General features: G+C 35.4%; 82 protein-coding genes and 1 pseudogene. 8 read left to right on the plus strand and 75 right to left on the minus strand.

All coding sequences use genetic code 11. From position 1 onward, the window contains the following. The 57 genes and pseudogenes from B5D12_RS06165 to atpB all read right to left on the minus strand — a co-directional run. A pseudogene (locus tag B5D12_RS06165) lies at positions 1–251 on the minus strand (ISLre2 family transposase); the annotation flags it as partial. Positions 252–352: 101 nt separating this feature from the next. Further along, on the minus strand, positions 353–754 hold the full coding sequence (gene cdd / locus B5D12_RS06170; protein ID WP_071409271.1) for a cytidine deaminase: 402 nt from the start codon (positions 752–754) through the stop codon (positions 353–355). Positions 755–763: 9 nt separating this feature from the next. Then, a complete protein-coding gene (locus B5D12_RS06175; protein WP_071409272.1) occupies positions 764–1,033 on the minus strand; it encodes a hypothetical protein in 270 nt (89 codons plus the stop codon). Positions 1,034–1,274: 241 nt separating this feature from the next. Then, a complete protein-coding gene (locus B5D12_RS06180; protein ID WP_078756001.1) occupies positions 1,275–2,213 on the minus strand; it encodes a LysM peptidoglycan-binding domain-containing protein in 939 nt (312 codons plus the stop codon). A gap of 255 nt (positions 2,214–2,468) precedes the next feature. Next, on the minus strand, positions 2,469–5,252 hold the full coding sequence (gene ileS / locus B5D12_RS06185) for an isoleucine--tRNA ligase (protein WP_078756002.1): 2,784 nt from the start codon (positions 5,250–5,252) through the stop codon (positions 2,469–2,471). 247 nt (positions 5,253–5,499) lie between these two features. Next, complete coding sequence (locus B5D12_RS06190; protein WP_078756003.1) at positions 5,500–6,309, minus strand: DivIVA domain-containing protein; 810 nt, start codon at positions 6,307–6,309, stop codon at positions 5,500–5,502. A 143-nt stretch (positions 6,310–6,452) separates the two neighbouring features. Then, complete coding sequence (locus B5D12_RS06195) at positions 6,453–7,235, minus strand: YlmH family RNA-binding protein (RefSeq protein ID WP_078756004.1); 783 nt, start codon at positions 7,233–7,235, stop codon at positions 6,453–6,455. Between the two features lie 21 nt (positions 7,236–7,256). Continuing rightward, positions 7,257–7,523 (minus strand): YggT family protein, encoded by a 267-nt coding sequence (locus tag B5D12_RS06200; RefSeq protein ID WP_078756005.1) that lies wholly within the window; start codon positions 7,521–7,523, stop codon positions 7,257–7,259. A gap of 477 nt (positions 7,524–8,000) precedes the next feature. Further along, the gene (gene ftsZ, locus B5D12_RS06205; protein WP_078756006.1) at positions 8,001–9,326 is read right to left on the minus strand and encodes a cell division protein FtsZ; all 1,326 of its coding nucleotides are present in this window, start codon (positions 9,324–9,326) and stop codon (positions 8,001–8,003) included. Positions 9,327–9,350: 24 nt separating this feature from the next. Continuing rightward, on the minus strand, positions 9,351–10,811 hold the full coding sequence (gene ftsA / locus B5D12_RS06210) for a cell division protein FtsA (protein WP_078756007.1): 1,461 nt from the start codon (positions 10,809–10,811) through the stop codon (positions 9,351–9,353). Positions 10,812–10,944: 133 nt separating this feature from the next. Continuing rightward, positions 10,945–11,835: a cell division protein FtsQ/DivIB gene (locus B5D12_RS06215; protein ID WP_078756008.1), complete on the minus strand. Its 891-nt coding sequence runs from the start codon at positions 11,833–11,835 to the stop codon at positions 10,945–10,947. 41 nt (positions 11,836–11,876) lie between these two features. Further along, positions 11,877–13,232: a UDP-N-acetylmuramoyl-L-alanine--D-glutamate ligase gene (murD, locus tag B5D12_RS06220; protein ID WP_078756009.1), complete on the minus strand. Its 1,356-nt coding sequence runs from the start codon at positions 13,230–13,232 to the stop codon at positions 11,877–11,879. A gap of 21 nt (positions 13,233–13,253) precedes the next feature. After that, complete coding sequence (gene mraY, locus B5D12_RS06225) at positions 13,254–14,207, minus strand: phospho-N-acetylmuramoyl-pentapeptide-transferase (protein ID WP_078756010.1); 954 nt, start codon at positions 14,205–14,207, stop codon at positions 13,254–13,256. Positions 14,208–14,225: 18 nt separating this feature from the next. After that, complete coding sequence (locus B5D12_RS06230) at positions 14,226–15,716, minus strand: UDP-N-acetylmuramoyl-L-alanyl-D-glutamate--2,6-diaminopimelate ligase (RefSeq protein ID WP_078756011.1); 1,491 nt, start codon at positions 15,714–15,716, stop codon at positions 14,226–14,228. 16 nt (positions 15,717–15,732) lie between these two features. Beyond that, complete coding sequence (locus B5D12_RS06235; protein ID WP_078756012.1) at positions 15,733–17,436, minus strand: peptidoglycan D,D-transpeptidase FtsI family protein; 1,704 nt, start codon at positions 17,434–17,436, stop codon at positions 15,733–15,735. A gap of 2 nt (positions 17,437–17,438) precedes the next feature. Further along, entirely contained in the window at positions 17,439–17,810 is a 372-nt protein-coding gene (locus tag B5D12_RS06240) for a hypothetical protein (protein ID WP_078756013.1), read from the minus strand. 47 nt (positions 17,811–17,857) lie between these two features. Then, a complete protein-coding gene (rsmH, locus tag B5D12_RS06245; protein WP_200803005.1) occupies positions 17,858–18,805 on the minus strand; it encodes a 16S rRNA (cytosine(1402)-N(4))-methyltransferase RsmH in 948 nt (315 codons plus the stop codon). A 14-nt stretch (positions 18,806–18,819) separates the two neighbouring features. After that, entirely contained in the window at positions 18,820–19,251 is a 432-nt protein-coding gene (gene mraZ / locus B5D12_RS06250; RefSeq protein ID WP_066125391.1) for a division/cell wall cluster transcriptional repressor MraZ, read from the minus strand. A gap of 222 nt (positions 19,252–19,473) precedes the next feature. Continuing rightward, positions 19,474–19,851, minus strand: coding sequence for a hypothetical protein (locus tag B5D12_RS06255; RefSeq protein WP_078756015.1), 378 nt, complete (start codon positions 19,849–19,851; stop codon positions 19,474–19,476). A 79-nt stretch (positions 19,852–19,930) separates the two neighbouring features. Further along, complete coding sequence (locus B5D12_RS06260) at positions 19,931–20,128, minus strand: DNA-directed RNA polymerase subunit beta (protein WP_078756016.1); 198 nt, start codon at positions 20,126–20,128, stop codon at positions 19,931–19,933. A 16-nt stretch (positions 20,129–20,144) separates the two neighbouring features. Then, positions 20,145–21,209, minus strand: a complete 1,065-nt coding sequence (gene mreB / locus B5D12_RS06265; protein ID WP_078756017.1) for a rod shape-determining protein — start codon at positions 21,207–21,209, stop codon at positions 20,145–20,147. Positions 21,210–21,231: 22 nt separating this feature from the next. Further along, positions 21,232–22,533, minus strand: a complete 1,302-nt coding sequence (gene murA / locus B5D12_RS06270; RefSeq protein WP_078756018.1) for a UDP-N-acetylglucosamine 1-carboxyvinyltransferase — start codon at positions 22,531–22,533, stop codon at positions 21,232–21,234. Between the two features lie 62 nt (positions 22,534–22,595). After that, complete coding sequence (locus tag B5D12_RS06275; protein WP_078756019.1) at positions 22,596–22,826, minus strand: DUF1146 family protein; 231 nt, start codon at positions 22,824–22,826, stop codon at positions 22,596–22,598. Positions 22,827–23,311: 485 nt separating this feature from the next. Further along, the gene (typA, locus tag B5D12_RS06280) at positions 23,312–25,144 is read right to left on the minus strand and encodes a translational GTPase TypA (RefSeq protein WP_078756020.1); all 1,833 of its coding nucleotides are present in this window, start codon (positions 25,142–25,144) and stop codon (positions 23,312–23,314) included. Next, positions 25,131–25,934 carry an inositol monophosphatase family protein gene (locus B5D12_RS06285; protein ID WP_159443876.1) on the minus strand — a complete coding sequence of 268 codons (804 nt, stop codon included), beginning with the start codon at positions 25,932–25,934 and terminating at the stop codon, positions 25,131–25,133. Before B5D12_RS06285 ends, typA begins: the two co-directional genes overlap by 14 nt. Before the next feature lie 10 nt (positions 25,935–25,944). Beyond that, positions 25,945–26,232, minus strand: a complete 288-nt coding sequence (locus B5D12_RS06290; RefSeq protein ID WP_078756022.1) for a UPF0223 family protein — start codon at positions 26,230–26,232, stop codon at positions 25,945–25,947. 98 nt (positions 26,233–26,330) lie between these two features. Further along, positions 26,331–26,948 (minus strand): DUF1054 family protein, encoded by a 618-nt coding sequence (locus B5D12_RS06295; RefSeq protein WP_078756023.1) that lies wholly within the window; start codon positions 26,946–26,948, stop codon positions 26,331–26,333. Positions 26,949–27,873: 925 nt separating this feature from the next. Continuing rightward, positions 27,874–28,776 (minus strand): ABC transporter permease, encoded by a 903-nt coding sequence (locus B5D12_RS06300; RefSeq protein WP_078756069.1) that lies wholly within the window; start codon positions 28,774–28,776, stop codon positions 27,874–27,876. 30 nt (positions 28,777–28,806) lie between these two features. Continuing rightward, positions 28,807–29,769 (minus strand): oligopeptide ABC transporter permease, encoded by a 963-nt coding sequence (opp4B, locus tag B5D12_RS06305; RefSeq protein ID WP_066124096.1) that lies wholly within the window; start codon positions 29,767–29,769, stop codon positions 28,807–28,809. A gap of 1 nt (position 29,770) precedes the next feature. Then, positions 29,771–30,727, minus strand: a complete 957-nt coding sequence (locus tag B5D12_RS06310) for an ATP-binding cassette domain-containing protein (protein ID WP_078756024.1) — start codon at positions 30,725–30,727, stop codon at positions 29,771–29,773. Further along, a complete protein-coding gene (locus B5D12_RS06315; protein WP_078756025.1) occupies positions 30,727–31,740 on the minus strand; it encodes an ABC transporter ATP-binding protein in 1,014 nt (337 codons plus the stop codon). The genes B5D12_RS06310 and B5D12_RS06315 overlap by 1 nt, the downstream gene beginning before the upstream one ends. Positions 31,741–31,772: 32 nt before the next feature. Beyond that, positions 31,773–32,015 carry an acyl carrier protein gene (acpP, locus tag B5D12_RS06320; RefSeq protein ID WP_066124101.1) on the minus strand — a complete coding sequence of 81 codons (243 nt, stop codon included), beginning with the start codon at positions 32,013–32,015 and terminating at the stop codon, positions 31,773–31,775. A gap of 116 nt (positions 32,016–32,131) precedes the next feature. Next, on the minus strand, positions 32,132–33,133 hold the full coding sequence (gene plsX / locus B5D12_RS06325) for a phosphate acyltransferase PlsX (RefSeq protein WP_078756026.1): 1,002 nt from the start codon (positions 33,131–33,133) through the stop codon (positions 32,132–32,134). Positions 33,134–33,556: 423 nt separating this feature from the next. Further along, the gene (recG, locus tag B5D12_RS06330; protein ID WP_234982928.1) at positions 33,557–35,590 is read right to left on the minus strand and encodes an ATP-dependent DNA helicase RecG; all 2,034 of its coding nucleotides are present in this window, start codon (positions 35,588–35,590) and stop codon (positions 33,557–33,559) included. A 73-nt stretch (positions 35,591–35,663) separates the two neighbouring features. Further along, a complete protein-coding gene (locus B5D12_RS06335; RefSeq protein ID WP_078756028.1) occupies positions 35,664–37,358 on the minus strand; it encodes a DAK2 domain-containing protein in 1,695 nt (564 codons plus the stop codon). Positions 37,359–37,382: 24 nt separating this feature from the next. Then, positions 37,383–37,739, minus strand: a complete 357-nt coding sequence (locus B5D12_RS06340; protein WP_066124110.1) for an Asp23/Gls24 family envelope stress response protein — start codon at positions 37,737–37,739, stop codon at positions 37,383–37,385. A 289-nt stretch (positions 37,740–38,028) separates the two neighbouring features. After that, positions 38,029–38,217 (minus strand): 50S ribosomal protein L28, encoded by a 189-nt coding sequence (gene rpmB, locus B5D12_RS06345; protein WP_066124112.1) that lies wholly within the window; start codon positions 38,215–38,217, stop codon positions 38,029–38,031. A 117-nt stretch (positions 38,218–38,334) separates the two neighbouring features. Further along, positions 38,335–38,997, minus strand: a complete 663-nt coding sequence (locus tag B5D12_RS06350; RefSeq protein WP_159443877.1) for a thiamine diphosphokinase — start codon at positions 38,995–38,997, stop codon at positions 38,335–38,337. A 12-nt stretch (positions 38,998–39,009) separates the two neighbouring features. Then, positions 39,010–39,651, minus strand: a complete 642-nt coding sequence (gene rpe / locus B5D12_RS06355) for a ribulose-phosphate 3-epimerase (protein ID WP_078756030.1) — start codon at positions 39,649–39,651, stop codon at positions 39,010–39,012. A 3-nt stretch (positions 39,652–39,654) separates the two neighbouring features. After that, positions 39,655–40,596, minus strand: coding sequence for a ribosome small subunit-dependent GTPase A (gene rsgA / locus B5D12_RS06360; protein WP_078756031.1), 942 nt, complete (start codon positions 40,594–40,596; stop codon positions 39,655–39,657). Positions 40,597–40,672: 76 nt separating this feature from the next. Beyond that, positions 40,673–42,661, minus strand: a complete 1,989-nt coding sequence (gene pknB / locus B5D12_RS06365; protein ID WP_078756032.1) for a Stk1 family PASTA domain-containing Ser/Thr kinase — start codon at positions 42,659–42,661, stop codon at positions 40,673–40,675. Further along, complete coding sequence (locus B5D12_RS06370) at positions 42,658–43,410, minus strand: Stp1/IreP family PP2C-type Ser/Thr phosphatase (RefSeq protein ID WP_078756033.1); 753 nt, start codon at positions 43,408–43,410, stop codon at positions 42,658–42,660. Before B5D12_RS06370 ends, pknB begins: the two co-directional genes overlap by 4 nt. A 27-nt stretch (positions 43,411–43,437) precedes the next feature. Next, a complete protein-coding gene (gene rsmB, locus B5D12_RS06375; protein WP_078756034.1) occupies positions 43,438–44,805 on the minus strand; it encodes a 16S rRNA (cytosine(967)-C(5))-methyltransferase RsmB in 1,368 nt (455 codons plus the stop codon). Between the two features lie 11 nt (positions 44,806–44,816). After that, the gene (gene fmt, locus B5D12_RS06380) at positions 44,817–45,767 is read right to left on the minus strand and encodes a methionyl-tRNA formyltransferase (protein ID WP_078756035.1); all 951 of its coding nucleotides are present in this window, start codon (positions 45,765–45,767) and stop codon (positions 44,817–44,819) included. Positions 45,768–45,781: 14 nt separating this feature from the next. Then, positions 45,782–48,199 (minus strand): primosomal protein N', encoded by a 2,418-nt coding sequence (gene priA, locus B5D12_RS06385; protein WP_078756036.1) that lies wholly within the window; start codon positions 48,197–48,199, stop codon positions 45,782–45,784. A 171-nt stretch (positions 48,200–48,370) separates the two neighbouring features. Next, positions 48,371–49,177 (minus strand): hypothetical protein, encoded by an 807-nt coding sequence (locus tag B5D12_RS06390; RefSeq protein WP_078756037.1) that lies wholly within the window; start codon positions 49,175–49,177, stop codon positions 48,371–48,373. A gap of 198 nt (positions 49,178–49,375) precedes the next feature. Next, positions 49,376–50,227, minus strand: a complete 852-nt coding sequence (locus tag B5D12_RS06395; protein WP_078756038.1) for a sugar ABC transporter permease — start codon at positions 50,225–50,227, stop codon at positions 49,376–49,378. Positions 50,228–50,232: 5 nt separating this feature from the next. Next, positions 50,233–51,540 (minus strand): carbohydrate ABC transporter permease, encoded by a 1,308-nt coding sequence (locus B5D12_RS06400; protein ID WP_078756039.1) that lies wholly within the window; start codon positions 51,538–51,540, stop codon positions 50,233–50,235. 92 nt (positions 51,541–51,632) lie between these two features. Then, positions 51,633–52,874, minus strand: coding sequence for an extracellular solute-binding protein (locus B5D12_RS06405; RefSeq protein WP_143412055.1), 1,242 nt, complete (start codon positions 52,872–52,874; stop codon positions 51,633–51,635). Positions 52,875–53,448: 574 nt separating this feature from the next. Continuing rightward, the gene (gene atpC / locus B5D12_RS06410; protein WP_234982929.1) at positions 53,449–53,898 is read right to left on the minus strand and encodes an ATP synthase F1 subunit epsilon; all 450 of its coding nucleotides are present in this window, start codon (positions 53,896–53,898) and stop codon (positions 53,449–53,451) included. A 13-nt stretch (positions 53,899–53,911) separates the two neighbouring features. Then, complete coding sequence (gene atpD / locus B5D12_RS06415; RefSeq protein WP_078756041.1) at positions 53,912–55,369, minus strand: F0F1 ATP synthase subunit beta; 1,458 nt, start codon at positions 55,367–55,369, stop codon at positions 53,912–53,914. A 17-nt stretch (positions 55,370–55,386) separates the two neighbouring features. Next, entirely contained in the window at positions 55,387–56,310 is a 924-nt protein-coding gene (atpG, locus tag B5D12_RS06420; RefSeq protein WP_078756042.1) for an ATP synthase F1 subunit gamma, read from the minus strand. Between the two features lie 20 nt (positions 56,311–56,330). After that, positions 56,331–57,824 (minus strand): F0F1 ATP synthase subunit alpha, encoded by a 1,494-nt coding sequence (gene atpA, locus B5D12_RS06425; RefSeq protein WP_078756043.1) that lies wholly within the window; start codon positions 57,822–57,824, stop codon positions 56,331–56,333. An 11-nt stretch (positions 57,825–57,835) separates the two neighbouring features. Next, positions 57,836–58,321: a F0F1 ATP synthase subunit delta gene (locus tag B5D12_RS06430; protein WP_078756044.1), complete on the minus strand. Its 486-nt coding sequence runs from the start codon at positions 58,319–58,321 to the stop codon at positions 57,836–57,838. Then, entirely contained in the window at positions 58,318–58,827 is a 510-nt protein-coding gene (atpF, locus tag B5D12_RS06435; RefSeq protein ID WP_078756045.1) for a F0F1 ATP synthase subunit B, read from the minus strand. Before atpF ends, B5D12_RS06430 begins: the two co-directional genes overlap by 4 nt. 43 nt (positions 58,828–58,870) lie before the next feature. Then, on the minus strand, positions 58,871–59,083 hold the full coding sequence (gene atpE / locus B5D12_RS06440; RefSeq protein WP_066125333.1) for a F0F1 ATP synthase subunit C: 213 nt from the start codon (positions 59,081–59,083) through the stop codon (positions 58,871–58,873). Between the two features lie 27 nt (positions 59,084–59,110). Further along, complete coding sequence (gene atpB / locus B5D12_RS06445) at positions 59,111–59,830, minus strand: F0F1 ATP synthase subunit A (RefSeq protein ID WP_078756046.1); 720 nt, start codon at positions 59,828–59,830, stop codon at positions 59,111–59,113. Positions 59,831–60,205: 375 nt separating this feature from the next. Here atpB and malQ point away from each other — a divergent pair, with 375 nt between their 5' ends. Both malQ and B5D12_RS06455 read left to right on the plus strand, forming a co-directional pair. Beyond that, entirely contained in the window at positions 60,206–61,792 is a 1,587-nt protein-coding gene (gene malQ, locus B5D12_RS06450) for a 4-alpha-glucanotransferase (protein WP_078756047.1), read from the plus strand. 102 nt (positions 61,793–61,894) lie between these two features. Continuing rightward, positions 61,895–64,159, plus strand: a complete 2,265-nt coding sequence (locus B5D12_RS06455; RefSeq protein ID WP_078756048.1) for a glycogen/starch/alpha-glucan phosphorylase — start codon at positions 61,895–61,897, stop codon at positions 64,157–64,159. A gap of 270 nt (positions 64,160–64,429) precedes the next feature. On the opposite strand, the gene B5D12_RS06460 is transcribed toward B5D12_RS06455, so the two are convergent. Then, positions 64,430–64,936: a PTS sugar transporter subunit IIA gene (locus B5D12_RS06460; RefSeq protein WP_078756049.1), complete on the minus strand. Its 507-nt coding sequence runs from the start codon at positions 64,934–64,936 to the stop codon at positions 64,430–64,432. A 130-nt stretch (positions 64,937–65,066) separates the two neighbouring features. Here B5D12_RS06460 and B5D12_RS06465 point away from each other — a divergent pair, with 130 nt between their 5' ends. After that, a complete protein-coding gene (locus B5D12_RS06465; RefSeq protein WP_200803006.1) occupies positions 65,067–65,909 on the plus strand; it encodes an undecaprenyl-diphosphate phosphatase in 843 nt (280 codons plus the stop codon). A 61-nt stretch (positions 65,910–65,970) separates the two neighbouring features. Here B5D12_RS06465 and zwf read toward each other — a convergent pair whose 3' ends face one another. The 7 genes from zwf to B5D12_RS06500 all read right to left on the minus strand — a co-directional run bounded on the left by zwf (position 65,971) and on the right by B5D12_RS06500 (position 73,442). After that, complete coding sequence (zwf, locus tag B5D12_RS06470; RefSeq protein WP_078756050.1) at positions 65,971–67,401, minus strand: glucose-6-phosphate dehydrogenase; 1,431 nt, start codon at positions 67,399–67,401, stop codon at positions 65,971–65,973. A gap of 289 nt (positions 67,402–67,690) precedes the next feature. Further along, positions 67,691–68,911, minus strand: coding sequence for a DEAD/DEAH box helicase (locus tag B5D12_RS06475; RefSeq protein ID WP_159443878.1), 1,221 nt, complete (start codon positions 68,909–68,911; stop codon positions 67,691–67,693). A gap of 69 nt (positions 68,912–68,980) precedes the next feature. Further along, positions 68,981–69,997, minus strand: coding sequence for a Gfo/Idh/MocA family protein (locus B5D12_RS06480; protein WP_078756052.1), 1,017 nt, complete (start codon positions 69,995–69,997; stop codon positions 68,981–68,983). A gap of 11 nt (positions 69,998–70,008) precedes the next feature. Next, a complete protein-coding gene (locus tag B5D12_RS06485) occupies positions 70,009–70,623 on the minus strand; it encodes a TIGR01906 family membrane protein (RefSeq protein ID WP_159443879.1) in 615 nt (204 codons plus the stop codon). A gap of 1 nt (position 70,624) precedes the next feature. Beyond that, a complete protein-coding gene (locus tag B5D12_RS06490; protein WP_078756054.1) occupies positions 70,625–71,395 on the minus strand; it encodes a TIGR01457 family HAD-type hydrolase in 771 nt (256 codons plus the stop codon). A gap of 12 nt (positions 71,396–71,407) precedes the next feature. Next, complete coding sequence (locus B5D12_RS06495; RefSeq protein WP_159443880.1) at positions 71,408–72,115, minus strand: YutD family protein; 708 nt, start codon at positions 72,113–72,115, stop codon at positions 71,408–71,410. A 703-nt stretch (positions 72,116–72,818) separates the two neighbouring features. Further along, positions 72,819–73,442 (minus strand): CDP-alcohol phosphatidyltransferase family protein, encoded by a 624-nt coding sequence (locus B5D12_RS06500; RefSeq protein ID WP_078756056.1) that lies wholly within the window; start codon positions 73,440–73,442, stop codon positions 72,819–72,821. A 229-nt stretch (positions 73,443–73,671) separates the two neighbouring features. Between B5D12_RS06500 and B5D12_RS06505 the strand changes: the two genes are divergently transcribed. Continuing rightward, on the plus strand, positions 73,672–74,517 hold the full coding sequence (locus B5D12_RS06505) for a DegV family protein (RefSeq protein WP_078756057.1): 846 nt from the start codon (positions 73,672–73,674) through the stop codon (positions 74,515–74,517). 366 nt (positions 74,518–74,883) lie between these two features. Here the strand turns inward: B5D12_RS06505 and B5D12_RS06510 are convergent, their stop codons facing one another. Then, on the minus strand, positions 74,884–75,102 hold the full coding sequence (locus B5D12_RS06510; RefSeq protein WP_200803007.1) for a GlsB/YeaQ/YmgE family stress response membrane protein: 219 nt from the start codon (positions 75,100–75,102) through the stop codon (positions 74,884–74,886). A 142-nt stretch (positions 75,103–75,244) separates the two neighbouring features. Beyond that, positions 75,245–76,591 carry a glutathione-disulfide reductase gene (gorA, locus tag B5D12_RS06515; protein ID WP_078756058.1) on the minus strand — a complete coding sequence of 449 codons (1,347 nt, stop codon included), beginning with the start codon at positions 76,589–76,591 and terminating at the stop codon, positions 75,245–75,247. Between the two features lie 137 nt (positions 76,592–76,728). Here gorA and B5D12_RS06520 point away from each other — a divergent pair, with 137 nt between their 5' ends. The 4 genes from B5D12_RS06520 to B5D12_RS06535 all read left to right on the plus strand — a co-directional run bounded on the left by B5D12_RS06520 (position 76,729) and on the right by B5D12_RS06535 (position 82,928). Beyond that, entirely contained in the window at positions 76,729–78,108 is a 1,380-nt protein-coding gene (locus B5D12_RS06520; protein WP_078756059.1) for an MATE family efflux transporter, read from the plus strand. Between the two features lie 100 nt (positions 78,109–78,208). Continuing rightward, positions 78,209–78,475 (plus strand): 30S ribosomal protein S16, encoded by a 267-nt coding sequence (gene rpsP / locus B5D12_RS06525; protein WP_066126553.1) that lies wholly within the window; start codon positions 78,209–78,211, stop codon positions 78,473–78,475. Between the two features lie 146 nt (positions 78,476–78,621). Next, a complete protein-coding gene (locus B5D12_RS06530) occupies positions 78,622–81,225 on the plus strand; it encodes a DUF1002 domain-containing protein (protein WP_078756060.1) in 2,604 nt (867 codons plus the stop codon). 344 nt (positions 81,226–81,569) lie between these two features. After that, entirely contained in the window at positions 81,570–82,928 is a 1,359-nt protein-coding gene (locus B5D12_RS06535) for a hypothetical protein (protein ID WP_078756061.1), read from the plus strand. 345 nt (positions 82,929–83,273) lie between these two features. Here the strand turns inward: B5D12_RS06535 and B5D12_RS06540 are convergent, their stop codons facing one another. From B5D12_RS06540 to B5D12_RS06575, 8 genes are all read right to left on the minus strand, one after another. Further along, on the minus strand, positions 83,274–84,545 hold the full coding sequence (locus B5D12_RS06540) for a toxic anion resistance protein (protein WP_078756062.1): 1,272 nt from the start codon (positions 84,543–84,545) through the stop codon (positions 83,274–83,276). Between the two features lie 3 nt (positions 84,546–84,548). Then, on the minus strand, positions 84,549–85,592 hold the full coding sequence (locus B5D12_RS06545) for a 5-bromo-4-chloroindolyl phosphate hydrolysis family protein (protein WP_078756063.1): 1,044 nt from the start codon (positions 85,590–85,592) through the stop codon (positions 84,549–84,551). 70 nt (positions 85,593–85,662) lie between these two features. Further along, on the minus strand, positions 85,663–86,934 hold the full coding sequence (locus B5D12_RS06550) for a competence/damage-inducible protein A (RefSeq protein ID WP_078756064.1): 1,272 nt from the start codon (positions 86,932–86,934) through the stop codon (positions 85,663–85,665). 262 nt (positions 86,935–87,196) lie between these two features. After that, complete coding sequence (locus B5D12_RS06555) at positions 87,197–87,397, minus strand: cold-shock protein (RefSeq protein ID WP_078756065.1); 201 nt, start codon at positions 87,395–87,397, stop codon at positions 87,197–87,199. Between the two features lie 442 nt (positions 87,398–87,839). Continuing rightward, a complete protein-coding gene (locus tag B5D12_RS06560; RefSeq protein WP_078756066.1) occupies positions 87,840–88,115 on the minus strand; it encodes a JAB domain-containing protein in 276 nt (91 codons plus the stop codon). Between the two features lie 519 nt (positions 88,116–88,634). After that, entirely contained in the window at positions 88,635–89,156 is a 522-nt protein-coding gene (radC, locus tag B5D12_RS06565) for a RadC family protein (protein WP_071408217.1), read from the minus strand. A gap of 63 nt (positions 89,157–89,219) precedes the next feature. Next, on the minus strand, positions 89,220–90,530 hold the full coding sequence (locus tag B5D12_RS06570) for a bifunctional folylpolyglutamate synthase/dihydrofolate synthase (protein ID WP_078756067.1): 1,311 nt from the start codon (positions 90,528–90,530) through the stop codon (positions 89,220–89,222). Between the two features lie 511 nt (positions 90,531–91,041). Then, positions 91,042–93,768, minus strand: a complete 2,727-nt coding sequence (locus B5D12_RS06575) for a cation-translocating P-type ATPase (RefSeq protein ID WP_078756068.1) — start codon at positions 93,766–93,768, stop codon at positions 91,042–91,044. Between the last annotated feature and the right edge of the window lie 22 nt (positions 93,769–93,790).

Consider the following 93,790-nt stretch of genomic DNA (forward strand, 5'->3'; position numbering starts at 1 on the left):
ATCAGTGTGGAGATTGTTTTTTCATCATTGCTACGATGAACGCTATATCTTGCTTTTCTTCCAGGACTTTCAAAGAGTGATTCCTCAATTGTTGTACAGAGATCTTCTCCTAAATCGACTGAGAGTTGACGCATCGTATCGCTAATGGTTTGGATGCATGTTGAAAAGTCTACTCCACCTTGAATCGCTTGATTATATAAATCTGCCATCATTTCATTAATTTCTTGCATAATTTGTGTTATAATACTCATGGATAATCCTCTACCTTTCTGTGTGTTTTTACCTACTTACAGTATAGCAGAGGATTATCTTTTTTGCTTTTAGCTGACCAACAATTATTTTACACTAAGCTTTACATATCTAATTTTTCGAAAGCAAATGGCACTAATTCTTTTACCGAAGTTGTTAAAATGTCACCATTATTTCTTGTTAAATAAACTGGCGTATCTGGATCACAAAATTCAACCATTACTTGACGACAAATACTACATGGTGGAAGAAAATCTTCGGTATCACCACTGACAGCGATCGCTGCTATTGACTTAGGTCGGTAACCCTTCGTCGCAGCAGTAAATATCGCTGAACGTTCAGCACAGTTCGTAACACCAAATGAGACATTTTCAACGTTCACACCTTCTATAATGGTGCCATCTTTCATTTCCATTGCGCATCCTACAGGAAAATGTGAATAAGGAATATAAGCATTTTTTTGTACTGCTCTTGATAATTTAATTAATTCTTCTTTAGTTGCCATCTTAACACCTCATGTTCCTTTGTAATAATCAATTAATGCCGCTTCATCAAAAATTAAGGTTGCATCTTCCGTTACTAAAACGGGAATACCTACTTGATTCATTTCTTTTTTTTCCAAAAATTCTTCACGAGTATCTCGTAAACTTAAAAATCTTTTCAAATTCGGCATTGTTTCGGTAATATTAACCGCCTCATATTCGATTTGATAAGGTTCTAATAGTTTAATAAAAGGATCGGTATCAGGACAAACAGAACTAAAAAATAAAATAGGTTTACTCATAAACTTCATCCTCTCAATGGGGGTATTAATCTTATTATAAACGATTTTATGTAAAATGTCAGTTGAGTTTCATCAATTCATTAAATTTAAATGCACCATTATTCCGATTAAAAACGATTAAAAAAAGACAATATAAATAAATCCACCTCATTCCATTTGTAATAGATGAAATGAGATGGAAATAACGAAGCTAAGTTAGCATAACAATCGAACGATAAATGCTTCACTTATAGTTTAACTACTATTTAATAGTTAATTTTTGACCAATTTGTAAGAAATCACTCGTTAAATTATTTAATTGTTTAATTTTAGCAACTGTTGTACCATGAGCTTGTGCAATAGTCCATAATGAATCACCTTTGACAACAGTGTATTGTTTAGATGGTTCTTCTGGTGCAGCGGTTCCTGCTAATTTTAATTTTTGGCCAATTTGTAAGAAATCACTGGTTAAGTTATTCCATTGTTTGATTTGCGCTACCGTTACGCCATGTGCATTGGCAATCTTCCATAATGAATCACCCGCTACGACGGTATACACTGTACTTGGTTCAGATGGCTCTTCTGGTGTTTCTGGTGCAGTAGTGCCTGTTAATTTTAATTTTTGGCCAATTTGTAAGAAATCACTGGTTAAGTTATTCCATTGTTTGATTTGCGCTACCGTTACGCCATGTGCATTGGCAATCTTCCATAATGAATCACCCGCTACGACGGTATAAACGGTACTTGGTTCAGATGGTTCTTCTGGTGTTTCTGGTGTTTCTGGTGCAGTAGTGCCTGTTAATTCTAATTTTTGGCCAATTTGTAAGAAATCACTGGTTAAATTATTCCATTGCTTAATTTGCGCTACCGTTACGCCATGTGCATTGGCAATTTTCCATAATGAATCGCCTGCTACGACGATATACACTGTACCTGGTTCAGATGGTTCTTCTGGTGTTTCTGGTGTTTCTGGTGTTGTAGCAGAAACAGTTAACTTTTGCCCAATTTGTAAGAAGTCACTAGTTAAATTATTCCACTGTTTTAATTCAGCTACTGTCACACCATTTGCTTTGGCAACTTTCCATAGAGTATCGCCAGCAACAACTGAATATTGAGTTGCTTGAGCTTCAATCATTAAAGGTGATACAGAAAATCCTAAAGTGGCAATTGATACTAATAAAGTGCGTTTAAATTTTTTCATTGTTAACTCCCCTTTTTTTGTAACATTTGTAACGCTTTTGTTACATTAAAGATAACACTCTCATAAAAATTAGTCAAGCGCTTCAATCAGAATTCAAAAATTTTTCAAAAAATTTTCATAAATAATAAAAGTACCTAGTGAGAGTTCAAAAAACACTCACAGGTACTTAATAAAATACTGTTATATCAATAATAATTTAGAATCAAGATAACTTTTTCAGTAAAATCTAAATTAGTTTCATACATTTAATTTATACTAGTCTTCTTTTTCCGAAAAATATTCTGGAAAATGATTTGTTACAATCTCGTTACAACGATAACATAATTCCTCAGCTCCAGCAATTGTTCCTACTTCCTCTCGGATTGCGCGACATCTTTCACATACATGTCCCGGTGCATGAGTAACTGAAACTTTAAAATGATCAAATTCATGGGCACTTGCTGCGGCTTCATTAATAACTTTTAAATCTAATTTAGATACAATTAATAATTGATCCAATTGATCACTTAAATTAGTCAATACTTGACGCATTTCTTCATCTGTATAAACCGTAACAGCTGCTTCAAAAGATTTTTTAATTGGGTCTTCTTCAACATTTTTCGCTTCTTCTAGAACTTTATTAACAGCATCTTTCATTTCAAAGAATGGCTCCCATTCTTTAATCACTGCTAAATCTTCTGTAATGTCTTTTGTTTTAGGCATATCTTGTAATTGTACAAAGCCTTCAGCTCCAGGTAATTCTTTCCAAGCCTCTTCCATTGTATGTAATAAAATAGGGGTAAGCAATGGAATTAGCCCACTTAAAATGTCATAGATAACAGTTTGCATTGCGCGACGTGCACTGGCATCTGCTGCTTCAATGTATAAGACATCTTTAGCGAAGTCTAGATAAAATGCAGATAAATCTACGGTAATAAAATTGATTACTTTCTTATAAATCGTTGAAAATTCAAATTCATCATAAGCTTTCAATACATCGTGTACCAATACATTATATTTTGCCATTAAATATTGGTCTACTTTACGTAATTCAGATACTCGATCGGTCTCTGGATTAAAGTCACCAATGTTAGATAGCATAAAACGAATCGTATTACGAATTTTACGATAAGATTCTGATACTTGTTTTAAAATATCATGCGAAACACGAACATCATTTTCATAGTCCACACTTGCTACCCACAGACGAATAATGTCAGCTCCTAATGTTTCCATTACTTCTTCAGGTAAAATAACATTACCCAATGATTTACTCATTTTTTGACCCTTACCGTCCATGACGAAACCTTGTGATAATACAGCTTTGTAAGGTGGTACGCCATTTACCGCAATCGAAGTAGTAAAACTTGAGTTAAACCAACCACGATATTGATCTGACCCTTCTAAATATAGGTCTGCTGGGAATGATTGACCTGGTCTTTCTAAGACACTTGCATAAGAAGTTCCTGAATCAAACCATACGTCCATAATATCCATTTCTTTCGTAAACTCACCATTTGGGCTACCTGGGTGAGTAAAGCCTTCAGGTAATAACTCTTTAGCTTCACGTTCAAACCAAATATTAGATCCATTTTCAGCAACTAATTGTGCCACATGTTCAATGACTTGTCCATCAAGAATGGCCTCGCCATTTTCAGCATAGAAAATTGGTAACGGAACGCCCCAGACACGTTGACGTGAAATGACCCAATCGCCACGGTCACGTAACATATTATAAATACGAACTTGACCTGATGGATGATACCAAGTGACATCATTATCAACAGCCGTTAATAAATCTTGACGGAATTTATCAATCGAAGCAAACCATTGTGGGGTCGCACGGAAAATGACTGGCTTTTTAGTACGCCAATCATGTGGATAACTATGAAGCAATTCATCTTGTTGTAATAAGCTGCCATTTTCAGCTAATTGCTCCATCACAAGCTTATTCCCTTTAAGATAGAATACGCCTTCTAAACCTGGTGCTTCATCCGTGAAATGTCCGCGATTATCAATTGGCGATAAAATTTCTAATCCATATTTTTGACCAATTTGGTAGTCATCTTCCCCGTGTCCCGGTGCCGTATGAACTAATCCAGTACCAGCATCCATCGTTACATGATCTCCGACCATTAATAATGATTCGCGGTCATACATCGGATGTTGAGCTGTCATATGGTCGAATTGAATCCCTTCATATTCGGCTACCACTTGGTAATCTTCCCAACCAATTTCTTGGGCAACTTTTTCTAATAACTCTTTCGCTACAATGAATTGACGTTCTGCCACATTAACTGCTACATAAGTGGCATCGGGTTTAACTGAAATCCCTAAGTTTGCCGGAATGGTCCAGGGAGTCGTCGTCCAAATAACAAATTCAGCTTTTTCATCAACTACGCCTTTCGTATCTTTCACTTTGAACGCTACATAAATAGTTGGCGAAGTGACATCTTGATATTCTACTTCAGCTTCTGCTAATGATGACTCACTAGATGGTGACCAATAAATTGGTTTTAACCCTTTGTAAATATAACCTTTTTCGGCCATTTTACCAAAAATACGTAATTGAGCTGCTTCATATTCAGGTTGTAAAGTTAAGTAAGGATGGTCCCACTCTCCTGTTACACCTAAACGTTTAAACGTTTCACGTTGTGCATCTACTTGTTTTAAAGCATATTCCTCACACATTCTTCTAAAGTCAGCAACCGAATATTTTTTACGATCAATGCCTTCATTTTTAGTTAATGCTGATTCAATCGGTAACCCATGCGTATCCCATCCTGGAATATACGGTGCACTAAAACCGTTCATTGATTTATAACGAACAATAAAGTCTTTCGTTACTTTATTTAAAGCATGCCCCATATGAACTTTACCATTGGCATATGGAGGACCATCATGTAAAATATATGACGGTTTGCCTTCATTTTTTAATTGGATCTTGCTATAAATATCTGCTTCTTTCCATTCTTCTTGTAATGATACTTCTTTGACCGGTAAATTTGCACGCATCGCAAAGTTTGTTTTTCCTAAATTTAATGTTTCTTTTAATTTCATTATTATCTCCTTAATCATAATAAAAAATGTCCCTTCAAATAGAAGGGACGTAAAATTACGTGGTACCACCCAGTTTAGTTTCAATAAATTATTGCAACTCACTCTTTCATGATAACGCTATTTAAGCGACAAAAACTACTTTTATTTCATCTTTGTAATTAACAATTGGGGATAATTAAGTGATTAGTGATGCCAAGCTTACACCCTCCTTGACTCGCTGATAATATAATCAAATAATTGTGTCCAATTACTCTTTTGGTAAATCTATACGAATTGTACGACCAAGAACACTTTCAACTGGTTGTTCAGAGTCTTCTCCAGCAACCGGATAGTTATGATGTTCGTCAACTGGATCTGATTCAAAAAAATCATCTTGAACAGGAATATCTTTTCCATCTTCTTCAGAAATTTCAAAATCCATTTGGTCTAATTGACTTCTTTTATCTTCTTTCAATTCATCAGTAGTTTCCACAACTGCTTGAGCGGATTCTACTTCTTGAATTGGTTCAAACTCAGATTCAACTGATAAATCTTCAGATTGATTTCTTAATTCATCACGTAAATGATTGATTGGTGTTTCTATCTCACCTTGCGCTTCTTTAAATAATTCTTGATTGTCTTCTTTATTTAATAATGACAATTGAGCTTCAACCATATTTCTTAGGCGATCTCTAAAATTTAAACTATATTGATGTAAATGTTCAGTTTCACTTACGATGGTTTTAGAACGGTTATTAGCATCTTCTAAGATGCGTTCAGCTTCTCGGTCTGCTTCATATAAAATTAATTCAGCTTCCTTACGAGCGTTTTGTTTTAATCGTTCAGCTGCTTCTTGTGCGACCATAATGGAATTATTTAATGAATCTTGTAACTGTTTGAAATAATTCAATTTATCTTCCATGTCGGCAATCTTCGTCTTCATTTCATTATTACTTTTGGTTAATTTTTCAAATTCAACCACAATAATATCTAAGAAGTCATTGACTTCATCTGAATCATAACCTCTAAATTTAGTGTTAAATTCTTTATGTAAAATCTCAGATGGTGTTAAAGACATCCTCACACTTCCTTTCAAAAGTTGCAATCGATAAAATATACAATTACTATTCTACACTAATTCCATTGAAATTTATAGAGTTTCATGAGAACTTTTATTAAATCATTAAAATTAAAACGTTATCATCGTTCGATAAGGCTTCATTATTTGATTAGCACATTAACCGTTAGACGATAATTATCTTTCTTGGTCACACCATCAATCGATTGTATCCAAAAACGGCCATATTTTCTAAGTGAAACAATATCATTAATTTTCACTTCTGCATCAGAACGAGTCATTGCCATAAAATTCATTTTTACATTACCTTCATTAATTTGATCTTTCGCTCTTTGTCTTGAAAAATTATAAACATTCGAAAGCATCGCATCTAGTCTTAAGGAACTACTGATCACTGTAATGGTTTCCCAAGCTTCATTGGATTCTAAAATTTGTTCCCACTCAATTTCTTCTAAGTGAACACCAACATTACCAATTTTAGTAACATTACTGATTAAATATAATTTAATGGTTTCATCGACTATTACATGCCACGCTTCCCCATCGGTAATAATATCCCCAATGCGTTCGCGATCAATTCCACTACCAATTAAGGTTCCTAATATTTTTCCGTGAGAAATATTAGCAAATTTCACTGGAAATTTGATATTTAATAAACTCAAATTAAAATCATCTTCTTGAAGTTCATGATAAGGCGGAACGATTAGTGCTCGTTTTCGTTCAGCTTTTTCATATCCTCCCCTAAAATAAACTGCTAAACTTTCATTATTTGCTACTAACTGTTTAACAATGAGTGCTTCTCTAGGTGTTAAGAACGGTGTTAAGTAAGCACTATAACGATTTTCAACTATTTGCATCCAACCAAAAACTTGGTCAATAAAGGATTGCTCCTCTTTGCCATAATGTTGATATATGTCCTGATTCACTTTAATCCTCTTTCTAAACGATTATAAAAACAAATTAAGTAAAACGACAATACCTCTTTTAACGAGGTTGAGCGTGAAAATAGCAATAATCACGTTAAAGCTAATACCACCAATTGGTGGAATAAAACTGTCAAAAATATTTAAATATGGTTCTGATAATTTAGAAACCCACTCTTCAATTTTGCTGCCACGTGCATTTGGAAACCAACTTAATAATGCATAAACAACTAATACCATTTGGTAGGCATCAATTAATTTCATTAAATAAACGACTAAATTAAAAATCATATATCTGTTCCCCTCAAATTTTCTTAAAGCTATTCTATCATAAAAATGACTGTTTACCTAATGAATCAGTGACTAATATAAGAAAAACAAAGTAAACATACCCAAATTTTTATATCGACCATTCATGAGGCTGGGCATAAACTTGATAAATTTAGTTAAGATTATTATTCGTTAATTAATAATGCAGTAGTTGAGTGGTCTCAAACAGCGGCTTAAAAAGGTTAGGGATAAAATTGATAAATTCAATCAAGTTAATGTTCATTAATGACGTAATTCGCTCATTATATCTTGACTAATTGAAGCCAGATTCTCACAAAAATCACGTAAAACTACTAGGCCTAGCTTCCTATATTAACAAATTTTTAGCAATAGTCTCAAGGTGAACTTAACGTAATACTCATTTAGCAGAAAACTCGATATATGCAAGACCGGACAGAGAAAATCTGCCCGGTCTACTGAATTACGTTTTAATCTTTATTAGTTACGGTGACGTTTACGGAAAAATGGTGGTGTATCTAATTCGTCGTCTTCGATAATATCATTTTTACGAGTCACTTCGTTGTCATTACGTTGGAACGTACGTTGAGAAACTTCATTTGAAACCTCACGTGTATTTTGTTCACGTTTAATATCCCAATCACTGAATAAATCACGTTCTTCTTTTTGACGAGGGACATTTAATTCAGGTCCACCTTGATTAGATGGTGGATTCGGGGTATTACCTGTTTGTGGTTGATTATAATTGACATTTGCTTCACGTTCAGTACCAATTTGGTTGTAGCCACTTGTTGACGTAAAGGTTGTACGTTGTTGACGTGGATTAATTTTATTGCGTTCAGATTTTTCTTGTTCAATACCAGTCGCAATAACTGTTACTACTACTTCATCACCTAAGTTTTCATTAATTGACGTACCGAAGATAATATTGACATCACCTGATGAAGCATTGGCAACAATTTCACTTGCATCTTGGGCTTCAAATAAGGTTAAGTCTGAACCACCAGTAATATTTAATAAGATTTGCTCTGCACCATCGATTGAAACTTCTAATAATGGTGAAGAAATAGCTTTCTTAGTCGCTTCAGCAGTACGGTTTTCACCGCTTGCTGTACCAATTCCCATTAAAGCCGTACCTTGGTCTTTCATAACAGTTTTAACGTCAGCAAAGTCTAAGTTTACATAACCAGGAGAGGTGATTAAATCTGAAATCCCTTGTACCCCTTGACGTAAAACATTATCTGCTTCACTAAATGCTTCTAACATTGGCGTTTTGCGGTCTACAATTTCTAATAGACGATTATTTGAAATGACAACTAAAGTATCAACACTGTCTTTTAAATTTTTCAAACCTTCAGCAGCATAGCGTCCACGTTTAGGTCCTTCAAAGGTAAATGGTCGTGTCACAACCCCAACAGTTAAAGCGCCTAATTCTTTCGCAATTTTAGCGACAATTGGGGCAGCACCAGTACCAGTACCTCCACCCATGCCGGCAGTAACAAATACTAAGTCCGCACCTTCTAAAACGCTACGGATTTGCTCTTCACTTTCTTCAGCAGCACGTTGACCAATTTCTGGTAATGATCCTGCTCCTAATCCTTTAGTTAATTTTGAACCTAATTGGATTTTAGTTGTTGCTTGTGAACCAGCTAAGGCTTGGGTATCGGTATTCGCAACGATAAATTCAACACCTTGAACATCTTCTACAATCATACGATTGACGGCATTCCCACCTGCTCCACCAACACCAATAACTTTAATTACCGCGCCAGTCTGATTCATTGATGAATCGAAAGATAATTCCATTATAATTTCCTCCTAATTTCATGACTAATCAAAAAATGTATTGAAAAATGCTTTTACTTTTGAAGCAACTGAATTTTCATTGCTTGGTTCTTCATAAACACCTTGGTTAGTTTCCTCTTCATAATATTCATTTTCGATATATCGTTGATTTTCTTGACCATTCGTTTGTTGATATTGATCATAATTTGCACTTGGTCTTTCAGGTCTTGGATTCATTTCAGACATCGGTCTTTGATATTTAGTCGTTTGTCTATTAGGTTGAGCTGGGTAATAGTCATTACTTGCATCGTGATTTTGTTCAGGTTGTTGCGCCGGACGACTATTAGGTCGATAAGTTCCCTGAGCAATCCGATGAACATCATCCAAACCTGCAACATATTCAATAATTCCCATACTAGTAGAAAAGACTGGATTACGCATCCCCATCTGTTCTGGAATATATAGACGTACTTTACTACCAAAGAATTTTTGTGCTAATTCCAAGACACCTGGTAGTGATGCTGCACCTCCGGTAATAACAAAACCACCTGGTAAATCAAGAGCATCTACAGCACCTAAGTCTTCATGGATTGTTTCAAAAATTTGAGCTAAACGCGCTTCAATGATTTCTGCTAAATAACGCTCATCTACACGAACAGGTTCTTTTTTTCCTACTGTCTCAACTGGGAAATATTCTTCATCTGAAGTTTGACTAGCAATTGCATAACCATATTCACGCTTAATCCGCTCAGCACTTTCTAAAGATGTATTCAAAATAATTGAAATATCTTTAGTAACAAAATCGCCACCTTCTTGATCGACAAAAGAATATTTTAATTGATTATCATAAATGATTGAAGCAGAAGTTTGTCCCCCACCCATATCAATAATGACGGTACCAAATTCACGTTCATCTCGACTTAATGCTACTTCCGCAATGGCTTGTGGTTGTAAAACCAATTCTTTAATTACTAAACCTGCTTTTTCAACACAACGTTTAATGTTATGAATAATCGTTCTTGGTCCTGTTAATAAGGTCGCATATAATTCTAAACGAACACCTATCATACCGCGTGGATCACGTATACCGTTAAATCCATCTACCACAAATTCTTCTGGTATAACCGAAATGATTTCTCTTTCTGGTGCCACAGAGCGAACTTTAGCCGCGGTAATAACATTATCCACATCACGATTGGTAATCTCTCTATTTTCATTCGATACAGCAATCATTCCGTGACAAGATTCTAAACCTAATTTATTACTTGGAATGCCCACCGATACTTCTTTAATTTTAACATTAGATTTTTGTTCGGCTAATGTAACAGCCTGTTGAATCGAGTAAACTGTTTCGTCAATATCAACGATCACGCCTCGACTTAAACCTCTAGACTTTACATTACCAACACCAATGATGTTAATTTGTCCATTAATATATTCTGCAACCACAACTTTAATCGATGTGGTGCCGATATCTAAACTCACAAAAATTTCATGATTTCTCATTACAATATGTAACCCCCTTAACGTAGTTTTATGTATTATAGGAGTTGTGTCTACCTCTAATAGCTCTCTACAATTTTAACACAAAATAAATTTATATTGAAGATAAAACTTCAAATAGTACCAGAAATATTTATTAATTATCTAAATTAGCATCAAGTTTAATATTATTATTACCTTCTGTTTCTGGTGTGAAGTAAGCTCCTACTTCTAAATTAACAGTTCCCATTTGGTCTCCAATAATCTTTTTCATGGCAGGATATTTATTAATTTTTTCAGCCACGGTAGAAGCGACGGCTTTGACATACATCCCGTCCTTCATTTTCATCGATAAATGATTTGGACGATTCAGATCCTTCGATAATTCTATAGTATCGATTAAAGCTAAGACATCTGGTTCAACTCTTCTTAAAGCCGTTGCAACTGTCACTAATTTACCTTTTTGTTCAACATTTAAAATTCTTGGTAAATTAAATCGATCCATATTCTCTTGCAAATATTTATTGGATTCCACTAAGATTTCACCATTTTCCAATAAAGGATATAATTCCCCTTCAATTTCTACAATCGCCACAATATGATATTCTGAAACTTTAATATCCATTTTTTTCCAATTAACACGATCGAAAACAACGCCCGAAACAATGGGATTTGATTGAATAATATTCTTTTCGATTTGTTCTCTATTAGCCATGACATTTTTAATCGTATCAAGAGAGCGAATCCCAGAAGAATAAGCAACCATTTCAGATTCTGCAATTTCATTTCCGGAAACGGTTAAATGATTGACTTTATTAAAAGGGGCTAATTGCCACCCGAATGTCCACATAAAAATAAAAATTACGGCCGTCACACTAGCTAATTCAACTCTGCCAGTTGGCAACCCTTTAGTCCAATTAATGGGTGCTTTCTCTGGTTTATTTCTTACAATTCTTTGATTAGATGTTATAACGTCATTTACTTCTGCTTCTAATTGTTCATTAAATTGTCTCACATTATCTAATTCATCTTCCAAAATATTTGGCATTATAACACCTCCTTCAAAAAATCCTAAAAAATGAAGCTCGATTATTGATTGAGAGCAACAATTAATTCATTGAATTGTGCCCCACGTTCTTCAAACGATTGGTACTGATCCCAGCTTGCACAAGCAGGCGATAATAAGACAACATCGCCACTTTCAGCATAAGATTGCGCGGCTTTCGTTGCTTGTTCTAAATTATCCACCATCACAATTTCTTCAATCTGAGCTTGTTCCATCGCTTCTTTCATAATTTCTTTTGATTCACCATATAATATAGCAACTTTGACATTTTCTAAATAGGGTACTAATTCCTCAAAAGTAATGCCACGATCCAGTCCACCACCAATATAGATTGTTGGTTCAGTAAAACTCTTTAATGCTGTAATGGTTGCATCAGGATTGGTCGCTTTAGAGTCATTATAATAACTGATGCCATTATAAATCCCAACAGGTTGGATACGATATTCAACACCTTGATAATTCATAATTGTATCGTGAATAATGTTGTTAGGAACGTTTAATATTTTGGTAATGGCAATAGCAACCAAAATATTCTCAATATTATGCTCACCGGGAATTTGAATATCGTCTTCTTTCATAATTAATTCGCCTTTAAAGTATAAACCACCATTTTCATAATACGCTCCAGTTTGTCGTACTGAATCCGTTAAATTTAATCTAGCAAATGGTACTTTATTAGCAGGTGATTCAACCACATAACCGGCAAGTTCTTTTTGATCTGCATTAAAGATTATAAAGTCATGATTATCTTGGTTTTGAATAAGTCGTAATTTTGCTTTAACATATTCTTCTCTTGTACCATGATAATCTAGGTGAGCGGAGAAGATATTCGTAATGGCAGCAATATGTGGTTTGAATTTATCTGTTCCCATCAATTGAAAACTCGATAGTTCCATTGTTACCACATCATTTTCTTTTACTTTTGGTAAAACTGATAGTGTCGGAATACCAATATTACCTGCTAAATGGGCTTGATACTGACTATTTTGTAAAATATTATTAACTAAAGTTGTAGTGGTTGTTTTGCCGTTACTGCCCGTTATACCAATTAATATTCCCGGATTATACCAATCGAAAATTTCGATATCTGTATAAATAGGAATCTCCTGTGCAATAGCCGCTTGTAATAATTCAATTTGATAAGGAATACCAGGGTTTTTTACAATAAAGTCAAAGTTTTCGTTTAAAAGTGTAACTGGTTGTTTTTTATCAACAACGATAACGCCTTTAGCTTTTAACTCTTCAATCGATGGTTCTTCGCTTAAATCATTTAAATCGTTGATTGTGACATTCGCACCTTGAGAAACTAAAAATTCAGCGGCTCCTCTTCCCGTTCTAGCGTAACCTAAAACCAATACTTTTTTATCTTTTAAATCCATTTTGACACCTTAAATCCTTTTTTATTTGAATATGCTAATATAAATCATTGCGGCAATCATACCAACTAACCAAAAGACATAAACGACTTTCGGTTCAGACCATCCACTCATCTCAAAATGATGGTGAATCGGACTCATTTTAAAAATACGTTTACCTCTTGTTTTGAATGACCATACTTGTAAAATAACACTTGCAGTTTCTACGACAAATACAAAACCTATGATTAATAAACTCCATGGATTATTTAATAAAATCGATATAACTGCTAATCCGGCACCTAAAGCGAGTGATCCAACATCACCCATAAAGATTTTAGCGGGTTTCTTATTATAAATTAAGAATCCTAATAAGGCACCTACCACCACAAAACAAGCTAAGGCAATAGCCTGTGCACCTTGATTAATAGCAATAGCAAAATAAGCACCATAAGCAATAATATTCAGTCCTGTTGCTAGGCCATCTAAACCATCGGTAAGATTAACGGCATTGGAAAATCCATTAATCCAAACACTAGAAAAAATAATTAAGATAATTGGATTGGTAATTTGTGCAAACCCTAAGGGGATGGATATTTTATATTGATGTAAAACGCCAATCAACATAATAACGATTGAAAAGATGATTTGCAAAATGAATTTTTGTTTGGCGGTTAATCCTTCATTTTGCTTTTTGAAGATACTAATAAAATCATCAGCAAAGCCTATTCCTCCAAATAATAAGAAGGTTAAGAGGATCATCCAAACACTACCTTCCAGTAATTTCATTAACCATGCACTGACTAATAAAGTAACTAAGATTGCAAAAACAAATACCGTTCCACCCATGGTAGGTGTTCCCGTTTTAACTTCATGCCACGTTGGACCTTCCTCACGAGTTGTTTGACCGATCTTTTTATAATTAAAATAGCCAATAAAAAATGGCATAATTGAGACAGTAATCGCGAAGCTTACTGCCAATGGTAAAGCTAATTCCATATTTTTTCACCTAATGTCCTATATATTTTTTCTTAAAGTAGCTTTAATTACCTCAACTTCATTATATGGGACATAATCATCCCCAATGACTTGATATAATTCGCCACCTTTACCTGTAAAGACAACCGTATCATGTTCATTTGCATGATTCAATACGAAGGCTATCGCTTCTTCTCTTTTTTCAATAATTGTATAGTCTACTTCATTATGCTGACCAATTATTTCCTGACAAATTTTTTGAACCGGCTCATGGCGTGGATTATCGGCTGTAAAAACGATATAATCTGAATATTTAAAGACAATATCCCCTATTTCAGGACGAGCTCCACTATCTCGATTACCTCCACTATGTCCAATTAAAGTAATTAATCTTCCTTGCTTTTTAGCTGCTAATTCTTTTAAAACATTTTCGATAGCATCTGGTGTATGGGCAAAATCCACTACTACTTTATAGGTTTGTCCTTCATCAACTAATTGCATGCGACCACTCACACCTTCAAACTCACCGCTTACTCGAATAATTTCTTCGGTTGAATAGCCATAATAATATTTCAAACATAAAAAGGCTGCCATATAATTTGCAACATTATAGTCACCTAGCATTTTTAAAGAAACTTGATGTGGACGTTGATTAACCCAGAGCTTAAACTCAGTTTGGTTATCTACTACTTCAATATCTGTAGCATAAACTGTGGCATCCGCGTTACCAATACTATAAGTGGCTACTTCGGCAGCTGTAGCTTGAGCCATCAGCTGACTGTATTCATCATCTAAATTAACAATCGCTAGTTTTGGTCGTCCATTAGCAAATTTTTGACCTAATTGAGCGAATAATAAACTTTTAGCATAAGCATAATGCTCCATCGTATGATGAAAATCTAAATGTTCGCGTGTTAAATTAGTGAAAATCGCACAGTCGACTTCAGTATACCATAATCGACCTAATTGCAAAGCATGTGATGACGCCTCAATAATTGCATCTTGACATCCTTCTACTACCATTTCATTAAATAAACGCTGTAATTCTAAGGCATTTGGAGTAGTGTTGACTGCAGGATAATAATTTTCGTTGACCTTATAGTGCAAAGTTCCTAACAATCCTGTTTTATGCCCTAATCTCGTTAACCAATCACTAATCATTGAACTCGTAGTTGTTTTGCCATTCGTACCCGTAATCGCAGTTATAGCTAATTTTTCGGATGGACGGTGATAAAATTGATTAGCTAAGATCGCTTGTGCACGAAAAGTTGAATCTACTAATATAATCGTTGCATTTAAATTTTGCCATGCTTCACGGTATTCTTCTACCACTACGACATTGGCACCCGCTTCAACAGCTTGTTCGATAGCTTGATGCCCATCAAAATGTTCACCTCGTATCGCCATATAACAACAGTTTGGGATAATTTTGCGTGTATCATTCACTAATAAACTAATCTCTTTATTTGCTAATGGTTCTCCATAAATAGCTTTTAATCGAAGGACCTCGATTAAATCTGTCGCTTTCATGTATTTCCTTCTTTCTTTACTGATTAATATAAATCGATTCAATAAACGGATGGAATGTTTGGGCTAAAATCTGTGAACCAATTAAGCCTTTCTTATCCGTCGGTTGTTTCATATAAAGATACATCATATATTTCGGGTCATCAGCCGGAAAAAAAGCCACTACCGAGTCGGTATAATCATTCGGCCCAGTTAAATAACCGGTACCATCTTCATTGGCAATTTCAGCCGTTCCTGTTTTAGCCGCTACTTTAACGATGTCACTCTTGAATGGTTTTGCCGTCCCATAATCTTTTTCAACGGTATCGACCATTAAGCCTAAGACATGATCAGCAGCTTCTTTTGAAATTGGTTGTCCTAATTCTTGCACTTTATACTGATTATTTTTTTCACCAATACCTTCGATGTATTGAACCTTAACCATTGTACCATGATTTGCAACAGAGGTAAAAGCTTGAAGCAATTGAATCGGTGTTGTTGAAAAAGCTTGGCCAAAACTTGACATATAACGTGATACAGGATTATCAAAACTAAAGGTGCCGTTAATTTCATTGATTAATCCTGAATTAGTTGATTTTCCAAATCCAAATTTAGCAAGTTCGTCAATCCAATTTTCTTCACCAAGACGTTCAATTAAAGTGACCATCGCCGTATTACTTGAACGAGCTAAACCTTCTTCAAAGGTAATATCTCCCCATCCATATAAATTATGATCATTAATTTTAGTATCAAATATTTCTATGGTTCCCGAATGGTACTTTTCATCTGGCTGATATAGGTTATGGTCATAAGCGACACTCATCGTTAATATTTTGATTGTTGATCCCGGTTCATAAGCATCTTCTGTTAAAAAATTACGCCATTCTTTATCGATGCCCTCACGGGTATTTAAATTAAAAGAAGGACGTTGAGCCGCTGCAATTAATTTACCAGTTTTAACTTCTACTAGGTAAGCTCCCATCTCTTTTGGTTGGTAAGTAGTAATAGCGGTATTTAATAAATCCTCTAGTTGATTTTGTAAGCGACTATCGATCGTTAAGTAAAGATCATCACCAGATAAATAATTAAGGTTATTCGCTTCTTCCCATTGTTCTCGGTAGTCTTTCGCACCACTTAACGGTTCATCGTAACTTAATTCAATCCCTAACTGTCCTTTTAATATTTCAGCGTCTTCATAATCATCATTTTCTCCAGCCAGTAAGGGCTTCGCATATCCTATTAAATGGGAAGCAAAAAAGTCATTAATGTACTGACGCGTTGTTTCACTGGCAAAATAGACACCCGGTAAGTTGGCTTCTTCAATTTTCTCTTTTACTTCTTTTGATAAATTACGCCCGGCTTCACCAAATTCAATTTGATTAGCATCCGGATTACGCAATAAAGTTAAAACTTGATCTCGGGTTAAATCAATATTCTCAGATAGTACTTTGGCGGTTAAATCATAATCTTTAACAATTACTTCCTCATCTGCATTTCTTAAAATTGCAAATAAAGAATAAGAAGTAGTATCCATGGCAATCGGTTGATCTTTAGAATCAAAAATCGTCCCTCTTCTTGCTTGTGTAATACTACTTCTTTCATTGGCTATTTCAGTGTAACTAACTAAATCGACGCCATTTACTGATTTTAGAACAGTTAATTGCACAATTCTAGTAATAAATAACACACACATTACTACAGCCGTCATAGCCAAAATAAATATGTTTAGCTTACTACTTTTCATTATTACTCAACTGACCTCACTCTCGATGAATCAATGTTTAAATTTCCTTCTTTAGCTGCTTTTTTAATTATTTCATAATTATATTGGTCACTAATTTTATTGTAAATAGTGTCTGTATGTGTCTGAAGGGTTGAAATCTCTGATTCATAGTTTCTTACTGCGATTTCCGCTTCAGCTGTCTTTTGTTGCATTATTAAATTAAATGCGATTAACACGGTGCAAACTAACATGACTCCCATTAAAACCAAGGCATGGATACGTGTAAAGATAAATACAGATGTCCCTGTTTTACTATTCGATGCGTCAAATGGTTGAGAATAAGTTTGATGATTCATTGTTGGATATTCAGTTGTTTTGCTTATTACTTCCGCCATTTTTATCACCTCATGAAATATCAAATATTAGTTTGATATTTTTTCTCTTATTGTTTTATTCTTTCAATTATTCTTAACTTAGCACTACGAGAACGATTGTTTTCAGATAGTTCTTCCTCACTTGCGACAATAGGTTTACGATTAACTAATGCATAATCAGCACTAGCTATTGTGGGCAACACTGGTAAATTATGTGGTATTTCAGGTGCGGTACTTAATTCTTTAAAAAATTGTTTTACAAATCGATCTTCTAAAGAATGGAAAGTAATGGCGCTAATACGTCCACCTACTTTTAATAATTTAACCGCTTGTTGCATTGAATCTTCTAAGGCTCCTAATTCATCATTTACTGCAATACGGATTGCTTGGAAAGTCCTTTTAGCAGGATGGCCCCCTGTTCTTCTCGTTGCAGCTGGAATTGAAGTTTTGACAATTGCTGCTAATTGCGTCGTCGTCTCAATAGGTGCAATTGAACGTTCTTTTTCAATATTACGTGCAATACGTTTAGCAAATTTTTCCTCTCCATAACGAAAAATTATTTTCATTAATTCTTCAAATGACCACTGATTGACTACTTCGTAAGCAGTCAATGCTGCCTCTTGATTCATTCTCATATCTAAACGTGCTTCTTGATGATAACTAAATCCTCTTTGTGCAACATCTAATTGTGGGGAGGAAACTCCTAAATCATAGTAAACGCCGTCGACTTCAGTTACACCATAAGTCGCTAACGCTTCGGTTATATTTCTAAAATTATTATGAATAAAGATTACTTTACCCTTTTCGACTTCGTCTGCTAATTCTTTTTTCGCATTCTCAATCGCCACTATATCCTGGTCAAAGGCATAAAGTCTTCCATCATCATTTAATTGGGATAGGATATATTTGGCATGTCCAGCCCCACCTAATGTACAGTCAACATAAATGCCATTTGGTTTAATATTTAGACCATCAATTGTCTCTTTTAATAACACTGTATAGTGCTCAAATGACATAATCTCACTCCTAATTAAAATCCAAAATCAAACAAATCTTCTGCAATATTTTCAAATTCATCATCATTCATTTCAGAAAAATTATTCCATTGTTCGCTGCTCCAAATCTCGATACGGTCTGACACGCCGACCACACGGCATTCCTTATCGATTTTTGCGAATTCTATTAAATTTTTCGGTAAATTAACACGTCCTTGACGGTCAAACTCTACTTCAGTGGCAGCTGAATAGAATAAACGCGTAAAAGTACGTGCATCTTTTTTTGACAAAGGTAAATTCTTTAATTTTTCATGGATGGTTTCCCAACTTGACATCGGAAATCCAAATAAGCATCCATCCATTCCACGAGTGATAATAAAACGCTCACCCAAATCTGGTCTGAATTTAGCAGGCATAATGAGTCGCCCTTTTGTGTCAATATTATGTTGATATTCACCAATAAGCACGACCCTTCACCTACTTTCTAATGCTTTGATTATAGTTTACCACAATTCCCCACAACGTACCACTTTTTCCTAAAAATTATCAAAAAAAATACGACTTTTATAAAACAAAGTCGCTAAACATTGATAAAATAAGGTTTATATTCAAATAAAAAAGTGGGGGATTTTCCCATAATAGTGGTAGAATCCCCCATGAAACGTCTATAAATAAAAAAAGGTGGGTGATTATCCCACAAAATAAGTAAAAAATCTTAAAATCACTAAGCCAAGAAAAAAAGCCGATAAATGTTGAAATAATAATTTACTTGCCATTAAATAATAATTTTTAAAGGTAAAGTGATCGATGCGACGCACATAATCATATAATTGCAAACCTAAAATAAAACATGAAAAAAATAAAATAAACGGCACTAAATTATAATCAAAAATTAGCCACCCTAATAAATAAATGGAGGTTACCCATAATGGTATTAAAATGATAGCCATCGTCAGTGGCCACTCTTTAAAAAATTTCAGATACGCTTTGAAATACTTTTGAATTAAATAAACCATTAAAATAGGCGTAATATAAATCATTAGTTCACTTAATGAAAATGGGTACATTCTATCACCTTCTAAAAAAGAGGCAAGGCAAAGTCATCATTTTTTTGCCAAACCTCCGTATCAAAATAATTGTTCAGTGCTATTTTACAAAATTAATAATATGTTGCCAAGTATCACGATTTAATACTTCCCAATAATTACCATCACCTATAAGACAATAACCAACAAACAACCCAATCACTACAAACAAAATAAGTAATAATAGGTAAAGGATTGTTTTTAATATTAATTTCAATGCTTTAATGAGCATCGATTCTGTAAGATAGGTTTCGCTCATAAGAATCATCCTTTTATTATCCAATTAATCGTCTCTTAAGTCGTAAGAACCAACGTTTTAGTTTGTGTTTTTCGGAAACATTTTTTCGTTCTAATTTTCCACTTAAGATTAATTCTAACATGAGGCCAGTGCCAATCGCAACACAACTCATTGGTTGTTCTGCTCTTAAAGCGCTAACTCCTAACTCCTCGGTTAAATATGTATCCAAATGATAAGTCATCGCGCCACCACCGGTTAAAATAATCCCTTTTTCAATGATATCAGCTACCATTTCCGGTTCGGTGTCTTCCAAAATACGTCTCGCTGTACGTGCGATTATTTGTAATTGTGGCCGGATTGCTTCGTAAATATGATTAGAAGTGACATTTAATGATCGTGGTAATCCCGATACTAAATCGCGACCTTTTAAATCATATGTTGCTAATTCCCCTTCTTCAACAGGTAAAGCACTCGCCAACATTTTTTTTACTTCTTCAGCGGAGCGTTCACCAATTAATAAATTATGATGCTCTTTAAAATATTGAACGATTGCTAAATCAAAATCATCCCCTGCGACCTTTAAGGATTCACTATTAACAATTTCCCCTGATGAAATCACTGCGATGTCTGTGGTCCCGCCACCGATATCCATAATCATGTTAGCAGAAACATCCGTTAAATCAATCCCTGCTCCGACAGCAGCAATTTTCGATTCTTCCTCAATAAAAATTCGACCACCAATTGCTCTTTCTGTTGCTTCAACTAGTGACAATTGTTCAATTTCACTTATATTAGAAGGGCAACAGATTAACACATTGGGTTTAGAAAACCAGCGTCGTGCATGAATTTTTTCTAAAAATAAAACTAACATTGCTTCAGCTAAATCAAAATCAGCAATCACACCACCTTTTAAAGGATGTATGATTTCAATTGATTCTGGCGTTCGCCCTATCATTTCATAGGCACGTTTACCAACCTCAATAATTTCATGTGACCGGCTATCCATCGCCACTACTGAAGGTTCATTGACCACAATTCCGCGCCCTTTAAAATGAATTAACACATTTGCAGTACCGAAATCAATTCCTATATCTCTGCTCATATGTTCACCTCATTTTGCCTTCTTAAACAGTTACAGGCTTCGTATTGGTTTGATTCAATGAATGAATATCAACACGTTCTATATTCGCCCCTAAAGCAATTAGTTTTTCATGGAATTTATAATATCCACGATCTAAATATTGTAATTCGGAAACACGGGTTAATCCTTTCGCGGTTAAACCTGCAATAATTAAAGCGGCAGCTGCTCGCAAATCAGTTGCTTTAACGCTAGCCCCTGTTAATTCAGATGGTCCGTACATTACAACAGTTTGTCGATCAACTTTAAATTCTGCACCCATACGACGTAATTCTTCAAAATGCATAAAACGATTCTCAAATACTGTTTCAGTTAAAACTGAACTACCTTCTGCTAATAATTGTGCGATAGTCATTTGAGCTTGCATATCTGTTGGAAAACCAGGGTGTGGTAAAGTTTTTACATCAACCGGTTTTAATTTCTCAGGACCTTGAACACGAATACCGTCTTGATAGTCTTCAATAACAACGCCCATTTCTCTTAATTTACTAATTAATGGACGATTGTGCTCAGCGATTGCTCCTTCAATATAGACATTACCTTTCGTAACAGCTGCCGCTACCATAAAGGTTCCCGCTTCAATTCGATCTGGTACCACGGAATGTTCTGTTCCATGTAATGTTTGCACACCTTCAATACGAATTGTCTCTGTACCAGCTCCGACGACGTGGGCACCCATTTTATTTAAAAAATTCGCTAAATCAACAATCTCTGGTTCACGGGCCACGTTTTCAATGATAGTAGTCCCTTCGGCATAAACAGCTGCCATCATAATGTTTTCAGTCGCTCCGACACTTGGAAAATCTAAATATATACGCGCTCCAACTAATTTATCCGCTGTTGCTTCAACATATCCGGCAGCACGCGTAATCTTCGCGCCTAAAGCTTCAAATCCTTTTAAATGTAAATCAATCGGTCTTGACCCAATTGCACAACCACCTGGCATTGCAACACGAGCATGACCAAATCGTGCTAATAATGGTCCCATTACAACAATAGAAGCGCGCATTTTACTAACAAAATCATAGTCAGCCGTTGTTAGGATATCACCTGTTGCATCTAAAACCATTGTATTGTTCTCTGTATCAAATTTATTTTTTACATTAATATTGTTCAATAATTCATTAATTGTATAGACATCTGATAGAACTGGAACATTTGACAAGTATGTCTTACCCTCTTCAACCAAAATAGAAGCAGCTAAAATGGGTAATACGGCATTTTTCGCTCCTTCAACCTTAACAGATCCCTCTAAGCGATTACCGCCTTGTACTAAAATTTCTTCCATATTCAATTTATTCCCCTTTTGTTTTACCTTATCGTTTTGGAGCGAACGATAAGTCGATTTAATTATAGGAATATGCTGTATAAAATACTACGCAATAATTCCATGATCGTAATAACAAACGAGCCAGTAAGATGTCCCAGTGCGATGCTTGCTAAAACACAAACATACTGAGCATAAACATAATTTCTTTTGGAAAATAATTTACGCCAATCGATTTTTTCTAAAATCATATAAGACATCATGACGAATAAAAATCTTACAAGCAGTACTGCCATACCATTAGCTGTTGTCATTTTATTCTCACCCCTCGTTTCTTTTCTATCATAGCATAAAATAAATTTAAATACACCCAAAAGTTATTTTGTAATCAAAATTTTTAAAAGTAATCTTGTTGTAAATTAGTCAATCTCCTTGTTTCATTTGCAATAAAAGCGCGAGAATAAGCTTTTTGACATTAATAAATGGGAGTGACTAAGAAAATAACAGCTAATTTTTGCTTACTCTACCCAGTCCCTCTATACTTTTTGTTAGACAGCAAGTAGAATCAGCATTCATTTGCTAACATTCAACCTACTTCCAATAACTAAATAAGTCATTGGTAAAAATTTTGTTTCTCCATTCTACTTCCAATATCTACAAAGTCATTAGCAAAAATTTTGTTTCTCCATTACTGGATGAATGGTTAATCTTTCATAGCTCGCACATATTAATAAAGAACCAAAAAACTGGTCTCCCCCGGGACACCAGTTATGATAAGCTTTATTTGTCTTACAAAAAACTATTTACTTTCTTTTTTATTGGCTTTCTCACGTAAAGATTTATCTAAAATTTGTTTTCTTAGACGAATACTTTGTGGAGTTACTTCACAATATTCATCATCATCCATAAATTGAATGGATTCTTCTAAAGTCAAGATTCGTGGTCGTTTGATGACTGCTGTTTGATCTTTAGTAGCAGAACGAACGTTAGTTAAGTTTTTCGCGCGAGTAATATTGACTGTTAAGTCATTTTCACGATTATGTTCCCCTACTATCATACCGCCATAAACTTCCGTACCAGGTTCTACGAAAATCGTACCACGATCTTCTAAAGCCATAATACTATAAGTCGTTGCTGTACCATTTTCAATCGAAACCAAAGTACCATTACGACGACGACCAATACTACCTTCAATTACTGGTAAATAATCATCGAAAGTATGGTTAATAATGCCGTAACCACGCGTAATAGACATGAACTCTGTAGAAAAGCCAATTAAGCCACGCGCTGGTACTAAGAACACTAAACGTACTTGCCCATTACCTGTATGAATCATATCGGCCATTTCAGCTTTACGAGAACCTAATGCTTCGATAATCGAACCCATATATTCTTCAGGTGTATCAATTTGTACGCGCTCAAAAGGCTCACACATTTTACCGTCAATTTCACGTAAAATAACTTTTGGTCTTGAAACTTGGAACTCATATCCCTGACGACGCATTGTTTCAATTAAGATGGATAAATGTAACTCGCCACGTCCCATCACTCTAAATGCATCTGGTGAATCAGTAGGTTCTACTTTTAATGAAACGTCTGTATGTAATTCTTGCATTAAACGATCTTGTAAATTACGCGCTGTTACATATTTACCTTCACGTCCAGCAAATGGTGAATTATTAGTTAAGAACGTCATTTCTAGTGTCGGTTCATCGATATGTAACAATGGTAGAGCTTCAGGCTTTTGTGCGTCAGCAACTGTTTCACCAACGAAAATATCTTCCATACCAGAAAGTGCAATTAAATCTCCGGCTTTGGCTTCATTAATTTCCACACGATCTAAACCAAAGAAACCTAAAATCTTGGTAACTCGGAAATTTTTCTTAGTACCATCTGCTTTCATTAAAGCGACATTATCCCCAACTTTAATCTTACCGCGGAAAACACGCCCAATCCCAATACGACCTACAAAGGCATTATAATCTAATAAGGAAACTTGGAATTGTAAAGGCTCATCACTATTATCAATGGGTGCTGGTACATGTTCTATAACAGCATCAAAAATAGCATCCATTGATGGTTGTTGGTCTTCTAGTTGATCAGAAGTAGAAGAAGTACCGTTAATAGCTGAAGCATAAACTACTGGGAATTCTAATTGGTCATCATCCGCACCGAGTTCAATAAATAATTCTAACACTTCATCGACCACTTCTGCCGGTCTTGCTGATGGTTTATCAATTTTATTAACAACCACTACTGGCGTTAACCCAACTTCTAACGCTTTTTTCAATACAAAACGTGTTTGTGGCATAGTGCCTTCATAAGCATCCACAACTAATACTACTCCATCAACCATTTTTAGAATACGCTCTACTTCACCACCAAAATCGGCGTGCCCAGGTGTGTCTAAAATATTAATACGAGTACCTTTGTAGTTAACAGCTGTATTTTTAGCTAAGATGGTAATGCCACGTTCTTTTTCGATATCTCCCGAGTCCATTGCACGTTCTTCTAATTGTAAACGAGCGTCAAGAGTATCTGAGTTTTTTAGTAATTGGTCAACCAAAGTCGTTTTACCGTGGTCAACGTGAGCAATTATTGCAATATTTCTTATATCATTACGCGTATTCATTAATTTCCCCTATTTCTGTTGGATTGTTTAAAATTTTGACTGCTTCTTTATAGACACTTGGATGTGCAAAGAGGACCGGTGATTTTTCTAAAATAGATAATGGTGAGCCATCTGCTTGGGTACAAATAATGCCACCCGCTTCACAAATCGCATATCCTGCAGCAAAATCCCAAGGATGTAAGCCAAAAGATAAGTAAAGTGAGGCTTCACCTCTTAAAACTTGAATCACCTCTAACGCTGCAGAACCATGTGCTCTGGCTCCTAATACCGTTGCTAATAAACTTTGACAATTATTTTGATTGCGACTAAACATCCCGACATTTCCCATAATGAGACTATCGTTTAATGGACCTACTGGTAATGGTTTCAATGGTTTGTTATTTAGATACATCCCTTCACCAACGATACCATAATATAAATCATGTTGCATCACATCATAAATATAGCCCGCTACTGGCTTACCATTATAAAATAAACCAATCATAATACCAAAATTATTTTTTTGTTTCACAAAGTTTAAAGTACCATCAATCGGATCAATAACCCAAATCATCCCATTGGTATCATTTACCGGACCACTGATTCCTTCTTCGCCAATAATGCGGTGTTCTGGATAAAACTGACGAATTTTTTCAGTAAAGAATTTTTCGGTTGCTTTATCCATTTCAGTAACTAAGTCACTGGCATCCTTTTTTTCATCGACTTGTAATTTTCTACTATGAGATTCTCTCAAAGCTTCTGCCGCTTCTTCCATCCAAACTAAAATATGATGATGTAATTGGTAATCCATATTCATCCTCCTAATTAATCCTCATCTTTTTGTTTTTGGTTTCCGTTTTATTCAGCTCTTTCATTAATTTCACAGCTTGATAAATGGAATAACCACTTTCACTTTGAAACACTTTATCTAATTGTTTTTCACCACTTATACTGGTCACTACTTCTTTAAATTTTTGATATTTAATCGAGAATTCTTTAACATCCATCGAAGACTCATAAACTTGCTCAACAGCTGCTAAAAATTCCACAACTTTAACTGTCTCATCTGTTGACCAATCTGAATCGATAGGATAAGCATAATTTTGCATTAGCCCGCCTCCTGTCCATGTACTACTATACAGTATTTTGCAATAAAAATAAAAACATTTTTTCTGATGAAAGCGGTCTATAACAAATAATTTTAGTTTTAATAAAATGACATTGCTTCCATATAAAACGGCATCAGTTCGTCAAGAGTCTCAATGAAACTTTCCGTTAATAATTTACTATCACTTAATATCTTTAAATCTTTTGGATAGATTCTTCCTATCATTAATTCAGCTTTTTTTACTTTTTCCAAACGTTCAAGTAAGTTCGCCCAATCAATATCTGGCCCCTCTTGAAACCCAAACTGGGTATGATCTGGAATGACTGCGAAATCTTGTGGCAACTCTTTAAATGCAGACAATTTTTGTTGCCATAATTGAGCAATTTCTTTTTCATAGAGTGGATTATCTATTAACGCCAAAGTGAAAAATACATAATGTTCATTAATACCAATTTGAAAATGAGGATACTTCTTATATCCACGTTTATCGCCACCAATCGCTACCCATGTTGATTCCGGAGGATAAGCTGTTCTCCGTAAATGTTTCGCAATATGCACAAACACCTCCGTTGATGGTGGTGATTGTTCTTGAAGATGTTCTGCTAAAATATCACCAAAATATTGAAAAGTTGGTTGAATGCGTGCTTGAATGGCCGCCATTCTTTCTGCTAGTTCAGGTTCATTAAAAACAGCAAAAGCTGTGTGATCAAAATTCATAAGTCTCACTCCTCGTCTAACCTCTATTATCTCAATATGGAAGAGTGTTTGCAATGAAGAAGTACTTATCTCCAAGCGATTTCCCCTACCATTTAAAGTAAAAGTCTACCTGGCATTCTCAATGATGTAAAACTAATATATTATTATTTGCTTGCATTGGGATACGCAAAAAAATAAAAGTAATCTGAAAGTTAACAATCGTTATTGTCCTTACTAAAGTTCACAAATTTGATTAGCTTTAAGTAAGCCAAGAAGATGCCGTTGAGTAATGCGGGGTTTCAATAAATTGTTTGATGATAGACAAACGAAAACAGCCTTCTCTTTCATATTGTTAAGAGTAAGGCCTATACATAATAAAACAATTACAAGAAAAAATACAACTTTATATTTTACTTTTCAAATAAAATCGATAATAGTTTTAAAGCTAATAGTAACAATCCTTTAATCGTCAACGAAGTGTATGTAACAACCGATAATACTATGGGATGACAAAGTAAGATCAAAATCATGAAAAAAATTAAAAATTCCATTTTGGTCTCCTCAAAGCGTATATATAATGCATTTTATTCTATTATATCGCAATAGCAATGACAAACAATGCGTTCATGTGGAACAGTGTGAAATTTTAGAATCAAAAAGACCACCAAAGGGTGGTCTGATTTCGGCATTAAGCCTTATCTCTGCTAAATTTGTAATAATTTCCTATCAGTAAAAATTATTAGAACTTGAGGCTGGGCCAAAAACTTTTTAAATTCTGTTCAGGCATATCAATTTAATTCAAAGCGCAGTGGTTGAGTGGTCTCAAATGGCGTCTAAACGACTTGTTTGAGACCTACTCAACTGTGCGGGGGTGGGCAGACGAAGCGAAAATTATTTAATTTTCTACTTCTTGCCCACTCCCATTTGTTAATTATTAAGATTATGACTAACCACGACGTTGGCGAGCGTCTGCTGCACGTTGTAAGGTTTGTCCGATATAGTTAACACAAAGCATTAAGATTAATACTAGGATAACCGCCGGTAACCAAACCCAAGTTTTATTTTCAATAACGTCTGGGTTATTAGCATAACCGATTAAAGTACCAATTGATGGGGTTCCTACTGGTAAACCAAATCCTAAATAACTTAAACCGGTCTCAATCCCGATATTTCCAGCAAAACTTAATGTTAAGTTGGTAATCATCATCGAACTTAAGTTAGGTAATAATTCAAATAAGATAATCTTCCAGTCGCGGGTTCCCATTGTTTTTGAAGCACTAATATAATCTTTAGCTGCTTCAGATAAGGTTGCTGTACGGAATAAACGAGTAGTACCTGGCCACCCGAATACGGAAATGATTAAGATTAATTTCCACATACTGAAACCTTCAACGATAGTAATCATAACAATAGTAAACATGAATGTCGGTAAAACCATAATAAAGTCAACAATACGCATCATGACATCATCTACGACACCACCATAATAACCAGAGATTACCCCTAAAGCAATCCCAACAACGGCGGTAATAACAGTTACGGACCACCCGATAAACAATGTATTTTGAGTACCGGCAATTAACATCGTAAAGACATCACGTCCACCTTCATCAGTACCTAAAATATGGCCATCTACTCCAGGTTTTAAGAAACGGTCAAAAATACTAACCTTCATTCCAGCTGACACATCAATAAAGTATGGCGATAATACTGAAATTAAAATAATAGAAATCAATAATACTAAAGCGAAAATCGCTAATTTATCACGCATAAATTCACGGCGAATAACTTCAAAACCTAGGGGTGGCACAGACGTTTCTTGATCTTGAACTACTTCGGCTTCTTGCATATTTTGTTGTAATTCCATTGTGTCCTCCTCCTAGTCTATTCTAATTCGTGGATCCACGAATACCATAATAATATCTGACAACAAGGTACCTAATAAAGTCATAAATCCAAAGAACAATACTAAGGTCATCATGACTGAGAAATCACGACCACTGATTGAGTCTAAGAATAAACGTCCCATCCCTTGATAAGTAAAGATATTTTCTGTAATAACTGCCCCTGAAACTAAACCTGTAATGGTATATCCCATAAAGGCTGCAATTGGTAATAATGAGTTACGGAAAATATGACGGCGATATACTACCGCTTCAGGTACCCCTTTAGCACGAGCAGTACGCACATAGTCTTGTGATTTTGCATCAATAATTCCAGTACGTAAGTATTGAATGGTACCAGTAGTACTAATTAAAGCTAAGGTAGTACCCGGTAAAATGATATGATACAAGCGTGATAACATGGCTTGAATCGTACCCGGTGTGACACCTGAACTGATTGTCCCACGTGTTGGGAACCATTTTAATGTATAACCAAATAACCAAATCATTAATAAACCTAATACAAATGATGGCATCGAATACGAAATAAAGTTATATAAGTTAATCGTACGGTCAATCCAAGAATCTTGGTAGCGCCCCGCTAATAAACCTAAAGGTAACGCAATAAGATACGTTAAAATTGCTGTAAATAATGATAACCAAATCGTTGGCCATACACGTTGTCCAATGATAGACAATACAGGTTGTTTGTATTTCCAACTTCTACCGAAGTCTCCCACTAAAACACCTTTCATCCAATCAATGTAACGTTCATACCATGGCTTGTTTAAGCCTAATTTTTCACGCATTGCTTCTAACTGAGCTGCTGAAATTGTTGGGTCAATTGTCCCGGTTAGGGCATCCCCTGGCATTAAGATACTTAATGCAAATACTAAAATTGTTAATATAAACAATTGTGGCAGCATTAAGACAATACGTCTAAGAATTGTTTTCCACATATTAATTGACGCCTCCTTGTCCATTAACATCTTTCAGAGCTACTTTGTGCGTAGATGATAATTCTTTCAAGTCGTAAACGCGACCTTCTTCCGTGAAATACTTAGATGCATTCGTTTGGTATTCTTTTTCAACACGTAAACGATTCATTTTGTTTTCTTCACGGTTATTTGGATCGATTTGCGGAATCGCAGATAATAAACGACGAGTGTAAATATGTTTTGGATTGCCATAAATATCGGTACTTGAACCATATTCAGTGAAACGACCACGATACATAATTGCTAACTCATCACACATATGTTTAACGACTCCTAAGTCATGGGAGATAAATAAATAACTCGTATTATATTCATCTTGGATACGTCTCATAAAGTTTAATACTTGTGCTTGTACAGATAAGTCCAATGCAGAAACTGGCTCATCGGCAATGATTAATTTAGGATTAATCGCAACCGCTCTGGCTACCCCAATACGTTGACGTTGACCACCTGAGAATTCGTGTGGATATTTATTTAAAGCATCTTCGGATAAACCGACAATATGCAGTAACTCAATCATTTTACGTTTTTCTTCTTCTGGTGTCATATTTTCAAAGTTACGTAATGGTTCTGATAAAACATCTGTAACACGCTTTTTAGGGTTAAAACTACTCATTGCATCTTGGAAAATCATTTGCACATTACGACGATAATCAGAACGTCTTTTACGTGCTTCAGAGGTAATGTCTTTACCTTCATAGAAGATTTTACCGTCGGTAATTTTTTCTAATCCAATAATGGCTTTACCGATTGTTGATTTACCTGAACCTGATTCTCCTACTAATCCATAAGTTTTTCCTTCTTCGAAGACTAAGTCAACGCCATCAACTGCATAAACATAATCTGTAATACGGTTAAAGAAGCCACTTCTAATTGGATAATGGACTTTCAATCCTTCTACTCTCATAAATTCTGCCATTATTTCGCCTCCTCTTCAAAGTGGAAGTGTTCATGACAGGTACAACGAACGAAATGACCTGGCACTACTTCGTGTAAGGTTGGATTTTCTTCATGAGCTTCTGATCCAATCCACGGAATACGTGGAGCAAAACGGCAACCTTTTCTTGGTAATTTAGGTAGTGGTGGAACAATTCCTTGAATAACATGCAATTCACCTGATTCATCTTCTAAATTACTATCCGTTTGTGGGATTGAACGTAATAAAGAACGCGTATATGGATGGCGAGGGTCGTTGAATAAATCATGTACCGTTGCAATTTCAACGATTTGCCCTGCATACATCACAGCCACTCGGTCTGCTGTTTCAGCTACTACTCCTAAGTCATGTGTAATTAAAATAATACCTGATTCAGTTTCTTCCTGAATATCATTTAATAAGTCCAAAATTTGTGCCTGGATAGTAACATCCAATGCTGTTGTAGGTTCATCGGCAATAATGATAGCCGGCTTACAAGCTAATGCAATCGCTATAACCACACGTTGACGCATTCCACCGGATAATTCATGTGGATATTGTTTTGCTGTACGTTGTGGATTAGCAATCCCTACTTGATCTAACAACTCTAAAACGCGTTGATGACGCTCTTTAGCATTTAATTTTGTGTGATAAATTAAAGCTTCATCAATTTGAGCTTCAATCGTCATTAAAGGATTTAATGAAGCTAATGGATCTTGAAAAATCATTCCGATTTTCTTACCACGAATCCCATTAAAGGCTGCTTCATCATATTCAATAACATTTTCGTTTTGATAAATAATTTCACCCGTAATTTTAGTTACATTTGGGTTGTGTAATCCCATAATAGTCGTTGCGAGCGTACTCTTACCACAACCTGACTCTCCAACTATTGCTAATTTTTCATTTTTGAATAGTTGTAAAGATACACCATCTACCGCATCATAATAATCATCTTTGATACGGAACCCAACATGCAAGTCTTTTATGTCTAATAATAATTCTTGCTCATTCATGTTTTCCCTCCGTTCAGTTATACCTTATACTACTACGCTGTTAACGTCTCGATATATTGAACGGCATCGCCAACATTATCAAGTTGTTCTATTTTGTCATCATCAAAGGTCACTTCAAATCGATTTTCTAATTCCATTACTAATTCAACTATATCCAATGAATCAGCACCTAAATCATTAAACGTCATTGTCGGAGTGACACTTTCTTCTTGAACATCAAAACGATCGATAATCATTTCTTTTACAATTTCGAATACATTTTCTTTAGTTCCCATTAATATACCTCCAACTAATTTTGCGTCTACACGCGTTAGTATACTCATACTATTTTACATATTAAATGCTAAAATGTCTACCTAAATATTAATTTAATTTAAGAATTCCTATTTAATTATGAGAGACTTCTAAAATGGTTAGCTATTTCTTCCACAACATTGCTTGTTAATATTTTATTTGCTTGTCTAATCGCATTGAAGATGGCTTCCTCATTAGAAGAGCCATGTGCTTTAATGACGGGCGCTTGTACTCCTAATAAAATAGCTCCGCCTTCTTTCGTATCATCAAATTGATCTTTTAAATCACTTAATGCATTTTTGATTAATAATCCACCTAATTTGGCTTTAAAACCTGAATTTAATAATTGATTTTTGATTGCTTTAAAAATGGTTTTAGACGTTCCTTCTAATGATTTTAAAATAGCATTACCAGTAAAACCATCTGTAATAGCGATATCACATACCCCTTGCAACAGTTCTTTTGCTTCGACATTGCCCACAAAATTTAATTCAGTTGCTTCTTTTAATAAAGGAAAAGCTGCTTTAGTTAATTCATTTCCTTTGGTTTCTTCAGTACCATTATTAATCAAGCCCACTCTTGGATTAGCGATGCCGAACATGGCTTTGGCATAAAATGAAGCTAAAACGGCAAATTGATATAAATTATTAGGTTTACAATCAGCATTTGCGCCTGCATCGGCTAAAATTAAATGTGGTGATTCAGGATTAAAAGTTGGTAATACTGGCATTAAACCTGGACGATCAATCCCTTTCATACGCCCAACGACGAGTAAACCACTTGCTAATAAAGCGCCAGTATTTCCGGCTGATAATAAAGCATCCGCTTTTTTCTCTTTTACATATTGTGCTGCCATTACCATTGAAGAACCTTTTTTACGACGAACCGCTGCCACAGGTTCATCATCACTTTCAACCACTTCATCGGTATGGACGATGGTGACTCTGTCTTCAACTGTTAATAATGGTTTTATTTGTGCTTCATCTCCAAATAGCAGTACTTCAATTTCGGGAAAAGTCGCGATAGCCTTATTGACTCCCTCTACAACTGCATTGGGAGCATGATCGCCTCCCATGGCATCGATTGCAATTTTAAACATTATATACCTTCTTTCTTAAACACATATTATCGTTTTTATCTTTCATTTAGGAAGTGGACAAGTATAACAAAATGAGATGATTTTCGCTTCAACTTCTAGCACTCACAGTCAGAAATTATTAACCTATTTTTTAGGTACTGTTTGATGTCTAATCAAAAATGCGCTGAGCATTTACGTGCAATAATTGAATCTATTTTATCAAATTTTTGCCCATTTCAAACAAGCTAATAAAAATCTCTTCCTATTATATAGATAAGATTTATAAGTAATGATTTTATTTTCACTTAATGAAGTTATTTTACACTACTTTTTTAAATAGTTCATCTGATATGGTTATTATCAAAATAAGTTTTCAGATTTTGATCGTTTTCAAAAAAGTCATCACCACACAGTGATTTATTAATTATTATCTTGATTCGAAATTTACATTTCAATGATGGTAGAATCTTGCCAATCTTTTAAGGCTTGTTCTTCTTCATCAGATAAATGATGTAAATGATTTAAAAGTTCTTTGGCTTCTTGACGGGCAATCGCTAAAATATGCGCATCTTCGACCACATTCGCAAAATGAAATTGTGGTAAGCCCGATTGGCTACGTCCCATAATATCGCCAATCCCTCTAATTTTCATATCCTCTTGACTAATAAAAAAGCCATCTTGAGATTGGGTCATAATATCCAGTCGTGCTTCTCCTTGTTCAGTAGTAGGCGATCCGATGAGGTAACAATAACTTGGTAAATCACTTCGTCCGACCCGTCCTCTTAATTGATGTAACTGAGCTAAACCAAAGCGTTCAGCAGACTGAATCACAATGACTGTTGCGTTAGGAACATCGACACCGACTTCCACCATGGTAGTTGCCACTAAAATTTGGATCTGATTATCATTAAATTGATCCATTACCTGTTCTTGTGCTTCTTTATCTAACTGTCCATGTAAGACGCCTACTTGATATTGAACAAAAACCTCGCTTAAATGATCGGCAATCTCGATTACATTATCAATCGACTGCATATTTTCTGAAGCATCAATCAATGGCAACACATAATAAACTTGATGACCTGCCGCCAGTTCAATGTGCATGCGTTCATATACTTCATCTATTTTTCCTGCTTCTACTCGATGGGTAGTAATCGGTTTACGTCCACCTGGTAATTCATCAATAGTCGAAACCGACAATTCGCCATATAATGTCATCGCTAATGAACGAGGGATCGGAGTAGCAGTCATTTGTAATAAATTAACTGCCGTATCATTTTTATTCAGTAAGGCTTGTCTTTGTCCGACACCAAAACGGTGCTGTTCATCGATAATGGCTAAGCCAAGCTGTTTGAATTGAACATTATCTTGAATGAGTGCATGCGTCCCAATCACAATTCGAATTCTACCCGTTTGTAAGCCTTCAATCAAATTTTGTTTTTCTTTTGCTTTTAAATTACTCACTAATAATTCTGCGTGTAAGCCCACCGGTTCAAATATCCGGTTAAAATTCTCATAATGTTGTTTGGCTAATATTTCAGTTGGTGCCATTAAAGCCGTTTGAAAACCTGCTTGAATCGTTGCTATCATTCCTAAAAAGGCCACTAAGGTCTTCCCGCTCCCGACATCACCTTGTAGCATTCGTTTCATAGGATAAGGCGCCATTAGGTCATAACAGATTTCATTCACGGCTTTTTTCTGAGCATTGGTCAAATCATAGGGTAAGGTCTTAATAACACTTTTTAAATCTTCAACCTCATAAAAAACTCGTACACCCTGCTCTTGACTATCACGATAAGCAGTGTTTAATAAGCGCCATTGATATAAGAAAAATTCAAGAAAGATGATTTTGCGCGTCGCTTGTTTCTTTTGCACTGAGTCTTTTGGAAAATGCATTTGGTACAAAGCTTGATTCAAAGGTATTAAGCGATATTTATCATTTAAATATTGGGGAATAATTTCAGGAATCTGATGATAATACTCATCAAAACCAGCTTGAATTGTTTTTAAAATGGTTGTTTGACGAATTCCTTGTTTGCTAGGATAAACGCCGGCAATATTATTCTCCCCATCTTCATCAATTTTAATCATTTTCATGCCTAGTAAACTCTGTTGGTTACTTTGCCATTTACCATAAACTACTTTTGTTTGGCCTAATTCAAATGATTTTTTTAAATAAGGTTGATTAAAAAAAACAACTTGGATGACCTCGGTGTCAGATACAGCAAAACGAAATGATAAACGACTCTTGCGTCGACCATAATAATTGACCACCGGCGGTGATACAACTTGTCCTTTTAAAGTTACTTTCTCTTGATCCATAATTGTTTTTAAATCTCGAATTTGAAAATCTTCATAACGAAAAGGGAAATAAAATAATAAATCTCGAATAGTCAGAATGCCTAAAGAGGCAAATTGTTGTACTTTTGCTGGGCCTACTCCTTTTAAGGTTCCAATACTATCCAACCAATCACTCACTGATCTTGCCTCCTCCCTTAAAATAACACAAAAGAGCCGGGTTGCCCCAGCTCTAACTATCATCCTTAATACACTACTCTGCTGAAATGATATAATTATATACCGGTTGATTACCTTCTACAATTTCAAATTCAACGTCTTCAAATCGTTCTTCTAATTCTTCAGCAATTTGATTTGCTTCATCGACTGAACCGTCTTCGCCAACAATAATCGTCACAATTTCAGTTTCTTCAGTCATCATTAATTTTAAAGTTTGGTCTAATGCAGTTGGTGCATCTTGTACGGATAACATAATTTTACCACTCACAATGCCCATGTAATCTTCTTTGTTAATTTTAACACCATCAATTTCGGTATCACGAATAGAATAAGTAATTTGACCACTGGTTACTTGGTGACTCATTTCAGTCATTTGTTCTTTATTTTCTTCAATCGATGCATCCACATTAAAGGCCATTAATGATGCAATTCCTTCTGGAATGGTAGTCGTTGGAATGACCACTGTTGGAACTTCAGCCACTTGCGTTGCTTGCTCTGCAGCCATGACGATATTCTTATTATTAGGTAATAAGATAATTTTCTTAGCGTTTACTCTTTCGATTGCTTTAATAAAGTCTTCAGTAGATGGGTTCATGGTTTGACCGCCTGATAACACTTCAGTAACACCGAGTGAGCGGAATAATTCCATAATCCCTTCACCTGCTGCTACTGCGATAATAGCATATTCACGTTCTGGTTTCGTTGGTTCAGCCACTTGTTGAGCTTTTTCATTTAATGCTTTTTCATCATTTTCTAGACTACGCACTTGTTCGCGCATATTATCTACTTTAATCTTAATTAATTCACCAAATTCTTGGCCTAATTGCATAATTTCCCCAGGGTTTTCAGTATGAATATGAACTTTTACGATTTCATCGTCGGCTACTACTAATAATGAGTCTCCTTTTTGATCTAAGGTATTTCTAAATTCATCATAATTAAATGATTTAATTGTAGTAGGTCCTTCCCCAATGCGCACCATGATTTCGGTACAGTAACCATACGTAATCTCTTCAAGGGTCATTGGATTTTCTGCACCCTCTTCAAACATTGCATGTGCATGAGCTTGAGCTTGTTGTGATAATTCATCAGCATCTTGGGCAATACTCGCTTCGCCTTTAAGTGCAGATAAGAATCCTTCATAAACACTTAATAAACCTTTCCCACCTGAGTCAACAACACCTACTTGTTTTAAAACGGGTAATAAGTCAGGTGTCTTGGCTAAAGATTTTTCAGCGCCTGTTACGATTGATTGCATTACTTCAATAATATTATCTGTTTTAGCCGCTTTTTTCTCACCACGAATAGCTGATTCGCGGGCAACAGTTAAAATGGTTCCTTCTACGGGTTTCATCACAGCTTTATAGGCAGCTTCGACACCACCGGCAAAAGCAGCAGCAAAGTCATTAGCATCTAAAGTTTCTTTGTCTGTAATTGCTTGTGAAAAACCACGGAAAATTTGCGATAAGATAACACCAGAGTTACCACGTGCTCCCATTAATAAACCTTTAGCTAAAGCACCTGCTAATTCTCCTACTTTGTCAGATTTTGATTGTTTTAAATTTTCTACCCCAGAAGTAAACGACATATTCATATTCGTTCCGGTATCACCATCTGGTACTGGGAACACATTTAATGAGTTAATGAGTTCCATTTGATCATTTAGTCGTTGTCCACCGGCAATCACCATTGCTCGAAATTCGGCTGCAGTTATTTTTGTTAATTCCACTTGAATCCTCCTCGATTTTAAGACTTAGTCCACTTTAACGCCTTGAACATGAACATTGACATAACTTGTCTCAAAACCTAATAATTGTTCAACATTATATTTCACGGCTTGCTGAATATTTTGACAAATGACTGATATTTTGGTGCCGTATGTAACTAAAATATACACATCGACTGCTACATCATTACCCTGTTGGCTAATGACGACCCCTTTTGCATAGTTATCTTTTTTTAGAATTTCTGTAATATTATCGCGAATAACATTTTTACTAACCATTCCAACGACACCGTAATTATCGGTTACAGCTGCACCTACGACGGTTGCGATTACTTCGTTGTTTAATGTAATTTGACCATTTGGAGTTTGAATTTTAATAGCCATTTATATACGCCTCCTCAAACTTATGTATTGTATCGTAATAATTTTACCATAACTAGTGATTAAACGCTATTTATTACGGATGAAATCTGTATATTTTACATAATAGGTGTCATTTAAACTTAAAAACAAACAATTAAACTTGCTCTACCTATCCCATACAATTTGGCTTGGATTGAAAGCATCTCAATGAATTTAGTCCTATCCAGTCATTATGACTCTTTTAACAAAAATAGGGACTGGCAATCAACAAGAATGTGTTTGCCTAGCCCCTATTAGTATATTGTGTTAATTATACACGTTCAATTTTACCTGATTTTAAAGCGCGAGCAGATACCCAAACTTTTTTAGGTTCTCCGTCGATCATCACACGAACTTTTTGTAAATTAGCGCCGAAACGTCGTTTGCTTTGATTCATAGCATGAGAACGAGTGTTTCCTGATTTAGCTTTACGACCAGTGAAATAGCATACTTTAGCCATCGTAATTCCTCCTTTATATCGCAGGAGCTGAGTCTCTGCTTTTTCATACCTTACAAATTTACCATAGTTTAGCTGTAAAGGCAAGATACTTTACAGACTTTTTTGCTTTTTTAAAAATTAATGATCATCTTGAACCCACAAAACACTAATCATGCCCTTAGTAAAGGATAATTCAATCGTTGGTCGGTTGGTGATAAACTCATTACTAATTAAAGCAGTCGGCGTCTTAAAATCCGTTGCTGGCAAATTGTATTTGGCACCTTTAATTTGCCACGAGCTAACTGGGGTTAAAGAAATGATCGATAAATACTTCGCTTGCGATGGATTCAATAATTGATGATGACCTGGTTGATAAAAGCGCGCTTGATGTTGAGTTTCAATAAAATGAAGCTTTTCAACAATGTTTTCAAAGCGCGGTTCCAATACTAACCAAATATTGGCTAAAAAGTGGTCAACACGACCACCTCCACCTAAGGCCCCGTATATTGCAATCGTTTCATATTGAGAGTAATGCTCTAGCACATATAACAAAGCTAATTGCAAATCCGTATCATCTTTTTCTGATGGATATCGATGAAGTGTTTGCGTATTTTCTTCAATGAAAACTAATTCACTTGCACTAACTGAATCAAAATCACCGAAAGCATGAGTTAAAGTAAAACCGGCTTTTATTAAGCGATAGGCGCCATGATCAACCCCTATTAATATGTCTTCTTCTTTTATTCGCAAATGGTCTAGGGCCGGATTAGGTCCTCCTGCGCAAATTATGACTTTTGCCATTCGCATCGCTCCTTATTTACGTAAAGACTCAATCGCTTGTTGACGGTCCGTTGCGTTAAAAATATAGGATCCTGCTACTAAAACATCGGCTCCAGCTGCCAAACATTGTTGAGCAGTTATTTCATTAATCCCCCCGTCAACTTCAATTTCATATTGATATTGGTGTTGACTACGTAACTCTTTTAATTGACTAATTTTGATTAAAGTCGATTCGATAAATCTTTGTCCTCCGAACCCTGGGTTAACCGTCATGACCAATACTAAATCCACTTCTGATAATACAGCTTCGATGGCAGACACTGGTGTGCCAGGATTAATCACCACTCCTGCTTTTTTTCCTAGTTGTTTAATCATTTGAATCACGCGATGTAAATGATGAGTGGCTTCGACATGTACCGTGATAATATCGGCCCCAGCATTGGCAACCATTTCGACATATCGTTCTGGTTGTTCGACCATCATATGCACATCAAATACTAAGTCGGTATGAGGTCTTAACCATTGATAGACCATCGGCCCAAAAGAAATATTACCGACAAAGTTACCGTCCATTAGGTCTATATGTAAATAATCTGCACCATATTGTTCAATTTCTTTAATTTCAGCTAATAATTTGGTAAAATCCGCACTCAATATTGAGGGAGCTATTTTCATTTTTTATTTCTCCTTTTTACGATAAACCGGTTTTCTTTGTTCAATTTTTTGTAATATTTGACTATAATTTTCATATCGAGAGGTGGCAATTTCGCCGGTTTCAACCGCTTCTTTGACTGCACAGTTAGGTTCATTTTGATGTAGACATCCTCTAAAGCGACACTCGGCACTCTTACGCCAAATTTCAGGAAAATACTGACTCAGTGCTTCTTTTTCAATTTGTGGAAAGTCAATTGCACTAAATCCAGGCGTATCTGCAAGAAGTCCTTGATATAAGCGATATAAAGTGACTTCACGAGTCGTATGACGTCCACGATTTAAATAATCACTAATTTCACCGGTAGCAATATCGGCTTTAGGTAATAAATCATTTAATAAAGTCGATTTGCCCACACCTGATTGGCCCATCACGATGTAAATAGCATCTTTATTGACTACTGATTCTATTTCCTCTGCAAAAGCACTAATTTCATTTTTTACGATGACTTGATAGCCAATCTTTTGATAAACGTCTTTAATTTCTTTCACTTTTGATTCAGCTGTCGCTTCACCCATCGATTTTACTAATAAATCATATTTGGTAAGTAAAATAATCGGTTCAATTTGATGAGACTCAATCGATACTAAAAAGTAGTCTAATAAATTATATGAAAAATCTGGTTCGACCAGTGACATCACAATAAACGCGTCATCAACATTGGCCACCGGAGGTCTCACTAAACTGTTTTTTCTTGGAAATATCGTCACTAAACGACTTTCTGATTGACTATCATCAAGATCGATTTCGATTTCAACATGATCCCCAACCAATGGTTTTACTTGTTGATGTCGAAATTTCCCTTTAGGTTTAGTGGCATATGAATGACCTTCAGACCATACATAATAAAAACCGCTAATCGCCTGGTAAATGAACCCTTCTTTCGTAATGATTTGCTTTTCTTTCATAGATTCCCTCCTCGTTTTATAAAAACAGACCACTACTGCCGACTCTAATCGGTCAATAGCAGTCTTGTCACTTCAACTATTGTTCTGGGTAAACAGCATTACTTTCCATATAAACTTCACCATTTCTTAAAATACGATACTGACCGACACCATCATTCTTAATAAAGAATTTTAATTGAACGGTCGTTGTTTCGGTTATTTCAAAACTACGATGTAAAGTATTAATATTGTTTTGTGAATCACCAATATAAACATCGATTACATTTGGTAATGGATTTTTCATTTCCAAATCAGTATCTGCATAAGTCGGTAAATATTCAAGCGTGATCGTCTCGGTATGTTGTAGAACCACTTCTTCTTGTGCACCTTGTGAGACAACGACTGAAATAGTATCACCTGGAACTAAAGCTGTACCACTCACAGGGTCTTGGCTAATAACTTGATCAACTGAGATATAATCATCATAAGCATAGGTGACATCAACATTTAAACCATATTCATCTGCAAAGTTTTGCACCATGGATAAAGGTAAATTATTAAAATCTTGCATAGAAATACTATCCGACATTTGTCCTACTGTAAAGGTAATCGTTGTATCTGTTGGCACTACTTTTGAGCCAGGTTCAACGCTCTGGTCTAAAATAACCCCTACTTGGCTTTCATCATTGGTCGCCATCCCGCGTCGCACTACAATAAAGTTAGCGTCCGTCAATTCTTTACGAATCGGTTCATAAGCTTCGCCAATATAATTACCAATTTCAACTTGCTCTTTGCCATTACTTACTACTAAGTTAACAGCACTATTTTTTTCAATACGTGAATTGGCTTCCGGTTTAGTTTCAATAGCCGTTCCCGCTGGTAAGGTCTTATCCCACTGGGGAATAATTTGATTGACGTTTAAATTATTTTCTTCTAGTAACTTTATCGCTTCTTCTTGCGTTTTATTGTATACATCCGGAATCGTTACAAAACGAGTCGTCTGAGCATAGACATAATAGCTACCAAGTACTAAGAGTACTAGTAATAATATACCCACTAACCAACGCACGAAACGATAATTTTTGCGCACAGGTTCAATCGGTGGGACGACATCAAAACTAGGGACTAATTCTTCATCCAAAGGCTCTGGTGCTTCCATTTTTCCATCTAAAGCCTTATGAGCTGAAGAGATGGGTTTAATTGGTTTTAAAACTGTCGTCTCAGACATATCCTTTGGTACAAAAAGTGCTTCATTCATCCGATTAGCACTTAAACTAGTGGTCAAGTCTTGATGCATTTCTTCGACAGAATTATAGCGTTCGGTTGGATTTTTAGTGGTCGCCTTTAAGACCACATTTTCCAAACTTTGTGGCACATAATCGACCGTATCTTTCACACGGGGAAATGCCTCTTGGAAATGCTTAAGAGCAATTGACACCGCCGATTCTCCATTAAAGGGAACGGTACCTGTAATCAGTTCATATAATACGACCCCAAGGGCGTATATGTCTGATTTAATCGTTGCACTACTCCCACGCGCTTGTTCAGGCGATAAATAATGAACCGAACCTAATAAGGTATTGGTTTGTGTAATACTGGTGTCTGATAAAGCAATCGCAATCCCAAAGTCGGTAATTTTCACTTCATTATTTTCCGTGATTAAAATATTTTGTGGTTTAATATCACGGTGAATAATCCGGTTTTTATGGGCAATTTCAATAGCTGATAAAATTTGACTCATAATCGAAACCGTTAATTCTAATGAAAGTGGCGCATTTTGTTTAATAAAGGATTTTAAATCTGTTCCCTTCACATACTCCATTACAATATATTGTTGTTGATCAGTCTCATCGACATCATAAACTTCAACAATATTATGATGCAGTAATTGACTGGCAGACATTGCTTCTCTTTGGAAACGACGTATCGCATCTTTATTATCTTGGAAGTCAAAACGCAAAACTTTAACAGCAACATCACGATCAAGTATTAAATCACGCGCTAAAAATACATTAGCCATGCCACCTTGACCGATAACATCATTTATCTGATAACGATCCGAGAGTTTATCTCCTATTTCAATCATGCTGACACCTCCTCATTTGAGAATTCAGATGCTAAAATAACGGTAATATTATCAGTGCCTCCCGCATTATTTGCGGCTTCAATTAATTTTTCAGGAAAATCATCTGCAAGACGATCCTGATTAAACATTTCAAGTAATTGCGCATCTTCTACCATATTGGTTAAGCCATCTGAACAAAGCATCAACATTTCTACTTGTTCCAATGGAATTAAGTTGCTCTCAGCTTCAACATCAGGAGTGACGCCAATTGATTGAGTCACCACATTGCGTTGTGGATGCATTTGACCTTCTTCTTTCGTAATTTCACCTGTTTTTATTAAGACATTGACTAAAGAATGGTCTTCGGTCACTTGACGTAATTGGCCTTCTTTGTAGACATATGCCCGGCTATCACCAACATGTACGATAACTAATTGATCCTCGACGACAATCCCCGCAACTAAGGTCGTCCCCATGCCTTCAAGCTGACTTTCTGACTTTGATGTTTCATAAATATATAAATTAACGGCTTCAATTTGTTCTTTTAACCACGTTTGAATATTGGTTAAATCAAATTTTTCTTCAGTTTGAACAAAACGCTCCCCTAAAAATTGAGTGGTTTGTTTACTCGCGACATCGCCCGCTTGGTGCCCTCCGACACCATCACATAAAATAAATAATACTTGCTGATGTTGATTCGTAAAATAATCAGCATAGTCTTGATTTGATGAACGTTTTCGTCCAACATTTGAACGGACTTTGATTTTCATCCTTTCACCTCTCATATAAACCTCTGTTTATTTTTTAACGAAACGACTAATAAAGAAGCCGTCTGTATGATATTGATGCGGCCAAACTCTAATTTGACCCACTGAATTAAGTAAATCTGCTGGTAGTAATTCTGTTGGTTGGATTGGATCTAATTGAAAATCTGCATGAGTGGCTAAAAATTGATCAACTATTTGCTCATTTTCAATCGGTGCTAGTGTACATGTACTATATACTAACACCCCTCCAGGTTTTAATAAACTTGCGACATGATTCAATAGTTCAGCTTGTATCTTTGCTAATTCAACTAAATCTTGTGCTTGTTTTTCATATTTTATTTCCGGTTTTCGACGCATCAAGCCTAAGCCAGAACATGGAGCATCCAAATATATTGTATCATATAATGCATTATTTTTCGGCAAAAATTTTGACGCATCGGCCTGTTGAGTGGTCACTTTTTCACTTAAACCCATTCTTTGTAAATGTTGATCCACTTTCTTTAATTTATGGCTCGATAAATCTAACGCCGTCAGATGGCCTGTTGTTAATAATTGGGCAATATGCGTCGCTTTACCACCAGGAGCTGAACAAGCATCCAATATCTGCTCTGCTCCAGTTAGTTTTCCTAATGGTGCGACTAACATACTGGACTCATCTTGAATGGTCACTCGTCCTTCCTTAAAGACATTAGAATGAATCAAGTCACCACTTTGTACGATTAAGCCATAGGGTGACACCTTACTAGGTTCAGTAATCACTTGTTCGGTTTGTAATTGTTGCTGAATCTCTTGACGCTGATCAATATTCGCGATCACTCTCGCTGATAAATGGGGTGTCTCTAATAGACTCTTTAGTAATGATTCCAACTGATCACTTTGATCCCCTAACCAGTGTGAAAGTTGCTCGACTAACCATAATGGCATGCTATATTGAATACTTAAATAGTCATAGAATGCCGTTGCTTTATCGGGTAATTCCCTTAAAGGTTGGCGTTTAAACTGTCTTAAAATGGCATTAACAAACTTGCCTAAGCCGCCATGCCCATTCGTTTTCGCAATTTCAACTGCTTCATTTAAAACGGCATGATCTGGGATTTTATCTAAAAATAATAGTTGATAGACACTTAAGCGAAATAAAGAAGCAATCCAAGTATCGATTTTCTTGCTCTTGATATAAGGTTCTAAATAATAATCTAATGTTAAGCTTCGTTGCACAACACCATAGACTAATTGCACCAATAATTTTTGGTCCAATTCAGTCAAGTGAGTATGTTGTAAGGTTTGATTGATTAAAACATTAGAATATTGATCTTCATATTCAATTTGATGAATCAGTTTCAGTGCTTGCCATCTAACATTTTTAGCTAATTGTTTTTCACTACGTTGTTTTATTTTCATTGGCTGTCACTCTATTCAAATCGTTGCCCGATTAAATCATCAGCATCCATTCCGTTTAAGAAGGTAGTGACATCCATTCTTCTTTTGCCGCTTGGTTGTAATGAGCTAATCGCATAATAGCTTTCTTCACATTGGACAATTACTTGGTCATCTTCTGCGGCTACAATCGTCCCTGGTGCCACCATTTTCGGTTTAGCATAAGCTATCGGGTGCCCTGCCCACACTTTTAAGCGTTGACCATTCCACATAGTATAAGTGGAAGGAAATGGTCGAAAAGCCCGGACATGATTATGTACTGCCGTTGCCGATTGAGACCAATCAATTTTTTCTTGTTCCTTAGAAATAGTGGGAGAGAATGTAACCAACTGCTCATCTTGTTTAATGGGCGTTATTTCCCCTGCAAATAATGGTGGTAATGTTTCTAATAATAAATCGCGCCCTATTATTGCTAAACGTTCGAATAATTGACCGACGTCATCAGTGGAATGAATAGGTGTTTTAGCTTGTGCTAAAATATCACCCGCATCCATTTCTTTTTCCATATACATAATAGAAATACCTGTTTCCTCTTCACCTTGCCAAATCGCATAATGAATCGGTGCCCCACCGCGATATTTTGGTAATAGTGATGCATGCACATTAATGGCTAAATATTTTGGATGTTTTAATAATTTGGTCGGCACAAATTGACCATAAGCGGCCGTGACAATTAAATCAACGTCCATGGCTAATATTTGTTCCATCTCTTCTGATTTACCTAATTTTTCCGGCTGGAAAACAGGAATTTGATGACTCAATGCCACTTCTTTTACTGGAGAAGCGGTTAATACTTTTTTACGACCAACAGGGCGATCTGGTTGAGTCACAACGGCAATCACTTCATATAATGAGGATTGTGATAAAATCCCTTTTAAAACTGTTGCTGAAAATTCAGGTGTCCCCATAAAAATAATTTTCTTCATATAATTTACCTCCTCTAAATAAAATGATAAGGTTCATGGTCAATTGAAACATAAAGACCTTGCCGTGATTCATTTTGAGCTTGATTGACAATTTCACTAATTTTATTTTGAATGAATTGCTTATCTTTATACTTGAGTAATAATTGAAAATAATAAACGTCGTTGATGCGAGCAATAGCGCCTCTTGATGGGCCTAACAATAGTAATTGTTGTTGTTGCTCCAGTGATGGATTGGATAATAATTGTTTCAACTGATGGATTTTACGTTCAGCCATCCCTTGATTTTTACTGGAGACAGTGACTAAAGTTGTAAAATAATAAGGGGGATAATTCCCAATATGACGCCGTTTCATCTCGTATTTAAAGAAATTCTCATAATCGTGCGTCTTGACCAATTGCATCACATAATGATCAGGATTGTAGGTTTGAATGATGACTTTACCCCTTAATTGACCACGTCCGGTCCGGCCTGCTACTTGCGTTAATAATTGAAAGGTCTTCTCACCCGAACGAAAATCAGGTATGTTAAGGGCCGTATCCGCATTGATAACACCGACTAAAGTAACATTTTCAAAATCAAGCCCCTTAGCAATCATTTGTGTTCCCAATAAAATATCGGCTTCTTTATTAGCGAATTGTTTTAATATCCGTTCATGGTCCCCTTTTCTTCTAGTCGTATCATTATCCATGCGTAAAATTCGCGCATGTGGGATTAATTCTGTTAAAGTCTCTTCAATTTTTTGAGTTCCTGAACCTAAACTACGAATATGTTGACTACCACATTGAGGACATTCAGTTGGTACCATTTGTTGATAATCACAATAATGACATTTCATGCGATGTTCACTCTTATGATAGGTCAAAGAAATATCACAACGTGGACATTGAACGACATGTCCACATTCACGACATTGCATATACGATGCATAACCACGACGATTTAATAACAATACGATTTGTTGTTTTTGACTAATGGCTTGCTCAATTGCTTGTTGTAAGGATGGCGATATCTCGGTATAGGTCTTAGAAACTAAGACATTGGTCATATCGATTAATTCTACTTCCGGTAATTCAGAAAAGTTAGCTCGTTCACTCATCATAACGAGTTGATAATGATTGACCTGAGCCCGAGCTCGGCTTTCTAATGATGGGGTGGCACTTCCTAAAACAACCGGACATTGATGATATTGGCTCCGCCATAAGGCGACATCACGCGCATGATAACGTGGATTATCGGATTGTTTATAAGTCGTTTCGTGTTCTTCATCAATGATGATAATACCAATGTTTTTTAATGGTGCAAAAATTGAAGAACGGGCTCCTACCACAATCGTCGCTTCACCTTTAATAATTCGCTGCCATTCATCGTATTTTTCCGTAGTAGACAAACCAGAATGTAAAACTGCCACTCCTTTTTGGAATCTGCCTACCACTCGATTGACCATTTGTGGAGTCAAGGCAATTTCTGGTACTAATAATAAGGCCGACTGCCCTTGTTGACGGGCTTTTTCCATTAATTGTAAATATACTTCGGTCTTGCCACTACCGGTAACGCCTTCTAGTAGAAAGGTTTTAGCTTGCCCTTTTTCTACGGAAGCCACAATGGTATCATAAGCGCTTTGTTGATTAGGTCTTAATGTTTTGGCTGTCGTTTGAAGAAATTCCTGGTCCTTTAATGGATTACGGTAAACAGCCACTTCAGATTTGATTAACCATCCTTTATCAATAGCGGTATTTACAACAGTACGACTGAGACCGGTTATTTCACAAAAATCTTGAATCGTAATCGGATAAGCTATTTTCGGATGATGGATTAAATAGTCAAGCAATTGTTGCTGTTTTTTAGCGGCTTTACTTAAAGTTTCAGAAACGGCTTTATATTGTTGTTCATCCAAAGCTTTATCGATCACTTGCATCTTTTTGGTTGATTTCCGATCTAAAACTCGATTTTCTAGTTCGATGGCCTCTTGATCAATTAATGCTTTTATTTGATTCGGTGTTAACATCGTTTCGAGCATCGTTTTTTCAATTTCATGATTTTCAATCACAGTATTGGTCAAGGCTTGAATTTGAGCATGATTATGTATTAGAAAATACGATTCATATTTTACTTTTAATAAATTAGGTAACATTGTTTGTAAAACAGCAATTCTAAAAGCCTGCAAATGATTGGCTAAATAATCACTCAATTCGATTAATTCTTCATTCAAAAAACTACGATAATCTAATAATTTGCTAATTGGTTTTAAAGTTCCAGTAAAACTAGTTTCATCTGAAAAACCAACCACAAATCCCAGTAATTGCCTTGGACCAAAAGGCACTTCAACACGCATACCTAATTGAATGGCTTCTTCCCACTGTTCGGGGACTAAATAGTCAAATTCTCGATTAACTTGAGCGACTGGAATATCGATAATCACTTTAGCAAGCATTAAATCACCACCTTCATAACTATATATGCTATCACAAAAAATCGTTTAAATATAGACATAAATACATTTGCTTAGAAAAAAGCCATCAAATTTTCTTTATTAACACTACCCTTATCCAAGATAAAAAAACTACCCTCATCATATTACTAAGGATAGTTTAACAGAAATATTTTATAATACAGAAATTTTACTCGCTGTTTCCACATAATGATCATTAAAATGCGTTTTCCAATAAACCCATAAAAGCAATAAAATATAAAGGGTACTCTGTGTTAAAGCCATCACATTAGGATCTTTCAATAAGAAGCCCATTAGCATCGCGATCAAAGTTGGAAGGCCAAAAGTATTGAGTGATAACTGTAAAGCCTCATTAAAGTTAGCAATCGTAAATATTTTTCCAAACTTCGTTAACCAAAGTAAAAAGGCTGTTCCTAATAATAAACCGACGAAGTTAAAAAACATTAAAAACCATACATTAATAAAATTAGTTAACACTATCGATAAGCGATTAGCTTGAAACCAATGTTGAGACAATAAAGCTATCAGTGCTTCTTTATCTGCCACCGTTGTTAATGGTAGCTCTTCATCATAGGTTTGTTTAATCTCGGGATTCTTTCCTTCTTTAATAATAAAGCCATCTGGTGCAATTAAGATAGAGTTTTCTACTAGAGAATCACTATCTACCTCATTGATAGAAGGAATAAATTGACCGGTTTCAGCAACTGTTCCCTGTTCTACCATTTGATTAAATTGTTGAACAGTGTCGTCATTCATCGTTGCTAGAGCATTCGGTACAAAATCATTTAAATTAGCCGATTGAATTTTTCCTAACTGAACCGATAACGGCATCAACATTAAACCATTAAGCAACAATACAATTAACAGTATTTGCCACCAAATTAATTGTTGACGATTCTTAAAAATTTTCTTCGCTGAAAAGATATTTGTAAAGTAATTAATTGGAAATGCTTTGTTCATTATACTCACCTCATTCTACATATTATAGCACTTAAAAAGAAAAAAAGTGGACATGAAGTAGAAAATCAAAAGATTTTCACTTCGTCTGCCCACCATTTATATCCTTAACAAAGGTTAAATCAATTATCGTTCGTATTTCATAAAAATAACAAAAGTAATGAAATACTTATGGCTTTAAACAACCATGCACTCGTTTAATTAACCTTTTGTTCCACCTTTAGTCAAACCAGTAACAAAGTTCTTTTGTAAGACAAAGAATAGAATTGAAATTGGCACTGCAATTAAAATAGAACCGGCCGCAAATAATGCTACTTTTTGGTTACGTTGGTCATTGATAAACGTTTGTAAACCGGGAGCTAAAGTATATAATTCTTCTTTACGTAATAAGAATTTTGATAACATAAAGTCACCAAATGGTCCCATAAATGCCCATAAAGCTTGTACAGCAATCATTGGACGTACTAATGGTAACACAATTTGCCAGAATCTTCTAAAATGTCCTGCACCATCTAAATTGGCTGATTCGTCTAAATCATAAGGAACTGTATCGAAGTACCCTTTCATTAACCAAGTATTCATTGGAATACCACCACCAATATAAATTAATGATAGGAACCAGAATTGGTTAATAGCTTTCATCAAGAGTGCCATTACGAAGAAGGCCGTCAAAGCTGCCATCGTCGGCACCATTTGTACAATTAAGAAGAACATTAAACTATTTTTACGACCAAAGAAGTTGTAACGACTATAAGCATAACCAGCTAGGGTTACTGCCATAACTTGCACTACCATGGTACTAACTGCAACGATTAAAGTATTTTTATACCATTGTAAATAATAAGTTTCTTCGAATAAGCGTTTGAAGTTATTTAATGTCCATTTTGAATTAAAGTTCAAATCAAAGGCGTTAATATTTCCAGCTCTAAAAGCCGAACTAATCGTAATTAATAATGGATAAATAATGATAATCGATAAGAGAATCATATAAAAATAGGTAAAGAATTGTCCCAAAAACTTTTTGAATTTGGCAGATGCAAATAATTTTTTCATGTTGATTATCCCTCCATTTCAAAAGCTTTTGTACGTTTAAAGACGATTAACGATACTGAAATAACCACTACTGAAATAATCAGTGTCAAGGCTGCCGCAAATGAGAATTGCGGTGAAGTTCCAGTTGTTAACTTATAGATCCATGAAATTAAAATGTCGGTTGCACCAGCGCCGCCACCCACTGATCCAGGTCCTCCATTGTTAAATAGATAGATCATCGTAAAGTTATTAAAGTTACCTGTATATTGAGTTAAAAATGTTGGAGCAGCAACAGAGAAAATTACAGGTAAAGTAATGGAAGTGAATCGTTTATAAGCATTCGCTCCATCAATTTTGGCTGCTTCATATAAATCTTCGGAGATAGATTGAAGAATACTGGTTACCATTACATAAATATAAGGGAACCCTAGCCAACCTTGAACCATAATAATCGCAACTTTGGTCCAAAACGGGTTGGTTTTCCAAGCGATTTTTCCAATTTCAACAAATGGAATTAATTTGTTAATAAACGGAATTACTTGTGTATTCATCGCACCAATTGAGTCATTAAACATATTTGAAAACGTTAAAATCGTAATGAATGCCGGTACCGCCCATGGTAATAAGAAAATTACCCCAAAAATACGTTTGAATTTAATAAAAGGTTGGTGAGCTACAACGGCTGTGAAAATACCAAGCACAATTTGTAAAGTAGTCGCACATAATGTCCAAATTAACGTCCACAGAAATACGGATGTAAAGGCATCTCTAAAGGTGCTTAATGTAAAGATATTCGCGAAGTTTGCAAAACCAATCCAGTCTAATAATTTTGCTGGTGGCATATTTTTAAAATCATAATTTAAAAATGCTGTAAATAAAGTGACTAAAACTGGGAAAATAATAGCAAAAGTCATAAAAATATATGCCGGGATAATTAATAGATACGGGAATCCATTATCTAAAATATTATCTTTATGTTCTTCAAATGTTTGATTAACTTTAAATCCTTCATTCCAAAAATTTGCAATGCGTTTTGCATCTATCATATTGAAAATCAAGAAGATTAAGAATACAATCGTAATGATAATTTGTAAAGTACCGATAATCATTAAGAATAGGGAGTTATCTCCTTTTACCCCCGGAGTATCCCCTAATGTAATAAAGTCAGTCAACGCACCAAAACCAAAACTAACTAATTCATAAACAAACAACCCGGTAATTCCTAAAAAGGTGAATCCTTTGAACAATTGTTTATTATAAATTTGACCTAGTCCTGGAATCAACGACAAGAGCATTGCTAATGTCGGATTTTGTTTTTTGGCTGTCTGACTCATAAAATCACTCCTTTAAATAAAATGCTGTTTAACTATTAATATCTGGCAGAAGATCAACCTCTGCCAGATAAAAACTTACGATTTACGAAATTTTAATACTTTTGTTCGATTGATTGTTTGATTAATTCAACAGCATCATCAGCAGCTTCTTGAGCTGATTTATTACCTGAACCAGCATCGAACATTAAGTTTTCAGCACCTGCCCATACTTCACTCATTTGTGGAATATTTGGCATTGGTACAGCGTTAGAATAAACATCGATAACTGCAGTTGTTAATTCATTTCCAGCTTCAGCAGCAACTTCACGAGCTACATGGTTAGCAGGGATTTGTCCACTTTCTTCATACATAGCTGTTTGGATTTCTTCAGATGTTACCCAGTTTAAGAATTCTTGTGCTAATTCTTGTTTGTCAGTAAATGCTGAAACTACCCAACCTTTACCACCAGCAAATGGTTTGTATTCTTCACCATTTGGTAATGTAGGGATTTTAGCAACACCTAAGTTAACGCCTGCTTCTTTAAATGCAGCAGCTTGCCAAGGTCCATCAATGATTGCAGCAGCTTTACCATCAGTAAATTGTTGCATTACAAAGTCATTTACTGAAGAAACGTCTAACATTCCTTGTGGCCATACATTTTGGAACCAATCCACTGCATAGTTAATACCTTCTACTGCCCCTTCAGAATTTAATCCTAAGTCTTCATAGTTAGTACCATCTTCACCGAATACATAACCACCGTATCCAGCTAATAAACCATAGCTATGGTAGAAGTTAGTCCATTGAGCTAAGAATGCTGTAGATTTTCCATCTTCCCCAGCAAAAGCATATTTTTCATCTTTAGTCAATTCACGTAATTCATCAAAAGTTTTTGGCGCTTCAGGTAGTAAGTCTTTGTTATAGTATAAAACAACTGTTTCGATAACAGCTGGCGCACCATAAACAGCACCATCTGTTGATACTTGTTGTTTATCAGTATCATCATAACCTGCTTCTTCATTTAACGTTACTTCGTTAATTAAACCTGTTTGAGCTAATGAACCGATACGGTCATATGGTGCAATTAAAACATCTGGAGCAGTTCCAGCAGGTCCATCTAATGCTAAACCATCAAGTTTGTCAAACATGTCAGCGTCTAATAATTCTACTTTCACACCATATTCTTCTTCGAATTTAGCGATGTGATTTTTAACGTAGTCATATTCTCCAGCTGCAGAAATAACTAATGTTTCTTCTTGCGCATCCGCTACTAATACACCAGTTGATACTAATGTAGTTAAAGCAGTAACTGTAGACAAAGTACCAATTGCCAATTTTTTCAAATTCAATTTCATAATTGAAACCTCCTAATTTTTTGCGTAAATCGCTTTCTTATATATATTATCTTATATTTTTGAAAATAATACAATAGGTTTTTAATTCTGTTAACGGTAACAGAATGATAATCCTTATTAAAACTCGTAATTGTATCGTGACTCGATTTAACATTTAGCTATTTAATCATATTTTTATGAAATTTTTTTATTTGTATCAAAAAACTTTATGCTTATTTTGTTTTATACGAATAAATTATCATCAGTTTTCATCAGCGAAAAAAAGAGCGGGTAAGCAATATAAAATCCAAAGATTTTATATTGCTTACCCACACCGCACAGTAAGAGTGGATCATAAGTCGAAAATGAATAGTTTTGTTTCGTCTGCCCAAACTCTTTAAGACCTAGTTTGAGACCAGTCAACGACTGCACTCTCAATTAAAGATCGGGAATCAAAAAATTTAAAATTTTTGCCCCTAATTTCTAGGGTTTTATTAATTCGTTGTGTTGTATTAAATAGAGATCAACACATTATGTGTTAACCAACCTTTGTTGCTTAAAAGTCGAGCGACACTATTGGCAACTCTTCGTCGTATTACAAACGACGCTGTTGACTAACAGCAATTTTATTGATGGCTCTTTCTAGTGATATTTTTGCTCGCTTAAATTTACGAGAATCTTTTTCTCTTAAGGCGGCGGCCATATCTTCTTCAGCTTGTTGTTTTTGTATTTCAACGGCTGCTTCATCAATGTCACGAGCACGAACAGCATAGTTAGAAATAATCTCTAATTGATTGTTCGCCATTGATAAAATACCACCATTAATCGCAATAAAGTCCACAGGTTCTCCTGCTTCCACTCGGGTGACTTTGACAGCCGAAATGACCAAAGGCGTTAAAATAGGAATATGATTCGGCATAATGGTCAATCCGCCTTGGGTTGTCTTCACATTACAACTATAGGAACGGTGTTCATAGATAACACCGTCAGGTGATGAAATGGTCACAGTCATGTATGGACGACTATTATTTTCATTATTTGCCAATTCATTCACTTCCTTATTCTAATTCTTCTGGTAGACTGGCACCTAATTTTTTCGCTTTCGCAATCACTTGATCGATATTTCCAACATTACGGAAAGCTTCTTCTGGGAGTGTATCGTATTTACCATTTAGAATACCTTCGAAGCCATCTAATGTTTCTTGAATGGTAACAAATGATCCTGGTAAACCAGTAAAAGCTTCAGCCACATGGAAGTTTTGCGATAAGAAATATTGGATACGACGCGCTCTTTTCACCGTAATTTTTTCCTCATCTGATAATTCATCAATCCCTAAAATGGCAATGATATCTTGTAATTCACGATAACGTTGTAAAACAGTTTGCACTTGACGGGCAATTTCATAATGACGTATACCCACTATTTCTTCAGATAAAGCACTTGAAGTAGAAGCCAATGGGTCAACAGCTGGATAGATTCCTTGTTCTGCTAAATGGCGCTCTAAGTTGGTAGTCGCATCTAGATGGGCAAAGGTTGTCGCAGGAGCAGGGTCCGTATAGTCATCGGCTGGCACATATACCGCTTGGATTGATGTAATGGAACCGTGCTTCGTTGACGTAATACGTTCTTGCATTTGTCCCATTTCACTTGCTAAAGTTGGTTGATACCCTACTGCTGAAGGCATACGACCTAATAAGGCTGACACTTCGGAACCTGCTTGAGTAAAACGATAAATATTATCAATAAATAATAAGACGTCTTGTTTCAATTCGTCACGGAAATATTCTGCCATTGTAAGTCCTGTTAAGACAACACGCATACGTGCTCCTGGTGGTTCATTCATTTGACCAAAAACCATGGCTGTCTTCTTGCTTACACCTGACTCACGCATTTCAAAAACGAGGTCATTCCCTTCACGTGTACGTTCTCCAACCCCAGTGAAAACTGAGATACCTCCTAATTGTTCTGCAATATTATGAATTAATTCTTGAATTAAGACAGTTTTTCCAACTCCAGCACCACCGAATAGCCCGATTTTTCCCCCTTTAATATAAGGAGCCAATAAATCGATGACCTTAATTCCAGTTTCTAAAACGTGAAAACTGTTGTCTAGGTCTTCATACTTAGGGGCTTCACGATGAATACTTTTGCGCTCAACATCATCGCCAACCGGTTCTAGTTCATCAATTGTCTCACCTAAGACATTGAACACTCTTCCTAAGGTGGCTTCGCCGACTGGTACTTTAATCGGTGTTAAATAATCCACAACTGTCATGCCGCGTTCCAAACCATCGGTTGATTCCATCGCAATGGTCCGAACCATTCCATGACCTAAGTCAAGGGCAACTTCAAGGGTTAATAATTTTTCTTCATCCGAAATATTTTCTTGCATTACATCCGCCATATCAGCGTTCGTTACAATTAATGCATTATGAATGTCAGGACCACCATTTTCAATTGGGAAAGCGACATCGACTACGGGTCCAATAACTTGTTCAATACGACCAATTCGCATGTACAACATTCCTCCTTCTAATCATTCAGTGCTTGTGCACCACTAATTATTTCAATAATTTCATTGGTTACTTTTAATTGTCTTTTTTGATTATATTGTTGTTTTAAATTTTCAATCATTTCCTCTGCATTATCCGTCGCACTACGCATTGCACTCATCCGACTAGCATGTTCAGACGTTTTTGCATCAATAATCGCACCATATATTTGACTTTCAGCATATTGAGGCAATAATACATCTAGTAGTTCGTTTTCAGAAGGTTCAATTAAAAACTCAACTTCTGTTTCGGTATTTTCTAATTCTTCCTCTAACTCTAAATCGGTAATGGGTAAAATTTGTTCAGCCCGAAATTGAGAAGTCATTGGATTAATATGATGGTTATAACAAACATATAAGGCATCAAAGACTTGTTCTTTAAATAATTCGACCGCTTTTTTTACAATCTTCGACACTTCAAAAAAGCTAGGGTGATCGGTTAAATTATGAATTTCATAAGCGACTTCATACCCTTCATCGCGACAAAATTTTGCGATCGGTTCACCTATTGCTAACACTACCACTTCGCTTTTATCTTGATGGTCTTGCTTAAACATCGTTTCGGTTGCTTTTAAAATCGAATGATTGTAGCCACCTGCTAAACCTTTGTCTGATGTAATAATTAAATAACCGGTTTTCTTAATCGGTCTTTCAATTAACATATCATGAAAATCAATATCTTTTACTTCATTGACATCCATCGGTACACCATCATCTAATAAATCAAATTGTTGTTTACCTAAACGGGCAACCATTTTCTTTAATTTTTGGCCATAAGTAAAATAACGACTCGAAGTTTGCACCATTTTATTATATTTAGAAGCAGAAACCATCTGCATCGCTTTGGTAATTTGAGCTGTTTTGCGAGTGGAGTCGATTCTTTTTTTTATTTGGTTTAATGACATACCACTACCTCTTTCTAAATCTATTGTGCTATTTGAGAATGTTCTTCTAAAATGGTTTGTAATAAATCTTCTTCAGGCATTCGATGGTTACGACTAATATCACGTAAAACAACATCATAACGTTCTTCTAAGAAATTATAGAGTGATTGTTCATACTCTTTTAGTTTATCAATCCCAACACTATCAAGATAGCCATGATTTAAGGCGTAGAATAAAATGATTTGTTTTTCAACACTGACTGGTTTATGTAAAGGTTGTTTTAACACTTCAACCGTTCTACGTCCTCGATTTAATTTTTGTTGTGTTAAAGCATCTAAGTCTGAACCGAATTGTGTAAAGGCTTCTAATTCACGGTAACTAGCTAAATCAATTCGTAAAGTACCGGACACTTGTTTCATTGGTTTTAATTGTGCCGATCCACCAACACGCGATACCGATAAACCGGCATTAATAGCGGGTCTAACACCAGAGTGGAATAAATCACTTTCCAAGAATATTTGTCCATCGGTAATGGAAATGACATTCGTTGGAATATAAGCCGAAATATCCCCTGCTTGCGTTTCAACTATTGGCAGTGAGGTAATCGATCCTCCGCCTAACTTATCAGATAATTTTGCAGAACGCTCCAATAAACGGGAGTGTAAATAGAAAACATCTCCAGGGTAAGCTTCACGACCTGGTGGACGTTTTAATAATAAACTCATTTCCCGATAAGCCGCTGCTTGTTTTGATAAATCATCGTAAATAATTAAAACATGCTTGCCTTCATACATAAATTCTTCGGCCATTGCCGTTGCAGAGTATGGTGCTAAATAAAGTAATGGCGCCGGTTGTGAAGCACTTGCACTCATTACAATTGAATAGTCCATCGCACCATGTCCTTGCAATGTCGTCACGATGTTTTTTACAGTTGATTCTTTTTGACCAATCGCGACATAAATACAAATAACATCTTGTCCCTTTTGATTTAAAATCGTATCAATCGCTAAAGATGTTTTTCCGGTCTTACGGTCCCCGATAATCAACTCACGTTGACCACGTCCGATTGGTACTAAAGAGTCAATGGCTTTAATACCTGTTTGCAATGGCTCATTAACACTTTGACGTTCCATAATCCCTGGCGCATCTGCTTCAACAGGTCTTGTTTTTTTATAGTCTATTTCACCAATACCGTCAATCGCTTCACCTAGCGGATTAATAACACGACCTAATAGGCCATTTCCTACCGGTACTTCCATGATTTTATGTAAACGACGGACTAAATCACCTTCGTGAATATTCACATACTCACCAAAAATAATAATCCCGACATCTTTGGTTTCTAAATTTTGAACCATCCCAATTGTTCCATTGGCAAATTCAACCATTTCTCCGACCATGACATTTTCTAATCCATAAGCACGGGCAATCCCATCCCCAATATAAGAAACTGTTCCAATTTCTTCAATTAATTCTTCACTGTGGAATTGACGAATTTGTTGACGAAGATGTTCATCTAATCTTTCTAAACTCATTTCAATCCCTCCTAATAATGCCAATTACGATCTAAATGACGTCGTAATTCTTTTAAAGTCTTTTTACCTGTTACTTCATAATAGTAACTTTCACTTTGAATACGGACACCCGTAATTAAACTTGGATCGACGACTGTCGTAATACGACGTAATGACTTTTTGGTAATATCTAAAAATTTACGCACAATGCGCTCTTTTTCCTCGTCAGTTAAAGGTACCGCAGAGGTAATCATTAACATTTCACTTTGATTTTGTTCTTTTTTAAGAGAAGTTCCTTCATCATTCATCATGTTTAACATGATTTTTCCTAAAAGTTCATCTTCAAAATGCTCACGATTCTGATCAGGATTATCATCGTTCAATTTTTGAATCGAATCACGAATACGTTCTTGATTGATTTTTTTTAATAAAGCATCTTCTTCGTTTTTAACTTTTTTATTACGCGTTAACGATTCATTAACACTTGTTTGATTTAAAGTTTCATTTTCACTCATCATGCTATATCATCCATTCCTGCAATGAAATCATCGACCAATTTATGGTAATCTTCCTCTTTAATTTCACGGCGTAAAATTTTCTCAGCAATTTCAATAGCAATATCAGATACTTCATTTTTAATTTCATTTAAGATGCGTTCGCGATCTTGTTCAATTTCTTGATTAGCAGATTCATGAAGACGTGCTATCTCCTCTTTTGCTTCTTTAATCATATTATCTTGAATTTGTAAGCTTTGTTTTTTAGCTGCTAAGATAATTTGATTGGCTTCAGCACGTGCATCTTTTAATGCTTGTTGAGCATCTTCTTTCGCTTTAGTACTCGTAACTTTCTCTTCAGCTGCTTGTGCTAAATCTCCTTCGATAATTTGACGACGTTGTGCTAACATCGACATAAAAGGTTCCCAAGTGAATTTCTTAATAATCATTAGTAAAGCGACAAACGCGATCATCGTAACGATCGTATTGCCTAATGCGGTGTTTCCACTTGATGCATATACAATTAACATTTTAATCCTCCTTCATTTAATATCGTCAGCTTAATTAGTTTAATTATCTGAAAACTAAAATAAAGGCGATAACCACGGCCATAATCGGCACCGCTTCAATTAACCCTACTCCAAGGAACATAGTCATACGTAATTTACCTTCTAATTCTGGTTGACGAGCAATTGATTCAATTGTTTTTGAAATAACCATACCATTACCAATTGATGCAGAAAGAGCAGCAATCGCAACAGCAATAGCAGCAGCAATAGCGTTCATATTTTATATTCTCCTTATCTTTAAAAACTATATTTCTTCTTTTTCAACTTTATGCGACAAATATACCATTGTTAAGGTTACAAATATATAGGATTGAATAGCACCTATAAATACTGAAAATCCTTGCCATACCATTTGTAATGGTAATCCTATTACCCATGTAAAGACACCTTTAGCATTGGCTAAATTAGCAATTAAACCTAATAAAACTTCTCCAGCGAAAATATTACCATATAGACGAAGTGCTAATGTCAAAGCATTAGTAAACTCCTCGACTAATTTTATCGGGAATAAAAATGCTGAAGGTTCTAAATAGCCATTCACCACATACCCCTTCATTCCTAGTTCTGTAATCCCTAGGAAATGAGATAACAAAATCATTAAAAGTGCTATCGATAAACATACAATTGGATCGGCTGTCGGACTTCTCCAAAGTGATAATTCACCCACATGTAATATTAAAGGTAAACCTATCATATTAGAGGTGAAAATAAATAACAATAATGTCAATCCTAATAATTGATAATTTTGTGCCCCTTTATCATCGATTGCTCCCCCTACTACGCCTCGAACAAATTCAATAATCGTTTCCATTAATAGTTGAGGCTTATTTGGTTTATCCACCGATAAATTATGTGAAGTCCAAACACAAAGCACTGTGATGATAGCGACAGTTGCTAAAATAGCTAAAAAAGTGTTCAACCCAAAAGAAATACCTAATAGTTCAAACACAATCGTTTCATCCAAGAGTGACCCTCCTTTTTTTGGTAATTGACTGTTGTCAATGAAATTTTGTTGACATTTATCTTCTCGAAAATGACACAAATCCATAACCTAGTTTACCACTTAATTTTCTATAAAACAAACTTTGAAAGGGGTTAAGTAAATATTTTTTTGTTATAATTAAAATATAAAAATATTGATATAAAAACATCTTTTTGGCAATTAATGACTAACTTTTATGTCATCATTCGTCAGTTCATCAAAATTAAAAACATTGCTATCATCGCCTTTTGAGACTGTTATCCGGTAACAGAATTTAGAAAAACGCCAAAATCATTTGTAAGTATTTTTTATTCCTTATATAATGAATGCGACAACAAAATTAAAGGAGGTCGTGTTATGGCCCGATCAAGTGGCGTCTTAATGCATATTTCATCATTACCAAATAAATTTGGTATCGGTACATTTGGACAATCAGCTTATGACTTTGTTGATTTCCTAGTTCGTACCAAACAAACCTATTGGCAAATCCTTCCTTTAGGTACAACTAGCTATGGTGATTCACCCTATCAGTCATTTTCAGCTATCGCTGGGAACCCTCACTTTATTGATTTTGATCTATTAAGTAAAGAAGGTCTTTTAGAACCAGCTGATTATGAAAATGTAGAATTTGGTGATGATCCGGAAAATGTGGACTATGGTACCATATTCATTAACCGTCGTCCTATTTTAGAAAAAGCCGTCGCAAACTTTTTAAAACGCGGCAAATTAGAAGGATACACACAATTCGTTGCCGAAAATGCACATTGGTTGGAAGACTATGCAGAGTTTATGGCAATCAAAGAAGATTTCGGTTTAGTTTCTTGGACCGAATGGGATGAGGATATTCGTTTACGCGATAAAAAAGCATTAAATGAATACCGTAAAAAATTGGTAAAAGAAATTGAATTCCATAAAGTAACTCAATATTTCTTCTTCACTCAATGGTTAAAATTAAAAGCTTATGCCAATGAAAATGATATTCAGATCATTGGTGATATGCCAATCTATGTTTCAGCAGACTCTGTTGAAATGTGGACGAATTCAAAACTATTTAAAGTCGATGAATTCAAAATGCCGATTGTTGTTGCAGGTACGCCACCGGATAACTTCTCTGATGACGGTCAATATTGGGGGAACCCAATTTATGACTGGGAATATATGGAGAAAGATAAATATTCTTGGTGGATTCTGCGTATGAAAGAAAGTTTTAAAATTTATGATATGGTTCGTATTGACCACTTCCGAGGTTTTGAATCTTATTGGGCTGTGCCTTTTGGCTCCCCTACTGCTGCTGATGGCCGTTGGGAAAAAGGTCCAGATGTTAAATTATTCAAGCAAATCAAAAAAGAATTAGGCGATTTAAATATTATCGCTGAAGACTTAGGGTTCTTAACCCAAGAAGTAATTGATATGCGCGATGCAACTGGTTTCCCAGGAATGAAAATCTTACAATTTGGTTTTGATGGTACAGACTCTATGGAATTACCACATAACTATGTGCGTAATACGATTAGTTACTTAGGAACTCATGATAATGAAACCATTACAGGTTGGTATCAATCAGTTCCTGAATATATCCGTCTTAATGCTGATAAATATTCTAATCGTAAAGATGATGAAACCATCGCCGAAGCTCTAAACCGTACATTATCAGCTTCAGTAAGTGACTATGTTATCTTCACGATGCAGGATTTATTAGACTTAGATAATACCGCACGTATGAATGAGCCTTCCACCATTGGTAAAAACTGGAAATGGCGCATGAAAGAAGATGCCATTACTGAAGCGATTGAATCGAAGTTGACCGATTACACCGTCACCTACTTTAGAGCAAACCAAAACATTGTAAAAAAAGAAGCAGAAAAAGCTAAAGCCGCTCAAAAAGAAAAAAGCAAATCAACTAAAAAAGCTGTTGCTAAACCAAAAACTAAAACTCCCAAATAAACTTAGTTCATTTGGGAATCGACAATTTTCTACTATTCAATATTTTGTTAAATTACCATAGCTTTATAACATAGCTAATTTACATTTTAAAAGGAGAAAAAAATGACTTTATTATCAAATTATACAAACAAACTTTTCAATAAGACTGTTGCGGAGTGTACTGAACAAGAATTATATAAGGTTTTATTACACCTTGTTCGTGACAAATCAAAAGATCAACCAACTAATGACACAAAGAAAAAATTATACTATTTCTCAGCTGAGTTTTTAATTGGTAAATTATTAAGTAATAACTTATTAAGCTTAGGTCTATATGATGAAGTACAAGCAGAATTAACCGCTGCGGGAAAAAATATGATGGACATCGAGCAAGCAGAAAATGAACCATCATTAGGAAACGGTGGTTTAGGACGGTTAGCAGCATGTTTCGTTGATTCAATCGCAACATTAGGATTAAACGGAGACGGTGTTGGTTTAAATTATCATTACGGTTTATTCCGTCAAGTATTTAAAGACAATCAACAAACTGCTATTCCAGATCCATGGTTAGTTGGCGACGACTGGGTAATCCGCTCAGAACATTCTTATGTTGTGCCATTCAAAGATTTTGAATTAAAATCAACGCTTTACGATATTGATGTACCTGGTTACAAGCAAGAGAAGAAAAACCGTCTACGTTTATTCGACTTAGATTCAGTTAACTCAGAAATTATTACTGATGGTATTAACTTTGATAAAGGTAATATTTTAGAAAACTTAACTTTATTCTTATATCCAGATGACTCTGATCATGCAGGTGAATTATTACGTATTTACCAACAATATTTCATGGTATCAAATGGTGCGCAATTAGTTTTAGATGAAGCAATCGCTAAAGGAAGTAACTTACATGACTTAGCAGACTATGCGATTATTCAAATCAACGATACTCACCCTGCTTTTGTTATTCCTGAATTAATCCGTTTATTAGGTGAACGTGGTATTGAATTTGATGAAGCGGTGAAAATCGTTCGTTCGATGACAGCTTATACTAACCATACAATTTTAGCAGAGGCATTAGAAAAATGGCCATTATCTGATATTGAAGAAGTAGCACCACAGTTATTACCAATTATTCACCGATTAGCTGAAGTGGTTGAAGAAGAATATCCTGGTAATGAAGCAGTCGCAATTATCGATAAACAAAACCGTGTTCATATGGCTCATATTGCGATTCACTTTGGTTACAGTGTTAACGGGGTTGCTGCCTTACATACTGAAATCTTAAAAGCTTCAGAATTAAAGCATTTCTATGATATCTATCCAGAAAAATTCAATAACAAAACGAATGGTATTACCTTCCGTCGTTGGATTATGGATGCTAACCCTGAATTAGCGAAACTATTAGATAATACTATTGGAACAAACTGGCGTAATGACAGTGATTTAACTGCATTTCTAGATCATATTGACGACGAAAATGTAATCAAAGCTTTAAATGATATCAAACATGATAACAAGAAGAAATTACAAGAAAGGCTAAGAAAAACACAAGGTGTTGAAATTAACAACCACTCTATTATTGATGTTCAAATTAAGAGAATTCACGAATATAAACGTCAACAAATGTTAGCTTTATATATCATTCATAAATACTTTGCAATTAAGAATGGTGAAATTCCTGCTACACCAATTACAATCATTTTTGGTGGTAAAGCAGCACCAGCTTATACAATTGCACAAGATGTGATTCACTTAATCTTAAACTTATCTGAAATCATTGCTAATGACCCAGATGTGAGCCCTCACTTACAAGTCGTAATGATTGAAAACTATAATGTTTCAGCAGCAACTTACTTAATTCCTGCAGCAAACATTTCAGAACAAATCTCATTGGCTTCTAAAGAAGCTTCAGGTACTGGTAATATGAAATTCATGTTAAACGGTGCATTAACCTTAGGAACAATGGACGGTGCTAACGTTGAAATTCACGAATTAGTTGGTGATGAAAACATTAAAATCTTTGGTAAATTAAGTGATGAAATCATCGAATTATATGACACTAATGGATATGTTGCTAAAGACTACTATGAGCGTGAAACAATCAAACCTTTAGTTGATTTTATTGTAAGTGATGAAATGATTGCAATCGGTAATGAAGAACGCTTAACTCGTCTACACAATGAATTAATCAATAAAGACTGGTTCATGACTTTAATTGACTTAGAAGAATTCATCGATGCTAAAGAAGAATTATATGCAGAATACGAAGATCGTGAAAATTGGTTACGTCGCTCATTAGTGAATATTGCTAAAGCTGGCTACTTCTCTTCTGACCGTACAATCAATGATTACAACGAAGATATCTGGCATTTAGAAAAAGCTTAATATAAGATAATTAAACTATTGGTTTATCAGCTACAAACCAATCCCCAAAGCTAGACTGGGCAGAAACTCACTTGTTTCTGCCCAGTCTTAACTTTTTAATTAGTAACATACGATTTGAGATGCGTAATTTGAACAATGTCACAAATGAACAAAAAGTAGGAATTTAGATAATTTTCGTTTCGTCTTTTATCATCAGAAATTGATCTATTATTTTAATCATCAGAAAACAAAAAGAGCCCCTCTCGGGACTCTAACACTCTCAGTATATGATTATTTTAAAGTGATATAACCAATTTCTTGACCTTTGGTCACATTACCTGAAGCAGTTATTTTATACTCTTCAATCACTTCTGAACCATTTGTAAAGATAACGATCATCGCATTATCTTTCCCTTCAGTTGCTAAAGCATCTAAGTCAACTTCAGATACTTTACTTGAAGCTGTGACTTTGTCGTTTTCATTTACATCTGTTTCGAATGGTTCACCATTTAACGAAACAGTATCAATACCCATATGCAATAAAACTTCTAACTCACCCGCTTTAAATCCTACTGCATGTTGAGTCGGAAAGACATTGACAATCGTCCCTTCAACTGGTGATGAAATTGAGCCATTCGTTGGTAGTACAGCAAAACCGTCCCCCATCATTTTTTGAGCAAAAACGACATCGTTTACTTGTTCAATATTGATTAACTCACCATCAGCTGGTGCATATAATTTTATTTCTTTAATTACAGGTTCTTTTTCTTGTTGTTTTTTCTTAAAAAATCCAAACATTTATATTAGCTCCTATCATAATATAGTAGCTATATTATAACATACCAAATCATAGTAGTAAAAAAATAATCGCTAATTTTTTCAAATAAGTGTATAATGTAATAGGTATGAAAGCGAGGTTAAAAAATTTATGAATTTTGATATTGATATTTTAGAATTAATCCGTATTTTAATCTTGAGTATAGTTCAAGGGATTACAGAATGGTTACCGATTAGTAGTACAGGTCATATGATTATTATTGAAGAGTTTCTCTCACTGACTTCTAGTCCTGAATTTAAGGAATTATTTTTTGTCTTAGTACAACTTGGATCGATTATGGCGGTAGTCTTACTTTACTTTAATAAGTTAAATCCTTTTTCATTTAAAAAATCCGCACAAGAACGTAAGGACACTTGGTTTATCTGGTTTAAAGTCGCGGTGGCGAGTATTCCAGCTGTCCTATTTGGACTTGTTTTAGATGATTATATGGAGATGTATTTTAATAAACCTTTAGTAGTTGCCGCTATGTTAATTGTTTATGGTTTTGCCTTTATTTGGATAGAAACACGTCAAAAGAGTCGTCACTCTCATGAGATTAATACTTTCCAAACATTAACCTTTAAAGACGCCTTTTTAATTGGATGTTTTCAAGCGTTAGCCATTATTCCGGGAACCTCTCGTTCCGGTTCTACCATCTTAGGGGCATTATTACTTGGCACTTCTCGTTTTATCGCAACTGAATTCTCTTTCTATATGAGTATACCTATTATGTTTGGCGCAAGCTTGAAAAAGCTTTTAAAATTCGGTTTAGTCTTTAGCCAAGCTGAATTAATTTATTTAGGTGTCGGAATGTTTGTAGCATTTATCGTTTCCGTTATTGCGATTAAATTCTTACTTAATTATATTAAACGAAACGACTTTAAAGCCTTCGGTTATTACCGTATTATCTTAGGATCCATTATCATATTATACTTCTTGTTTACTGGCAGATAGATCATGTAAAACTGACCGCTACTTAACCGATTGTTCTCGGTTAAATAGCGGTCTTTTTTTGTTATTGATGCCATTCTATATGGTGTTTAGCCAATAAATCATCAGCTGCTTTTGGTCCCTTAGAGCCAGCTTCATAATTAGGGAATTCTGGTTCTATCTTTTGCCAATGACTAAATAAATTATCGATATATTTCCAAGCGTGTTCCACTTCTAAGTAATGGGCAAAGTGACTCTTGTCGCCTAAGATACATTCAAAAATTAGACGCTCATAATCTTGCGGTGTTTGTGCTAATTGTTCATCTGTATAATAATATTCAAACGGAATGCTATAAGTATCATGTGAATAGCCAAATACTTTTTGGTTAACTAATAAACGATAACCTGTACGCGGAGCAATTTCAATTCGTAGATGATTGCCGGCAATACCTTCGATTGTCGGTTTAAATTGAACATCTATTAAAGTCGATTTTGAATTAACACGTTTTCCTGTTCTTACGAAAAATGGTACACCCTTCCATTGAGGTAAATCCACTTCAACTTTCGCTGCTAAATAGGTTTCTGTATTGGAATCGCTGGCCACATTCTCTTCCTGACGGTACCCTTTAAAATCCGCGGCAGGACCATATTGTCCACGAACAAAATTGGCTTTAACTTCTTCGGTTGTCTCCGGTAAATGAAGTGATGCAAGTATTTTAATTTTCTCTTCTTGAATCGCTTCTGCCGAATTATCTTTAGGTGCATCCATCGCTAACAAAGCCAATAATTGTAAAGCATGATTTTGAATCATATCACGAGTTGCCCCTGAGTGATCATAATATTCCCCACGGTCTTCCACTCCAACCTCTTCTAACAAACTTATTTGGAAGTGATCAATTCCCTTATTATTCCAAATATCACTGAAAAGACGGTTGTCAAAACGAATATTGCGAATCGCTTGTACCATTTCTTTGCCTAAATAGTGGTCAATCCGGAAAATTTGGTCTTCATCAAATGCTTGATTTAATTTTCGTTGGAGTTCTTGCGCTGACTCGGTATCATGTCCAAATGGTTTCTCAATTATTAAGCGATTATACCCATTTTCGGTAATCAAGCCTTCCGTTTTTAAATGTAAGGTAATGGTTGGGAATAATGTAGGTGATAATGAAATATAGAAAATACGGTTCCCATCGGTTTGGTATTGTTGATCAAGCTCTGCTTGAAAAGCTTTTAAATTTTGATAATGTGCTTTATCATTCACATCATGGGATAAATAATACATATGTGTTAAGAATTCTTCCAAATGTGTTGCATCTTCTACTTCTTTTGCGACACTTTGTCTAACAGTATGACGCATATCCTCGTGGCTCCACTTAGTTCTTCCGGTTCCTATCAAGGCAAAATGTTTCGAAAGATGACCATTCTTGTATAGTCGATAAATTGCGGGATATAATTTACGCGACGCCAAATCTCCAGTCGCGCCAAATAGTGTCAAAATTAATTTATTTTCAGTCATGATACCCCTCCGATATATTTACTCATTATATTATAATCTATCACTCACAATATCTCAATTATATCTTTTAAAAACAAATAAGAGAAGAAATTTGATTACAATTTGAGCTTAATCAAAATTCTCCCCTTATCGATATGGATTAAAAATCTGTTAATTGGGTTTCAATGAGCTTTTATTATTGTTACCTATTTTTTACTATTTATACTTTGAGATCTCTCTTTTGTATGGTTATGCCTAATCGATTAAATGGCATATAATAGTGATGTAAGAAGCCGTATGAATTGATTGATTATTTGCCACGACGTTTGCCTTTGTTTTTAGTGTCACGCAAACGATTTTTCTTCTTCACAACTTTCTTCTTAGTTTTTGGTTGATTGGCTCTACTTTTTGCTAGTGCTTTGCGTTTAATACTTTGCTCTTTTTCAACTTCAATATTCGCTAATCGTAACGCATCACGTTCTTCAATGGTCACGAGTTTTCCTTGATAATAAGCGCGTTCTTGTAAGTTAACCCCTTCATTTTTTAATATATGAGCTAAATCCCTGAACTCTTGCTCATTTAATAATGATAAGACGGTTCCCTTTTTACCCATGCGACCAGTTCTACCAGAACGGTGGAAATAGGTTCGAGCATCATTGACGCGATTATAGTGAATCACACACGGTAAGTCTTCGATATCTAAACCTCGTGCTGAAACATCGGTTGTCAATAAATAAGTAGCTTTGCCTTCTCTAAAGGCATTAATAGCATGTTCACGCTCTAATTTTGACAATTGCCCATGTAACGATACAACATTAAGGCCATCATAAATTAATTTCGCTGTCACTTGGTCTACTTCATTCACTTGCTCAAAAAAGACGATGGCTTGCATTCCTTCAACATGCGACAGACGTTTTAAATATTGAATTTTTTGACGATTTTGCACCACCAAACCAAAATGTTCGATATTAGCTAATGGCTGTTGGTCTGCGTTTACGACCCGGATACTGTCCCCCATCTCGGCTGCCACTTTAACTAGCGCTGGACCAAAAGTAGCCGAAACCCAGATTTTTTGCACATCACGCATTAATTTATTAGTAAACTTGTCAATGGTAATAGCTTGATCATCTTCATATAAATAATCCGCTTCATCATAAACAATGGCTTTTACTAAATGCAATTTCAATTTACGCGATTGTTCGCTTAACTCATATAAACGACCAGGAGAAGCCACAATGACTTCCGGTTTGTCTTTTAAGGCATTAATTTGGCGTTGCATATTGGCACTACCCAAAATTGTTAGGACTTGAAGTTCTTTGGCTCGCCCCCAAAGTTCAGCTACCTCTCCGATTTGCTTAACCAATTCTTGTGATGGCGCTAAGACTATTAATTGCAAAGTATTATTTTTTTCAACTTGCGTAAATAATGGTAACAGATAGGCTAATGTCTTACCGGTTCCCGTTGGTGAAACAGCTATTACTGATTCACCGCTTTGAATGATGGGATATAATGCTTCTTGTATGGGACTCATTTGCTCGAACCCCTCCTGGTCCCATATCTTTTTAAAAGGTTCTTGAATAAAATTTGTCATATTGACTCCTTAATTAAATTTTAGATTGGCTGATTTTCTTAATTGTTCCATGACTTGTGCAACTTGTAAACTCATCTGCTTCCAGTCTTCATAACGAACTTGTTGCTGAATATTATCGGGATCGGTCAATACTTCTGCAAAAGCAATTAGTTCATCGTACATAACATTTTCTGGGCGATAATCGATTACTTTAGCCTCTTGTCCCGCTTTATTAATTAATTTAACACTTGCAATTCGAGTAATGCCCTCAATCACCACAGTTTCATCATCGAAGTAAATCTCAGATGGCATAATCGAATGAACGCCTTTAGACATAAAAATATTTACTTGAGAATTTTTGTATTTTAAAATCGCATTACCAAATAAGTCAATTTGATTTGGACCTTTAACGGTATGGTAACTGACGCTATCAGGCATACCGAATAAATCCAAGGCTACATATAATGGATAAACACCAATGTCCATTAAAGTACCACCCGCAAATTTAGGGTTAAAAATATTCGGTAGCTCTTCTTGACCCGCCATCGCTTGAATATATTGTTCATAACGAGAAGAATATTGACCAATATTAAAATTAGCCCCTAAAAATGGTTGTGAATGTCCCTTTTGTAAATTACGAACTAATTGTCTTAAACGTCGATAATTACGATTATGGTAGTGTAGTGCTGCCTCAAACACTTTTACCCCTTGCTGTTCAGCATATTGATGGATTTGATACCATTCACTAACCGAAGCAAAGGCCGGTTTTTCAACAATCACATGTTTCCCCGCTCGAATCGCTTCTTTCGCATACCGAAAATGCAAACTATTCGGACTCGCAACATAGATAACATCAATGGCGGGATCATATAATAAATTATTTAATTGATCACAATAATAATCAGCTTGATAAAACTTAGCAATATCACGGGCATTTTTAGCGTTACGAGAATAGATTCCCTTAATATGATAACGTCTCGTCAATTTTAGAGCTTGAATAAATTGTTCGGTAATCCAAGAAGTACCAATGGTGCCGACATTTAACATGGTCATTCCTCCTATTTCATAATGCGTCGATAAATCGCTAATAATAATTCATATAAAATAATGACACTGACAAAATAAATTAAAAATAGATTTTCTGGTAAGACTAAGATAATCGGATCGACTAAGGGGTCGAATAACCATAAATCGTTTCGAAAAAAAACTTGATGGAATAACAAGAAGATTTGATCAAAGGCAATGACCATTAAAAAAAGTAAAAGAAGTGGAAAATAAACCGCTAATTTAGAGAGTTGATATTGCAATTTTTTGACACCTAATTTGTTAGTAGATTGATAATTCCATCCTAAAAATATTAAGCCACAAATAGTCAAGACAAAATTTGCTTGCATTAAATACTTTACCTCAACAAAATGTTGGATACCAGCAGCAGAACTAGAAAAATTAGGAAAATTAAGGGTATGAACTTGAGGGAAAATTAAAAAGTCCATCATATGATCGATATTGATTAATAATTGTGATTTGGTTAATCCGACTGGCGTAGCTAAATCAACAAAACTTAAATAGCCACGGTAAATCAATCCGCCTGAAAAGATGACGATTGAAATCGCCAAACTAATGAATGCAACAATCATCAACAGCACACGCATGAATTGTTTGAAATGAATCATATTAAAGCTCCCATTGCGATAAATCTTCCACCACATAAGTAGGTGGAATTGGTAAATTGGCAACATCTTCCGGATGAGTCACACCCGTTAATACTAATAGTGTATCCATCCCATTATCAATCCCAACTCGGATGTCAGTTTCATAATTATCTCCCACCATTAACACTTCATCAATTGTCAATCCTAATCGATGTAAGCAGCCTTCTAAAATAGGACGGTGAGGTTTCCCCATAATAATCGGATCTACTTCCGTCGTATATTGGATAAAAGCAGTTAATGCTCCTGAACTCGGCATCATACCGTTTTCCGTTGGTATACGACGATCGGTATTGGTCACAATGAATGGTGCGCCTTGGCGAATAGCATTGGCCGCTGTTGCTAGTTCATGATAGGTTACTTCACGATTCAGTGCTTGCACGACCACTTGCGCATTTTCTGTTTGGTCAATCTGATAGCCGGCATTTTCAATCAATTTTTTAAATGAAGGCTCACCCACTACATGGACTGTTTGTCCCGGATGATGTATATTTAAATAATCAATTAACGCTAATGACGAAGTATAAACATTTTTTGGTTCAGCTGGTAAATGATAATTATTCTGTAAATTTAAGGCCACTTCTTCCGGCGTTTTCGTTGCATTATTCGTCATAAATAAATAGGGTATCTCTTTTTCATGCAACTTTTTAATAAAGGCTTCTGCCGTTGGAATTCGTCTTTTTCCAAAATATACGGTTCCATCTAAATCAATTAAATAAGCTTTATACTTTTTCATTGAATGCTCCTTCTAAGGTTGTTGTTTAATAATAAAATTTCGTTTGTTAGTACGCTGAGTTTGTTTTTGTTTTGATTTCACCACTTTATTGGCTTCAAAATCAGCTTTTTTGTTCTGTGGTGTCTGTTGCTTTCCTAATTGCTTAATTTGAAAAGCTTGATTTTGTTCACGTTGATTATGACGTTTATGGCGTGATTTCCGTTTATTTTTCTCATTATTCGTTGTCAATGAATTTTGTTGTTTTTGATGAATCGTATTAATTGGATTTTTTGTAGGTCGCTTAGACTGTGGCTTAGCATGGCTCATTCGTTCGCGCAATTGATTGTATTTGACCAATGCTTCTTCTTTTGCTAAAACAAAATAACGGCAGCCGAAATTACAATACTCCTTTAAATAATCGTCTAAGTAATCAATGATTTGTTCACGTGGAACCTTACGACGATTAATTTGATAAAAACCTCTTAAACGTAATTGTTCAAAGCCCCAATCGCCTACAATAAAATCAAAACGATCAAAATACTCTTGATAGCGCGCTTCAAAAGCACTAAAATCAAAGCCTTCGCGATAATTGGTTGCAACATGATAAATTTGTTCATTGATTTGAATGGTCGTTTCATCAATTTGGTGAATATTTTTTTCTGATACATCTTCATCATGAATAATCGAGGTTAAGATGGATTCAATTTGATCAGAAATCGTATCGATAGATTTTTTAGACATCAAAAATCTCCTTTCAAGGATAATATGGATAAATATCATTATTGTATTGAGTTAACATTCTTTATTATAACAGTAACCACATTAGAAATGAAGAACAACTAAATAAAAAAGAATCATGATTGAATAAGGAGGCTAGGCATAAACTTGAAAAATTTAGTTAAGATTATTGTTTAATAATTAATAGCATAGTGGTTGGGTGGTCTCAAACGGCGTCTTAAAGAGATTGGTCCTCAACTTGGTAAATTCAATCAACTTATTGCTCGGTAATTAAAAGCGCAGTGGTTGAGTGGCCTCAAACTACGTCTTAACGTGGTTTGGGATAAAGTTGATAAATTCAATCGAGTTATTGCTCAATAATTAGAAGCGCAGTGGTTGAGTGGTCTCAAACTGCGTCTTTCGACTTGTTTGAGGCCTACTCAACTGTGCGGGGGTAGGCCGACGAAGCGAAAATTATTCAATTTTCTACTTCTGGTCTACTCCCAGCTACCAACTGCTATCTTTTGTCGCCATCATGCGCTTAATGATTCAATCCACATTTGTTAGGTTACTACACTGTATATCACAATCCAAACATCAATAAAGCTGGATAGAAATCATCAATTTCTGTCCAGCTTTCAGTTTTATCCTAATCTTTACTAAAATGTAACGAAAAGTAAGACATGGCAGTACTTTCAGTCCATCTTCAGTTTTATCCCAATCTTCATTAAAATTTTATCGGTCCTTGAATTAATAACAATCCTAATGCAAATGCCCCTAATGCTAAAATAGCAAAAATAAAATTAGCAGGAATTCTAGGAAGTTCAATTTTTAATATAAAGCCCACTAAACACAATCCAAATGCTAAAATCCAAAGATACATCACCAAGGTGGTGGGTGCTATCCAAGTTAAAATTGATAATAATGGTAACACCATCGCAATCGACACTAACGGTAAACCATAGACAGAACTTTCTTCTACTTCACCTTGAAGCTCCAAAGGCCGATTATAATGAGCAATTCGAGTCGCTACTGCTAATAAATAAAAAGCAGCCACCATTACCGAAACCACGCTCTGATTGGTAATCTGCACTAACAAAACGCTCGGTGCCAATCCATAAGTTACCATTTTGCTTAAAGAATCTAATTCAATTGCAAACGATAATTCTTCTTCTTCCAAATCTTCTTGGTATTGATACGCTCCATTAAAAAAGTGGATGATTGCGCCAATAATAATCGACATAATGGCGTAATGAGTCTCGCCAATCATGGTAAATCCTACTGATACTGATCCAAAAAACAGAAAAATAATGACCAATAGATTTGCTTTGTTTAAATTTCCTAAAATCATTGTATCCCTCCTAAATCCTATTTACACTTATATTTTATCTAGTTTTGAAAACTATTTCAATCAATCTGCTAAAAATTGCCATAGAAATATTTTTTGACAACGAACTTTTAAAATGATTGATAGATTATATAGAAACGATCTTGATAACCCGATCATTAAATCCCCCTAAATAATTGCACTTTCACCATTATTTTTATATACTTAGATAAAACCCAAGGAGGTAAAAAACATGAAATGGAAAATACTTGCTGACTCCGGATCATGCATTAGACATGAAGAAAAAATAACCGATGAGATTGGTTTTCAAGTGGTTCCCTTATTAATTAATATTGGTACCGAGTTATTTATTGATGACGATCTTAGTAAAGTTCCGGATTTAATGGACTCTATGGAACATAGCAAATTAGGTTCTTCAACCGCTTGTCCGTCACCTGATACTTACGCATCAGCTTTTATGGGTGCAGATAATGTTATTTGTTTTACAATTTCGGGTGCATTATCAGGAAGCTTTAATAGTGCTCAATTAGCCAAAAACCTTGTTTTAGAATCACACCCTGAAAAAAACATTCAAATTATTGATACTCTTTCTGCTGGGACTGAAATGGATATTTTAGTAGATAAGACGATTGAATTAATACAAGCAGGCAAATCATTCGATGACGTCGTGACAGAAGTAGAAAATTATCATCAATCAACTGGTTTAGTCTTTATGCTAGAGTCAGTTGATAATCTAGTAAAAAATGGTCGCTTAAACCGTATAGTGGGTGGGATGATTGGTTTACTGAATATTCGCTTAATTGGTGTTCGTAGTGACGTTGGTCAAATTGAAGTCGTTCATAAATCAAAAGGGGAAAAACGTGCACACAATTCAATTGTTGACGTACTTACCGAAGCTAACTTTAATAATGGACGCATTGATATTTCACATTGCTTAAATGAATCTGGTGCCTTAAAACTAAAAGAGGTCATTTTAAAATCATTTCCACAGGCAACCATTAACATCCGTCCAACTAGTGGCTTATGTAGCTACTATGCGCAACGTGGTGGTCTAATGGTCGGTTATGAAACTGTATAATAATAGCGTTTGAAGATGGAAAATACTTGTTGAATTCAATCAAGTTATTATTCAAAACTCATCAGCGCAATGGGTGATAGGCCTCACACTAAGTCTTAAAGACTAGTGTGAGGTCTATTCCCAACTGTGCAGAGGTGGGCAGACGAAGCGAAAATCGAATGATTTTCTACTTCTTGCCCACTCCCTGCCTATTTTTTGTTTGAGGCGAAATCAAACGCTGACATAACAATCTAACGCTTTGCTAGTGCGTATTTATCTGATAATCTGAACGCTTGGTAATCAACTTACAAATCGATAAAATAAAAAATGGACAAGGTCTAAAAGTTTTAACACTTTAAGCTCTTGTCCACTTATTTAATACCTTATTTATCTTCTATTTTTGTTGATAAAGCTAAAGACAATAATTAAAATAACTGCTCCTAAAAATGAAGCGATAAAACCTGTATCGTGGAATAAATATTCTCCAATAGCTGACCCTAATAAACCGGCAATAATGTTACCAATAACACCACCAGGAATGTCTTTACCTAAAAGTAAGCCAGCTAACCAGCCAATAACTCCACCAACAATTAAATTTACTATCATCGTAACCTCTCCTCAAATTGAATGTAACGCCATTATACCTAATAAAAGCACTACAAGCTAATAATTATCATGGTTAAAATCATTATTATGACATGTCAAGCTGTTCCATGAAGCCATCCAATTAGCATTACTAATCAAGATGTTAACGCATCGTCACAAATTCTTCACTTCCCGTAGGATGAATGGCAACGACCGCATCAAATTGTGCTTTGGTAGCACCCATCTTCATAGCAACACCGAAACCTTGAATCATTTCATCCACGCCTTCACCAATGCCATGTAAGCCAATCACTCTTTCTTCTTCACCTACACAAACTAATTTAAAATAACATGGTTCACGATGCCAAGCGGCACTTGCGTACATTGAGAAAAATTTAGTACGGTACACTTTAACGGCATCTTTTCCATATTGATCAACTGCTTCCTGTTCAGTTAAACCAATCGTTCCAATAGCTGGATGACTAAAAATAACCGTTGGAATCATGTCATATGAGATGGCAGAAGTTGTCGCATCATTAAACAAATACTCTGATAATTGACGTCCAGCTTTAATGGCTACCGGCGTTAAATCTGCTTTACCGATTACATCACCTATCGCATAAATAGTTGGCACTGTTGTTTGATGACCATCATCGACTTTAATATGACCCGATGGCAATAATTCAACATCAGTGTTTTCTAAACCTAATTGGTCGGTATTAGGTTGACGTCCAATCGCCATAATTACTTTATCAACGGTTAAGATGACTTCATCCCCGACTAAACAATCAATTTTATCCCCATTTTGACGATATTCTGTTATCGTGGTATTAGGTACTAATGTCGGACCATTTTGAGCCATTGCTTCTACTAAACTCTCGCCTAGCATTTGATCAAATTGTCGTAATGGACGGTCATATCTGACGACTAAATGTGAATTAACACCTAATGAATGTAATGCACCCGCTAATTCTACGGCAATATAGCCGGCACCGACAATTGCCACACTCTCTGGTAAACTGTCCCAATTGAAAAAGTCGTCAGAAGTATTAACTAATTCAATCCCCTTAACCTCAGGTAAAGTCGGACGGCCACCGGTTGCAATCACAATATGTTTCGCTTCTAATACTTCACCATTAACTTCAACTTGATTATTATTTAGAAATTTAGCAAAACCTTGATAAAGATCAATGCCATTTTTTTCAAACCGAGTGCCATAACCATTACGTGAACGGCTAACATAACCATCACGCGCTTCTAAAAATTTATGATAATCAAATTGTACATTATCAGCAGTAAAACCATATCCCGGTCCATAATGACGAATGGCCTCATTTACTCTGGCGGCATACCAAGTTACCTTTTTAGGTACACATCCTAAATTAACACAAGTCCCACCAACCAATCCACCTTCAATGACTGCAACTTTGGCTCCATATTCAGCTGCACGATTGGCTGCTCCACTGCCACCACTACCGCCACCGATGGTAATTAAATCATATTGTTTCATATTCATCCCTCTTTCATACACTTTCAAAATAACGATAGCATATTTTAACAATAACTGAAATATTTTTGCCTAAAAAATTACTTAACAGGTGCAAATAATTCATGAAACTGCTATAATACCGTTTGGTGATAAAAAATATGGAAAAAACAAAACAAAATATTATGTTGGAGGGCAACATTACGAAAACCATTATTGCCCTTTCAGCACCATTGATGTTCAATAATTTAGTTCGAACCCTTTATAATTTAACGGATGGTCTCTATGTGGCCCAGCTCTCTTCAGATGACTTTGCTGCTACTGCTTTTGTTTGGCCACTCAATTTCCTATTTATTTCTTTAGGTATGGGGATTGGCGTAGGTGCCACTACCTTAATAGCACAACGCTTAGGGGCGCGACAATATGAAAAAGCCAATCAATTTGCTCAAAATGCGCTAAACCTCTCTTTAGTTATTGGATTATTTGTTTCGATTATTGGTTATATCTATTCAGCAAACTTTGTTAGCTGGATGGGTGGTACAGGAGAATTCGCGCTTAAAAGTACGACTTATTTAAAAATTAATTTCATCGGTCTCTTTTTTGACTTTGGTTATTTTGCTTACCAAGCAATCCTCAACTCTGAAGGAAATAATAAGACCATCACGATAATTAGTACCATCTCCTCTTTGATCAATGTGATTTTAGACCCGATCTTTATTTTTAAAACTATTCCCTTAATTAATTTACCTGGTTTGGATATGGGAATTGCGGGTGCCGCTTGGGCGACGGTCATTTCGAAATTGATTCTCTTAATACTAGCCGCTTATGTGGTTAAACGTCAGTCGCAAGTTAAAGTACACTTGCTAAATCGCGAATACCATTTTCCAATTATTCAAGAGTTAACAAAAATTGCTCTCCCTTCCGCCTTAGGTTATAGTGGCGCTGCCATGGGATTTACAGTTTTAAATGGCTTAATCCAGTCCTATGGAACGGATACTTTAGCAGCTTTCTCGATGGGCAATCGTTTATCTGATTTATTAACACAACCACAAATGGGAATTGGGATGGCTTTAACTTCATTAATTGGTCAAAATATCGGAGCACAACAATTTGATCGTGCCAAATCAATCTTTAGACGTACTAATTTAATCATTGGCTTCATTTCAATTATTTCTTCAATCATTATTTTCTTGTTTAAACAAAATTTACTGTCACTCTTTATAACTGATATGAGTAATCAAAACCTTTGGAATCAAGCCATTGAATATTTGATGTATAGTACGTTAATTATCTTTTTTATGGGATTCTTCTCTTCTTATAACGGGGTCTTCCAGGGGATGGGTAAAACCAATTATTCGATGTTCATGTCAATCGGACGTCTATGGTTATTTCGTTTGCCATTAATCTGGCTATTCAGTAACTTTAGTAATCTTGGTTCAACCGGAATTTGGATTTCAATGCTGTTATCAAATGGATTAACCGTTTTAATTGCAGCATTTGTCTACCGTAAAATTGATTGGAATCAATTGAAAAAATATTAATTAAAAAAAATTTAAGGTGTAAAGGAAAAATACTTTACAGGGTGATAATAATCTGATACAATACATACTTGTGAATGATATTTATGGAGGTGAAATGAACATGGCAGTTAAAATCCGTTTAAAACGTATGGGTGCAAAAAAACAACCATTCTACAGAATCGTTGTTGCAGACTCTCGTTCTCCACGTGATGGTCGTATTATCGAACAAATCGGTACTTACAACCCACTTACAGAACCAGCTACTTTAGACATTAAAGAAGAATTAGCTTTACAATGGTTAGCTAATGGTGCACAACCATCTGATACCGTTCGTAACTTATTCTCTACAAAAGGTATTATGACAAAATACCACGAATCAAAAAAATAATTGATTAAAAATGGAAGTCTTTTGACTTCTTTTTTTTTTACAAAAAATTCGTAAACGGTTCACATTTTCAAATTTTATTCAAGCCTTTTTCACCCACTCCAAAATAATTAATGATATAATTAAATCATAAAGAGGAGGAGTTTATTATGAAACTTATGAAAAAAATGACCGTGGTCTTAGCGTTAAGTTCCTTAGCAATTGTCCCAATTAGCTCTAGTGTCATCTCATTAACAGAAGTTCAAGCAACAACCCCAGCCACTGCACCACAACGTGAATTATCATTAGGTGCATCTTTAACTGCACAAGAAGCTGAGCAAACAAAACAACTATTAGGTGCCAATAATTTACCTATCGATAATACTATTTATGTTGACGGTACTGTCGTTAACCAATATTTACAAGATGGGTCCAATCAAAATACTGGTGTTTTCTCAAGTGCTTTAATTGAAAAATTACCAGAAGGTTCTGGTGTACAAGTACAAGTTATTACCCCACAAAATATTTTAGTGGTCAAACCAACTACATATCAAAATGCAGCCATTACTTCAGGTGCTAAAGACGTGCTCATTAAAATCGCAACTGTTAAACCGGTAACCGGTGAAGGTGCGTTAGCAGGTGTTTATGCTCTCTTTGAAAAAGCCGGCTTAAAAGTTGATCAAAAATCAATCGTCGTCGCTGAAAAAGAGATTCAATTAGTAGAACAAGCGAAAAAAGAAAATCAAGTAACGGATGTTCAAATCAATAAAATTATTGTTGAAATGAAAACCCAAATTACCAATACAGTGGTAAATAATCAAGAAGTTAACATCGATTTTATTGTTCAAACCATTATCAATAACAATCCTGATATAAAGTTATCAAATGAAACCATTGAGTTCTTAAAACAAGTCGCAAAAGATTACTCAGAAACTGAAGCGGCTAAAAATAAAGACACCGTGGATCAATTAGATAAAAGTATTAAAGAAGATGCTAATAAGCCATATGCCGTAGATCTAAATCAATTCGGTGGTCATGCAACATTTAAACGTGATGGCGATGGTATCCCACACAATATTCAAGTCTCACTATTAGATAAACGTGTTTACCTGATGGACAGCAAAGCTACTTATGAATTAACAACCGAGAATATTGACACTAAAGAATTGACAGCTATTGCTCAAGATGGCTCAACTCGTCAAGTAAAAGTCAACACCGTTTTACATTTAAAACCTGTTGCTGATACTGGCGCTAAAGAATCCGAAGATTTATACTTATTCTTCAATAATTCTGGTACGATTTCATTATTAACTCCAGATTACAGCGGACAAGCTGGTCAAGAAGGTATGTTAGAATATGTTCTAACTGAAACACCTTCCCAAACTGATGTTGAAGAACCTAGTTTAGAAGACTTCCCATATATGGTTGATTTAAATATCTTACAAGATAAAACTTACTTCGTACGTGAAGGTATGAATATTCCTAACGGATTAAACTTAGCTAAAAATGATTTAACCTTAGCTTACGATTATCCGGAACAAGAATCACAAGTATCAAATATTGAAATTACCAATATTCCAACACATGACATTCGTGTCTTCTCTGCCGATGGTTCTGGTATTCGCGATATTAAAGTAAATACAGTAATTCGTTCAAAACAAGGTAGCGAAAATCTATTCCTATTTGTTAATAAAGATGGTGGTATCTCATTAGCTACACCAAACTACGCTGGTAATGTTGACGAATCCGAAAAAGACGTCATGTTAGAATACCTAGTGGGTACTCAACCTGAAGCGCCTGCTGAGGAATCAACTGAGGCGCCTACTGAAGAATCTACTGAAGCGCCTGCTGAGGAATCAACTGAGGCGCCTGCTGAAGAAACAACTGAAGCACCTGCTGAAGAAACAACTGAAGCACCTACTGAAGAAAATACAGATGATTTCCCTTACAGGGTTGATTTATCACATATAGCTGGTGAAACACCATTCTTTAATCCAGGAATGAATATTCCAAATAATATTATTATCAATACTGACGCTAACTCTGTTACATTTAAAGCTGCTGATGGTAGCGAACCAGCTGGAACAGCAACCTTTACTAATATTCCAACCAAAGAAATTCGTATTTTCTCACATGATGGATCAGGCATTCGTAATGTCAAAGTCAATACCGTCATTCAAATTGAAGGTATTGAAGGAGATTTCGCAAATGAAATGTATCTATTCCAAAATGCGAACGGCGGTGTCTCTCTTGCAACGCCAAATTACGCTGGCAATGTAGAAGAAGCAGATAGAGATGTAATGATTGAATACATAGTTGGTGAATATGTCCCTGAAGATAATTCAGGAAATGAAGAAGCTGTTGACCCAAGTCAATATCCATTTATGGTTGATAAGAGTGAAGTATCAAGTGACACTCTCTTTGGTAATGACGGCATGAATATTCCAAATGAAATCACATTAAATTCATCAGAAGGAACCGTGAGCTTTGTCTACCCTGATACTGAACCTCAAAATGGCGAAATAAAATTTGAGGTAGTCCCAGAAAAAGAAATTCGTGTCAATTCACATGATGGCTCTGGTGTCCGTAATGTTAAAGTCAATACCGTTATCAAAGTATCGGAGCTTGAGGGAGATTTAGCTAAAGACATGTATCTTTTCCATAATGCTCAAGGTGGTATTTCTTTAGCAACACCAAATTATGCTGGTAATACCGATGAAGCAAATCAAGATGAAGCAAATCAAGATGTGATGATTGAATACCTAGTAAAATAACCATCTCAATCATTCGCTACCAATTATACAATAATTGAATAACTTAATTTTTAATTAAGAAGCTTAAATCGAAAACGACTGGAATTATCCCATTTCCGGTCGTTTTTATTTTTCTTTTCACAAAATAAGATTACTTATAAACTATTTAGACGCTCTATTATCATTGATTCCACCACTCTTTTGACTCTTCTTTTTATCTAACTTTGTGAAAAACATATAATACTAACAAACTCATTAACTAAAATTCTTATTAATTTTTTAAACATTTTAAAAAGCTTATCATTTTACTTTGAATTTAAATTTGGCTATGCTTTAAGTAGTTAATATGAGAGGAGAGAAGTAGAATGAAAAAATCATTATTAGCTAGTACACTGATATTGTCGCTGTTAGCCGGTACTTTCGTACCAACACTTGCCCCTGCTTATGCAGAGGAAACAACAACGGTGTCCGAAGATGAAGAAGAAACTACATCAGAAGAAACTACAGTCGCAGAAGAAACAAATGACACAGAAGAATCTTCCGAAAATAATGAAAGTTCTGACGAAGATGCCGATGATACTGATGACAATGAAACTAATGATGAAGAAGCACCTGCCAATGACGATGATGCAGACGATGATGATGCAGCCGATTGGGAAGCTTATCAAGCTAAGTTACAAGAAATATTAGAAGCTGAAAAAGTAGAAGTTTTATATAAAAACTTAAAACCAATCAATTTAACTGAAGATGTTGAAGGCATTGATATTATCATCAATGGTTATTACTACTATGAAATAAGTAATTTCGATGTTGACTGGGAATATGTTTTTGGTGATCAAACAGAAAAAGGTGGCGTAATCGTCTATGATATCACCTTAAGAAATACATGTGATCAAGACCTTTACCCTGTCCCTACCTTTAATACGACGGTGACCGGTAATGAAGATTTTATTACGAATAATAATTCTTTAGTGAAAGAATCACAATCAATCAATTGGTTATTCCATAACGATAATGAAGGTGTCTTAGAAGCGGGTCAAGAAATTCGTGGTTTCTATCCATTACCGATTACACCAAATACAATGGAAAAAATTGAAGCCGAAGGTATTGGTCTAATGGAAACACCAGCTGTTTATACCTCTGAAGATTTTGAAACTGAGACTTTATTAGCTCGTGGAACTAACATTCGTATTCCATTTACTACTAAAGGTGAAGAAATTGCAGCCGCAGCCGCTGATTTTTATCCTGATGTCTACACATTAGAAAATTGGGGGAATAAAACGTTAGTTGATGAAGTTGAATTGGGTGAAACCATTGAATCCCAAGGTTTAACTATTACGGTTGATAGTTACCAAATAACTGAATTAGAGCCAAATGAAGATTATAAAGATCGCTTTGCTGACTTTGAAGATGGTGCCTATTTATTAACAGTGGCTGTAACATATGACAATCAAACTAAAAAAGATTTACAGTTAGATATGGTTTCAGGTACCTTGGCATTAGCTGATATGATTAGATACTTCAGCGAAGGTTTATTAGAGCCACGTTTAGAAAATCGTGAATTACTTGCTGGTGAAACAGCCTCACGTTACCATACATTTTTAATGGATGGCAAAACTTATGAAAAATTCGCAGAAGATGAATGGGTATTAGAATTAAAACCTCAAGATACTGATTTTGACCGTTTAGGTGAAAAGGACGCGTTCTTCTTCGAACTTAAATAATAATGTTTAAAAACTTCTGGCTTTGGACAGGAAACAACGTATTGCTTGCCAACGTTAGTAATCGATATTGACAATTTAATAGCTGAGTAGTCTTAAACAGTGTCCTATCAAATGACTTAATAGCTACTCGATTCGGGAGTGAGCAGACGTAGTGAAATTCAAATGATTTTCTACTTCTAGCTTACTCCCTTTTTCTGTACCACTTCGGTACATTCTTCCACTCGCTAAGAAGCCGATGGCTTTTGCCTATATTTTTTATAATAATATTAAGCATCATCAAGCCCTTTTGACTCACTTGAAAAAATAAAACGGAAAGAAATCAGCATTTCTTTCCGTTTTGTTATATTAAAATTGATAATTATCGTCCTGTGTGCGATTGGCTTCTTGTTGCTTTTGTTCGGCCGTTATTTGCAATAATTTATCTCTTAAATCAAGCTCCATTGCTTGTAATTCTTGTTCAGCCAAGGCACGTTGACGGCGCCCTTCTGATTGAATTTGCAAGGTTTCTTCTAATGTCTCAATTAAGTTTGCTTGCGTTTTTTGTAAAGTCTCAATATCAATTACACCACGTTCAGATTCTCGCGCGGTATCAATAGCACTTTGTTTTAACATATCAGAGTTCTTTAATAATAAATCATTCGTTGTTTCCGAAACTTGACGTTGAGAAACTGCAGCATTTTGTTGTCTTAATAAGGCTAAGGCAATCGTTATTTGGTTTTCCCATAATGGAATCGCCGTATGCACTGATACTTGGATTTTTTCAGCTAATGCTTGGTTCGTATTTTGAATCATACGAATTTGAGGTGCTTGTTGAATCGTCATTTGGCGAGTTAATCGTAAATCATGCGTTCGCTTATCCAAACGATCTAAAAATTGATTTAAATCATTGACGACTTGAACATCCATTTGACTATTACTTTTTTTAGCCTTTTCAATCGCTTCAGGAATAATTTTTTCTTGTAATTCTTGCATTTTTACTTCACCGGCAGCGATATAAATATTGAGTGCTTCAAAGTAATCTTTATTCTTCTCGTATAATTGTTCTAACATTAAGTTATCGTTTAATAACTCATTTTTCTCACGTTCTAAACGGATGGCTACTTTATCAATTTGGCTACCAATTTTTTGGTATTGTATTTGCGTTTCGGAAATTGAAGCTTTCACCTTTCCAAATAATCGTTTAAAAAGATTAGGTTCAGCGGTTAAATCTTTTGGGTTAGATTTTTGTAATTGAGTCATCAATTCGGTTAATGAATCACCAATTTCTCCAGTATCTTTTAATTGAACACGATTTAGCATTGAATGTGAGAACTCACTTAATTTCTTTTGGGCATTGGAACCATAAGCAATGACAGCATTCATGTTGGTTTCGTCAATTTGACTAGCTAAATCTTTCGCTTGCTTTTGACGATGTTCAGGTAAACGGTCAATCAGTTTACTATTCGTTATTTGTCGCTTCGATAACATTTGAGCATCTAATAAATCTTTTTGAACACTTGTTAATTCATCACGGGTTGTTTTTTCATCAAAAGGATTACTAATTAATTCCTCAACTTCTGATGATGTCGCTTCGCCAATTAATTCATCAAATAAGCTTTCAGTATCTTTTTCAGCCATATATTATTCCTCCTCAAAGTTAAATGGGTCGCTCACTAACTCATCAATCGTATCTTGATTAGTTGTGTTATCTATTTCCTTATTAAGCGCACGATTCGCTAATTTTATTTCATCTTGTAAATCATTATATAATGATTGATGGAAATGGACATAGCTCTCTGTAATGGATTCACAAATATTGTCAATTGTCTGAGCACTTTTTTCTAAGATTAAATAGGTTTGTTTGTTTTTAGCAACATGACTGGATATCTCGGTATATTTAGCGGTTAAATCTTCTAATGATGGTAATAATTTATTTAAGAAGATACCTGCTTGAGCTACCCGTTCAGGTTCTTTAACAATATCTTTGAAATATTGTTTTGAAACGGCTACTAAATTGTGTCGATTTTCAATGACTCTTAATTTAGCCACTTTATTCATTTCCACTTCAATATTTTCAATCCGCTCTTTGGCTTCGGCCATTTGTTGACGGAAAAAGACAATTTCTTGTTCCGATAAACCATGTTCACGATAATGATTTATCTTATCTTGTGTCGGTTTAAATTTATAATTTTTAGGCGCATGATGACGCATAGTGAAAAAATCCATTAACAACGCCATTCCAAAGAAGGGAATAGTACAAGCTACCACCAAAGAACAAATAATAACGGTCGTGCCAATCATACCGTCTATCGGGCGGGTCGAATAGGTATCAATTCCAGCATAATAACTGGTCAATACGACTAATCCCATGCCAATATAATAAATCACTCTTAACCAGTCTTGATGGAAGCGACGATCTAATAAATCAAACAACCAGGAAATGAGTGCATGTCCTGCAAAAATACCAGTTGATACTACTACGATATTGGTTTCAGGTATATCTGAATAACGACCGAAAATAATCGTAGACAATAAATTCGCAAACAGGACAATAATCAAGGCACCGCTTGAAATTTGAGTTACTTTTTTATATTTAAATGTTGCTTGCTTAGTAAAGATACTTGCTAGTAAGGCGAAGTAAATTAGCATTAATAATACATAAGGTAAATGATACATCATAAGCATTTTAAAGACCTCCTTTATTCTATATTATTATTATACAGGTTGAATGTGATTCTTTAATCGGCCTCTAGACCTATTTATCTTTGACGCGATTGATCATTAATCTTAATTGATTCAAGGCGTTTTTAGCCGCACGGTCCCTAATAAGCGCCCGGTCGCCAAAGAAATGATATTCTTTCACTTCAATTTGCCCGTTATAATAAGTTCCTACATACACTAGGCCAACTGGTTTACCACTTTCATCACTTTCAGGCCCAGCTAAACCCGTCGTCGCGATTGCCACATCAGCATTGAGTCTTTGCACGACTCCCATGACCATCTCTCTTGCGACTTCTCTACTCACTGCACCAAATTGTTTAAGCGTTGATTCTTTCACGCCAACGGTGTTTATTTTTGATTCATTGGAATAACATACAATCCCTTCTTTAAACACTTGTGAAACACCACTTTGTTCAATTAGTAATGACGCTACATCCCCACCTGTTAGTGACTCGGCTACACTAATAGTTAATTGTTTGTCAATCAGTGTTCGAGCTAGTACTCGATGTATTTCGGTTTGTGTCTCAGATACTTCCGAAGTACCGACTAAATAGATATATTCACCTACCCGTTCTTTAATCGGTTGGAGTGCTGTTTCTATCAAAGATAAGCACTCTGCTTCATTTTGACCAGATGCGGTCACTCTTAATAATACTTCTGCTGTTTTAGCATATAAAGCCATCGTTGGATTCGTTTGTTGATCTAAAATATCTTTAATTTTTGTTTCTAATAATGATTCACCAATGCCAAAAAAGCGAACATAACGCGATGCAAAAACTTGATGACTTTTTGATTTCAAATAAGGTTCTACTTGTTCGTGATACATCCGTTTCATTTCTCGAGGTGGCCCCGGCATTAAAATAATTCGCCGTTCGTCTTTATCTAAGATTAATCCTGGCGCAGTACCAATCGGATTGTGTAAAATAATAGCTCCTTGTGGCACCATCGCTTGTTTGCGGTTATTGTCAGCTAATTGATAATTAGGATTTTTTCCCATTAAATAATCAACAATCTCTTGCCAGACCGATTCTTGAAATTCAAGGGGCATTCCCATAAATTCGGCAGCAACATTCCGCGTTAAATCATCATCAGTAGGTCCTAACCCTCCCGTAATAATAACAGTATCAGCTGCTTCAAAGGCTAATTCTAATGCTCTTTTTAATCGTTCAGGATTATCTCCTACTGTTGTTTGTTTATAAATATTCACACCAATATTAGCTAATTCATTTGCTAAATAAGCCGCGTTGGTATTAATAATATCGCCTAATAATAATTCTGTTCCACATGATATTAATTCTACTTTCATTTCGACACCTCATCTCCTCTATATTATACCAATTTTTTACTATTGCTTACAAAACAAATTCATTCACTAATGGTTAAATCGAAGCTTTCAGTCCCTTCAATGTACTAAGTCACCTAGAGGTTAGCAATTGCTTTGTTTGCTTGCTTTATGTTATCATTACGAAACATTCAATGCACTAAGGCATCTAGTGGCTAGTGATTGTCTTAATAATACAAAAACGGTTAGAACCAAAGTCCTAACCGCATCATTGATTTAATTAAAATTAAGCTTTCTGTACGTTAGCTGCTTGAGGTCCACGAGCGCCTTCTTCAACGTCGAAAGTAACTGATTGACCTTCTTCTAAAGTTTTAAACCCTTCATCTTGGATAGCTGAGAAATGAACAAATACATCATCAGCAGATTCACGTTCGATAAATCCAAAACCTTTTTCTGAATTAAACCATTTAACTGTTCCTTGTTCCATTAATAATGAACTCCTTTGTGCCTATGCACGTAAATATTTATTTCTGTGAATGGTAAAACTAAATATAAATCAACTTTCCCTTATGGTAAAACAAATTATAATTCAAACTTTCCCTTAACAAAAACATAAGTCTATTGTAACACGTTTTCATTTTGTTAACAAGCACTAAGACTTAAATTTAAGAATCCCTTCACAATAATAATGCAAAGACGAAATCAATTCAATGAAAATAGATGCCTTCGTTGACGCGTTGAAAACAAGGATAAAATAATTCAATAACTTTTTTTTCTTAAATTTAACTTTTACAATATCAAGTTGATCAATGTATTAAAATGTCTAATTTAATCGTTTTAACTGCAAGCCTAGCATTTTTAGTTGTTCTATTGATAATATTTAGACTGGTTATAGATAATTCTAATTTCTTAAAATTACTTAATTAAACCTAATCAAAAATATTGGTAACTTCTCTTAAACTTAAATAATTATCTTGTCCAATAATAATATGATCCAATAATTCAATTCCCATTAAATTACCACACTCAATCATTCGTTTGGTAAAAATTAAATCCGCTTGCGATGGCTCTGGATCGCCGGACGGATGGTTATGTCCAATAATAATTCGCGCAGTTGGATATTTTACGGCTTCTTTAAATAATTGTGATAGGTAAATTTTTGAAGTTATCGCCAATTTTTCCCCCACACCACACGGTACGTGCAGCTTTCACCGCATACCGCGTTCCATCAATTATGTTTTATATCATACTCTTTTACACAATTGACTGAAGGCTATTCCTCCTTGTGGATTAGACAACTCAAAGGTCATGCCTTCGCTCTCACAGAAGTTAATGACTGTCACCAATCAACTAGTTTAGCGAACGTAAATTCTACCTAGCTTCTGCTTTCAATGTTGACTTATTTCTATCATTTAGGTTAACTTAGATGGCTACTTTCAATAAATAAGTTCGCTATTTCCTGTAAAAATAGAAGGTCTTTCATAGCGAGACTTCTTACTAAACCTCTACTTACTTATTGGTCCACATAACTTCGTTCTCCTCATCTTATTAACCGACTTCCGGCATATCAAATCACTGCAAAATTTTTCTGCCGACTTTACCGCGCTTCATACCATCTATTATTTACGTAACAAATCGCATGGCGGAGCTTAAAGAAAGTATTTCCGGACGTTACCCCTTCATTCTACTTTTCGAAATAAGCCTTCTCTTATAAAATAAGAGCCTTAGCTTTTCACTAAGGAACATTTCGCACTCTCGCGAGGGTGCGCAACTGAACTGTTAACCGTCCCTTTAAAAATATCTTTCCGTCTTATAATCTCATTTTTCGTATTCAAAAAGAGTGCTGTTAAATGTTCTTGATGAAATTGTCTCATCTCGCGCAAAAGCCATTCTCCCACATCCTTGGTCGACGTGATCTTACCATATTTTGGAATGGTACTGGTCGCAATTCTTAAGCCAATCTCCATACTCGCTTTTAGCTCAATGGCCTTTATTGGCCCAATCCCTGGAACACTTTGTAATTCCTCTAAACTTGCTTGATTTAACCCATATAAAGTTTCGAATTCTTGAATTAAACGTAAAGCCAATTCAATCACATTTTCTTGTCTGGTACCGGTCCGTAATAAGATTGCCAGCAATTCATGATCAGCCAATGCTTTTTCGCCAAAATATAATAAGCGTTCACGTGGCCTACTTTGTTTAGGGACTTCCTCTATAAATAGATTTCGATTTTTACTAACTTCCATAAAAAAACTCCTTTCAGTGATAGATACACCAAAAGGAGTTAAAATACTTTAATCCAATCTTTTTTATACGTCAGTCAATAATGGCTCTTTTTTTAAGTAATAAGCTCGAACTTGAGCGATAAAATATAATGAACCAGTAACCACTAAAACATCTTGATTACCTGGCGTTAGTTCCTGTTCCCAATCGATACTAAAACGCGTTGGAATGTTATTTTCAGGATGTTGTTTAACCAACAATTCAAAATCATTCACTAACATAGACTTTGGATGTTCAAACTCGGTAAAGACTATTTCTGCTAAAGGCATTTTCAATAATAAATTAACATGCTCTAATTGATTTTTTGTCATTAGACCTGAGTATATTAACTTAATCTTTTTGTCTGCTAAATAGGTCTGCATCGTATCTGCCAAAGCATTCAAACCGGCTTCATTATGAGCGCCATCAATGTAAATTAATGGCTGATTACTTAATTTTTCCATCCGGCCAATCCACTTGGTTTCAAATAAGGCTTGGTGTTCGAGCTGAGTATCAATAACATGACCATATTTTCTCATCCAATGTTGGAAAAATAATAACGATAAGGAAGCATTATGAATTTGATGTTTTCCAATCATGTTAATGCAATAACTATCTTGGCTATTGAATCGGAAAATACTACCTTGGGTTAATGATTGGCTTTGAATTTCATAAGTTGCATCTTGGCCCAATTGATAAAGTGTTGCCCCTTCGATGGCACAAATTCGTTCGATTTCTGCTTCAGCTTCAGCAGGTAATTCACCAATGAAGACATCCGCATCACCATGAATAATACCAGCTTTTTGTTGTGCAATTTCACGATAAGTATGACCTAATCGTTCCACATGATCTTTGCCAATCGTGGTAATCAAAATATCTTTAGAGTCAAGCACATTGGTACAATCGTTTAAACCGCCCAATCCGACTTCAATTAAACAAATATCCGGTTGAACTTCATTAAAATATAAAAACATCATTACCGTATAAAGTTCAAAAAATACCAATCGACTATAGGGGGTCGTAGCCATATACTCATTAAGTTCGACCATTTTGTTCACTAAACGAATGACCGTTTCGTCGTCAATAGCTTCTCCATTCAAACTAATTCGTTCATTAAATTTCATGATATGTGGTGAGGTAAAGCCTCCCACAGTAAATCCATGTTTCATAAAAAGATTTCGTAAATAAGCAGTCACGGATCCTTTTCCATTTGTTCCACCGATATGAATTGTCTTTAAACCTCTTTGAGGATTACCAACAAAGTCTAATGCGACTTGAATTTTATTCAGTCCTACACGATGTACTTCGGTTTGTTGGTCATCCATCCACTCTATTGCTTCTTCAATTGTTCTTATCACAGCGCCACCTCTAATTAAATTAATAAAGGAATTGTATAATAGGGTCTAATCGTTTAATCGTCTTATCTGCTATCCTTACGTTTCCATCGCCTATTATACGACATTTCTACCAAAAAAGCGTGGTTTTGGTAAAAATTTTCTTCCTAAAGATGAAAGTCAATCTTATTAATGAATTTTGTTCAAATATCGCTCATTTAACAAAGAAAGATGGAGCAAAATAATATAAAATGATTCTGTTTTTTTCATTGGCCCCGTACAGATTCACAACAACTAGCAACTATTTGATTATTCTTTCTTCGAAAGTCCACACAGATTCACAACAACTAGCGACCCTATGACCCTTCTGTCGCCACCTCAGTCCAGGCGCGTTAAACGATGCGATCTTTTAACAGAGACTCTTCAATCATCTTTTTTCATTATAAAAATACAAGGCCAAACAGATATAATCTCTGCCCAGCCTTGATTTTAACCAATCTTAGTCGAGTTGGTTTATTCAAATTGTCTTACTAAATTATTTAACAACTTTAAAGTCTGCTCCTGATTTTTCATATTTAGCAGCTACACCAGTTGCTCGTAAAATAAACTTGATGATTTCAACGAAGACAACGATACTTAGACCCGCTAAAACAACTAATAACCATTGAGTACCAGTTAAATCATGTACGCCAAATAATGATTGTAAACCTGGTATTAATACAACCATCAATAATAAAGCACCAGAACCAACAAAGGCCATATTTAAGTATTTGTTGTTAAATGGATTGGTACTAAATAATGATTGGAATACCGATTTCACATTATAAGAATGGAATAATTGTAACATACCTAATGTTAGGAATGCGACTGTTTCAGCTAAGACATGACGTTCATCCCCTACTAATTGAGTCGGGAATGGTCCATAAGCAGCTAACCAATACATGAATAATGTAATACCGCCCTCTATAATACCTTGGTAAATAATACTTGGTAAAACACCAAATGATAAGAAACTATCTTTTGATGTACGAGGAGCATGTTTCATTGAACCTTTTTCAGCGCCTTCTAAACCTAAGGCAATCGCTGGAAAGACGTCTGTTACTAAGTTAATCCATAAAATATGAACGGGTTCTAAAATTGTCCAACCTAACATGGTTGCAAAGAATAAAGTAAATACTTCACCTAAGTTGGCAGATAATAAGAATTGAACAGCTTTTTGAATATTCGCAAATACTTTACGTCCTTCTTCTACTGCTACTACGATTGTTTCAAAGTTATCATCCGCTAAGACCATATCTGAAGCACCTTTTGATACTTCTGTACCGGTAATTCCCATACCAACACCGATATCTGCTTGTTTTAATGATGGCGCGTCATTAACACCGTCACCCGTCATTGAAACAACCACATCATTAGCTTGCCATGCTTTGATGATACGTACCTTATGTTCTGGAGAAACACGCGCATAAACAGAGTAATTTGCTACGGTACGTGCTAATTCTTCATCAGAGATTTCATCTAATTGCGCACCATTTAAAACATGTGTTTCATTATTGGTGTCATTGGCATCTAAGATACCTAAACGTTCGGCAATCGCTTGCGCTGTTACAGCGTGGTCACCGGTAATCATAACGGTACGAATACCCGCTTCTTTAGCCACAGCAATGGCATCGCCTGCTTCTTTACGCTCAGGGTCAATCATCCCTACTAAACCAGCAAAGATTAAATCTGTTTCAATTGTTTCTGATTTAACATCAGCAGGAATTTCATCAATAATTTTGTAAGCACCCGCTAAGACACGTAAAGCATCTTTCGCTAAATTTGTATTATATTCTAAAATTTCATCCACTTGATTGTCAGCTAAAGTAGTAACTTCACCATTGTTGTCAACTTGTGTACAACGTTTAATTAATTGGTCCGGTGCCCCTTTAACAGCAACGAAATAACGTCCGTCTTCTAATTGATGAATCGTTGACATTAATTTACGAGTAGAATCAAATGGTACTTCATCGACACGTGGAGATTTTGTTAATTCGCCTTTTAAGTCGAATTTTTTATCTAAAGCATATTTTATCATTGCCGTTTCAGTAGGATCTCCTAATAATTGGCCTTGATCATCAATTTCCGTGTCATTAGCAAATCCGATTGATTTTAATAATGGTGTATTTAAGTTAATCGCTTCACTTGCATCATGCAATTCACCATTATAGTAAACTTTTTCAATCGTCATTTTATTAACAGTAAGGGTACCTGTTTTATCCGAACAGATAACTTGAGTACTTCCTAAGGTTTCGACCGCTGGCAAAGTACGAACTAAAGCATTACGATCAGCCATCGTACGCGTACCTAGTGATAAGATAATGGTTGAAATAGCAGGTAAACCTTCTGGAATAGCTGCAACCGCTAATGAAATAGCCACTAATAACATATCCAATGGTAAACGTCCACGTAAAATACCCACTAAGAAAGTAACCGCGGCAATCCCTAAAATTAATATTGTTAAGGTCTTACCTAATTTTTCTTGGTCACGTTGTAATGGTGTTAATTGTTTTTCAGTACCTGATAACATGGTCGCAATATGCCCAACTTCAGTTTGCATACCAGTGCCGGTTACGACCCCAACACCACGACCATAAGTAACGTTAGTACTTGAGAACCCCATATTACTACGATCACCAATACCAACCTCATCGTCAGCTTCTAAGGTGGCTGCTGCTTTTTCACTTGGAACAGATTCCCCAGTTAAAGCTGCTTCTTCAATTTGTAATGAGCTCGTTTCAATTAAACGAACATCGGCAGGTACTACGTCTCCTGCTTCTAGGATAATAATATCTCCGGGTACTAATTCAGTACTTTTAACATTTTTAATGGTACCGTCACGACGGACTTTAGCACTCGGTGAGGCCATTTTACGTAAAGCATCAATTGCTTCTTCAGCTTTAGCTTCTTGGAAAACACCCATTATCGCGTTTAAAATAACTACTAATAAGATAATAAAGGCATCGGTTAAACCTTCCATCCCTTCAGCAACAACCGATACAGCCGCCGCCACTAATAAGACTATAATCATGAAGTCTTTAAATTGCTCAATGAATTTTTGTAGCAATGTTGTTTTTTCTTCTGTCTCTAATTCATTGAAACCATATTCTTCTTGCCGTTTTTTGACTTCAGCTTCGCTTAAACCTTGCGAAACATTCGATTCCAACTTTGAGACTACTGAGTCACTAGACTCAAGATATGGGACAAAATCTTTCTTTGTCATGTTTCTCCTCCTAAATTTTAAT

This window comes from Globicatella sulfidifaciens DSM 15739, from assembly GCF_900167405.1.
Lineage (GTDB): Bacteria > Bacillota > Bacilli > Lactobacillales > Aerococcaceae > Globicatella > Globicatella sulfidifaciens.

Excerpts from the sequence above, each read along its gene's own strand:
- cdd (WP_071409271.1), bottom strand. The coding sequence starts at position 754 with ATGGCAACTAAAGAAGAATTAATTAAATTATCAAGAGCAGTACAAAAA.
- B5D12_RS06175 (WP_071409272.1), bottom strand. The coding sequence starts at position 1,033 with ATGAGTAAACCTATTTTATTTTTTAGTTCTGTTTGTCCTGATACCGAT.
- B5D12_RS06180 (WP_078756001.1), bottom strand. The coding sequence starts at position 2,213 with ATGAAAAAATTTAAACGCACTTTATTAGTATCAATTGCCACTTTAGGA.
- ileS (WP_078756002.1), bottom strand. The coding sequence starts at position 5,252 with ATGAAATTAAAAGAAACATTAAATTTAGGAAAAACAAACTTTGCGATG.
- B5D12_RS06190 (WP_078756003.1), bottom strand. The coding sequence starts at position 6,309 with ATGTCTTTAACACCATCTGAGATTTTACATAAAGAATTTAACACTAAA.
- B5D12_RS06200 (WP_078756005.1), bottom strand. The coding sequence starts at position 7,523 with ATGATTTTTAATTTAGTCGTTTATTTAATGAAATTAATTGATGCCTAC.
- ftsZ (WP_078756006.1), bottom strand. The coding sequence starts at position 9,326 with ATGGAATTATCTTTCGATTCATCAATGAATCAGACTGGCGCGGTAATT.
- ftsA (WP_078756007.1), bottom strand. The coding sequence starts at position 10,811 with ATGAGAAATCATGAAATTTTTGTGAGTTTAGATATCGGCACCACATCG.
- B5D12_RS06215 (WP_078756008.1), bottom strand. The coding sequence starts at position 11,835 with ATGCCAAATATTTTGGAAGATGAATTAGATAATGTGAGACAATTTAAT.
- murD (WP_078756009.1), bottom strand. The coding sequence starts at position 13,232 with ATGGATTTAAAAGATAAAAAAGTATTGGTTTTAGGTTACGCTAGAACG.
- mraY (WP_078756010.1), bottom strand. The coding sequence starts at position 14,207 with ATGGAATTAGCTTTACCATTGGCAGTAAGCTTCGCGATTACTGTCTCA.
- B5D12_RS06230 (WP_078756011.1), bottom strand. The coding sequence starts at position 15,716 with ATGAAAGCGACAGATTTAATCGAGGTCCTTCGATTAAAAGCTATTTAT.
- B5D12_RS06235 (WP_078756012.1), bottom strand. The coding sequence starts at position 17,436 with ATGAAAAGTAGTAAGCTAAACATATTTATTTTGGCTATGACGGCTGTA.
- B5D12_RS06240 (WP_078756013.1), bottom strand. The coding sequence starts at position 17,810 with ATGGCGGAAGTAATAAGCAAAACAACTGAATATCCAACAATGAATCAT.
- rsmH (WP_200803005.1), bottom strand. The coding sequence starts at position 18,805 with ATGTCATTTGAGCACTATACAGTGTTATTAAAAGAGACAATTGATGGT.
- B5D12_RS06255 (WP_078756015.1), bottom strand. The coding sequence starts at position 19,851 with ATGTACCCATTTTCATTAAGTGAACTAATGATTTATATTACGCCTATT.
- B5D12_RS06260 (WP_078756016.1), bottom strand. The coding sequence starts at position 20,128 with ATGAGCGAAACCTATCTTACAGAATCGATGCTCATTAAAGCATTGAAA.
- mreB (WP_078756017.1), bottom strand. The coding sequence starts at position 21,209 with ATGAGCAGAGATATAGGAATTGATTTCGGTACTGCAAATGTGTTAATT.
- murA (WP_078756018.1), bottom strand. The coding sequence starts at position 22,533 with ATGGAAGAAATTTTAGTACAAGGCGGTAATCGCTTAGAGGGATCTGTT.
- B5D12_RS06275 (WP_078756019.1), bottom strand. The coding sequence starts at position 22,826 with ATGACAACAGCTAATGGTATGGCAGTACTGCTTGTAAGATTTTTATTC.
- typA (WP_078756020.1), bottom strand. The coding sequence starts at position 25,144 with ATGAATACGCGTAATGATATAAGAAATATTGCAATAATTGCTCACGTT.
- B5D12_RS06285 (WP_159443876.1), bottom strand. The coding sequence starts at position 25,934 with ATGGATTACCAATTACATCATCATATTTTAGTTTGGATGGAAGAAGCG.
- B5D12_RS06290 (WP_078756022.1), bottom strand. The coding sequence starts at position 26,232 with ATGCAAAATTATGCTTATCCTATCGATTCAGATTGGTCAACAGATGAG.
- B5D12_RS06295 (WP_078756023.1), bottom strand. The coding sequence starts at position 26,948 with ATGAATTTTGATCACACAGCTTTTGCTGTTTTTAATGAACCTGAACTA.
- B5D12_RS06300 (WP_078756069.1), bottom strand. The coding sequence starts at position 28,776 with ATGCAAGAAGCCGAAGTAGTTCAAGATCAAGAAACGTCTGTGCCACCC.
- opp4B (WP_066124096.1), bottom strand. The coding sequence starts at position 29,769 with ATGTGGAAAACAATTCTTAGACGTATTGTCTTAATGCTGCCACAATTG.
- B5D12_RS06310 (WP_078756024.1), bottom strand. The coding sequence starts at position 30,727 with ATGGCAGAATTTATGAGAGTAGAAGGATTGAAAGTCCATTATCCAATT.
- B5D12_RS06315 (WP_078756025.1), bottom strand. The coding sequence starts at position 31,740 with ATGAATGAGCAAGAATTATTATTAGACATAAAAGACTTGCATGTTGGG.
- acpP (WP_066124101.1), bottom strand. The coding sequence starts at position 32,015 with ATGGGAACTAAAGAAAATGTATTCGAAATTGTAAAAGAAATGATTATC.
- plsX (WP_078756026.1), bottom strand. The coding sequence starts at position 33,133 with ATGTTTAAAATTGCAATCGATGCCATGGGAGGCGATCATGCTCCCAAT.
- B5D12_RS06340 (WP_066124110.1), bottom strand. The coding sequence starts at position 37,739 with ATGGCTATTAAAATTCAAACTCCAAATGGTCAAATTACATTAAACAAC.
- rpmB (WP_066124112.1), bottom strand. The coding sequence starts at position 38,217 with ATGGCTAAAGTATGCTATTTCACTGGTCGTAAAGCTAAATCAGGAAAC.
- B5D12_RS06350 (WP_159443877.1), bottom strand. The coding sequence starts at position 38,997 with ATGGCAAAAGTCATAATTTGCGCAGGAGGACCTAATCCGGCCCTAGAC.
- rpe (WP_078756030.1), bottom strand. The coding sequence starts at position 39,651 with ATGAAAATAGCTCCCTCAATATTGAGTGCGGATTTTACCAAATTATTA.
- rsgA (WP_078756031.1), bottom strand. The coding sequence starts at position 40,596 with ATGAAAGAAAAGCAAATCATTACGAAAGAAGGGTTCATTTACCAGGCG.
- pknB (WP_078756032.1), bottom strand. The coding sequence starts at position 42,661 with ATGATTGAAATAGGAGATAAACTCTCGGATCGTTATCAGATAAATGAT.
- B5D12_RS06370 (WP_078756033.1), bottom strand. The coding sequence starts at position 43,410 with ATGAAAATCAAAGTCCGTTCAAATGTTGGACGAAAACGTTCATCAAAT.
- rsmB (WP_078756034.1), bottom strand. The coding sequence starts at position 44,805 with ATGAAAATAAAACAACGTAGTGAAAAACAATTAGCTAAAAATGTTAGA.
- fmt (WP_078756035.1), bottom strand. The coding sequence starts at position 45,767 with ATGAAGAAAATTATTTTTATGGGGACACCTGAATTTTCAGCAACAGTT.
- priA (WP_078756036.1), bottom strand. The coding sequence starts at position 48,199 with ATGCTTGCTAAAGTGATTATCGATATTCCAGTCGCTCAAGTTAATCGA.
- B5D12_RS06390 (WP_078756037.1), bottom strand. The coding sequence starts at position 49,177 with ATGAACAAAGCATTTCCAATTAATTACTTTACAAATATCTTTTCAGCG.
- B5D12_RS06395 (WP_078756038.1), bottom strand. The coding sequence starts at position 50,227 with ATGAAAAAATTATTTGCATCTGCCAAATTCAAAAAGTTTTTGGGACAA.
- B5D12_RS06400 (WP_078756039.1), bottom strand. The coding sequence starts at position 51,540 with ATGAGTCAGACAGCCAAAAAACAAAATCCGACATTAGCAATGCTCTTG.
- B5D12_RS06405 (WP_143412055.1), bottom strand. The coding sequence starts at position 52,874 with ATGAAATTGAATTTGAAAAAATTGGCAATTGGTACTTTGTCTACAGTT.
- atpD (WP_078756041.1), bottom strand. The coding sequence starts at position 55,369 with ATGCGAATTGGTCGTATTGAACAAGTTATTGGACCCGTAGTCGATGTC.
- atpG (WP_078756042.1), bottom strand. The coding sequence starts at position 56,310 with ATGTCATTAAACCAAATAAAAAAAAGAATCGACTCCACTCGCAAAACA.
- atpA (WP_078756043.1), bottom strand. The coding sequence starts at position 57,824 with ATGAGTTTAGAAAGATTAGATGAACATCTTCGTCAACAAATTCGTCAA.
- B5D12_RS06430 (WP_078756044.1), bottom strand. The coding sequence starts at position 58,321 with ATGATGAGTGAAAATGAAACTTTAAATCAAACAAGTGTTAATGAATCG.
- atpF (WP_078756045.1), bottom strand. The coding sequence starts at position 58,827 with ATGTTAATTGTATATGCATCAAGTGGAAACACCGCATTAGGCAATACG.
- atpE (WP_066125333.1), bottom strand. The coding sequence starts at position 59,083 with ATGAACGCTATTGCTGCTGCTATTGCTGTTGCGATTGCTGCTCTTTCT.
- malQ (WP_078756047.1), top strand. The coding sequence starts at position 60,206 with ATGGCCCGATCAAGTGGCGTCTTAATGCATATTTCATCATTACCAAAT.
- B5D12_RS06455 (WP_078756048.1), top strand. The coding sequence starts at position 61,895 with ATGACTTTATTATCAAATTATACAAACAAACTTTTCAATAAGACTGTT.
- B5D12_RS06460 (WP_078756049.1), bottom strand. The coding sequence starts at position 64,936 with ATGTTTGGATTTTTTAAGAAAAAACAACAAGAAAAAGAACCTGTAATT.
- B5D12_RS06465 (WP_200803006.1), top strand. The coding sequence starts at position 65,067 with ATGAATTTTGATATTGATATTTTAGAATTAATCCGTATTTTAATCTTG.
- zwf (WP_078756050.1), bottom strand. The coding sequence starts at position 67,401 with ATGACTGAAAATAAATTAATTTTGACACTATTTGGCGCGACTGGAGAT.
- B5D12_RS06475 (WP_159443878.1), bottom strand. The coding sequence starts at position 68,911 with ATGAGTCCCATACAAGAAGCATTATATCCCATCATTCAAAGCGGTGAA.
- B5D12_RS06480 (WP_078756052.1), bottom strand. The coding sequence starts at position 69,997 with ATGTTAAATGTCGGCACCATTGGTACTTCTTGGATTACCGAACAATTT.
- B5D12_RS06485 (WP_159443879.1), bottom strand. The coding sequence starts at position 70,623 with ATGATTCATTTCAAACAATTCATGCGTGTGCTGTTGATGATTGTTGCA.
- B5D12_RS06490 (WP_078756054.1), bottom strand. The coding sequence starts at position 71,395 with ATGAAAAAGTATAAAGCTTATTTAATTGATTTAGATGGAACCGTATAT.
- B5D12_RS06495 (WP_159443880.1), bottom strand. The coding sequence starts at position 72,115 with ATGTCTAAAAAATCTATCGATACGATTTCTGATCAAATTGAATCCATC.
- B5D12_RS06500 (WP_078756056.1), bottom strand. The coding sequence starts at position 73,442 with ATGATTTTAGGAAATTTAAACAAAGCAAATCTATTGGTCATTATTTTT.
- B5D12_RS06505 (WP_078756057.1), top strand. The coding sequence starts at position 73,672 with ATGAAATGGAAAATACTTGCTGACTCCGGATCATGCATTAGACATGAA.
- B5D12_RS06510 (WP_200803007.1), bottom strand. The coding sequence starts at position 75,102 with ATGATAGTAAATTTAATTGTTGGTGGAGTTATTGGCTGGTTAGCTGGC.
- gorA (WP_078756058.1), bottom strand. The coding sequence starts at position 76,591 with ATGAAACAATATGATTTAATTACCATCGGTGGCGGTAGTGGTGGCAGT.
- B5D12_RS06520 (WP_078756059.1), top strand. The coding sequence starts at position 76,729 with ATGGAAAAAACAAAACAAAATATTATGTTGGAGGGCAACATTACGAAA.
- rpsP (WP_066126553.1), top strand. The coding sequence starts at position 78,209 with ATGGCAGTTAAAATCCGTTTAAAACGTATGGGTGCAAAAAAACAACCA.
- B5D12_RS06530 (WP_078756060.1), top strand. The coding sequence starts at position 78,622 with ATGAAACTTATGAAAAAAATGACCGTGGTCTTAGCGTTAAGTTCCTTA.
- B5D12_RS06535 (WP_078756061.1), top strand. The coding sequence starts at position 81,570 with ATGAAAAAATCATTATTAGCTAGTACACTGATATTGTCGCTGTTAGCC.
- B5D12_RS06540 (WP_078756062.1), bottom strand. The coding sequence starts at position 84,545 with ATGGCTGAAAAAGATACTGAAAGCTTATTTGATGAATTAATTGGCGAA.
- B5D12_RS06545 (WP_078756063.1), bottom strand. The coding sequence starts at position 85,592 with ATGCTTATGATGTATCATTTACCTTATGTATTATTAATGCTAATTTAC.
- B5D12_RS06550 (WP_078756064.1), bottom strand. The coding sequence starts at position 86,934 with ATGAAAGTAGAATTAATATCATGTGGAACAGAATTATTATTAGGCGAT.
- B5D12_RS06555 (WP_078756065.1), bottom strand. The coding sequence starts at position 87,397 with ATGGAACAAGGAACAGTTAAATGGTTTAATTCAGAAAAAGGTTTTGGA.
- radC (WP_071408217.1), bottom strand. The coding sequence starts at position 89,156 with ATGGAAGTTAGTAAAAATCGAAATCTATTTATAGAGGAAGTCCCTAAA.
- B5D12_RS06575 (WP_078756068.1), bottom strand. The coding sequence starts at position 93,768 with ATGACAAAGAAAGATTTTGTCCCATATCTTGAGTCTAGTGACTCAGTA.